The sequence below is a fragment of the Halopenitus sp. H-Gu1 genome, from assembly GCF_041821145.1.
In the GTDB taxonomy this organism is placed as follows: Archaea; Halobacteriota; Halobacteria; order Halobacteriales; family Haloferacaceae; genus Halopenitus.
Genome location: NZ_JBGUBC010000009.1, coordinates 1 through 114422 on the forward strand (window position 1 = coordinate 1; position 114422 = coordinate 114422).

Genomic DNA, 114422 nt, shown 5'->3' on the forward strand with positions numbered 1-114422 from the left:
CTTTAATTCAAATCTCGTGCCTCCGCAGTTCGGACACTTGTCTACGTTCCGGCGAGCGGGGCGGCCGCAGTCCATACACGTGTTCGGCATGCGCGAATAACTGCATTCCTGTTATAAAGACGTATTGCACGACCAACACTGTGAATTCTGCCTTTCATTCGATTCTCCGCATTCTTCGCACGTTACGAGCGCGGCGTCCGTCGTGAACAGTTCTTCGCTACCGCAACCCGGGCATTCACCCGATAGTGGGTTTCGTGGACGCCCACACCCGGCACAAACAATACCCAGATCACCACGACTATGCCGGTGGATTATGGTTGTATCGTGATCCCAATATGCATTACTCGATTTTCACCCCATTTCCGCACTAGCACCTTGTTTCCGCACTGTGAACGGCCGATTCAGAGGCTTTATCGATCACTTAGTTAGAATCACTGGTCGAATGCACAGAGTAACCCTGTTTCCGCACTGTGCCGCGGCATTTCGTTGCCTCACACCTCGTTTCCGCACTGGGATGTGGGCCTTCGTAGCAACTACCAGTGCAGTTGAAGTCGTGCAGTTGTCGAAGTCCCTGAGTGTAGCTTCAACTGTAAACTTGGGGGTACAGCATTTTGCGACGAAATGTCGAACTTAACTCACATTTCTAAACCGTGATAGATACATAGCGCTTAGTCAGCATCGGTGAGTTCGAGTAAAATCTCATTGTCACACATAGAAAGAAGCTTAGACGTGGAATTCTCCCCACTCGACGATTATATCCGATTCAAAGTTAAAACTCAAAATGAGTAAAAAGGCATAAATAGTTTAGAAACTATCTAGTGAGTATGGCGCGTGAAATAAGATTCGAACTTGCCGACGAACAGTTCGAAAAAATGAAAGAGGTTAAAGAAGACCAAGGGCGAACCTGGGCTGGCCTGTTCGTAGCAGGCGTGAGAATGTTAGAAGAATCCGATGCTATTTCTAGCGGGGAAAGACTTGATGGGCTGAAACACGAGTGGGTGCACGACCAACGAGTCTTCCCCCGTCCCGGTAACGATCGACTCGGGTCGTTCAAAGGCGGTTGGACGAAAGCAGAAAACGGAGAGGAGTTCGGACCGAGGGCGCTTAACGGCCTGTCATGGCACAATCTCGGCTGGCGATTAGGAATGATTTTCGAAGATACTCCCACTGACTTAAAAAAAGAACTCTATCAGTGGTGTGTCGAACAGCAGAGGGTGACGAAGAACGAGGACTTCGACTCCATCAATCAGAAGATCAACAGGTTAGAGAAGGGAATCGATATTAGAATTATCACTGATTCTGGGGACGAAATAATGAACCAGTTCGGTACGGTGGTCAGCACGAACCCGCCCCAGTTCAAAAGCAAAGGTACTGTTTACACTATTCAAATGAATGAGGAAGAGCAGGAAGCTACCATTGATTCTGAGGCGGTTGACCGCCCCATCCTTATGGTACATCTTCCGAGCCACAAAGCAGAGTGAGAATTATCAGCGGTATCCCTACCGCAAGGAGTTTGCTGAATATACGCTCTCCATCTTGCACACATCTTCTGACAGCGGTTGAATAGACCGAAGCGGATCGTACAAGATGGAACGCGCGAATCGGTCAGAGGTAGTCTGCTGAAAACAGGAGTCTGAAATGAGTAAGCACATTCAACAGACGTAGCTCAGCAACTGATATCCAAAACCGGACATAAAAATAAAGAATCCTGGTGCTCGTACATTATCTCTGAGGTCTTCAATCCACATCTGCATTGTAACCCAACTAGCCACAGTATGTCGTGGAGGTTTGTTGCTGTCCTCCTCAAACCCTGCAGAAATGTTGGGGTTCCCAAATACCTTGTAATCGACATTAAGAAAATTACAGGTGCGGTCGTAATCCAGTCTGCCATTTTGTCGGTTTATTAATTCTACAACAGATGCAAAACCCGCATCTGTTGGAGTCAATTGTCGCTTGTCCTGCAAGGTTTTCCAAGCGTGCCGGAAATCTTTGGAAAGTGCGTATTGGTTGAGCCTCGGCACGTCGGGGAGGGCAATTATTGCAGCACCGATGACGTTCAGAACAAGTCCTGAGAGCGCTAAAGTGGAGCCGATATCGGATGCAGATGGATGGAATAGAGCGAGCCAAATAATGGGAACTGGAGTGAGTGCTACCGTCATCCATTTTGACCATCGGGGGATCTCTCGCATATCATCTGATTTCGGGGAATGTAGTTTAATCGTGGTGACTGACCATCTGGTTCACTTCTTTCAGTGTGAAGAAAATGAAGTTGCTATTGCTGAACTCATCCTCTGTATCTCGCACACCGTTTCTATCAGATGATGGTACTATTCGCCTGTTGATGAAGTAATGAACTCACAAAACAAGGGTTGGAGAACCACTGAACTGTTGTGTCGGAGAACAAGTCGAGTTCAGATGCACAGGTTGAACACGGGGTATGATCCTTAACGCCGTCGAGTTCGTTCTCTATCTCATCCATATAGTGCTCCCAGTCGGACGGGATCTCGAATTCACTGCTTGGGAGTGTCCTGTTATCGAAGAGGGTCTGTGCAGAATGATATGTAGAGCGTGAGTGTTCCCGTGTCGATCGGGGTGGCTTCCAAGACGAGGTAGTCGTGTTTGATTGAGAGGGTTGCTGGTTTCTCAGGTGGAAGATACGGGTGGAGATGTTTGAGCCGAGGGATTTGCATCGTGAACGTCGCTTCACGTCCGGAAGTGGTGTGTATACGAGAATCGGGGAGTTCGTACCGGACTTCGTCGTCGCTGCCTTTGCCTGCGGCACTAAACACTACGTAGTTCCTTGGTGGATCGACGTTGAGTTGGATTTCGTCGCCGACGAAGTCCGCGGCTGTGATGCTGCGGGTGAGAGCGCGCTGAGGGACGGTCGTCGTCGCGCGGGATTCAGATTCAGGTGAAGAGTCGTCAGTGAAGAGGAGTGGGTGGGCGGCGGTGAACGGTAGGAATCTGACCGTGAGGTTGCCAGCTCGCACGACGACCGTAGAGTCGGGGGTTTCGCTCGGCAATTCGATGGTTACGTGCGTAGTTTCGCACACTCGTAGGACCGCGCTGAGCGTGTCGGTGTTCACCCATAGGCTGGCAGTACTCGAACTATCGGACGTGGATTGGTGTGATCGCGGTAGTTCGTAGTCGATGTACACGCTTCGGTCGTTCGCTAGCGCTCTGATCCGGAGAGTATCGCGCGTGACCTCAAGGTGAGCGTCTCCTTCGTCTCGGATGTGACGGGCCGTCTGAACGAGTCGATTGAGATTCTCCGTGGCTATCGTGACTGCCATTGATCTTGGAGATATGTTAACGCGGGCGGTTGTGTGGGACCGCTGAACGCGAGGTTTCGAACGACGGTCAACAACTCCAGCTGGCTCACGTCGAGTTCAATGCCTGTCGGTGGAGCCGGAACCGTGTTCACAATCTTGTAGAGGTTGTAGAAGAGCACGGAGAGATTGTAGTAGAAGAGAGTCCGCCGTTCGTCGTCAGATTGGCTTCCGACCGCGAACGCGTTCTTAGTTAGTCGGAACATCGTTTCGATTTTCCCACGGTGATTGTAGACGAAATTCAGGTACGTGATCAACTTGTCTCGATCTTCCTTATCGGTTGGGAGTTTCATATCGCTGTAGAATGCCCGGATCGGGTCGAGCGTCTCGCCGTCCGTACTCCCGGAGTACCCGAAGAGTTGCGTTGGCGGGTTAAGATCTTCGTATCCGGCTGATCGTAATACGGCTGTTCCGCCCGGCTCAAGTTCTTCCCGGAGGCGTGAGAACTCTGCTTGATTGTCGGACTTCCACTCGTCGTTCTGCGCACAGATTAGCCAGTTCCCCTCTTCGAGGATCGCCCGGCAGGCCCCCATGTCAGCGACGCCATCGAACCCCCGATCCAGCATAACGAGTTGCGGATCAATTTTGTCGGTGAGTTTCCGTAGGAGGTTCTTCAGGACGCTCGCGCGCTGGGATTCCGATTTGAGTAGTCGGAGTCCGAGGGAGAACTCTAGTTCGGTGTCGGTACAGGCGAGGGAGGCAAACCGCCAGCGCCCGTCTGCCGTGCGGAATCGCTTCCCGAATGAGCTCGTGTCAAGCCCTTGCAGATCGGTGAGATCGTAGGAGATGACCGGATCATCCGGGATGCAGCCTGCGTCGCTCACGTATTTAAGCAGCGCGTACGTGATGTCATCGAATATTTCGTTGATCTCCCACCGGGGCAGTGAGCCTGTGAGATCATATACGCGGGAGCCGCTCAGCGCTGATTCGACATCGTAGAGGTGCTGAGCGCTCTTTTCGTACGATCCGATCCCACCGTCTGTGAGCGCCGAGTGCGCGACTACGCCGAGCAGAGTCTTTCGGGCCCGTGACTTGTTCGCCTCACGACCCAACTCCATATTATTTACAATGATCTCTAAGAGATCGTTCACGAGCGCGCAGAGTGCGAACTGGCGTGTATCGAACGAGTAGTCGTCTGCACTGGACCCCAGTTCGAATTCGAGTTCGTAGCGTGATTGAACCGAGTCTGGGGGTGAAATGCCCCATCCGAACACGACGTGCACAGCAATGTCGGCCGCGTGGACGATTGCATCGTACTCTCCGGCGTCTTTCAATGCGCGTTTCGTTTTCTGGTACGTTGATCGCCCGCAGGCATCGCCGAGCCCAAGGCCCGCTCGCTCTCGACGAGAATAGGCAGTTACGTACTCGTGAACTGCCTGGTTAGTCGGCAAACCGTGGATCACTTGGAGCAACAGCGCACGGTATTTCTCCAGTTCCTGCTCCGTCGGATTGAGCCCGGCGAGTGTGACTGCATTCTCCGCGACGTCGCACACCACGGCATCGAAAAAGTAGTCCGGATCGACACCGTCCAGCGCATTAGATTCGGTGATTCGGTCGCGGTTCGCTTTTGCGAGAGCGATGAGTAGTGGCTTCTTCAGTTCGGTGGCGATACTGTCTTCCGGAGGCCGACTCAGAACACTGTCCTCTGTGACCTTGTCGTTGAACCCCTCGAACGTCTGCTCGCTATCGTGCGGGACTCTCTCAGTCTCTCGAACGAACGCATCTTGATGTCTTGCCATTCTGTACAATTATTAATAGATGCCCCCGCTACGGATAAAACCTCACCAGCAAGTCTTTGACCTTCTCGCGTAATATAAAATATTTTATATTTTGAATCGTTTCCTGACAGAGATGCAGCTATTCAGAATTACGGTTGAAAGCGCTCAATGGGGCTGATTTGAGTGTTTTGACAGACGGCCAAATAAGCAGGTTTTGTAGAGCCCATGAGAACGGTATTAACGCGTCCCTCAATCCACTGTGTAGTAGAAATACGGATAATCAGAATTCACAGTCGTGTTGTCTCGATTGCTCCAGTCGCCGCTTATCCACGGTTGTCCGTACTCGACCGCGCGCTCGACAAAACGTGACAACGGCTCGACCCCGTTTCGCACCTATCGCAGTGGATTGTTCAGCGAATGAACAGCTCCGCCCAACACGTACACGTCGACGAGTTCCGAGAACTGTCCGTCGAACGCTGACAAGAGCTCCTCGATGGAGGCGCTGAGGGCTGCCGTTCAGGTGACCTCGTACTGGGCTTTGAGTTTCGCGTACTCTCGTGCGTTCGGTACGCGGATTCTTCCGTTATCGGCGTCGTCAACGTCCCCGTTGAGGAACGCGTACATCCGCGAAACCGTCCGCTCGATCCCGTACCACGTCGCGGTCTCGGTGAGGTTGTCTCGATCGATTTCCTCCTGTTCGATGAGCAGTAACGCGTAACTTACTCGCCGTGAATCTGCTTCGAGAACGAGCGTGTGGCAGACGATGTCCGCGGGGGTGAGCGGATCGTCCGGCGCGTACCAGAATGCCGGCTCGCCCGCGAGGAAAAACAGTAGGTCGTACTCCAGAAATCTCGCCAGCCCCGTCAGTTCCCAGTCTTCCGCGCTCTGGAGCGCGTCCGTATCCTTGGGGTCGTGGACTCTGACGAGGGCGCGCTTCGGGTCACACCACCCCACGGTCGCACTCGGCGCGAGAGCGCGAACTCGGATCCGGTGTTCGTGTACGATGATCGCGCGAGCGAATTCGAGTAGCGGGCGTAAGTCGTCACTGAGCGCGTATTCCGTCTTCGACCGGATTAACATCGCTCGGTTCTTCAGCGGGGAGAGGGCTTTGTGAACGGCCTGCCGCGTGATCCCGAGCCGGTCGGCGATCGTCGTGACGCGACGCGGGTCGTCGAGGAACCAACAGACGCGTATCGTTGCAGGCGAAAGGAGTTCCGGCCATTCGACGTGCCCGAGGTTCGAGTTGAGGTGGCGATACGCTTCGACGACCGGATCGCCCGTGGCGCGCACGACGCGCAGGTTGTGATGGCCGCGGGTCTCGTCGACCAGACCGGCTCCAATCATGTCGTCGACGACGCGGTAGACCTGCTTCCTGCTGGCCCCCGTTTCCGCCGCGAGGTCCCGCACGGTCGCTTCCCGACCGGTGGAGAGCGCGTCGAGGACGGCGAGACCAGTCTTCGAGAGCATCTTTGTAAACAAAATTGTTCAAACATATAAATAGGCTACTATGGTTCAGTTTACAAAATGACATAGCAGTTCGATCGTTCTCTCAACAGTTGCGTGAACCGATCCGTCACGTGTTCGCTCAGTCCAGGTACTCGGAGCTCCGGCAGTGTTCCTTGAGTCGGCACGCCCCGCACTGTGGAGCGCGGACGGTACAGACGTCGGCCGCGAAGTCGAGCATCGCGTGCTGAAAATCGGTCCAGTGTTGAGAGGGGACGAGCGCGTCGGCGAGATGCCTGATCGTTCCGATTTCGTATTTATGAGTCGCTATCGAGAGTGATCAGATCGGACAGTTCGAAGAGCCGGACGTCATCGCGCGTGTCAGCGGTCCGTTCCAGATCCTCGGTGTACCCGGAGCGGCTGAACAAGACGTACAGCGTCTCCCCGTCTGCGGGTTCTTCTGACCACCGTACTTCCGTTGTCGTTCGTTCGAGGTCAGCGAGGACACCTTCGCTCACGGGTTGGGAGGTGAACTTGCACTCGCCGGCGACGAGTCCGTCGTCAGTGAGGCCGAGGACATCCACTTCGTGTTCCTTGAACCACCACTGCCCGACGTCGCGGAACTGGCGGTCTACAAGGTCCCAGAGGGCTCGCTGGCAGAGGCGTTCGAACAACGGACTCACGTAATCCGCCAGCTCGGGTACGACGAGTTCGTCGTACGCGTCGTCGTCGAGCATCCGAAGTTGGTCCTGGTTCCCGTACACGAACCGGAACCAGAATCGGAAGAGCGGGGCCGAGATACGATACCGGCCGCGTTTTGAGGCTGTCCGCGATTCAGTCACGGGGATGTGGCGTTCGACGAGACGGAGCCGACGGAGCTTTTGTAGATAGGTGCTGAGCGATCCGGACTCCACGCCAGCCATGCCCGCGATCTCGTTCGGGGTGCGACGCCCGTGAGCGAGCGTGCGAAGGATACTGAAATACGTGTTCGGCTGTCGGAGTTCGGTTCGGAGTAGGAACTCGGGTTCGGAGTACAGGAGCCCGCGCTCCGACAGGATCGCCTGCTGGACGTTCACTCCTAACGGCTGGTCGGGATCAATGGTCTGGAGGTAGTACGGTGTACCGCCGTAGATCGACCACGCAGTGATGGCGTTCTCAGGGTCGTACTCCGGGAAGAACTGACGCGCGTCGGCCACTTCGAGGGGTTTGAGATCGATCGTTGCCGTTCGCCGACCGTACAGCGGTGCGCTTCCGGAGAGGACCTTGTCCTCCATCACGCTGATCGAGGAGCCGACGAGCACGAGCGTCATCCCTGTCTCCTGTAGTTCTATGTCCCAGACGCGTTGTATCCGGGACGGTAGCGACTCGTCCTCCTCGATGAGAAACGGGAACTCATCGATGACAACGATGGCATCTTCCTCACCAAGTGCTTCGAGTAGAGCCTCCCAGTCACGGCGAACGTTTCGAAGCGACGGGAATTGTGCGGTGGCGGTATCGACGAACTGTTCGAGCTGATTCGGTGCGGTCGATTCGACTGCTTGGTAGTAGATGGCGTCGTCCCGGTCATTGATGGACTGCCGGACGAGTTCGCTTTTCCCGAGACGACGGCGTCCGTAGATTACGATAAAATCCGCCGTCTCGGACTCGTAGCAGTCCGTGAGTTGATCGAGTTCGACATCTCGATCGACGAAGCGCTCCATACGGCCGGTAGTATCCCCGAGCAAATAGAAATTACGATTTCGGAAATCAGGATTTCCGAATATATGATTTCGTCTATTAGGATCTCACCATTCGCTTAGAAGATAATACCCAACTGCTGGTGCGCCGATCACAATAGCAGGAATCACGAAATCGCTAATTCCCTCTATTGCTCCGATGACCTGGGAGAATGGGCCTGAGGAGGGGAGAAACGGCCACAAGACTGCGAGAATCAGAACCACAGTAAGTGCGTAGAGAACAGACATCCCGATAGTTTCAGGATTCACCGTTCAGTCCCCCAAAGAATCAGGAGCGCAGTGACAGCGATACCGGTTCCACCAACCGCTAATACGAGCGCGTCGGCTGCATCAATCATCAGGTCTTCCTCGATACCGGCTAGTGAACCAGTTATCGTGACAGTTTGATTGAACTCTGAGAACAGGTAAATGCCGAGCATAGCGATTAGCGCCACTATGACGGAAGCAATGACCGCATCCACCGGGCCTCCCTGCCCACGGTCCGCCCACATTTCATCAAGACGTAGGATACAGAGTCTTTTGGCTCTATTGAAATATAATCATTCAGATATATTCTCACAGTTGGTCGCTGAAGACTGCATATTGTCCACTGAGAGTCATACCATCTCAAAGGAGTGTTCCGATTACCGTGCGAGATACAACGCGCGTATCTCGCACTTATATTTTGATGTCCGGAGAACCTATTGCTGAGTAGCGCCGATTTTGAATAACTCATTCATGGGAAGAAATCCACTGTTTCGTGAAGTACAGCGATTTCGCCAGCCGTGGATTTGGGTACTTCTCGGGGGTCTCAGCCTTCTCATGATCGTGTTAGGGCCCATTTCGTGGGGAGGACTCGTCGTTGTTGGCGCTGTCGCTACACTCCTCTACAGTCTTCGTCTCCAGACCGAAGTGAGAGACGACGGCATCTATCTCAAAATGTGGCCGCTTCACCGATCGTTCCGTCGAATCTCGTGGTCAGAGATCGAACGATACGAATCCAAAGAGTATAGCCCCCTTCGTCAATTCGGTGGCTGGGGAATTCGCTGGACTCCAGGGAAGATTGCATACAACGTTAGTGGCGACCAAGGGATTTGGATCGAACGGACAAATGGGCGTACAGTGCTCGTTGGATCACAACACCCCGAAGAGTTCGCCAGAGCCATTGACGAGTCAGTACAGTAGCTTCCTCGCGGGTTTCGCCTTGACCACCTACAAGGATGAGGTGGTTAAACTTCGTTCATAACGAGGACAGCTTCCGTATTGACCACAACCGGGTCAGAACGCCTCACCTATTGAGGATTTCAACAGAGCCAGTCTTTTGAGTTTTCCTGCGTCGCGTGCTTGATGTCGGCATTATGTAGGAGTCGCGCTTCAGCAGGCACGTACCGGGAATCCTATCCAATATGAGATAAGTGAGTTTGTTTGACCCATAGAACGAGAGCCGACAACTCCACACTTGGCGAATCACTCAGGAGGCTCGTACTAGGAGATCCGAGTCACGGTGGTAGTAGTTGCCGATGACGACCTCGACCGCGGGGACCAGTGCACCCATCACCGAATGGGGACACGATCCCGCGCCGGCGGCAAGCTGGACCAGTTCCTCGGCGTCGATGTGACCCCGATCGGCCGGATCAAAGGGAACCGCCTCCACGGGGTCGCCGTCCTCCGGGAGATCGTCGAGAAACCCCGCGTAGAACGGACAGAATTCGGTGCCATCGTACTCCTCGGTATCCGGACGATACGGCGTCGGCTCGCCGTCGACTTCGAGGAAGTCCGCTCCCGGGGCGTCGGTGGTCGCCCCCGAATCAGCCAGTCCGACCTGTTGGCTACGGGCGTTGGAGGCCAACGCGCTGGCCGTCGTCGCTCCGCCGTCACCGACGAGGTTTCGAGTTCGTTCTCGCAGCCCCTCACAGCGGTCGTAGACGTTCTCGCGGTCGATCCCGGCACGGTTCTCGCGGGCGTACGGACAGACGTCCGCTTTGCCCACGAGCGTCAGCCCCGAGACGCGACGATGGTCGTCGGGGAGATTCTCGTTTATCGTCTCCAGATCGTCCTCGAACTGCCGGAGTTGCTGTTTGACGCTCGTAAGAACGAATACGCGCTCGAATGGGGAGTCCGGATCGCGGACACGGTCGATCCCGGCAGTCAACGCGAGCATGGTCTTTCCCGTCCCGCAGGCGCCCTCCAGAGCGAGAAATCCCCCGTCCCGTGCCGCGTCGATCGCGGCATCGATCCCCTCCGCTTGTTCGGGATAGGGAGTCTCGTGGCCGAAGAGATCCGACCAGGATGCGTGGGTGCTCACTGAGAGGGGCTTGTTCGGTTCGCCGTTTAAACGTTCGCCGACGACCTCGTCTTCACACGATCTGCCTCAACGTGGATCGATCGCGCCGACGTCCATCATCAAAGTAGACTTCGTCCGTGTACGATCACGGCGAGGTTGTTCGCAAACACGAACAGGCCGGCCGCAAGGAGGAGTCCGAGAAAGACCTCGATCGCTCGCTTGAACCCCCCTCGATACGTCTCCGGCGTCTCACGCACCAGTTCCGCGAGCCCATAAAAGAAAATGACGACCAATCCGGTCGCAAGCAGGTGTATCGCGACGATAACGACGATCGATCGCGACAGCAACCACGCCATCATCGGGTTCGACTCGTGTTCGATCCCGACGACGGCGACGGCATACATCGAAGTGAGCAAGTCGACCGTGATCAACAAAAAAAGCGCCGCGCTCGTCCACTCCCAGTACTCCCGTAGCCATGGCGTGGTCTGACGCGGTCGCTCCATAGTCACCTTCGAGAGGCAACCAACGAAAGGGTTGTGTGCATCCGGGGAAGGATCGATGCCGATCGATCCGGACTCCGGACCGTAGTGTCAGTCACTCTCCCCGAACACGAGACGGTCGTGTGCGATCACTGCATATCCAACGAACGGCTTACTACCCTCCAAAACGTACGGCAGGTATGAGCGATTCATCAGTTGACGGTTCGAACGCGGAGGACGATCTCGAGGCGATCCGCCAGCGGAAACTCGAGGAGCTACGCCGAAAGGCCGAATCGGGCGATATCGGAGCTGATTCCGGGAGTGCGGAAGGCGAATCGACGACCCCCGACGAACCGATCCACTTCGAGGGTGGATCGATCTCGGAGGTCGTCGAGTCCCACGAGACCGTACTCGTCGATTTCTATGCGGACTGGTGTGGTCCCTGCAAGATGCTTGAGCCGACGCTCGAGACGATCGCGGCGACGACCGACGTGGCGGTACTCAAGGTGGATGCGGACGTGTATGGCGGCCTCGCCGGACAGTATGGAGTCCAGGGGCTTCCGACGCTGCTCCTGTTCCGCGATGGCGAAGCGGTCGAACGGCTCGTCGGCGCACAGACCGAACATCAACTCCGGTCCGTGATCGAGCGCCATCAGGAATAACGCGACGTCGACATGGATCGACACCGCACGTTTAATTCGGATGCCGCCAAATCGAATGGTGGATGATCACCGCACAGCGAATGATGGCGGTCGACGCCAACGCCGCAGCGCTCGGAGTCCCACGCAAGCAGTTGATGGAGTCCGCGGGCAACGCGATCGCCCGCGAGATCCGATCGATCGCCGATCCCGGAACGAGCGTGACGCTCGTGTGTGGCCGCGGGAACAACGGCGGTGACGCCTTCGCTGCCGCCCGTTTTCTATCCGACTACGACGTTCGCGTGCGGTTGCTTGGACGCCCCGAGACGATATCGACCGGGATCGCCCGTGCGAACTGGGAGGCGCTTTCGGCCGCCGAGATCGACGCGGAACCGGTTACGGACCCGACTGCCGACCCCGACAGCCTCGAACTCGAAGACGCGGACGTGATCGTGGACGCACTGCTGGGAACCGGCGTCACCGGTCCTCTCCGAGAGCCCGAACGCACCGTCACGCGCCGGATCAACGAGGCGGGGGCAAACGGGTCCGGGACGGACACGCGACCCACGACGATCATCGCCGTCGACGTGCCCTCCGGCGTCGATGCTGACACCGGCGAGGTTGCCGCCGGTCCGAACGGCGATCGGGTCGCCGTCGAGGCCGATCGCGTCGTCACGTTCCACGACGCCAAACCGGGACTGATGAGTCTGGGAGTGCCCGTGACGGTCGCGGACATCGGGATCCCCGAGGCGGCAGCGCTATTCACGGGGCCCGGTGATCTGCTCGTGCTTGGACGTGACCCCACGAGTCACAAGGGCGATCACGGCGAGGTGCTGGTGATCGGCGGTGGTCCCTATACGGGTGCACCGACGCTTGCAGCACGGGCTGCGCTGCGGGCCGGCGCCGACCTCGTCCGTGTCGCCTGTCCCGAATCGGTCGCCCGCGAGGTACAGGGGTTCTCCGAGAACCTGATCGTTCACGGGTTCGCAGGGGAGACGCTTTCGCCCTCCCACCTCGATCCGATCTCGGAACTTGCCGAACAACAGGACGTGGTCGTCTTCGGCCCGGGGCTCGGCGACGAGGACGCGACCCTCGAGTTCGTCGAGCGTTTTCTCGGGACCTACGCCGGCCGCGCCGTCGTCGACGCGGACGCGCTACAGGTCGTTCCCGAGATCGAGACGGATGCGACGCTCGTATGTACTCCACATCAGGGAGAACTTCGAGCGATGGGCGGCCCGAGCGCCGACGACTGGCGCGAGCGTAGCGATCTCGCCAAATCGTTCGCCGCCGATATCGGGCACACTGTCCTCGTGAAAGGCGCCTACGACGTGATCACCGACGGCGAGGAACTGCGAGTCAATCGAACCGGAAATCCCGGAATGACCGTCGGCGGAACCGGCGACGTTCTCGCGGGCGTGGTCGGGGCGCTCGCATGTACCCAGCCCCCGACTCAGGCCGCGGCGATCGCCGCCTATGCGAACGGACGAGCCGGCGATCTGGTCGTCGACGAGCGTGGCTACGGGCTGGTGGCGACGGACTTAATCGATCGGCTCCCGCAGGCTCTTCGTACCGATGAATGAGGAGACGCCCAACTCCGAGGGAACCGATCCGGTCGAATCGACCGCGGCGGACGCCGCCGACGAGTTGACCCACACGACGGACGACGGTGACGTCCAGATGGTCGACGTCGGCGAGAAACCCGATAGTTCACGTCGCGCGGTCGCTCGCGGGGCGATCCATCTGACATCGTCGACTATCGAGGCGATCGAGGCGGACACGATCGGGAAAGGCGACGTGCTCGCGACCGCCCGGATCGGCGCGGTCCAGGCAGTCAAACACACCTGGGAGACGATCCCGATGTGCCATCAGATCCCGATCACGAACGTCGAAACGGACTTCGAGGTGGCGGCGGATCGGGTCGTTCTCACCGTCGCCGTCGAGACGACCGGCAAGACCGGCTGCGAGATGGAGGCGCTTGAGGGCGTGACGACCGGACTCAACGTCGTCTGGGACATGGTGAAGGCGGCCGAAAAGGACGAGAATGGCCAGTATCCCGCGACGCGGATCACCGACGTCGAGGTCCTCGAAAAGGAAAAACGGACGATCGAGTGAGGAAGCGGTCCCGGATCCGGATCGCGATCAGTCGTCGGCTGGCTCGGCGTCGGTCGTGTCGTCTTCGTCCCCCGAACCGGATCCGACGGAGACTTCGATCTCCGCGGCGGCCGCTTTGTACTCGGGGATCTTCGCGCGCTCGTCGAGTACGTCGTTCGTGAGGACGTTCCCGGAGGCTGCCGCGAAGTGCGGCGTCGTCCAGATGACGCCCTCCTTTATGTCCTCGGTCACCTGCGCTTTCACCTCGATCTCGCCGCGCCGGGAGGTGATCGTCACGTAATCTCCGTCCTCGATACCGTATCGCTCGGCGTCGTTCGGGTGAACGTCGACGAAGTTCTCGGGACGTTGGTCGTTGAGCCGTGGCGAGCGTCTACTCATCGTGCCCGTGTTGTAATGTTCCTCCAGCCGCGCGGTGGTGAGAACGAGCGGGTATTCCTCGTCGGGCGTCTCCTTGGGTGGCTGATGGCGCACGCCTTCGATCCGTCCGAGACCGCTCTCGGTGTCGAAGGAGTCCGCATAGAGGTACGGATCGCCCTCATCACCCTCCTCGTAACAGGGCCAATGGAGTCCCTCCTCGCCGAGGGCGTCGTAGGTCATCCCGTGGTAGATCGGACAGACCTGGCGAAGTTCCTCGAAGACCTCCTCAGGGCCGTCGAACGCGAAGTCCCCGTCCTCACCGAAGAGACGAGTACCGACCTCCGAGACGATCTCAAGGTCGTGTTTCGTGTCCTCGTGGATCGTTCCGACCCCGCGCATTCGCTGGACGCGCCGATCGGTGTTGGTGACGGTTCCGCCGCGTTCGGCCCACGTCGTTGCCGGCAGGATCACGTCAGCGTACTCCGCGGTCTCGGTCATGAAGATGTCCTGTACCACCATGAACTCGAGTTTCTGGAGACGCTCGGCGACGCGGTTTGCGTCGGGTTCGGACATCACGGGATTTTCGCCCATGACGTATAGCCCTGCGATCGACGTGCCCGCCTCGTGGGAGATCTCGACGTTGGTGAGTCCCGGTTCGGCGGGGACCTCGAAGCCCCAGACGTCCTCGACTTGCTCTCGAGCCTCGTCGTCGTCGACGAGCTGGTAGCCGGGCAGGACGTTCGGCATCGCGCCGACGTCGGAGGTCCCCTGAACGTTGTTCTGCCCGCGAAGCGGGTTGACTCCCGTTCCGGGACGGCCGAGGTTACCGGTGATGAGCGCGAGGTTGATCTCGTTTTGGACGTTGTCGACGCCGCAGGTGTGCTGGCTCATCCCCATCCCGGTGAAGATGGCGGCGTTGTCCGCCGTCGCGTACTTCTTTGCGGCCAGTTCGATGTCCTCGATCGGGACACCACACTCCGCTGCTGCCGCCTCCGCATCGAAATCCGCGAGCGTCTCCTGCAGCTGATCGAACCCCTCGGTGCGCTCCTCGATGAACTGCTCGTCGATCCAGCCGTTGTCGAGGATCGTCTTGATCACGACGTTGAGCAGGGGAATGTCGGTCCCGGGCTCCAGCTGGAGGTGCATATGGCGATCGGTCTCGTCGATCTCGAACGAACGTGTCGTCTTGTTGGCGTGGGGATCCACCTGGATGACGGTCGCACCCTCCAGGACTGCCTGCCGGAAGTATTGGCTGTTGGCAATCGGATGCTGTTCGCCGGGGTTTGCTCCTTGGATCCAGAAGACATCGGCGGCCGCCTCGAGGTCGGCCATGCTGTTCGTCATCGCGCCGGCGCCCAGACTCGTCCGCAGCGCGTAGACCGTCGAAGCGTGACACATCCGCGTACAGTTGTCGACGTTGTTGGTGCCGTACCGGCGCGCGAGCTTCTGGAGGAGGTAGTTTTCCTCGTTCATCGTCTTCGAGGAGCCGTAAAATCCCATCGCGTCGGGACCGTGCTCCTCGCGGATCCGGGAGAGTTCTCCGACCACGCGATCGAATGCCTCCTCCCAACTCGCCTCGCGGAACTCGCCGTCCTCCTTGAGAAGCGGTTTCGTCAACCGATCCTCGTGGTTTACCACCTGAGTCGCCGCGCCACCCTTAATGCAGATCCGTCCCTCGTTAACCGGGGCGTCCCCCCACGGACGAAACTGCACGTCGTCGCCCCCCTCCTCGCGATCGATCGCGATCCCGCATCCGACGCCGCAGTACGGACAGATGGTCTTGGTCGGCTCCGAGTCCTCACTGGACATCCGAGAATCCCTCCGGGAACGAGTGCATATGGCTGAGTCATATCGCTCTCGGTGTATGAGTGTGTTGGTGGTACACACCCACGAGTCGTCCCCGCTCCAAAACGTTCCGCCGGCGGTTCCTCGACCCGACGGATCCGCCGCCTCGATCCGCGGTGGTGCATCGCGTCCGCCCGACACGAAATCCGGTGTCCGTCCGGATGGAATCGATCGGAACCGTTCTGGATCGAGAGGATAAACGCCCGATTGGGATGGACCTCACGGCAGAAACGATCGACGCCCTCGCCAGCACGTACCGCGATCGAGAGCCGTTTTACCCCGTCGAACGCGAACAGCAGGAGACGCTTCCGGACGTTCTCCGATCCGGCGAGTTCGGGAGACGGGACGTCGAGTGGGTCGTCCGGTGGTACTTCCGACGACACCTCGGCGACCAGTCGCACGCCGAGCGGCGAGCGATCGAGGAGCGGTTCGCGAACAACCCCTTTGGGGACGTCCTCGATGCGATCACGGCCGCCGCCGCGGACGCACACGACGACGATCCGGAGACGGCACTCCGACGGCTCACCAGTCTCGACGGCGTGGACGTGCCGATCGCCTCCGCGTTCCTCGCGTTCATCGATCCCGACGCGTACGTCGTCTGCGGCGAACGCGAGTGGGAAGCTCTCCACGAGATCGATCGCCTCGAACGTCGATATCCCGATCCGCCGACGATCGACGAGTACGGAGACTATCTATCCGCGTGTCTGTCGATCGTCGAGGAAACCGGCCACGAACCGTGGACGGTCCATCGCGCACTCTGGCGGCTCTCGGCGGACGATCGCGGTGGGCAGTAGTATGTCGGTAGACGGGGAGACGCCGGATGAAGTGCCGTGACCCGAACGGTCCACATGTATTATACCGCCTCCAGTGATACGTGAACGCATGACAACGGACGCGACGGTGGTAGTCGATCGACGCTTCGAGACTGGGGAAGGACCGCTCTGGCACGAGGAGGACCAACGACTCTACTGGACGGACATCCCCGCCGGGAACCTTCATCGGTACGACCCCACCACCGGTGACGTCGAGCAGTTCTACGAGGGAGAATCGGTCGGCGGGTTCACGATCCAGTCGGACGGCGACCTGGCGCTCTTCATGACCGAGGGTCACGTAGCCCTCCATCGCGATGGGGAGTTGGAGACCGTCATCGACGGCATCGCCGGCGAGGATGGAATGCGGTTCAACGACGTCATCGCCGACCCGCACGGACGCGTCTTCGCGGGGACGATGGACGTCGACGATTTCTCCGTTGGCCGGCTCTACCGGCTCGACACCGACGGAACGATAACCGAGATACTCGAGTCCATCGAACTCCCGAACGGAATGGGGTTCACGCCGGATCAAAGCGAGCTATACGTGACGGAGTCGAACGCGAACACCATTCACCTGTACGACTACGACGAGGCCACGGGAGAGATCTCCGACCCCCGAACCTTTGCCGAGTTGCCCGACGAGAAGGGGATGTACGACGGCCTCACGGTCGACGCCGAGGGACGAGTCTGGTCGGCGCTTTGGGGTGGCAACGCGATCGTTCGCCACGATGCCGACGGAGAGATCGCGGAACGGTTCGAGATCCCGGCCGAGTATGTAACGTGTCCGACCTTCGGGGGGGAGTCGCTCACCGATCTCTACGTCACGAGTGCGGCCTCCGATGCCGATCCGGACGAGCCACACGCCGGCGCGGTGTTCCACCTCGAACCGGGCGTCGAAGGAACTCCGGAATTCACCTCGAATATCTCGCCGTGAGTCGCCATCGCGAGCCACGTGCGCGGACCGAACGGATCAACCGCGCTCAGATCGATCGTGCCCGGATCGACCGCTCCTGGATCGACCGCTCCTGGATCGACCGCTCCTGGATCGACTGCGCCTCCCGGGTCCCGAGGCGCGACGGTTCAAGCACCATGCCGCGGAACGGCCCCGCATACACGAGCGGCCGGATCGCGGTCGGGACCGCTCAACGGAGGTGATGTGCCCATCCCCGAGATCATCGGCGTCGACATCAGCGGCCGTCACGAGGAGGATGGCGAGTACCTGATGGTCGCGGCGGCAGTCCACGCTCGGGTCGGTGCGACCCGGATCGCCTCGATCGAAGGGATGGGGCTCTCGAGCGTCCGGGAGGGACCCACCCTCGAGGCGACTCTTGATCTCGTCGCGCAAGCGATCGGCACGCTGCCCGATCCCCCGACCGGGACGATCGTCTCCGAGCGTGGGGAGTTCTACGAGGAGCCCGAACGGATCGTGGCGTTGCACTTCCAGCAGGAGTTTAAATACGTTGAGACCATAGGTGAACGTGAAACAGTGCAGGCAGCACACCACGCCGCATACGCGGCTCGGAAACTACTTCGACGATGAGCGGCCAGCGCGCAAGCGGAGCGGACGGCACCACGACGAACGCCGATCGACGCGCGGTCATCGCTAAGCGCGTCGACGCTGGAACCGCCGACCTCACGGAGATCGAACAGCTCTCTTCAGCCGCCGGCTACGCGATCGTCGGCCAACTCACGCAGACGCGAAAGGAGGACGCCGCCTACCTCTTCGGTGAAGGGAAGATCGATGAGTTGGCTGATCTCGTCGCGCGGACGGACGCGACCCACGTCGTCGTCGACAACGACATGGGACCGTATCAGACGTTCAACGTCGGACAGAAACTCCCGGAAGGCGTCGAGATCGTTGACCGATTCACGCTGATCTTGGAGATCTTCGCCGAGCGAGCACAAACCCGAAAGGCACAACTGCAGGTCGAGTTGGCGGAGCTTCGCTATGAACTTCCGAGGGCCGAGACCAAAGCGAGCCTCGCGAAACGCGACGAGCGTCCCGGATTCATGGGCCTCGGCGAGTACGACGAGAGCGTCGAGCGAGACATCAAACGGCGGATCTCCGATATTCGAGACGAGCTGTCGTCGATCGCAAAAAAGGAACGGGCCCGCCGCGAGGAACGTCGCGCCTCCGGGTTCGATCTCCTCGCGCTGGCCGGCTACACGAACGCCGGCAAATCGACCCTAATGCGCCGGCTTGCCACCGAACTCGACGTCGACGAGAACGCCGACCGTCACCCCGATCTCGGCACGACGGCGGAATCCCAGGACAAACTCTTTACCACCCTTGGGACCACGACTCGCCGGGCCGAACTCGACAGACGGGACGTTCTGTTGACCGACACCGTCGGCTTCATCTCGGATCTCCCGCATTGGCTCGTCGAGTCCTTCGAGTCGACGCTCGATTCGGTCTACCGAGCTGATCTGGTGCTTCTCGTCGTCGATGCGAGCGAGCCCGTCCGCGAGATGCGCGAAAAGCTCGTGACCTGTCACGACACCCTCCACGAACGCAACCAGGCGCCGATCCTCACCGTGTTCAACAAGGTCGACCGCCTCGAAGAGGGCGAACTCGCCGAAAAGCAGTCGGCGTTGTCGACGCTGGCACCGAACCCGATCGCCGTCTCCGCGACGGACGGAACCGGTATCGAGGCGCTTCGCGAGCGCGTCGAGTCGGAACTCCCCGACTGGGAGCGCGAGCGACTCGTGTTGCCCATGACCGATGAGACGATGAGCGTAGTCTCGTGGGTCCATGATCACGGCTACGTCGAGACGGAGTCGTACGCTGGCGATCAAGTCACGCTCGAATTCGAGGCGAAACCCGCGATCATCTCGCGAGCGCGCTCGAAGGCTGCCGAGTTGGCTCCCCTCGACGCGTGACATCCTCTCCGCCCTGACGGGCGAGGATTCCCGAGCGTTTGGGTATAAGCACCGTTCGAGCGCGTCCTCAAGCGCCGACGGAATGACCTGGGAGCAACGGGAGAGACGACGAGCGGCTTCCCCGTCCGTGAACGTGGTCCGGTCACTCCGAGTCCGTGGACTCGGCGTGTCGGGAGAGCAGTTCCCGTGCGTTCTCCATTGCAGCCTCCTTGTTCGCCGGATAGGCCTCGACCTTCGCACGGAGGGTGATCCCGGGACCGAGCCGGACGTCGCCGCGGAATGCCGCCTGTTTGTCGAGCCGACAGAAGAACGAACAGTTGTCGTCGACACGTTCGTCGAGTTCATCGATGACCCGATCGAGGTCCGCCAACTCGCCGAGCCGATCGAGGATATATCGCATTCCGTCGGCGGTCTCGACGCGCGCCGAGAGGACGACGATCCGATCGCCGTGATGGCCGACGCTCTCCGCACGTTCGATCGTTGCGTCCTCCGGAAGGAACGTTCTGAGCGCCTGAGTGACGCGTTTTTCGTCCTCGGTCGCGTAGCTGAACGTTCGGAGATCGATATAGTGGAGCGGGACCCTAGCCATGCGGATTCGTGTTCTCGTGATCGCGGTGTCGTCTCGGTTGGTCGGCCGTGCGGTTCTTTACGTCGGTTGGTCCGGCCGTGGCGTCGGTCGCGACGGTCGGACAGTCACTCAAGCCGGGCGGCGATGGGTCGCCGAATTATTCCTCGGCGACGTCAGCGTCGGCGTCGGCGGCATCGGCGTCCGCCGCTTCGTCTTCAGCCTCGTCCTCATCGGCAGCCTCCAGTGCGTCGGCGGCGATGCCGGTCTCCTGACCGTCCTCGAAGCTGACGGTGTAGGTAGCCTCGCCGAACATCGTCTCCATCTTCTGGGTGATCGTTCCGACCTCGCCGTCGTGTTCGCTGTGTTTGTCGTGGAACACGACGCGGTCGTCTTTCTCGAAGCTCATACCCACCGGTATCAACGGCGCGGTTAAAAGGACGTGGATCCGGGCTGAGAACGCCGATGGAGCGTCCCCGCTGTCGGTCAAACGGCGGATCCTCGTCGGCTCCCAACGGACCCCGAGCCGTCCACGGGTTCCGACTTATTGCTCTGGCGTGCTCGAGGCGCGGTGGAACGGCTTTCGAGCGATCGTCTCGCGGAGTTCCGCGAGCGAGCCGCGTCCCGTCTCGCTTGCGGCCGACATCACGGCGAAGACCTCCTGTCTGGAGATCTTGACTCCCGTCTCGGTGAGTGCGTCCTCGGGCCGCGACCGCAACTCCCGTAGCGTTCCGACTGCGAGCAGGTACGGGACGCTCCAGGCAGCCATCGTATTGCCGTGTTCGAGCGGCATCGTCTCGAGGTACGCCTGAGCGTCGTCAAGGAATGAGTGTGCGTGTTCGGCCGTCCGATCGACCACTCGAGCAGAGGACTCGCGGTTTTCGGGAGCAACGATCGCGTCCTGGTCGACGCCCTCGTCGTCGAGCCACTCCGCGGGGATGTAGACGTTGTTCTCCGCGATGTAGTCGTCGTAGACGTCCTTCGAGACGTTCACGAGCTGCAACAGGAGTCCGAACTCCTCGGCGGTGTCGTAGAGGCGTCCGACCCGCTCGTCGTCGACGTCGGCGCGGGTCAACAGGTTCGTGATCAGGGTGCCGACCGTTCCGGCCGCATAATAACAGTACTGTTCGAGTTCCGCACGGTCGTCGATCCGCAAGCCGCCGGCGTCGGCGTGCCGTTCGACGAACATCGCCATCCCGTCGACCATCTCGCGAACGGGAGGGACGATCGCCCGCCGGACGTCCTCGGGAAAGGCCTCGAAGGTCGCGAGGATCGTCGGCGATCGGGCGACGACCTCCCAGTCCGCGTTGCGTTCGGACTCGGACGGGATCCACTCGTCGACCGCCGACCGAAACTCCTCGATGTCCGTCGGGTCCTCGGGGTCGAGGACTGCATCGTAAGTGGAAAGCAGCTCGGTCTGTACCTCCGGCGGCACGTGTCCGGCGTCCTCGACGGTGTCAGCCACCCGACAGAGAAGATAGCCGAGACAGATATGACTCGACATCGGCTCGTCGAGAACCTCGACGGTCAACGCGAAGGTGCGAGAGACGCCCTGGACCGCCTCGTAGCACCACTCGAGGTCGGCCTCGCCGATAGATGGATCACGTCCGCTCATTCAACTGTCCCCCACTATGAAACGGAGGATAAAAAGTCTCGTGGGGCGAACCGCCGCGGATCCACGGATACTCGCCGGGTTCGTTTCAACGCCCTGTTAAAAACGGCTAAGTCCCGGGTCGCCGAACCAGGGACATGGATCTCGCGTTCTCGGACGAGCAACGACGGATACGGAAGGCCGTCGCGGAATTCGTCGACGAGGAGGTCATCCCACGAGCAGCCGCGATCGACGAGACTGACGAATTTCCCGCCGATCTCGTCGATCGAATGGGTGAGTTGGGATTTCTCGGCATGCCGTTTCCCGAGGAGTACGGCGGTGCCGGACTCGATTACCACGCGTACGCGATGGGGCTCGAGGAGATCGCTCGTGGGTCGGGAGGGCTCGCGACGATCGTGGCTGCTCACACGAGTCTCGCGGGGAACGTGCTTTTCGAGTTCGCAAGCGAGTCCACACAGCAGGAATACCTGACGCCATTGAATCGCGGCGAGGAGATCGGAGCCTTCGCGCTCTCGGAGCCGAACGCCGGATCCGACGTCACGGCGATGTCGACGAGCGCCGAACGCGACGGCGACGAGTACGTGATCAACGGGGGCAAGGTGTGGATCTCGAACGGATCGGTCGCCGATACGATCGTGGTCTTCGCGAAGACGGACCCGGATGCGGGACGCGAGGGCATCTCCACGTTTCTAGTCCGAGCAGAGACGGACGATGGCTTCATCGTGGAAGGGACCGAATCGAAACTCGGCGATAAGGGCTGTCCCACGGCCGAACTGCGCTTCGACGACATGCGCGTCCCCGAGGAGCGTCTGATCGGCGAGGAGGGCGAGGGATTCACGCAGGCGCTACAGACGCTCAACGCCGGTCGGATCACGATCGCGGCCAGATCCGTCGGGATCGCCCGCGCGGCGTTTGAGGACGCACTCGAGTATGCGGGCGACCGCGAGCAGTTCGACCGGCCGATCGCGGACTTCCAGGCGATCCAACACGAACTCGCGGAGATGGATACGAAGGTCCAGGCCGCGCGACTATTGATGCACGAGGCTGCAGACCGGAAAATGCGCGGAGAGTCGTACGTCAAGGCGGCCGCTCAGGCAAAGCTGTACGCCTCGGAGATCTCGCGGGAGGTCGCGAACTCGGGGATCCAGATCCACGGCGGATACGGATACACGAAGGAGTTCCCGATGGAGCGCTATTACCGCGACGCCAAGCTCAACGAGATCTACGAGGGAACCTCGGAAATTCTGAAGAACACGATCGCCCGACAACTGCTGTCGGAGTGAACCATTCTCCGAGAAGTTCGGATAGGACTTAGTGGCTCGGGGGGGAACAATAACGTATGCTCCACAACCCCGGTCCGCTGTTGACGATTGACGTCGGCGAACGGGCAGTGAGCGAGACGGACATCGACGCGATCAACGAACGATATATCGGCGGTCGCGGCGTCGCCACGCGCCTTGCGCACGAGCGAATCCCCTTCGATGCCGACCCGTTCGGTCCGGAAAATCGGATCGTGTTCACGACCGGACCGATGCAGTCGTCGACGATGAGCTTCACCGGCCGGATGAACTGTACCGGCCTCTCGCCGCTGACCGACGGCCTGCTTTCGAGCAACGCCGGCGGATTCATGTCCCGGAATTTCGTTGAGACGGGCTACGGTGCCGTGGAGATCGCGGGCGCGAGTGACGAGTTGCTCGCGATCCACGTTCGTGACGATGGTGTGGAGTTCGAGGCGATCCCGGAACTGGCCGGCGCGACCGTGAGCGAGACGGCGAGCCACCTCGAAGAGGAACGCGGGATATCACCCGATCAGACCGCGATCATCGGTCCGGCCGGTGAAAACCGCGTCCGATTCGCCTCGATCATGACGACGGAGGAACGCGCGTTCGGTCGCGGCGGCCTCGGCGCCGTGCTCGGTTCGAAGAACGTCAAAGCGATCACCTTCGACGGCGACTCCGCACCGGAGATCGAGATCCCTGCCACCCAGGCGGAGGTCCATCGTGAGGCGGCCACCGACGACAACATCATGAAACGACAGGGTACCGTCGCTGTGATGGATCTGGCTAACACGATGGAGGGACTTCCCTCCTATTACTTCTCCGAGCGGGAGTTCGAGGGCGTCGAGGGGATAAACGGTGCCGCGGTCGAGGAGAAAAAATACAAGAAGGGCACCTGCTCGCAGTGTGCGTTCGCCTGCAAACTGCCGACCCGCGACGAGGAGCGCGGCGTCGAGACCGAAGGCCCCGAATTCGAGGTCGCGATGGCGTTCGGCTCGAACTCCGGCGTCGACGACATCGTCGACGTGATGGAGTCGAATCGGTTGTGTGATGAGTACGGCCTGGATGCGATCTCGGCTGGCAACACCGTGGCCGCCTACCTCGCGAGCGAGGACGAGTTCGGTAACGCCGAGTTGATCCACGAGACCGTCGAGAAGATCGCCCACCGCGAGGGGATCGGCGACCTGCTCGCGGAGGGAATCGCCCGCTGTCACGAGGAACTCGACGTGGGCGACTGGACGGTGAAGGGAATGGACTTTGCGGCCCACGAGGGTCGCGTCCTGCACGGCCAGGGACTCTCGTATGCGGTCTCGAACCGCGGTGCCGACCACATGTACGCGACGTTCTACTCCGTGGAGTACCCGCTCGTTCCCGAGGAAGACGCCCTCGATCCGGAAGGCACGCTCGGCAAGGCCGACCGACTCGTCAAACGCGAGAACCTGATGGCGTTCAACGACGCGGGCGTCGTCTGTAAGTTCTCGCGCGACTACATGGATCCCGAGCGGTACGAGGCCCTCTTCGAGGCGGACTTCGAGGACCTACTGGCCGTCGGCGGCCGGATCGTCACGCTCGAACGCCATTTCAACAACCAACGCGGGTTCGATCGGGAGGACGACACCCTGCCGTACGACCTGCCGGACCTCGAAGCGGCGATCGACGAGTACTACGACATCCGCGGCTGGGAGGACGGCGTCGTACCCGAGACGGCGCTCCCGACCGATTACGACGCCGAAGCGTAGTTTGGACCGAGTACGGTACCGAGGCGTCGTTCGGTTCCGACCGTTACGACGGTGATCCGCCTCCGATCGTCACCGATCTCTGGTCCCGCCATCCAACAACACTTATCCCGATCCTCCGGCTTCGCCGATCTATGAGCGAGACCGATGCGGAGGCCGATGTGACGGTCGTCCTTCCGGACGGATCACACCTCACCGTGCCGGCCGGATCGACACTCGAGGACGTCGCCTACGAGATCGGCCCCGGGCTCGGTCGAGATACCGTAGCGGGCAAGATCGACGGCGAACTCGTAAGCAAACACGAACCCGTCCACGACGGGGCGGAGATCGAGATCGTGACGGAAGACTCGGAGGAGTACCTCACGGTCCTCCGTCACTCGGCGGCCCACGTGTTCGCCCAGGCGCTCCAGCGGCTCCATCCGGAGGCCAAACTCACGATCGGCCCGCCGACCGACGATGGGTTCTATTATGACGTCACCGGCGTCGACCTCGACGAGAGCGACCTCGAGGCGATCGAGACGGAGATGGACGACATCATCGAGGCCGATTACGACATCGAACGCGTCGAGCGCGATCGCGAGGAGGCCTTCGAGATCTACGAGGACAATCCGTTCAAACGCGATATCCTGGAGACGGAGGCCGCCGGCGAGGACCCGGTCAGCTTCTACGTCCAGGACGACTGGCAGGACCTCTGTCAAGGTCCTCACGTCGACTCGACCGGCGAGATCGGCGCCGTGGCCCTCCTCAACATCTCCTCGGCCTACTGGCGCGGCGATGAGGACAACGAGAGCCTGACGCGCGTCTACGGGACCGCCTTCGAGTCGGAATCGGACCTCGAAGAGTTCAAGCAGATGCGCGCGGAGGCCGAAGAACGGGATCACCGGAAGATCGGCCGGGAGATGGATCTGTTTTCGATCCCCGACCACTCGCCGGGGTGTGCCCACTATCATCCGAACGGGATGCGGATTCGGCGCGAACTCGAGGAGTACATCCGCGAGAAGAACGACGAACTCGGCTACGAGGAGGTCTGGACGCCCGAGTTGAACAAAGCCGAACTCTGGAAGCCGACCGGCCACTACGACGCGTTCAAAGAGGAGGGCGAGATGTTCGCGTGGGAACAGGACGACACCGAATACGGCCTCAAGCCGATGAACTGTGCGAACCACGCGCACATCTTCGACGATTCCCAACACTCCTATCGCGATCTCCCGATCCGGTATTCCGAGTTCGGGACCGTCTACCGCAACGAGCAGTCCGGCGAACTCTCGGGGCTCCTCCGGGTGCGAGGACTCACCCAGGACGACGGTCACGCCTTCGTTCGCCCCGATCAGATCGAAACCGAGATCCGAAACACGATCGGCGTCATCGAGGACGTGTACGCGCAGTTCGACCTTGAGATCATCTACAAGTTGGAGACGCAAGGCGAGAACGCGATGGGCAGCGACGAGATTTGGGAGAACGCCACGAACGCGCTCCGTACTGCCCTCGAGTCGAAGGGACTCGAGTACGACGTCGAGGCGGGTGAGGCCGCCTTCTATGGCCCGAAGATCGGCCTCGACGCACGCGATGCGATCGGCCGCGAGTGGACGATCGGCACCGTCCAGGTCGATTTCAACATCCCGCGTCGACTCGATCTCACCTACGCCGGCGAGGACAACGAGGAGCACCACCCGGTGATGATCCACCGGGCGCTTTTGGGCAGCATGGAGCGATTCATGGGCGTGACGATCGAGCACTTCAAGGGGAACTTTCCGCTTTGGCTCGCGCCCGAACAGGTCCGCGTGCTCCCCGTCTCCGACGACGCGCTCGGATACGCCCACCGCGTGAAGAACGAAATCGACGACGCCGGCTTCCGCGTGACCGTCGAGGACCGCGACTGGACGGTCGGCCGCAAGATCCGCCAAGCACACGACGACCGGCTGCCGTACATGATCATTGTCGGCGGCGACGAGGAGGAGTCGGGGACGATCTCCGTTCGCGACCGCTTCGAGAACGAGCGCGCGGACGTCGATCCCGACGACTTCATCGATCAGCTCCGCGATGAACGCGAGAACAAACGAACCGAGCCGGACTTCATTGAGGAGTGATCTCGCCGCCGGGGGCCCAACACAGTCGGGGAACCTGCACACTTAACCGCCCGCACCAACCACGACTGGACGATGACGGGGTCCCCGGAGGTGTGCGTACTCCTGCCGACGATGAACGAGGCGGCCACGATCGCAGAAGTCGTCCGCGACTATCGCGAGCATGGCTTCGAGAACGTGCTCGTGATCGACGGCGGGTCGACCGACGGAACCCGTGACCTCGCCGCCGACGCCGGCGCCCGCGTAGTCGAACAGTCGGGCGAGGGGAAAGGACAAGCCGTTCGGGAGGCAGTCAGCAAGCACATCGAAGCGGAGTTCGTCCTGCTTGCGGACGCTGATGCGACCTACGAGGCGGCGGATGCGGAGGCGATGCTCAAGCCGATCCGCTCGGGGCGGGCCGAACACGTCATCGGTGACCGGTTTGCGGATATGAAACCGGGCGCAATGACGCGGCTCAACCGGATCGGCAACCGGATCGTCAACTGGGCGTTCGCCCGGATCCACGGGACGAACTGCCGAGATATCCTCTCGGGATATCGTGCGTTCACTCGCGAGTCCTTCGAGCGTCTCCACCTTACCGCCGAGGGCTTCGGGATCGAGACGGAGATGGCCGTCGAGTGCGTCAAACACGGCGTCCCCGTCGCGGTGGTGGATATCACCTACCGCCCCCGCCCGGAGGGATCCGATACGAACCTTCGTCCGATCCGTGACGGTGGGATCATCTTCCTCGAACTCTACCGAAAGGCGAAGACGAACAACCCGCTTTTCTACTTCGGTAGCGTCGGCTTGACGGCGACACTTTTGGGGGCGCTCGTGGCGGTATACGTCCTCTATGAGTGGGTGGCACGAGGTGTCGGCCACGAGATCCTCGCGCTGGTCTCGGCGGCGGGCATCCTCCTCGGTATCCAGCTCTTGATGTTCGGCGTGCTCGCCGATATGATCCTCACGCTCCACCGCGAAGGGGCCGACGGCTACGATCGCCGTGGCTCCGAGTGACGGATCGAAGTTCCGGGTCCGTTCGTACGCCGAATGGACTCAAAACGGCAGGGCCGCACGAAGCCGTTCGAGGATCGATCCGCCGCCGTGTCGGCGTCGCTCCTCGAAGAGGGGATGAAGCGCGTTCATCAACTCGCCTTTCGTCTCGAACTGGTCGGGGCCCACACGGTCCAACGCGTCGGTCAGATCGAGGGTGTGGCCGGACGCGTTATAAGGGATCTCCTCGGCGGATAGCTCACGAACGATCTCCGCTTGCGTCGCCGGGAACTCGACGTCCGATTCCTCGAGCCGGGCGTCGAGGGCCGCGATCCCGAACTCGATCGTCTCCGGCGTCTTGCCGTCGTTTCCTGGGGGCCGGACAGCCATTATGCGTCCGTTTTGGTCCGTCCCCTCAAAAATCCAGGCAACTCGTATCGAGATCGACCGGCGGGAACCGATACCTGTAACTCCCGTCAGTCACTCCGGCGGGAACTCCTCGGGCGGGACCGCATCGACGATATGCAACGGAAGCTCCCGGCCCGCTCGGTCGAACGCGGCGACGCAGTCGTCCTCCCAGGGCGGTACCGCCACGACCACGACCGCTGCCAGATCGTCCGTCTCGTTCACCCGAAGCTCGCCGGTTGGATGCGACAGGAAACGTGCCCGGCCACGTTCGGACGGCGTCGAGAGATCCATCCCGAAGACCGCATCGACCGACCCTCCAATGTCGGGAAGCGTGAAGTGAGTCAAAACCGGCGTCTCCGGATCGACCGTGGTCGTCTCTCCGGACAGGTCGGCGGCCGACGTCGCCGAAAGAAGGACGTTGACGGCCGCCGGTTCCGCGTCGGTCGCATGTTCGAGGAGGACGGTCAACAGATCGCGGGTGAGGTGCACCACGGATCTATCAAACGTGCTCTGCACTGATAAGTAATGGCGAGCGGGAACGGCGTCGTCCGGTCACACGAGCCCCATCGAGACCACCGAGACGTACGTCAAAACGAGGAGGATCACGGCGTGTTTGACGCCGTCCCGAAGGTCCCCTTCACCGAGTTGTCCGGCGACGGCTCCCGAACAGATCCCCTGGATGACCGCGCCGTGATAGAAGACGAGCTCGTAGCTTGCAATATCGACATCCCCGAACCCATCCGCGATCCCCCCGACGCTGGCGCCGGCGGGAACGCCCCCGCCCCCGTCTGCGACCCCGGCTTCCGCGGCCTGTTCGATCGCGGGGATGAACGCGAGCGTGAGCGACGCGATGATTCCGAGGAAGACGAAAAACGAGATGTAGATCACGATCAGGTAGGTCATCATCACCTGTCGTCGCTCCCGTTGGAGTCGTCGGGAGGCGCGCGTCTCCTCGGCCGCGATCGAAAGCACCGGCGCCACGTCGCCGCTTGCACGCATCGCGTTGACGATGAGTGCGACCGACCGGGAGACGATCGGGGACCGGATCCGCCGTTCGAATCGATACAGCGCCGACTCGACGTCGGATCCCCAACGGACGTCCCGCCACGTTCGCTTGAGTTCCGGGGTCAATTCGTCGAGATCGGACTGGGCGACGCGTTCGACGCTCTCGACGATGGTCATCCCCGCCTCGTTGATCGACGCGAGTCGGTCCAGAAAGTCCGGGACGGCCGACTCCATGCGGCGCGTCCGGCGCTTTTCGATCTCATAAAGCGACGCATAGACGATCCCAGCGAGGATCGTCGATTGAACGATCGCATCATCAACTGCCCGAACGACGGCGATGGGCGAGTCCACTGGAATCGGAGTCGCCGACGCCCAGATCCACACCACCCCGATCGGAAGCGTCACGGCGAGCGAGACGATCGGACGTCGCAACAGCAGTTCTCCCGGTCTTCGTACCCACCCAAGCGTATGCCGGAGTCGGTCGTACTGTTCCATCCGTTCGTACTGCTCGCGATATCGGTCGGCAACCGCGCCGTCGTTCGATCCGGATCGGTCGGTCGACGCGGTCGTTACCGTGAACCGTCCGGGAACGATCGCATCGGTCGCCTTCTCGACGGTCGTCAGTCCGGTTCTCATGGTTCGAGTGACGCTGTCGACGTAGACGACGAATCCGGCGGTTGCAAGCGGGATGCCGGCGTAGATGATGACGCGCAAGATAGGGATCGTATTCTGTAAGACGAGCCCCACGACGACGAAGATGGTGATGAAGAACAACGGTCCCGCGACGAGAACGGTTACGTATGCCTCCGCGAACGTCGACAGTAACTCGAGATACTGTTCCTGTTGGGATTCGGATTCCGCCTGGTAGCGCTCGTACTGTTTGTGAAGGTACTCCGGGAGGGAGCGACCGGATCCGAGCACCGACGCGAGATTCTCGGTGAACTCCTCGAGGTTCTCGCTTGGAGTGTGGCGTGCGGTCCGGCGTAGCGCAGTCAACACGTCCGTCCCGAAGGTGTTCATGTCCCGAACTGCGACGGCGAGTTCAGTCGCCGCCTCGCCGTATACGTCCTCGTTCTCCGCGAGCGTCTTCAGTACGGCCGGTAACGCCATTCCCGATCGTGAGAGCGCGTAGATGAACGCGACCGTCCGGGGGAGCGTCGCGTCGATCGCGGCCGCCCGCGAACTCGCACGGTTCTCGAGGATCCCCCACCGAAGGGTATAGATGCCGACGGCCAGCACGGTCCCGATCGTCGCCGAGGAAGCAAGCAGGAGCACGAACAGCTCCAGCGGTTCGATCGTGGACAGCCGTGCGAGTTCGGCGAGAAACGCGAGCGCCCCAGGGAGCGTCTCTTGGATCGTCTCGGCGTTGACCTCCATGACCACGAGCAGGCCGGCCGCGAGATAGACGCCGAGAACGCTTCCGACGACGGCGAAAACTGCGGCATAAAACAGCGTTCGTGCGGCGTACACACGGTGGGTTCCCCCCGTATGGGCCGCCCGCATGCGGTCGCGTTGCCGGTTCGCTCGCGTCGAGTCGACGACGTAGTCGCCGAACGTCGAAAGCGCGATCCGCGAGACGAACAGGTTCACTCGGCGGTGAACGAGCGAGAGGGCGAGGACGCCGAGAATGATCGCCGTCGCGAGGAGAGGAAGGATCCAGATCACGCTGCCGCTCTCATGCGTCCTCGCCTTCGATCTCCGTTTCGAGTCGGTCCATCACTCGTTCAGGGTCCGCGTAGTACTCGTTCACGAGTGCCGTAAAGCGTTTGTAGCCAGTGATGTCGAGATCACAGAGGATCTCGAGGAATCGCTCTCGACGGTCGATTTCCATGAGAAATGCCCCGCGATCCCAGCCGCGTTCCTCCTGGATCTCCGAGAGCAGCCCGGAGTCATTAGCGGTGAACGAGTCGGCGTCGGGGTGCCACTTGAAGGTCGACGAGTAATCCAACTCGCCGGTCCGCTGGTCGATACCGCCGATCTCGCCGATGATCTTCGCCCGGCGAACGCGCTCGTCGTCGGAGCGAACGAGCGTCTGAATCGACAGCATATCGAGCGACTGGACCATCGCCCGGGGGACGTTGATCGGGTCGTTCTCGAGGCGGTTGATGACGGTCTCGATCGAGTCGGCGTGCATCGTCGAGAACGTCGTGTGGCCGGTGTTCATCGCCTGAAACAGCGTCACGGCCTCCTCACCACGGACCTCGCCGACGAGGATGTACTCCGGGCGATGGCGAAGCGCCGACCGGAGCAGGTCGTACATGTCGATGTCGGTCCCCTCGTGGAGTCGCTCGCGAGTCACCGAGGAGAGCCAGTTGTCGTGATATAACGAGAGTTCACGGGTGTCCTCGATCGTGATCACCTTCGCTCGCGGCGGGATGAACATCGACACCGCGTTCATCGACGTGGTCTTTCCGGAGGCCGTCCCGCCGGCGAAGATGAGCGATTTGTTGTGCTCGATACACAGCCAGAAGTACGCCATCTGTTCGATCGAGAACGTCCCGTAGTCGATGAGATCGATCGGAGTGAACGGTTCCTCGGCATACTGACGGATCGTGAATGCCGATCCGCGCGGCGTGACTTCCTCGCCGAGCGCGAGTTCCGCTCGCGATCCGTCCGGGAGCGTCGTCTCGACGATCGGCTCGCCGACGGAGATGTGCTGGCCGGACTGCTGGGCGAGGCGGATCACGTAGTTATCGAGTTCCTCGCGTTCGTAGACGACGTTCGTCTCGATGTCGGTGTAGGTGTCGTGATAGATGAAGATCGGCAGATCATAGCCGTCACAGGAGACGTCCTCGATGTGGCCATCGTTCAGGAGAGGATCGACCTTCCCGTAGCCCCGAAAGTCGCGATGGAGGTAATAGAGGACGGCATGAAAGGTGGTCATATCCACGTTGGCACCGTACTGTTCGAGCAACGATTCGAGTTCCTCCCGAAGCGTCTCCTCTTCGGCCCTGTCGCTCCCGCCCTGGTACAAAAGCGGGTCCCGGATGTCCTCGACGACGCGGTCGAGCAGGGCGGCGGTGAACTCGTCGAGATCGGGCTCGATGGCGTGATAGCGGTGTTCGCTTTCCTCCTCGTCGTAGGTGATGACGACGTAGGCGAACGGAGCGTTCACCCAGTAGCGGTCGATCTCGGTTTCGCCCTCCGGTGGCGAAAACGAGGCGAGGGGCCCGTCCTCGCCCGGGCGAAACGGACGAACTGCGACATCGATTCCCCGAAGCAGTTCCCAGGTACGCACCGCGCGGCGTCGAAGTGTCTCTATCCCCCCCTCGATCCCGCCGGCGAGCGTTTCCCCTGACATCGTTCGTGCGTACGCCGTACTCGATCCGGCACCTTAAAGCCGTCCCGTCGATCGTCAGCGTCGCACACTCGCTTGGTCGTTCGTCGCCGGAGTCGTCGGAGTCGTCGGAGTCGTCGGCCGGGAATTCCCGTGGCACATGCGGCCAACCGGTCACTCGTCTCCACGCCGCTCGGCGAGAAGCAGCGTGCCGCCGAGAACGGCGATGAGGACTGCCCCGATCGGGATCGGAATCCCAGGCACGCCGAGGGTGACGAGGAGGTAACTCGCCACCGTGAGGACGATCCCGGCGGCAAACAGCGCACCGCCGATGACCTTCGCGGGATCGATCGGCCCGGCCTCAAGGCGTTCCTCCTCCAGGTAATAGAGGATCGACGTGAATACGGCAACCGCGATCAGCGCGGATCCGATCGCCCATGCCAGATAGGCGTCGTAGACGATGTCGCCCGCCTGGAGGCGGATCGCCCGCCCGATCGGCCGAAGGAAGAACGACTGGCCATCGATCGACCTGTCGATCAGGTACTGCACCTCCAGAAACGGATAGCGCAGGTACAGTGCGTTCCCGTATCCCGGGATCGAGGCGTACGTCACGTTCCAGGGAACGAACGCGGCAAGCCACGCCGAGATCACCGCGAGTTCCCCGACGTATTCGGAACGGACCCAGACCATGTCCGTATCGAGCGTGGCGGAGGGTTAAAACGACCGATGAATGAGCGCCCGAATCCGTGCGTCGACCATCGCAAATCGGTGGTGGCGAGCGACCGGCGGCGTTACGTTCAGGGACCGGGCCGGCGTTACGTTCATACCCACAGACCGTCAACCATTGAACAGCCGATGCGGCGGGAACACTTTGAACTGACGGTCGAGGACATCGAGCGGATTCGCGAGGACGATCCACGCAAGCCGTTCGTCCGGATCGACTTTCGGGGCCCCGAGGGGCTCCTGACTGAGCGTCTGACCGGGCCGGATGGGGATCTGCTCGCGGCAAGCGAGACGGACGTGGCCTTCCGGCTTCGCGAGCCGCTGGAGGACGAGACGGCCGAGGGGGTAGTCGCCGTGACCAACCGGGTCACCGGCGAGTTCGTCCTCGAATTGAACGAGGAGGCCGACGACGTACTCCGATTCATCCGTGCGGCCCGCGAGTACGGGCGTGCCACGAGCGACGATGAGGAGGGCCGGTATCGCGTGGAGATCGCGATCGACGGCGAGGTACTCGTGACATACGACAAGCGCACGTTCCTCGTCTACGACCCGGACGGCAACCTGCTTCGCAGCGAGAGCCTCATCCCCTCCGGCGTTGAGCTCTAGCTCCCGGAGCGTTCCGCCGACCCCGGACCCTTTTAGTATCGTCCGGCGGGTAGCTATGATAACGAATGGGACTCACGAAACGGATCATTCCGTGCATCGACGTCGACATCGACGAGGACGGGAACGCGGCCGTCTACACCGGTGTCAACTTCGAAAACCTCGAATACACCGGCGACCCGGTTGAACTCGCGCGCAAGTACAACGAGTCGGGTGCCGACGAGTTCGTCTTCCTCGACATCACCGCCTCGGCGGAGGGTCGCGAGACCATGCTCGACGTCGTCCGCGGCGTCGCCGACGAGTGTTTCATCCCGCTCACGGTCGGCGGCGGCATTCGGACGACCGAGGACATCAAGGAAACGCTCCGGGCCGGCGCCGACAAGGTGTCGATCACGACCGGCGCGCTCGAGCGTCCGGCACTCATCGAGGAGGGAGCGGCCGCGTTCGGCTCCCAGTGTATCGTCATCTCGATCGACGCGCGTCGCCGCTACGACGGCGACGGCGAACAGTACGTCGAGGACGACGGCGAGTCGGTCTGGTTCGAGTGCACGAAGAAGGGGGGTCGAGAGGGGACCGGTATCGACGCGCTCGAATGGGCGAGTGAGGCCGAGGCGCGCGGTGCTGGTGAATTGTTCATCAACTCGATCGACAGGGACGGAACGAAGGAGGGCTACGACATTCCGCTCATGCGCGGCGTCTCCGAGAACGTCTCCACGCCCGTGATCGCCTCCTCCGGCTGTGGCGGTCCGGAGGACGTCTACGAGGTCTTCACCGAGGCCGACGCGGACGCTGCACTGGCGGCGTCGATATTCCACTTCGGCGAGTACACGATCGAGGAGGTCAAAGAGTACCTCGACGAGCGCGACGTTCCGGTCCGGCTGTGAGCTACTTCAGCTGTGAAATAGTCCGGCTGTGAGCTACTCCATCCGTAACCGACCCATCGGCGTTTTTTAAGTCGTCACCGCGGACGATCAGGCCGCACGAACCGCATCCGAGAGCGCCGTCGTCCGGTGAGTGATCGAGTCAGCCGCCTCCGCAACGGCGTCAAGGGGATCGGTATCGTCGGTTTTGACCGTGAGGACCGGGTCCGTCTGGCCGCCGGACTGTTCGGGATTGACGTCGTAGGTCGCGGCCGCGACGCTCTCGGTCTCCAGGAGCGCGCCCTTCAGGACGTTCATGAACGTGTGGTCCTCACCGGCGATCTCGATGCGGAGTTCCTCCTCGCTTTTGTCGATGACCCGCAGTTCCATGGACTTGAGTAAGCCCGAGCGGCGTTTCAACGTTTCGTCTCCACGTCGACGAAAGCGGAGCCAACCGAGACGCTATCGTCGGTCGGTGCCGGCCACGGGACGTCGTCAGTCAGTGATTCGACCGATCGGTTGTAACGATCGCAAAAAACGGGAAAACGGAAACCGAGTCGCAGTGCGGTCGTCGCCTATTCGTCGACGGCGACGTCCTCGGTGTCCACGTCGACCGCAGCTTCCTCCTCGGCGGCAACCTCCTCGGGGCGCGCCTCGAGGGTGAGCTTCTGGACCTCGACGCGGCGAAGCGGGTAGATCATCTTCGCGTCGCCGTAGATCGCAGAGGAGAGCCGTCCCTCGACGATGGAGTCGACGAGGTCCGCGAAGGTCCGCTCTGCAGCGGCGTCGTTGACCTGGTCGATCATCACGCGACGGATGGCCTGCTCCTGGGAGCGGTCGGCCTTTTTCGTGGTAAAGGAAACGGGCTGGAGCCGGACGCGGTAGTCGTCCGTCGTCAACACCGTGATCGATGCCTCGATCTTCGAGGAACCGCGACGAACGAGCGAGCGCAGGTAATCGCGCGTCAACTCGTATTTCACGAACTCGGTGTAGGCCGTGTCGCTGCCCACGTCCGTGATCTTGAACGTCAACTTGGTGTTGTTCGCACCGCTTTCCTGGGTGAGTTCGCCGAGCGTGGTCGTGATCGTTCGACCGACGACCTGCTCGGGTTCGGCGGCGAGGGTCTCGCCGATCTCGGCCCTATCGAACTGCTCGGGCGCGAGCACGGAGTACCATCGCTTCTCCTGTTTCTGTCTGGATACGGATCGTTCGCTCATGTGTGTCTCGTGTCTATGTTGTGTCGTGTTCGTCTCTGTGTCCGTTCTCCACCGCGGTTTCCTCGTCAGTTTCGTCGGCATGTCCCTCGTCGGTTTCGTCGGCGTCGGATCGACGGGCGTCCATCGTCCGGCCGGATTCGACGTGGTCGCGACCGCGATCGACGACGCGATCGGCAACGTGCAGGTTGCGGAGGTAGTCGTCCACCGTCGACTGCAGGCCGCCGGTCGTTCCGCGAGCGATTCGCCGAACGATTACACCGTCGTCGACCTCGCCGTCCATCGAATCGGTGTCGTCCGGAACGAGCGCGGCGTTGACGAGTGCCGGATCGTCGTGGCGCGTCCGAACGACCGCGGTTCGTTGCGGTCGGTCGGTCGGCTCGTCCGTCGAAGACGGGTCGGTCATGTTCGAAGCGCCTCCCTCGTTGCCGCGAGCAGTTCGGAGGCGTCGCGATCTCCGTTTCCGGCAGCATCGCGTTCGTCGTCGACGTCGGCCATGTCGAGGCCGCCGCGCGTCGGACCGCCCCAGCCGGTGGCGTGGAACTCGTCGGCTACGGAGCGGAGCGTCTCCCCGATGCCGACGGGTTCGCTCGCCGCGGCGGCGATCCGCCCGGCGTCGGCGTCGATGACGAGCGCGATCGGCTCCGGCGATCGGAAGTCGCGAATCACTTCGGCGACGGTTGCGATCGCACCGGACGGCGCGTCGACGCGGGCCACGAAGACCCCGTCGTAGCGGCTCGTCGTCGCACCGGCGATCGATCGGTGGACCGTCGTTCCGTGTGATCGCCATTCATCGAGCGCGACGGTTCGGAGCCGATCGTCGAGGTCGTCCTTCGAGATCGCGAGCGCGATTCCGGTTCCCGGAGCCTCGCGAGCGAGCGCTCGGAGCACGTCGGCGTAGCCGCCGACGGTCGCGAACGGCTCGGAGTCGACGATCGCATACGGACGAAGCACACGCTCAAGGGCCGACGCCGACCGCTCGCTTGCGGTCGGCATGCCGACGACCTCGACCGCGAGCAACGACGCGAGCCGCTGATGATCGTCGTTCGAGAGCGAGTCTCGGTCGATCGTCGCACTCGTGTCGAGAGCCGAGAGGATCGACCGCGCCGCTTCCACGTCGCCCGAGACGGGTGCGCGAAACAGCGTCGAGGCGGCAAGTCCCTCCGCGAGGTCCTCGCTGGACGCCATCGACGGGACGGCCACGCCCGGACGTCGATCGACGAGATCGCGACGTTTGGCTGCCTCGAGCGCGTCGCCTGGATCGTTCGACTCGGGCACCGTGCCCGCGGCGATGATGCCGGCGAGCGTCAAGACCGGATCGGCATCGATCCCAAGTTCACCTGCGACCGCGAAGGCGGTCGTGCTCGCGGGACGTCGGTCGCCCGTGATCGCGTGGATTCCGGTGACGGACGACGACTCCGCCCCGTTCGCGCCGATCGCGATCGAAACGTCGTCTGAACCGTCCGACGCAAGCGACTCGATCGCCCCGCCCGGATCCGCGCTCACGCGGACCTGGTAGGGTGTGTCGAGGTTGCGTGCAACCCGAGCCAGCAGCGCCGCTGCTGCCAGCGCGTCACCGTCGTCGCGGGCGACGAGCCGAACGAACGGCGCGTCGCGAACGACGCCGGCGAGCGTTTTGGGGTCGGCCTCGGTGACGGCGGTCGATCCGGTCATTATCGTGGTCTCGTGGGAGTGCCGAGTGGAAATCTATCAGTCGCTGACGAGTTCGCGGGCGGCGTCGTGGGTGTAGCTGAACTCCTCGTCGAGTTGGTCGCCGCGGTAGTAGTCGGCGAGCCGGCGGATCTTCGATTCGGTGTTCTGAAGCGCTCGCTTGTTCTGGTGGTCCTGCGGGTTCTCATCCATGTGTTCACGGAGGCGAACCGCGCGTTCGAGGAGATTGTAGAGATCCTCCGGGATCTCTCCGGAAGCATCGTTCTCCTCGAGGATCTGCGTGAGCTTCTTTCCGGTCGCGAGCTTGACGTTCGGGATCGGAGTTCCCTTTACGCCCTCATCGCGCAGTTTCATGCCGATCTGGCTGGGGTCGTGTCCCTGATCTGCCAGTTCGACGACGCGCGTTTCGATCGCGTCGGCGTCGACGTCGCTCCACTCCGGCGGGTCGTCTGCCACGGGCTTGTCCGAACCGGACGAGCCGCGGCGGCGGGTATGTATTCGTGCCATCGTTTGTCGTTGGAACGGCACAACCGCAAAAGCGTGACCGCGACTCCCTCCGTGGATGATCGGCGCTCCACGCCCGGAACACGTCCGTCCGCGGGCACGGGAGCGCCTCGATCGCGACGGGGGAGGCGACGGTGCACTGCCGCAATCTCAAGCCGTGGGTCGCAACCCCGGCGAGTCAGAGTTACGGCTGTGCTGTTCCCATTGAACGGTTCGCGCGCCCACTCTTAAGGGTGTTCAATCCCCACGGAGCAAATCGATCGCCCATGGAGGATGGATCGACCTCGGATCGGCTCCGATCGTCGCCGAACGGAGCGAATCCGAACGGCGCCGCGGACGGAATCGGCGTCTGCACCGATTCCCAACCCGTTCGGATCGCCACCAGCTTTTTCCGCGGTCCGCACCGGATCTATGTATGCAACCCACACCCGGAGCGGACGACGATCGGGCCGAGGCCGCCAAGTCGGATCGGGACGACTCGAAGACGTGTTCGGAGTGTGGTGCCGCACTGGAGTGGAGTCTCGATATCGACGGCGTCCAGCACTTGGAGTGTCCGAACTGCGAGTGATCCGGTGGGGCCGTCCCCGGCGGGCCGATCGGTTCCGAAGACAACCCATTTACCCGCTCCACGAGAACGCCGGCGCATGAGATTCGAGGGGGCCGTCCCGTGCACGTAGTGATCATCGGCGCGGGGCAGGTCGGCGAAAGCATCGCGGCCGATCTCCAACACGATCACGACGTCGTGATCGTCGAGAACGATGCCGAGCGCGCCGACGAGCTGACGTATTCACTCGACGTGTTGACGATCACCGCCGACGGGAGCGAAGTGGAGACGCTGGAGGAAGCCGGCGTCGACAACGCTGACATGGTGCTTGCAACCACGGACGACGACGAGACGAACATCGTCGCCTGTTCGACGGCGAAGGCGCTGTGTAACAGCGCGTTCACGATCGCCCGGATCAAACACACGAAGTACCTCCGCACCTGGAAGCGCGAGGCGGGCGCGTTCGGCATCGACCTGATGGTGTGTACGAACCTGCTCACTGCTGAGTCAATCGTTCGCGTCGTCGGGCTTCCGGCGGCCCGCGACTCGGATGTCTTCGCGGACGGGCGCGTCCAGATGGCCGAATTCGAGATCGACGAGGAGTCGCCGATCGTCGACCAGACCGTCGAGGAGGCCGACCGGTTCGACTCGCTCACCTTCGCCGCCATCCTCCGTGATGGCGACGTCGAGGTCCCTCGCGGCGACGCATGCATCCAGGCCGACGACCGCGTGGTCGTGATCGGCTCGCCACGAAGTGTCCAGACGTTCGCGCGGACGATCGCTCCGGAGGAATCGCCCGAGGAATCCGCGGAAGTGGTCGTCATCGGCGGATCGGAGGTCGGCTACCACGTCTGTCGGCTCCTGGAGGAGCGCGGCCTCTCCCCGCGACTCGTGGAACGGGATCACGACCGGGCCAGAACGCTCGCCGAGGAGCTGCCACGGACGGTCGTGATGGAGTCGGATGCGACCGACATGGGCTTTCTCGAGCGGGAACACGTCGGGGATGCGGACATCCTCGTCTCGACGCTCGATTCAGACGAGAAGAACCTTCTCGAATGTCTGCTTGCGCGCCGGCTCGGCGTCAAGCGGACCGTCGCCGTCGTCGATCGGACCTCCTACGTCGACCTCTTCGAGACGGTTGGCGTCGACGTCGGCGTCTCCCCTCGTGAGGTCGTTGCCGAGGAGATAACGCGATTCACCCAGTCGGGATCCGCGGAGAACATCGCGTTCATCGAATCCGATAAGGCCGAGGTGATCGAAGTGGAGATCGACGAGGCGAGCGCGCTCGCGGGCAAGGCGATCCGCGATGCCGTCGTCGACTTGCCCGACGGCGTGGTCATTGGCGCCATCACCCGCAATGGAGAGTTCGTCGTCCCGCGCGGTGACACGGAGATCCACACGGGCGATCACGTCGTCGCATTCATCGAAACCTCGGTGCTCGAGGAGACGACGGAGAAGCTGTAGCTGTCCGGATTCCCTGGGCGATTCGATCGATTGCGCGGTCGTCCCTTCAGAGTCGATTAGTGCACCACCCTCGGGCTGGTCGGGAGTTCCCTCTCGTGGCTCGCGTCTTCGTGCTGTTGACGCCGGGATACCGGCGCTCGTGACGGAGCAGGAGACGACCGTGATCGCGATCGAAACCCGATGGATTCTTGCCCGTGCCTTCGATCGGGTGGGATATGTATCGGCAGCCGAACGTCGCCCGGGTCCGACAGGAGAGAGGATGTCCACGTCGCTGAAAGTCGACTGGCGGACGAGCGCCGCAGTCACCGGGACCGTCGTCAAATACATCGCGGTGGCAATGGCGATCCCGCTCGTCGTGGCGCTCGTCTACGGCGAGGACCTGATCGTCTTCGGCGCGTCGATCTTTCTCACGCTCGCGATCGGCGCCCTGCTCGAACGCCTCGATCCGGACCCGGATCTCGGTCCGCGAGAGGCGCTGTTGCTCGTCGCGCTCGCGTGGCTCGCGGTCGCGATCGTCGGCACGATCCCCTACCTGCTTGCCGGATACGGCACCGAATCGACGCTTGCACATCCGGTCAACGCGCTCTTCGAGTCGACCTCGGGATTCACGACGACCGGCGCGACGGTGATGGGCGAGATATCACTCGACCAGCACTCACACGCGCTGTTGATGTGGCGTCAACTCACCCAATGGCTCGGCGGAATGGGGATCATCGTCCTCATGGTCGCGATCCTTCCGGAACTCGCCGTCAACGGTGCTGATCTGATACAGGCGGAGGCGCCGGGGCCACAACTGCAAAAGCTCACGCCGCACATCCAGGAGACGGCACGTGTCCTCTGGAAGGTCTACTTCGCATTCACGCTGGGGCTTGCGGTCCTGTTGTACGGGCTCCATCTCACCGGGTTTGCGCCGAATATGGACCTGTTCAACGCGATTTCCCATGCCTTCTCGACGATGCCCACCGGCGGATTCTCCCCACAGTCGGAAAGCATCGCGGCCTTCTCGGCGGTGGCCCAATGGGCCATCCTCCCGTTCATGGTCGTCGCCGGGGCCAACTTCGCCCTATTCTGGCACGTGCTCTCGGGGGATCCCCGAGATCTCCTTCGTGATACGGAGTTGCGCACGTACGCCGGAGCGGTCGCGACGTTCGTCGCGATCGTGTTCGGTCTGCTGTACGCCGGCGCTGCCCCGCCCCTTGAGATCGGTGGAACGACGGAGGGGACCGCGGAGCCGGCGTTGCGACACGCTGCCTTCCAGATCGGCTCGCTTTTGAACTCCACCGGATTCGCGACGAGCGATTTCGCCCAGTGGAGCGTACACGGCCAGTTGACGCTGCTTTTCGCCATGTTCATCGGCGGATCGGCCGGATCGACCGGCGGCGGGGTCAAGGTCGTCCGCTGGCTCATCATCTACAAGATGCTTCGTCGCGAACTGTTCGAGACCGCCCATCCGAAGGCCGTCCAGCCGATCCGCCTCGGCGGCCACGTCGTCGACGAGGACGCGATTTGGGGGGTGGTCGGGTTTACGCTGCTGTATCTCATCCTGTTCGCGATCGGCGTCCTCATCATCGGGCTGGATGCTGCCCGCGTCGGGATCGAGTTGACCGCCCTCGAGGCGATCGGCGCGAGCCTCGCCACGATCGGCAACATTGGACCGGCGTTCGGTCGCCTCGGACCCTTCGGTTCCTACCTCTCGCTGCCGCCGACGACGAAGCTATGGATGGTCTTTTTGATGTGGATCGGCCGCCTCGAGATCATCCCCGTGCTCGTCCTCTTCACCGGGGGGTTCTGGAAACGATAGCGATCCCACACCGTCACCCTAAAGCGAACCCCAGCCGACCCGAGACGTATGGACTATCACGAGGCATCGAACTTCCTGTTCGACCTCCGCCGCTTCTCGGTCGATCCCGGGACGGCATCGGTCCGGGCGCTCCTCGATCACCTCGGTAACCCGGAGGACGACCTCGCGTTCGTCCAGATCGCCGGATCGAACGGGAAGGGAAGTACCGCGCGGATCGCGGAGTCGGTCCTTCGCCGGAGCGGGCTCTCGGTCGGACTGTACACCTCGCCACACCTCGATGACCTCTCCGAACGCGTGCGCGTCGACGGCCGGTCGATGAACGATGAGGCCATCGCCGCCTTCCTCACGGAGACGCGACCATGGCTCGTCGATCGTGCGGCCGCCGGTGACCCGCTCACGTTCTTCGAGGTCGTCACGGCGATGGCCGTCTGGGATTTCGCACGTCGCGGCGCCGACGTCGCGGTTCTGGAGGTGGGACTCGGCGGGGAGCATGACGCGACCAGTGCGATCGATCCGGTCGCCACGGCGGTGACGAACGTATCGCTCGAACACACCGACGTCCTCGGCGACTCGATCGAGGCGATCGCTCGCACGAAGGCACGGATCGCCGTCGAAGGAGCCCCGCTCGTCACCGCCTGCGAGGGCGAGGCGCTCACGGTCGTCCGTGAGGTGGTCGTCGATGCTGGCGGCGAGGTGACGACCGTGGCCGGTCCGGACGAGTCCCGCTCGGCGGCTGAATCCGCCACCGACGTGACGGCTATCTACCACGGTCGAGCCGAGACGCGGTCGGGGCAGAAAAGCCCGACCGACGCTCGAATCGAGATCACGGGAAGGGAGTGGAACTACGACGCACGGATCCCGCTCGTCGGGCGGATGCAAGCGACGAACGCGGCGATCGCCGTCGCGGTGGCCCACGAGACGATGGACCGTCTCGACGGACTCGATGGTCCCGAGAAGGGACTCACCGACGATCACGTTCGTGAGGGGCTCGCGCGGGCCGACTGGCCGGGGCGGTTCGAGGTGGTCGAGGCGGATCCACTCGTCGTTCTCGACGGGGCGCACAATCCGGCAGCGTGCGGGATGCTCGCCGAGACGCTCGGGGAGTACGAGTTCGACGACCTTCACCTCGTGTTCGCGGCAATGCACGAGAAGGACCACGAAGGGATCGCGGCGGCATTACCGGAGGCGACGTCAATCATCACGTGTGCACCCGACGTCCCGCGTGCGGAGGATCCGGAAGTACTCGCCGCGGCCTTCGATCGCGCCGGCACGGAGTCCGTCGAGGCCATCGAGTCCGTCGAGAACGCCTTCAAGACCGCACGACTCCGCGCCGATTCTGGCGACTGCGTGTTGCTCACCGGGTCGCTTTTCGCGGTCGCAGAGGCCAGATCCACCTACACTCGACGGACCGTCCCGAAGCGGGCGAACACGCTTGCTGAGGCGGAAACGATCCTCGACGGCGCAAACGTCACTGAACACGATCGCGACCGACACCGTGGGGAGGTCGTCCATCGACTCGTGACGATGCGTCTGGACCGGAGCCGCGCGGAGGCCGTGCGTCGCGAACTGCTCGCTGCCGGCGGGACGTGTGCAGTCTCGGGCGCGGCGGACGGCGAACTAATTGACGTCGTTCTCGGCGGGACGATCGCGCAGTTTCACGAGGCCTGCGATGCGCTCTCCGGGATCGGAGGGGAGTTCGCCGGCATCGTGGACACGATCCGCGAGCGGATCGACCTCGATACGGACTCCGGATCCTCGACGACACGTTCCGGGCGTCCTTGGGAGGACGGGCCGGTCGTGATGGGGATCCTCAACGTCACGCCCGATTCATTTCATGACGGGGGCAAACACGCCGCTCACGGGGACGCCATCGCCGCTGCACGCCGAATGATCGACGACGGTGCGCGGATCGTCGACCTCGGCGGCGAGTCGACGCGTCCGGGCGCGGCTCCCGTCCCCATCGACGAGGAGATCGAGCGCGTGGTCCCGGTCGTCGAGGCGCTACAGTCCCTTCCGGCGATCGAGGCGGGCGACGTCTCCCTCTCTGTCGACACGCGGAAACCGGCGGTCGCGGCGGCCGCACTCGATGCCGGCGCGGACATCATCAACGACGTCACCGGTCTGGAGGACCCGCGGATGCGCGAGGTGGTTGCGGAGGCCGGCTGTCCGGTCGTGCTCATGCACAGCGTCGAAACCCCCGTCGATCCGGAGACTGACGTCGAGTACGAGGACGTAGTCGAGGACGTGATCGACGAACTCGAGGAACGGATCCTGCGCGCACAGGCTGCGGGCATCGATCGCGAGGACGTGCTCGTCGATCCGGGACTCGGATTCGGAAAGTCATCGGCCGAGAACTTCGAGCTACTCGGCCGGCTCGAGGAGTTCGCAGCACTCGAATGTCCGATCCTCGTCGGACACTCCCACAAGTCGATGTACGGCGCAGCGGGCTACGGCCCGGACGAACGTGAACACACTACCGTCGCCGGAACGGCTCTCGCCGTCGAACGGGGGGCAGACGTCGTTCGCGTTCACGACGTTGCCGAGAACCAAGCCGCCGTTGACGTCGTCACGGCCGCACGAGATCCCGACCGACTCGAGGAGTGATCGTCGACGGCCCGAAAACGGAGTTCCTACGACGTGGTGGATTCCACCATCGGGACGACTCCGGATCGTGGCGGCCAAGCGCAACCCCCAAATCCCCCGCGAGTGAACCCGCGTCCATGTACGAGGCGGTCCACGCGTATCCCGACGGCGAGGCGACCGTTGCTCGGTTCGCCAGAACGGCGGCACGACAGGGGTACGACGGGATCGTCGTTCGCACGCGGGAGGCGACGGTCGATCCAGGATCGGCCGTTTCATCGGATCTTCAAGCGATACGGGATGAATACGGGATAGACGTCGTGGCTGGCGCGGAGATCCGCGCGGACGACCGCGCAAACGTCGGCGGCTCGATCGGGAACTACAGACCGGACTTCCCCGTCCTGTCCGTCCGCGGGGGATCGGATTCGCTCAACCGGTTTGCGGTCGAGTCGGACCGGGTCGACGTGCTTTCGCGGCCGACGGCCCGCGGCGGCGATATCAATCACGTACTCGCAAAGGCGGCCGTCGAGCACGGGGTCCACGTCGAGTTCGACCTCGGTCCGGTCCTTCAGCAGACCGGCGGCGATCGTGTCCGATCGCTCTCGCGGCTGCGCAAGCTCCGGGAGATCATCGATCACTACGACGCTCCCTACGTGGTGAGCGCGAACGCGCGTTCACACCTCCACCTCCGATCGCCCCGTGAGCTGTGTGCCGTCGGCGAGGCGATCGGCTTCACGGCGTCGGAGATCGAGGCCGGCCTCGACGCCTGGGAGACGATCGCGGAGCGGAACCGCTACCGGCTCTCGGATGCATTCGTCTCGCCAGGCGTCCGACGCGGACGGGACGACGACCTCGAACACGATTCGGACGAGGGTGCCGACGCGAGCGATGAGACCGGTCGGGATCGTGACAAGTCCGTCGAAACGAACGAAACGAAATCCGGAGACGGTTCGACTCCGGAGGAACCGGACGGAGGTTCAGCATGAAACACCTCCCGAAGCACCTTCGGCCCCGGTGGCGATACCTCGCCGTCGGAATCAAGGCGTGGCCGGACACGAGTGTCTCGCGGCGGAGTTTCCAGCGGGCCGTCTGGTATTCGGCTGGCAACCTGCTTGGCGATCCGGGAAGCGCCGACGCCGACCTCTCGCTTTTGTCGTTCTCCTTCGAGGACGGCATCGGCGAGGCAGTGATCCAGGTCCGCCACGGCCACCTTGAGGAGGCACGAGCTGCCGTCGCCTGCGTTACGTCGGTGGACGGCGATCCCATCGGCGTCCACGTTCGCGGTGCCTCGGGAACGGTTCGAGCCTGTGAAGAAAGATATATGGGTCGGGCGAGTCGAACCACAGTACAGAGAGACGTCGCGTTCGAGGGTCGCGATCGGTCTGCCGTCGTCCGCGAGGACGCGGTCGACGTGTCGACCGATCATGGCTACGTTGGCGCGACGCGACTCGATCTCGAGTGATACTACATGCAGGGACAAGCCCAACAGCAGGCGTACGACCGCGGCATCACGATCTTCTCACCCGACGGTCGGCTCTATCAGGTCGAGTACGCACGTGAGGCCGTCAAACGCGGCACCGCGAGCATCGGGGTTCGCGCGGAGGACGGCGTCGTCCTCGTCGCGGACAAGCGCGCGCGCTCATCGCTTATGGAGCCGGCAAGCGTCGAGAAGATCCATAAAGCAGACGACCACGTCGGCGTCGCCTCCGCCGGCCACGTTGCCGACGCACGGCAACTCATCGACTTCGCTCGGCGGCAGGCACAGGTCAACCGCCTGCGCTACGGCGAGGCGATCGGCATCGAGACGCTGACGAAGGAGATCACCGATCACATCCAACAGTACACGCAGATCGGCGGCGCGCGCCCGTTCGGCGTCGCGCTCATCGTCGGCGGCATCGAAAACGGCGAGCCGCGACTCTTCGAGACGGATCCCTCCGGAACGCCCTACGAGTGGCAGGCACTGTCGATCGGCGCGAACCGGACCGACGTCCGCGAGTACCTCGAGGAGGAGTACGCCGAGGACCTCTCGATCGAGGAGGCGATCGGCCTCGCCCTCGAAGCGCTCGCCCAGGTGAACGAGGAGGACCTCACCCCCGAAGGAGTCGGCGTCGCCACGATCGAAGTCGAAGACAAGGTGTTCCACGAGCGCTCGACCGAGGAAAAAGAGTCGATCCTCGCGGAACACGACCTCCTCGCGACTGACGACGAGGAGGACGAGGATGAGAACGCCGACGCCGACGACGAAACGTCGGAATAATCGGCGACGACGGGGCATGGAGTAATCAGTAACACACCGGCGAACCCGTCCGGTCACCGTTTTTCGACGCTGGGCCATCCGCCCGAGAAATATATATTCCAACTGCCCGACCGAGACCTGCATGGACCGTCCATCGCGATCGACGGAATCGACGGCGATCGAGGAGGAGAAATCGCGCAGCCACGGGGATCCTGACGACCGTTCGACCGTCCACGACGTGTTGATCGTCGGCGGCGGCGTCGCAGGACTTTCAGCCGCGACCTTCACCGCACGAGCGGGCCTGAAGACGGTCGTCGCAACCGCTGGCGAGTCGATTCTGAACCGCAACGCACACATCGAGAACTTTTCGGGGTTCCCCGCCGGGATCAACCCGCGTCTCCTGTTAGAGCTGCAGCGTTCGCAGGCGAGCCGAAACGGCGCCGAGTTACGTCGTGTTCGCGTGGTCTCGCTCGAACGCGTGAATTCGGGTGAGGAGACCGAAGGGGACGACGCTCCCGATCGCAACGCTCGGTTCGTCGCCACGATCGAGCCGGAGAGACCGGCTTCGGAGTCGGGAGTAGAGGGGAACACGACGCCCGAGGCGGACGGCGATCGACGGACGATCGCGGCGGATCACGTCATTGCCGCCTCCTGGTCGGACGCCTCATATCTGGAGCCAGCAGGAACCGACCTGCGAGATGCGGGATCGAAGACGTACGTCCAGGACGACGGCCACGGACGAACGTCGATCGACGGACTCTACGCCGCGGGTCGTCTCGCCGAGCAGTATCATCAGGCGATCGTGGCGGCCGGCGACGGGGCTCGAACGGCAATCACGCTGATCCACGACGCCGACGTTCCCTTCTATCACGATTGGGTCACACCGGAGGGATATTTCACCGACCGCGGTCGCGAGGTCCCGCCCGGCTGTGTGGAGATCTCCGAGGCGGAACGGAGCGCCCGCGAGCGCGAATCGATCGCGGTGATGCGTGAGTACTTCGAGGAGCCACATCACGAGCCGCAACGCACCCACCCGAGCCTCGTCGAAGACGAACTCGGGCGGCTTTCCGAAGAGTGAGCCGTCTCGCGAGATGCCTCACCACGAGGATCCGGTCGAATTCGAACGTCGATGGATTTCCGGACCGACTCGCGAACGACCGAACGTGGATATCCCGTCGTCGATCGTCCCGCGTTTCGGGGGGGTATTTAACCCATACCGCCGAATCGTGGGACAGAATGCTTTCGGGGGTCAACGTCGCGCTCGGCGTCACTGGCAGCATCGCGGCCGTCAAGACCGTCGAACTCGCCCACGAACTCCAGCGGCAGGGAGCGACCGTTCGTGCAGTGATGACGTCCGCCGCCTCGCGGATCATCCATCCGTGGGCGCTCTCGTTTGCGACCGGTCACGACGTGGTCACGGAGATCACGGGCGGGGTCGAACACGTCGAGCTGTGTGGACGCGACGGCTGGGCCGACGTTCTGCTCGTCGCGCCGGGAACGGCCAACACTGCGGGGAAGATGGCGGCTGCGATCGACGACACGCCGGTCACTACGTGCGCCACCACCGCACTCGGCGCGGACGTACCGGTCGTCTTCGCACCCGCCATGCACGAGCCGATGTACGACCATCCGGGCGTACTTGAGGCGCTCGAGACCCTGGAGTCGTGGGGCATCTCACTCGTCGATCCGCGGATCGAGGAGGGGAAAGCAAAGATCGCGAGCGAGGAGGCGATTCTCACGGCGGTCGCGCGCGCGACGACGCCCCATACGCTCGCCGGCACACACGTCGTCGTCACTGCTGGCGCGACCACGGAGTATATCGACCCGATCCGGGTCCTGACGAACCGGGCATCGGGCAAGACCGGACGGGCCGTCGCCCGCGCCTGTTACGTTCGCGGCGCGCGAGTCACGCTCGTGCACGACGGTCCGGACGTCGAATACGCCGAGGTGGAACGCGTCGAGACCGCAGACGGGATGCTCACGGCGGTCTCGGAAGCCTGCGTGACCGCCGATGCACTCGTGTCGGCGGCCGCGATCGCTGATTTCACTGCCGATGCCGTCGACGAGAAGATCCGCTCGGGATCGCCGCTTTCGGTCGAACTCGAACCCACGCCGAAGCTCATCGACGCCGTGCGCCGGGCCCACCCCGACCTCCCGATCGTCGGGTTCAAAGCCGAGACGTCAGGCGACGACCGCGCAATGTTGCGGGAGGCGAACCGCATCCGCGATCGGGTGGACTTGGCCTTCGTCGTCACGAACGACGCCAGCGTGATGGGCGAGACGGACACGCGCGTGCTCTTCGTCGCCGGCGAGGACGATCCCGATGACGTCGAGGAGGCACGCGGGAGCAAGGACGTCGTCGCCGGTCGCGTCGCGGATCGACTGGCGGACGTCCTCCGGGACGACCGATAAGGAGCGGGCTTTATCTCCGCCTCGCGTCGAGTGCCTCACATGGAGACTCTGGCGGACCCGCTGGCTCGCGATCGCCGCGGCGACGAGATCGCGATCGTGACCGCGGACGGTCGGGAGCGAAGCTATCGGGAGCTCATCACGAACGCCTACCGGGGCGGAAACGCGCTCCGCCACGACGGCGTCCGCGGCGGAAGCGAGGTCGGGATCGCACCCGTTGCCGACCTGCCGTCGGTTCTCGCCTTTCTCGGTGCCGGCCTCCTCGGTGCACGCGTGCGGTTCGACGTCCCGGCGAGTTGTGCGGCCGGTGCGCGTGCAATAGTCGTTCCCACGGCGGAGGCATCCTCGCTCGACGTCTCCCCCGCGACCCGGATCGTGGCCTTCGGTCCGCCGCCCGAGGATCCGAAGATTACCCACTGGGAGTCGGACGTCTGGAGCGAGAATCCGGCGTTCCCGCCGACGGACCTCGATCCGGACGATCCGCTTTTGGTGGCCGGAAGAACTGGCCAGGGAGATGGAAACGGGAACGAAAACGGGAACGAAAGCGAAGACGAGGAGCGATTCATCACCCATGGACGGGCAATCTCCGCGGCGGCGACCGTCGTCGAGCGATACGGACTTGGCCCCGGCTCCCGCGTCGTCCTTCGCCGATCGCTGGCACATCCGGGCACCGTGGTCGCGGGGCTGATCGCGCCGTTGATCTCCAGTGCGACCGCCGTTTTGCGACCGCCGGGGGACGAACCGGGTGAGTCCGACGGCGATCTATCGATCGGTGATGGTCCCGAACCCGAGACGATCGATCCCGAAGACGTGCCGGTTTGAGGCGGGGCACGGTCGGAGTTGGAGGGATCGAGGACGACTTCAAACGGACCCGTGTGAGCCACTCAATGAGTGAGATCAATACGGAAATCGATGGATGCGAACCGTCTCGTAGTGCGTCAGACGCTCGCGCGCGGGATCACCTGCTCGCGCAGGCGGTCACATCACGAGGGCTCCTCGATCCGATAGCGTTCGAACGCATCTTCATCGATTTCGACGCCGAGGCCGGGTCCCTCCGGGACCGAGACGCGTCCGTCCTCGCTCACGTCGAAGCTCCCGACGCCGAGGTCCTCACGAAGCGGGTTCGAGGAGTTGTCGAACTCGAGCCATGGCGAGGTCTGGCCCTCGAGGGTTGCGATCAACTGCAGGCTCGCGGCGATCGCGACGGGCGTTCCCCACACGTGCGGGACGACCGGAATCCCGTTGGCCTGGGCTTGAGTCGCGATCCCGTCGGCGGCAGTGATCCCGCCGACGTTACAGACATCGGGTTGGACCACGTCGAGCGCGCCGTCTCCGAGGAGGTCGGCCAACTCCGCGGGCGTGTGACACTCCCCGCCGGCCACGCGGACGTCGAGCGCCTGCCGAAGGGCGGCGTAGCCGTCGTGATCCTCCGGCGGGACGGGCTCCTCGAACCAGTAGACGTCGAAATCCTCGATCGCGCGACCGACGCGCCGCGCCGTCGCCGCGTCGTAGGCGTAGTTGGCATCAACCATGAGCGGGACGTCCTCGCCGACCGCCTCGCGGATCCGGCGGACGAGTTCGACGTCCTCATCGGGGCCATATCCGAGAAACGAGAGACCGATCTTCGCCTTGACGGCTCCGAGCCGGTCGGCGTTCGCTTTCGCCTCGGCGGCGATCCGGTCGTACTGTTCGGCGAGCGGGGCGTCGTGTTTGAAGTAGTGGCCGGTCGCGTACGCACGAACGTCCTCGCGGCGGCGACCGCCAAGCAGCGATGCGACGGACTCGCCCGCGAGCTTTCCACGCAGGTCCCAAAGCGCGAGATCGACGCCGCTTATCGCGGGCAGCGGGACGATCGACTGGTAGGCCGTCCGGCCGGCGTCGTACATCTCACGGTAGAGTTGCTCGACCGCGGTGGGATCCCGTCCCTCCACGATCGGCGCGAGGAGGTCCGTGACGATCTCACGCGTCCCGGCGATCGGACCCCAACACTCCCCCCACCCCACGGTTCCGTCGTCGGTCTCGATGCGGACCAACAGCGCGGTTCGCTCCTCGACCCAGGCCTGTGCGTAGCCGAACGGTTCATCCAGAGTCGACCGGAGCGGGACGGTCTCGACGGAACGGATCGTCGCCTTCGACATGACGCCACGACCGACAGCGTCGGCCACATTAGTTCTTCCGACGGACGATTCTGACGGCGCCCGGCAATGGACCATCGTCGGGTCGCGGACCCTCCATCGATCGGCCGAGCGTTCGACGATCGACGGACCCGATCCGGGGAACGGTTTTCACGGTGGGGATAGTTGGGTTATATATGTACGTCCGCGACGCGAAGAACCGCGATGAGGCGTGGCTGCTGGATCACATCGAGGAGATGGGGCTCGATGAGGCCGCGTTCCGGTCGCGCGATTACGTCATCGCGGTCGACGAGGAGTCAAACGAGCGCGTCGGCTTCGGTCGGCTCCGGATCCACAAAGGGGACCCCGAGCTCTGTGAACTCACCGGCATCGGCGTCCTCGAGGCCTGGCGGGGGCAAGGGATCGGCGCACACGTGATCGAGCGGCTCGTCGAGACCGCGGCGGCCAAGGGGTTTGCGACGGTGTACACGATCACCGACCAACCGGAGTACCTCGAACGGTTCCGCTTCGAACGCGTCGACGAGGACGCACTCCCCGATCGTCTCAGCGAGCGGCTCACCGAGAAGCGCTCGACCGTCAACGAGGACGTGGTTGCCCTCCGGATCGACGTCGACGATTTCGAAGTCCCGTCCCGCGACCGGGAAGCGTTCAAGAACGCGGAGGTCGACACGGACACCGAGACGGAGCCCGAGGAGTCGCCGGAGGATTTCGGGATCGACCCGGATTCGGCGACGTACAAATACGATACCGGACGGTGAGGCCGCGTAGGGGTACGAGAAACGGCCGATCCGTGAGCGATGGGACGACCGGGCCGGACCGTAATCGGTTTAGCAGGGCCTGTAGAATGGCGAGTGTATGACTGTCACCATCGTCGGCTCCCAACTTGGAGACGAGGGCAAAGGCGCCCTCGTTGACCGGTGGGGAGGGGACGCGGACGTGATCGTCCGTTATCAGGGCGGCGACAACGCCGGCCACACCGTCGTCCAGGACGGCGACGAGTACAAACTTTCGCTCGTTCCGAGCGGCGCCGTTCGCGACAAGATCGGCGTGCTCGGGAACGGTTGTGTCGTCAACCCCCGAACACTCTTCGAGGAGATCGATGGCCTGCGCGATCGCGGACTCGAACCGGACGTCCGCGTCGCCAAGCGCGCACACGCGATCCTGCCGTACCATCGCGTCCTCGACGGGATCGAGGAGGAGGCAAAATCCGATTCGGATCTCGACGCCGGTACGACCGGCCGCGGGATCGGCCCGACCTACGAGGACAAGGCAGGTCGGCGCGGGATACGGATCGGCGACCTGCTCGATCCGGCCGTGCTTCGCGACCGTCTCGAGTACGTCGTTCCCCAAAAACGGGCGCTCGCGGAGGAACTCTACGGCCTCGACCTCGAGGAGAGCGATCACGCCGACGCCTTTGACGTCGACGCGCTCGCCGAGGAGTACGCCGACTACGGCGACCGGCTAGCCGACGGGATGGCGATCAACTGCTCGCGATTCCTCTACGCGCGCCGACAGGACGGCGATCGGATCATGTTCGAGGGCGCACAGGGAACGTCGATCGACATCGATCACGGCATCTACCCGTACGTCACCTCCTCGAACCCCACCGCTGGCGGTGCCGCGGTCGGATCGGGAGTCGGTCCGACCGTCGTCGGACAGGGAGAAGTCGTCGGGATCGTCAAAGCCTACCTCTCGCGGGTCGGGACCGGCCCGCTGCCGACCGAACTCGACACGAACGATCGCGAGGAGGAACTCGCGGATTTCATCCGTGAGAAGGGCGGAGAGTTCGGGACCGTTACCGGCAGACCGCGTCGGATCGGGTGGCTCGACATGCCGATGCTCAGACACGCATCGAGGATATCCGGATTCACCGGGATCGCCGTCAATCACGTCGACGTCCTCGCCGGCCTGGACGAGTTGAAGGTGTGTCACGCCTACGAACTCGACGGCGAGCAACTCGAGGTCATGCCTGCAACCACCGAGGAATGGGACCGATGCGAGCCGGTTTTCCGGGAGTTCGATCCCTGGCCGGAACTCGACTCCGAGGCGATCGCACGGACGGGCTACGATGCGCTCCCCAAGGGAACGCAAGCGTATCTCGAATACGTCAGCAAGGAGGTCAATGCGCCAATCTACGCCGTCGGCGTGGGGCCCGGACGCGAGGAGACGATCGAACTCACGAACCCCTTCTCGACGAACGCCTGACGCCCAACCCGCAGGCTTTTTGCGTCCCTTCGCGTATCGCCGGGCATGAAGGAGTCCCTGCTGGACGTCATCTGTTGCCCGCTTGATAAAAACGAGCTGGAACTCGACGTCGAGGACCGAACGGACGAGGAGATCCTCGAGGGAACGCTCACCTGCACCGAGTGTGGGGAGGCCTATCCGATCGAGGACGGGATTCCCAACCTGCTTCCGCCGGACATGCGCGAGGAGACGAGCGCGTAGGCACTCGGCGTCAACCTTTTTCTACCGTGCCCTCTCACGTAGGAACGTGCAGACGCTCTCGGTTGCGGTGAACGGCGACGGGGTCCACTCGATCGACGCCCCGGATCGGATCACGACCGACGGGCCCTTCGAGGTCGCCATCGATAACCGCGGACAAGCCGCTCATGTCCATCTCAACGTCGACGACGACCTCTCTCGGGTCGCAGGAGTGGCGACGACGAACCATTATCTCGAGGCAGGGTCACGCCGGGTCATCCACGTCGACGTCGATCCGGACCGTCCGGAGACCACGATCCGCGGCAAGATCAAACTCGTCGTCGGCCATGGATCGGGCAGTACCTACGTAACGGTCACCGTGGAGCCACCGCCCGAACGGGAACGGTCAGTCGTGATCGATGAGTCCCTCTCCGAGCCTCCCGCTCACGAGCCCGAGCCTACCCCGGTCGAGCGCGCCGCGAGAACGGTCGATTCGACGCTTGAGGACAGCATTCTCCCCGCGATCGCGATCGCCGCGATCGCCGCGATCGTCGCCATCACGGTCGGTGTGACCGTTCAGACGCCGGCGGTCATTCTTGGCGTCGCGGTCGTTCTGATTGCGGTCGTGGTCGCGACGGTGTTATTGCTGCGGTAACGAGTACCGCAGTCCGCGTCAGCGGACACGAAACGGAGTCGGGGAGCGATAACGTGCCGTCTTCACATCCCCGTCTCGTCGGCTCCGGATCTACCGGCCGCGCCACCGCCGTCAAGGGCGTCGTTGTACCCGTCAACCCAGAGGTGAGCAGCCACGATCTGAGCGTAGAAGATCACGAACACCCCGATGACGAAGCCGAGGAACGGGATGACGTTCAACACGCCGACGACGATGTTTGCTGCAACCAAGACGACGATCGAAAGTCCCCATGCGATCCCATACTCACGGCTCAACGCGATCGTTTTGAGGGTGGTGAAATCGAACGCTGCGCCGATCCGTTCTTCGTTAGCGAAGTTGACGATGGCGGCTGCAGCCACGTACCCGAAAACAAGCGAGAGGGCGAACGTGACGAGCATGCCGAGAGCGAGTCCCGCCATCCCCGCCGCGGCGCCGCTTCTCGTTCCCGTTGCCATGGTGGCGATCGAGCCGCCGACCATGAACGCCCCCACGGCCGCGGGTATGAGCATGTACACGAGCCCGATAATGAACGTCTTTATGCCGTCGATGAAGAGATCTTCCCACTCGCCGAAGGTCGGTGGTTCCGGATCCCCATCCAATCGGTGTTGAATGACGCGGATGATATATCCGTATACCAAAAATAAGGGAAGAAGTAAGAACCCAAATAGCAAGAGGATACCACCGATCAGAACGGTCTGTATCCATTCGTCGTGTTCTGTCGGATATGTTAGCGCATCATTAATTGATGACATTCTAAAGACCATGTCTATTTCTGGAGACTTAAAATATGCCATTGTTGAGGTGATCGACGGAAGCCAATGGAGGGACCGGTTCTCCAGCGACTCCGCTTACTCCTCGTCCGGGTCGGTGGCGACGCCACAGAGGTTTCCGTTCTCGTCGAACCGCTTGGCGCGAAGGAATCGCGTCCGATACCGATTTGCACCCTCGTAGACGTCCGCCTCGCGGATCTCCGGGGTGCGCCCGTCCGCGACGGCGTCGATGATCGCCTCGATCTGTTCTTTCTCGCTCGGCGTCAACTCGAACTCGTAGGTCCGTTCGGCCTCCCCTTCGAGTTTGGTCCACTGCCGTGCCGCGGAGATCACGAGCGAACAGGGCTCACGACACGGGAACGTTCCGTCGCCGGCGTCGACCGCAAGCGGCGTTTCGGCGTCGTAGTCCCACTCGCGCCGCTTGAGACACTGGGAGTCGTCACAGCAGGTCTCCGCGACCCACTCGACGTGTTCGTGACCCTCGCCGCGGTCCCAGGTCTCGATAAGGCCGTAGATCCCCGTTTGACGCTCGATCGCCTCGTGCCAGTGAGTGACATCGAGTTCGCCGCGGGCCTCGCGATACCAGTTGGGGATCGTCGCGGGATAGAACGTCTCGACGGTCTCATAGCACTCGTGGGCGTCCAGAGCGGGGAAGACCCAGCCCGTGGGCAGCGACGGGGCGGTCTTGAGCGGGCGATACCGTTCGGTCTCGTCGTATTTGGCGATCTCGCGAGCTGCGACCGGTTCCTGACGTTCCTCGAGGTGGTCACGATCCATATTCGCGGCGTCGACGTGTCGGATTTCGTATCGACGCGTCCCGTCGGCCGCCAGCGTGGTCTCTATCCGAAGCTGGCCCCATTCGCGAACCAGTCCATCGTTCATCGCCGCGTAGCGATCGTGGAGGGTCCGGGCCCGATCTCGGGGTGCAGGATCGCGAGCCTCCTCGTCGTCCGCCTCCGCCGTGGAGTCGCCCGCTTCCCCGGTTGGGTCGTCCGCCCCGGTGACGGGTGCGATCCCCTCAAGCCATCGGAGGAAGCTTCCACGCGGTCCGTCGTCGTCGACCACGTGCTCGTGGAAGTACCAGTTTGAGACGGCGATGGGATGTTCACGTGCGATCGCCACCAGTTCGTCGGTCGAGAGGTCCGCGTATTGCTTCCCGTCGATCTCGAGCGTGTATCCATCGGGAGTCTGCATCACGTGGAACGCGTCCGCGTCGATCGCGGTTGCGTCTCCGGAATCCGCCTTCTCCTTCGTCTCCGGGTGGAGATCGACCGCACGACGGAGGGCGTCAACGGCCGAATCGGAAAGTTCGATCGTCGGCAACTCGTCGTTTTCCTCGGGGTCCACGTCAGCGCGTGCGTCCATCGGGCTAGTCATCCCCCGTCGCAACGCGAGTAGTCTCGCGGACGGCCGCAAGCGAGTCGTCCAGAGAGGCGCCGGCATCGGCGGCGCGTTCGAGGACGACGTCGGCCAAAAGCGGCTCGGTGCCGACGGCGCCGGCATACCAGATCCGGCGGCCGTCGACCTCGGCGGGGACCGAATAGCCGGTCCGGTAGTCGTCGGTCAGACCCATGTCCTCGGGAATGTCCTCCTGCGTGTGAAAGCCGTCGGCGATGAACAGGGGAACGACGATCACGTCCTCGCTTTCGAAGTGATCGGTGACGTCGTCGACTTCGGGCTCCTCGTCCATATAGAGGGACTTCACCTCGTCGAAGCGGTCGAGATCGCGGATTCGGTCCGCGTGGTATTCGATCGCCTTCGCGGAGTTCTCGTTGCGTTCGGTCCCGTGACCGACGACGGCGAGGCCGAATCCCGTTCCGACATCGGGGTCGTCCGTGACGGTCTCGGCACGACGAACCAACACGTCGGTCATCGCCTTGTGGGTTCCGACCGGTCCACAGTAGTGAACGGTCTGGCCGGTGTCGGCGGCGGTAAGCGTCGCCTGGTCCGCAGAGAGGCCATCCGAATCCCACTGTTCGACGTCCCACTCCGACAGCCGGAGTTCGCGGGGAATCACTTGCTCCGTGAAGTACCCCTCCGAGATGAACAGGGGAACGACGTACACCTCGTCACCCTCGACGGTGCGAAGCACCTCCCGGAGGTGGGGCTCCTCCTTCCAAAACCCCGTGCGGACCTCCTCGAAGGCGCCCACCTCGCGGATCGTGTCCGCGTGGGCGTAGGTCGGCGCGCTCGAGTCCGGATTGAGGTGTGACCCGTGGGCCACGATGACCAGCGACTGCATGCGTCGATCTGGGGTCGCGTCCTCCTTATGGACTTCGGAGGCGTCGGCGAAGACATATACGCGCCGCGCGCCCCTCTTCGGAATATGTCGCTTGCTGCCGACGCCCGGGAAGCCGTTCGATCCCGACCGTTTATCCACGCCGGATTGCGTGCCGGCGTGCTCAACTACACCGCCGCCGCGACGTGGCTCGTCGAGGATCCGGGGATCGATCTCTCGGACGAGCCGGAAGCCGTCGCGACCGCGCTTCGGCGGTTCGAATCCGACCTGACGAATCACGACCACACCTCCGCGTCCGCCAGCGTCTCGATGCGAAACGGCGTCTCCATCGTGAGCGAAACCGACGATCCGGATCCCTCGCATGACGGACCCACTCTCGCGGTCGGCGGCACGTGTCTCCAACGAGGCGGCTCCTCGACCGCGATCGTCGCCGACGGCGATCTCGATCCAAACGTGCTCGCGTACGTCCTCCGTCGGATCGAGATTGCCGGGATCGACATCGATGCCGCCGGCGTCGCCGAGGGGACGTGTCTGTTCGTGGTCGGTCGACGCGACGGCGCCCGCGCCCTGCGAACGATCGAGGACGCGCTCGAGACCATTCCCTCGGTCGCGACCGAGTCGTGACCCTCCGATCGGCGATCGTTCCGAGCGGAACGGTTAAGACCTCTTGCGTGGTAGTATATGCCAACGAAGTCGCTCCCGGCTCGGACAGCAACTTTTAAATCCGGGCATGACAAGTTAACATGTGTCATGATAGACCGACTTGAGAAGGAAGTCGATATGTTGGAACGACATCTTCAGGTACTCAAGATGGTGATCGCCAACGAGCCGATCGGCATCGTGAAGATGTCAAACGAGACGGGATACCCTCATCACAAGGTCCGCTATTCCCTTCGGGTACTCGAGGAGGAGAATCTCATCGAGCCGTCGAGCCAGGGAGCGATCACGACCGAGCGGACCCAGGAGTTCGTCGATGAACTCGACGACAAGCTCGATGAGATCGTCGACAAACTCGCCGAGATGCGGATCGATTCCGCGACGGAAGTCGAAAGCTAACTCGTAATCGGCGATCGACAGTTTCGCTTCTCGTTTCTCGCAGCAACGGATATCGGGAAGACGTCCCTACCGAAGGCTTCGACGACCGCGAGCCGCAGCTCGTCGTTGATCTTGGAGACGGCGAACCGACGGAGCCCGGTGAGCTACAGTTCCGGAACGGTAAGATGGAATCCGCCGTCGCGGGACTCCGCCAGACACAGATGGAACCCGCGTTTTCGCGAGATCTTGACGTAGCTTCGCTTCTTCGAGCGACTCAATAGACCGCCGCCGGTCGCATCGCCGGCGGCTTCGAGTGCCTCGGGGTCGAAGAAGCTCGAGGTGACCGCAAAGCCCGCCGTGAACTCCTCGCTCGTTTCGGCGATCCGGCTTCCGTTCTCGACGAGATCGTTGAGCGAGCTTTCGACGGTCGGATCGCGGCTGTCGTTGAGGTTCGCGACGATGAGCGGGTTGCCCATCCGATCACGCAAGACGAGATCGAAGGTCCGCTGTTCGCGGTGTTCCTCGCCGTTCTCCTGGTAGGTGACCGAGACAGTGCCGTTGATCTCACTGCGGTCGATCTCCGGAAGCACCTCATAGAGGTCCTGCAGGCCGCCGATAGCGCCGGTCTCGCGGATCTCGAAGGGGAGTTCGGTGACGAGCCAGTTCGTGAATCCGTACTCCATCGTCGAGATGAGAAACTCCCGATAGGGCTTGCCTTCGACGACGGCGTCGTCATCCTCGAAGCTCGTGTGGTGTTCGATCCGGAGGTTGTTCACGAGCGCATCCCGATCGGCCTCGCCAGCGTGAACCTTCTTCAGGGTCGCACCGCCCTTCGAGTCGTAGCGAACGAACAGGTTCGTCTCCGCGATCGCTTCCTCCGCGGAGAGTATTCGTTCGCCATCCGGTAGCTGGGAGCGTGCGTTGGAGAGTTCGGTTCGAACCCGATCCAGTTCTTCCTCCAATTCGCTCACGCGGTCCTCGAGCCGCTGTGTCTCCGCCTCGAGATCGTCACGCTCGCTTGCGAGTTGGTCACGTTCGGCTGCCAACTCATCACGCTCCTCGGTAGCCTCCGAGAGGGCACCTTCGAGGCGAGTTATCTCCCGATTCAGCCGATTTCGCTCGATCGACGGACGCTCCCGCTCCGTGACCGCCCCTTCGCGTGTGTCACCTTCCGCCGGCGCCTCTCGCGGCGAGGGTGCCTGCTCGGCAGCGGACGATCGATCCGACCGATCAGGACTCGATCCGGACCGAGCGTTCGCGCTCGAACTCGACTTCGTGCTCGATTTGGGTCCGGAGTTCGTCGACGAACGCGGCGGTCGCCCCTGGCGTTCGCCGTCACCGCTCGAGTGCGAGTCTCCCTCGCTTGCTGGATGGGGTCGTGACTCCGAGGGATCGAGCGACGGAATGGACTTCGCCTCCCGCCATTCCGCCTCCTCAGAGAAGACGCTCTCGTCCGTGGCTTCGTCGTTCGCCTCGCCGTTCGATCGCTTCGTCGTCCGGCTTCCGTCGCCCGCGCGTTCCCCGCCGGGCACGTTCGGGGTCGTCGGTTCGTCCGGTGAGTCGGTGTCCGTTGAGTCAGCGTCCACCGAGTCGGTGTCCGTCGAGCCAGTATCCGGTGAGTCAGTGTCCGTCGATTGGCGACGTTCAGCGTCCTCGCTGGCGTCCTCGGTCACCGTGTGCTCGGATCCCTCTCGATCCGGTCGGTCGGTGTCGGTTTCGGGGTCGGGGGAATTCGACGTCTCGCTGCTCCGATCGGCGGCGTCATCGTTGTCGGTGTCCTCCTCGCTATCCGCCGATTCGCCGGAGGCAGCATCCACCGTGCTCTCGGTCGAATCGTCGTCCACGGCAACCGGTTCCGATCGATCGTCCTGGTCAGTCGGTTCGGACGGGTCGTTCGGTGCGGACGATTCGTCCGCTTCGTCCGTCCCGGTTGCTCCGATTCCCGTCGTCGATCCGGCCGTTCCAGTCGATCCAGTCGTTCCGGGTTCGCTCGACCCAGTTTCGCTCGATTCGATCCCGGCGGTCGATCCGGGGTCGCTCGATCCGGTTCCCGTCGATCCGGGAACGTCGCGGACGTCGAGATCGACCTCGTAGACGGTGTATATCCCGACCTCGTCGTCGGCGAGATCGAACGCCTCCGAGCCGGTTTTTAGCTGTCTGGCGTTTCCAACGAAGGCGGCAGAAAGCGACTCGCCGCCGTAGTAGGCCACGTAGTAGTCCCCGGACAGGACGTTCTCCGAGAGTTCGATGTAGCCGGTGAAATTGCCTGCAGTGAGGGTTCGGTCGGCCTCTGAGACGGGCGTATCGTTCGTGTAGTATTTCGTTCGCACCTCGCCACCCCGCTCCTGCATTGCGAACAGCAACGGAAGCGAGTCGTGAGGTGCCTCATAGGCGGTCCCGGAGGCGTCCTCGAACGCCGAGAGGTCGCCGTCGGCGACGCCCACTATCCGGCCGTTCAACATGAACAGCCACGCGCCGCCGTCCGTTACGGCACCCGAGAACCCGCGATCGGCGAGTCGTCTCAGTCCGGCGTACCCATCGGAGACGGTTTGGCCCTCCCACTCGGTCACGACATCGATACGGTCGGCATCCATTGGCGGTATGTCGCCGGAGGCGAGCCAAATAGTTTCCGGAGGCGAACGACGCTCGTCAGACGCGTCTCCGCGTCGCTCGCCCGTTTTCGCCGTCCTCGTCGGGAGCGTGGCGGTTGCGACGGAAACGACTGCCACCCCCGAGCCCGACGATCACCGGGTCGCCATAACCGTCTCGATCGCCTCACAGCCGAGCTCGACGACGTCCGCGTCGAAGGATCCGCTACAAAGCTCCTCGGCGGTGTACCACTCCCACCCGTCGGCGGCGATCTCGTCGTCGCCGTTCGGATCGATCCCCCGCGTCGTCACGTGGGCGTAATAGAGATGATCGACGTGCTGGTGACCGATCCGCCCGTCCGCGTCGACATTGATGTCATAGAGCATCAGGTGGGCCGGCTCGGGGATCCCCCGCCCGTTCGGTCCCTCGATGGGGGCTACGTCGGCGACGAGGTCCGCCTCCAATCCGGTCTCCTCACGGACCTCGCGGAGCGCGGCCTCGTGGGGGAGTTCGTCACGATCGACGTGCCCACCCGGAGGAACGCGGATTCCGAGCCGGTCGTGTTCGTGTAAGGCCGTCGCGTCGTCGTTGACGAGGTAGACCGTCGCGGTGAAATGGCGAGTCGTCTCCATACCGTCGGCTATCGCGCGAGCTATTTGGAGAACGCGATCGAACGAGTGTGGCTCGTGTGCCCGATCGATCAGGGCATCGCGATGTCCTCTTCGGCCTCAAGCAGCTCGTGGTACCGGTTGCGGATCGTAACCTCGCTGATGTTCGCCACCTTGCTCACCTCGTTTTGGGTGACCTTCTCGTTGGTGAGAAGCGCCGCGGCGTAGACGGCGGCAGCGGCCAACCCGACCGGTGATTTTCCGGAGTGAACGCCACGATCCTTGGCTGTCTGGAGGAGCTGTCTGGCACGCATCTCGGCCTCATCGGAGAGGTCGAGATCCGAGGCGAACCGGGGAACGTAGCTCTCCGGATCGGCCGGTTGGATCTCCAACTTAAGTTCGCGGACGACGTATCGGTACGTCCGGGCGATCTCGTCTTTTTCGACCCGCGAGACGTTGTCGATCTCGTCGAGGCTTCGAGGCGTTCCCGCCTGGCGAGCCGCGGCGTAAAGCGACGCGGTCGCGACGCCCTCGATCGAGCGGCCGGGAAGCAGGTCCTCGTCGAGCGCGCGGCGATAGATGACCGAGGCCGTCTCACGGACGTTCTCAGGGAGGCCGAGCGCGGATGCCATGCGGTCGATCTCGCCGAGCGCCTGTTTGAGATTGCGCTCCTTGGAGTCACGCGTCCGGAACCGCTCGTTCCAGGTCCGAAGCCGCTGCATCTTCTCGCGCTGGCGACTCGAAAGCGATCGGCCGTAGGCGTCTTTGTCCTGCCAGCCGATGTTCGTCGACAGGCCCTTGTCGTGCATCATCTCCGTCGTGGGGGCGCCGACTCGCGACTTCTCATCCTTCTCGCGGGAGTCGAACGCGCGCCACTCGGGACCGCGGTCGATCTCGTCCGACTCGACGACGAGTCCACAGTCCGAACAGACCGTCTCGCCGTGTTCGGTATCCGTTTCGAGGTGGCCGCCACACTCCGGACAGCGTAGCGTCTCCTCGGTGTCCTCCTCGCGTTCCTCCTCGGTTCGATCGCGGGTTTCGTTTCGTAGGTTCTCGCTCATTGGCTGGTGACCGGGCGGGCGTCGATCGGCTCCGAGAAATACGTCTCGATCCCGTGTCCCTTACTGAAGTATAGGGATTCACAGAAGATAAATATGTTGGAATTTTCAAGAACATATTTTAGCGAAAAATGAACCCCTGCGTCTCAACACCCGGATCAGTTTGCTGAATTCGAATCCCGCGGTTCAAGCGGAAATCCGCTGCCGACCACTATATAACGGTTTCGCGCATGGCGTGGGCGACGATCGTCGTCGATCGACCCGACCGACTTCCGCGAAGCCAACCCCTATACCGAATGACGACGGAGGAACGGGCATGACCGCGGACCTCTCGATGCTCGACGATGCGCTGGCGGAGGCCGGAACCGACGGCTATCTGATCGACGCTTCTCAGGACGACCCCGACCAACTCTACCTTTCGGGATTCACCGGTCCGGATCCGTTCTTGAGTCTGTATGCCGACGGCGAGATACATCTGCTCGTCTCCGGACTGGAGTACGGGCGCGCCATACAACGATCCCGTGCCGATGTCGTCGATCGACACGCCAACTACGGCTACGACTCCGGCGATCGCGACGATCGTCTCGATATGTACGCAGAATTTCTGGCCGAACGGGATGTCGGGTCGGTGTCGATGCCCCCGCGAGGACCGATCGAGACGGCCGACGGTCTGCGTGATCGCGGTATCGAGGTGACCGTGGACGGCACGGGAGTTCTCGAGGAGATCCGTGCGGTGAAAACCGACGAGGAGATCGCGACCATCCGTTCGGCCCAGCGAGCTACCGAGGTGGCGATGGCGACCGCCGAGGATCTGATCGCATCGGCGACGATCGCGGACGGGGGCGGGGACGGGAACGCGGATGGGAGCGGAGACACGGCCGGAGGCGGAGATGGGAACGCGGACGATCCGATCGACCCCGGAACGTTTGACTCCGGAACGCTCGTCCACGACGGCGAGCCGCTCACGAGCGAACACGTCAAGACGGCGATCGAGATCGCGCTTTTGGAACGCGGCTTCGCGCTCGAGGAGACGATCGTAGCCTGCGGCTCGCAGGCGGCTGACCCTCACGACCGGGGGTCGGGACCGCTTTTCGCCCACGAGCCGATCATCGTCGATATCTTCCCCCGCGACAAGGAGACGAAGTACTTTGCGGACATGACTCGGACGTTCCTGCGGGGGGAGGCCGGGGATACGCTTCGTGAGTGGTACGACCTGACCCACGAGGCGCTCCGAGCGGCGACGGACGCGATCGAACCCGGCGTGACTGGCGAGGCGGTCCATGCGGCCGCCTGTGAGGTCTATGAGTCGGCCGGGCTCTCGACCCTCCGAAGCGATCCCGATACCGAGACGGGATTCATTCACTCGACGGGACACGGCGTCGGGCTCGACATCCACGAACTGCCAAGACTCGCGCCCGGCGGCGAACAGTTGAAGTCCGGACAGGTCGTCACCGTCGAGCCGGGATTGTACGATCCAACCGTCGGCGGCGTGCGAATCGAGAATCTCGTCGTCGTCACCGACGACGGGTGTGAAACCCTTACGGAATACCCGATCGAACTCACAGTATGACGGTCCCGATCGACGACGCTTCTCGACGGCCGGAATCCGGTCACAAAACGATCCACGCTGGCGGACCGGGAGGTGTCGACGCAACGTGAACTGGCGGTACGGACACACCGTCCTGACGCTTTGTACGCTCGCGTTCACCGCGACGATGGTCGCACGGCTCGCGATCAGTCCGGTCGTCCCGCTCATCGCGGCCGATTTCGGCGTCAGCTACGCCACGATCGGTCTTGCACTCTCGGGAATGTGGGCCGCCTACGCACTCTCGCAGTTCCCGTCAGGAGTCCTCGGCGAGCGGTACGGCGAACGGCGCATCATCTTGGTGGCCGTCGGCGCAACCGGCGCTGCCGCCCTGCTGCTCGCGGTTTCACCCACCGTTACGGCGTTCGTCGCGTTCACGATCGTACTGGGTGCTGGAGCGGGGCTCCACTATTCGGTCGCGACGGCGCTTCTCACGCGACAGTTCGATAACATCGGTCGGGCGATCGGCATCCACGTAACCGGCGGACCGGTCGCAGGACTCCTCGCGCCGCCCGTCGCCGCACTCCTTGGAGCCCGCTATGGCTGGCGATGGGCGATGGGTCTCGGTGCACTCGTCGCGATTCCCGTCTTCGGCCTCTTCGCGTGGCGCATTCAGCCGACCGAGCCCCTCAGGCCCGACCAGCCGATCCGCGAGCGATTCGAGCTCGGCCCGCTCGTCGAGTTGATCTCACGACCACCGATAGCCTACACGACGGCTCTGTCCATGCTCGGCGCGTTCAGCTGGCAGGCGACGGCGTCGTTCCTCCCAGCGTTCCTCACCGACGCGGTCGGCCTCTCGACGGCGTCGGCAAGCCTCCTGTTCTCGCTGTACTTTCTCATTCACGGCGGGACCCAGCCTCTCATTGGAGCCCTCTCGGACCGGTGGAGCCGGGATGCGGCGGCGACGATCACGATGGCCGCCGGCGTCGTGGGATTCGGGGGACTCATCTACGCGGCCGCGACCGAAGCCGGGACGATCCTGCTTGTGGCGCCGACGGTTGCGCTGGGCGTGGCGATGTCGTGGGGAGCACCCATTCAATCGCGGTTCATGGATCTCCTTGAGGACGCCGAGCGAGGGGCCGGGTTCGGGCTCGTGCGAACCGTCTACATGGTCCTCGGCGCGAGCGGGAGCGTGATCGTGGGGACCGTCTCGGATATGGCGGGCTGGCTCGCCGCCTTCGGCCTGCTCACCGCGGTGATGGGGATCGGTCTGGCCGCGCTGGTGATCAATCGGGTAGCGAGACTCGGGCTGTGAGGCCCGAGATGCGACTCGTCAGGTCGATGACTGACGGATCCGGCCGATCACCGGGTGGAGATCGGGACTGTCACTCGCTGAGGATCCGGCCGATTACTCGCTGACCTCGACGTCGACCGCATCACGATCGACGGCGAGCCGAAACGTCGGGACGGTCCGATAGATCGTCTCGACGACGTTTTTGCGCTCCAGGCTCCGTAGCGCACGACGGACCTCGTCCGCTTCGGGATCCATCTCGAACGTCTCGCGAAGCTTGTGGAGGACGCTTACGACCGATTCCGAGCGCTCCTCGGGGCCCGCGACCACGTCGAACACGCGAGCCTCGAGTTCCGGGACGCGGATGACGCTCGGCGTGTCATCCGGACCGCCCTCGGATTCGATCCCGGGTTCGACGTCGACGAGGCCCGCCGCCTCACCGGTCGCACGGATGAGACTATCGTCGTCGCGGTAGTAATACTCCTTGAGGTGGGACTCGAGGTAGCTGTGAACCTCGCTTCCAGAGTCCAGTCCCCACGCGTCCTGAAGCTCGGAGTTCTTCGTCGGCTGTAACCGCACGATGTCGGCCAGCCGAGTCAGTTCCTCCTCGGTGAGGCTCATGCGGAGGGGTATCCCTCGCGTCTGTAAGGACGTTCCGAAACGTCACGGGGGCGATCCGAGGCCGGACTGGGGAACGGTTTTGCATGATCCACGACATACGACAGCCATGACGGACGAGACTGTCACAGTCGATGTCGACGACGGTGTCGCGACACTCACGATCGATCGGCCGGACGCGCTCAACGCGCTCGATGTTGCAACGCTCGAACGGATGGAAACCGCGATCGACGGGGCGAAGACGGGCGACGCGCGTGTGTTGGTCGTCACCGGCGCCGGCGAGAAGGCGTTCGTCGCCGGTGCGGACATCTCCTATATGCGTGATCTCACGACGCCGGAGGCGCAGGCGTACGCCGAGTTGGGTCACCGCGTGGTGGATGCGATCGCGTCATTTCCCGGCCCGACGATCGCCGCGATAAACGGATACGCCTTCGGCGGCGGCTGTGAACTCGCGTTGGCGTGTGACCTCCGGGTCGCCTCCGAGCGAGCGACGCTCGGCCAGACGGAGATCGACATCGGGATCATTCCGGGATGGGGAGGCACACAGCGCCTCTCACGGCTCGTCGGCGATGAGACCGCACGACGAATGGTATTTTTCGGCGAGCGAGTCGACGCGACCGACGCCCACGAGATCGGACTCGTCGGAGAGGTCGTTGCCCATAATCGGCTCAACGAGCACGTCGCGGACATCGCCGAGGAACTCGCGGCGAAGCCACGGTTCGCGCTCACGGCCGCCAAACGGGCACTCGATGCGGTCCACGAGGATCCCCTCTCGGCCGGATTGCAGTTCGAACGACGGACCTGGTCGGGACTGTTCGGGACCCACGACCAGCGTGAGGGTATGAGCGCCTTCCTCGAAAAGCGCGATCCGGACTTCGAATGAAACTCGGTAGAACAGCGAGTCGACAGTCTCCCGATCCGAGGATCGACCGGCGACGCCGACAGTCGGCGGACGGGTCGGAACCGACCGAGCGGCGACACCCTTATGCGATACGATGGCATGCGAATGAACATGGAAGACATTCTCGTCGGCCGCGTAATGACGAACGATGTGATGACGGTTCATCCGGACACCTTCGTCGAGGAGGCAGCCTCGCTGTTGTTGGATCACGGCGTCGGATCGCTCGTCGTCGTCGACGAAGATGGACGGCTCGAGGGTATCCTCACCTCGACGGACTTCGTGGCCATCGTCGCCGCAAGCAAGCCGAAGGCGCAGACGACGGTCGAGCGATACATGAGTACCGACGTGACGACAGCAAGCGCACATGACCAGATCACCGAGGTCGCAGACCGCATGATCGATCTGGGAGTCCATCACATTCCCGTCGTTGACGACGACGGCAGCGTCATCGGAATCGTCTCGACCACCGACCTGACCGAGTATCTCTCGGGACTGGTGCCACAACGAGCGGTCTAGCCGTTCCTATCCCTGCGTCACTGCGTCGAAATCGGGTTCTACGTCCTCACGCCTCCGTCACGAGCGTCTCCTCTACCTGCGTGATAACCATGAGAAGTCCGAGGAGACCCAAAAGCGCACCCACTGCGAACGGAACCACGAACCCGTAACTCACGAGGATCCCGGATGTCAACGGTCCGAGCGCGATGCCGAATCCGAACCCCATCGTGAGTATCGAGAGGGTCGATCCGGACTCGCCCTCGCGGGCCACGTCGCCGGCGAGAGCCAGCGAGGGGGCAAACACGAGCGCGACGGCGATCCCCTGAATCAACCGGACGACGAGCATCGTCTCCGGGGTGGTCACGATCCCCTGAAACAGCGTCGAGGGAACGAGCAGAACGAACCCGGCAAGCAGGAAAGGTCTGCGACCGAACCGGTCGCAGGCCCGTCCGACCGGAACCTGCAGGATGACGTTCGTGATGGTAACGGCCGCGAACTGGGCACCGAACCAGACGGGTTGCTGATCGAGCCGGACGTTGATCTGGTTCTGGAGGGTGGCAAAGAGGGCGATGCACACGCCCATCGCGACCGTCGCGAGCCCGAGCGCGAACACCGGATCAAGCAGTCGATCCTCACCGCGGACGCGGATCGACACGTCGGTGCCGGCCGCTCTAGCGGATTCCTCGGTATCGGCGACGAGGAGGTAGACGAGGGCAAACGAGAGGTACGCGCCCGCACACGCCGCGATAAAGGAGGCGTCGAATCCCGAGAGGCTCCGATCGAGGCCGATCGTCGAGAGGTCGTAGGGGCCTCGCTCGACGATGACGCCGGCGAGGATCGGTCCGAATCCGAAGCCGATCAACCGGAAGGTGTTGAACACGCCGAAGTTACCGCCGCGCTCGCTTGGACTTGCGGCGTACTCGTTGACGAGCGCGACGACGGCGGGGATCGTCAACGCGGCGCCGAGCCCCTGGGCCGCCCGCAGGACCACGAGCATCCAGTACTGGCTCGCGAAGACGTAGAGACCGCTCGCGGTTCCAAGGAGGGCGATCCCGGAGAGGACGAACGGCTTTCGTCTCCCGGTCCGATCGGAGAGCCGTCCGGTCCAGGGCTGTGAGAGGCTGTTGAGAAAGCCGAAAAGTGACAGGACGACTCCGATGAGAAGGGGCTCGGTAACGGCGATCGACGCGGAACCGATCCCGACGCGCGTTCCGAGGAGCGCATCGACGTCGACGAGTCCGCTCGCGATGTAAAGCGGGAGGACGACGATCAGAAAGGAGTTACCGATCGCCCCGACCATTCGGGCCAGCGCGAGTACGATCACGCGTCTGTCCGTGTCGGTGATCGCGGACGTCGCCGCTCCCAACGAGCCCATCTATCTCTGCGTTCGGGAGTCGACCTAAAGGGCCTTCTGAACGGAGAAGCGTTCTCCGAGAGTTCCCCATCGATAGGCCTTGTGAGCGGACTACTCTTCGCCCGTTCTCGGTTCCTGATCCGAGTCTCGATCCGTTCCATTCCGGCGGTCGTTCGCCGTCGCTTCCGGGTCCCGATCCGCTGGATCGCCGTGCCCGCCGCCGCCGGGGGTTCGAATCGTCACCGTCGTGCCGGGATCGATCTCGACGGTCGCCTTCGCGGGAACGGGCTCCCCGTCGATCAGGTTCTCTCCAAGTGCACCGTCCTCGCCGCCGGAAACTCCTCGCGGCCGGTGTCGACGGCGCTCAGAGAGGATCGAGACGGTTGCGTCGGTTTCGATCGTGAGTACGCGTTCGATACCCAATCCACCCCGGAACTCGCCGTCACCGCCGCTTCCGGGTCGTAGCGCGTACCGCTCGATCGACATCGGGTATTCGTTCTCGATCGACTCGACCGGGGTGTTGAGCGTGTTCGTCATCCCAACGTGAACCCCGTCCATCCCGTCACGATCCGGCCGTGCGCCGAATCCGCCGCCGATCGTCTCGTAGTAGGCGAACGACCCGTCCCGTGCGCCCACGGTCAGGTTATTCATGGTTCCTTGCCCCTGCGCCGGAACGCGATCGGGTGCGGCCCTCGCGAGCGCTGTGAAGACGACGTCCGTGACTCGCTGGCTCGTCTCGACGTTCCCCCCGACGACCGCCGCCGGCGGCTCGGGGTTCAAAAGCGTCCCCTCGGGAACGGTCACCGTCACGGGGTCATAACACCCCTCGTTTGGCGGAATGTCCGGATCCGTGATACAGCGCACGACGAAGTAGACCGCGCTCCGGGCGACCGCGCTCGGCGCGTTGAGATTCCCCTCGAGTTGCCCTGCAGTGCCACTGAAGTCGACGTCCACGGTGGAGCCATCGATCGTGACCGCGACCCGGATCGGGATGTCCTCATCGCTCACGCCGTCGCCCTCGAGGACGTCCGTTGCCGCGTAGGTGCCATCCGGCAACTCGGCGATCGCCTCCGTGATCCGTTCACGCGAGTATTCGATAACCGCGTCGAACCCGGCGAAGACGACGTCGCGGCCGTATTCGTCGATGAGATCGCTGAGGCGACGCTCACCGCGTTCGTTCGCCGCGAGTTGCGCCCGAAGATCGGCCCGTCGTTCCCCGGCGTTTCGAACGTTTGCCAGCACGAGCGAACGCACGTCCTCGCGGAGTTCTCCGTTCGCCACGAGCCGTATCGGCGGGATACACAGTCCCTCCTGGTGAATGTCCCGCGCGCCGGCGGGCATGCTCCCCGGCGTCATGCCACCGACGTCCGCGTGGTGAGCTCGCGAGACGGCATATCCCACGATCTCCGGTTCAGAATCGGATGCAGCATCGACGTCGGGGGCGATCGTCGACACCAACGTCACGTCCGGGAGGTGAGTCCCGCCGGTGAACGGGTCGTTAAGCACGAAGACGTCTCCGGGTCGTGGATCGCGGTCGCGAACCGCCGAAACGGCTGCGGGCATCGCACCGAGGTGAACGGGGATGTGTTCGGCCTGTGCGACCATCCGTCCCTCGGCGTCGAAGAGTGCGGTCGAACAGTCGCGTCGTTCCTTGATGTTCGGCGAGTACGCCCCGCGGATCAGCGTTCGTCCCATCTCCTCGGCGATCCCTTCGAGGCGGTTTCGAAACACCTCAAGCGTCACTGGATCGATCCGCGGGGGATCGCCCGAGTCGTCCGACCCCATCCGGTCCATCGTCATCGGTCGCGCCCCCCCCTGGCGAGTCAACAGGATGGCCCCGTCATCGAGCACGTCGCCGTTCCACGGCGGCGGCAGAACGGTCGTGCTCTCGCCTCGTTCGAGGATCGCCGGTCCGGAAACCGTGGTTCCGGGTGCGAGTCCAGTCCGATCGTAGACGGCCGTCTCGCGCCGGCCGGTACCGGGGAATCGCACGTCTCGCTCGCCGATCCGCGGATCGTCCGTCCCGTCGTGACGTATCCTCGGCGTTGCCCCGGGGATGGTCGCCGTCGCCCGAAGAGTAACGATCTCGATCGATTCCGGGAGCGCGTAGCCGTGAGTCCGTTCGTGGGCCTCGTGAAACCGATCGGCGAGCGTCTCCGGATCGAACGGCTCGTCGACCGGGACGGTCAACTCGAAACTCTGGCCGACGTACCGACAGTCGGCGGCCCACTCGACGCGTGCTCCGTTCGAGGCGTCCGCCACCAGTTCCGCGGTGAGGCGCTCGTAATCCTCCATCAGGGCGTCCGGATCGGCGGCATCCAGTTCGACCCCCACGGTCCGGGCGGCATCGTAGGTCTCGTCGGCTGCGAGCAGTCCGAACGCGGAGAGCACTCCCCCCGGGCGTGGCACGACGACGCGGTCCATGTCGAGTGCCTCCGCAAGTGACGCGGCGTGCATCGGTCCCGCGCCTCCGAACGCCACGAGCGCGAACGTCCGCGGATCATGTCCCCGCTCGACGGTTACCGACCGGATCGCTCGAGTCATCGTCGCGTTCGCCACCCGGTGGACGCCACGAGCGGCGTCGATCGGGCCATTGAGATCGGCTTCCTCGGCGAGGTCGACCATGACGTCCCGTGCAGCCCCGACGTCGAGGTCGACCTCGCCGCCGAGCGAGGCGTCGGGACCGATGTAGCCGAGCACGACGTTCGCGTCCGTGACCGTCGGCTCCGTCCCGCCCCGGCCGTAGCAGGCTGGTCCCGGACGTGCCCCCGACGATCGCGGGCCGACACGGAGCGCGCCCCCACCGTCGACCCATGCGATCGATCCACCGCCGGCGCCAACGGTGTGGACATCGACCATCGGCGTCCGGATCGGGTGGCCGTCGATCTCCGAATCCGTCGTTCGCTCGACGTCACCATCCCGGACGAGACTCACGTCGCTTGACGTCCCGCCCATGTCGAAGGTGATGAGCCCCGAACGTGATCCGTCCCCGATCTCGGGGCCGGATTCAACCGTGGCCGCGGCCCCGACGACGCCCGCGGCAGGTCCCGAAAGCGTCGTCGTGACCGCCCGATTTCGGACGGTCTCCGGAGAGGCGGTTCCACCGTTGGCTCGCATGATCCGTGGGGTCGGAAGTCCGACGTCCCGCGCGCGCTCGACCAGTCGACCGACGTAGTCATCGATCGCCGGCCGGACGTACGCGTCGACGACGGTCGTCGCGGTTCGTTCGTACTCACGAAACTCCGCAAGGACCTCATGGGAGGTAGAGACCGGAACATCGAGTTCCGACCGCAGCGTCCGCGCGACGGCCCGCTCGTTCTCGGGGTCGGCGTAGGCGTGCAACAGACAGACCGCGACCGCCTCGATCTCCCGGTCTCGAAGCGTCGCCGCGAGATCGGAGACCGCCTCCGCATCCACCGGTCGTCGGACGCCATCGGGCGTCGTTCGCTCGTCGATCTCGAATCGCAACTGGCGGGGGACCAGCGGGTCGGGCTTTTCAGCCGTGAGATCATAGAGGGCCGGCCGATCCTGTCTCCCGATCTCGAGGACGTCTCGGAATCCCTCCGTGGTCACGAGCGCCGTCCGTGCGCCGTCCCGCTCAAGGAGGGCGTTGACGGACACGGTCATCGCGTGCGCGAACTCGTCGATGGATGTCGGCTTGAGTCCGGCACGATCACACGCCTCGTGGATCCCACGAAGGACCCCGACGCTCTGGTCGTCCGTCGTCGGGACCTTCGCGGTGACGAGTCGTCCCTCGACGGCGAGCGCGACGTCGGTGAACGTCCCGCCGACGTCGACGCCGATCCGCTTCGCGTCGGGATCGCCGTTTCGATCACCGGGGGCCGCTGCCTCGGTCTCAGGTTCCATGTCCATTCTCAGAGACGGCCGAGCCGGGGTGTGGTTGTGTACCGATCACGACGTCCATCACGATCCCGTCGTTTATATACTCTGGCGTGACTTTACCACGACATGGAGTTTTGCGACGAGTGTGGTTCGATGATGAAAGCCGGCGAGGGGGAAGACCACTGGGTCTGTTCCGCCTGCGGATTCGAGAAGGGTCGTGATGAGGAGTCCGAGGCGGCGATGGTCACCACCGAGGGGCAGGAGTCCTCGGAGATCATCGACGTCAGCGACGCCGAGGACAAGGGACTGCCGACGACCACGGCTCATTGTCCCGAATGCGGTAACGACACCGCCTACTGGTACATGCAGCAGATCCGGTCCGCCGACGAGTCCGAGACTCGCTTTTTCGTCTGTACTGACTGCGAACATAAGTGGCGCGAGGACGATCACTGAGGCAATCGGGGAGCCAGTTCCCTCCTCTCGGTCCCCGGAAGTAGTCCCGATTTCCGGAAGTAGTCCCGATTCAGGGACGTCGCGCGAAGGTGAGATACCCGGTGTGACCGACGCCCGCCGTCGAGGGACGTGACCCTCGCTCGGAGAAGTCCATCTCCCGCTGGATCGTCTCCAGCGTGTTGATCTCCTCGAGACCAGCCTGACGAGCGGCTTCGACGATCGATCGCGTTCCCTCCACGAACGGTGAATATGCGGCCAGAAATCCGCCGGGAACGAGTAGTTCCGGCGCACGCTCCACGATCTCGTCAGCGTCGCCGGTGTCGAGCGTGAGTACGTCGAAGGGGGCTTCGACATCGACATCTTCCTCGGCGTCTTCAACATCTTCAGCATCCTCGTCAGCAGTCTCTCCCACGAGCGTGTCGATCTCCGTGGTGAGATCGCCCGTTCGGACGTCGACGCAGTCGTCGACACCGGCGATCCGCATGTTCGCGCGGGCGACCTCGGCGAAGTCGGGATCCCGCTCGTAGGTCGTCACTGAGGCACCGGCTCGGCCAAGAGCGACGGCGAGGATCCCCGTTCCGGTCCCCGCATCGAGGACCCGATCACCGCGGGCGATCCCGACGTGTCCGATGACGAGCCCGACGTCACGGGGCATCATCGGCGCACCGGTTCGTTCGAGGTGATCGAAGAGGTCGGGGAGCCGAAGCTCGCGGACCTGGAAGGTCTCGCCGAGGTGGGTCTCGATCACATCGCCACCCGCGACGTCCTCGGGGATCTCGAGAACGCCGAGGTCGGTGCCGAACTCCTCGCCGGGTTCAAGCAGGTATTCCCGGCCGTCACCGACGAGGAGGTAGGCAGGATCGGTCACTCGAGACGAGCGATCGCTGCAGCCAGATCGCCCTCCTCGGCCTCGAGCGCCTCGATTGCATCCTGCTCGGGAACGCCGGCGCGCTCGGCGACGATCGCGATGTCGTCCTCAGGAAGCGCGGCCGCCTCCTCGGCTGCACCGGAATCCTCGCCGCTTCCGCCGGTTCCGACATCGACGGATTCGGGCTCGCCGACGATCTGGTAGGTCTCTTGCCCCTGGGCGTCCATCCGCGTGACCTGCGGGGCATCGAAGACGAGGTCCTCCTCGCCAGTTCGGATGACGACCTCCTCGACGTCGAGTTCGGTGACGTCGATCCCCATCTGTTTCATCATCTGTTTCATCTTTCGCGGGTTCATCCCGCCGCCTCCAAGCATACGCCGAAAGTCGTCGCCTGACAGGAAAAGGGTGACGAACCGGATCGTTCGATCGGTCCTCGGATCGAGTCGGGCAGTCCTCCAACAGTTAAGTTCCGAACGCGCCCAGGGATCGGTAATGTACGATCCCGACGAGCTGGAGGCGATCCGCGAGGCGAAAGACGAGTGGGAGGCAGAGACCTACGGTCCCACCGTCGATCGCTTCGGCGAGCGGGAGGACGCCTTCGAAACCGACACCGGCGGGCAGACGATCGATCCGCTCTACACTCCGGCGGACGTCGCCGACCTCGAGTACGGCGAGGATCTGGGATTTCCGGGCGAGGAGCCGTTCACCCGCGGTGTCTACTCGACGATGCACCGCGGGCGACTCTGGACGATGCGCCAGTATGCCGGCATGGGTACGGCAAGCGAGACGAACGAGCGGTTTCATTACCTCATCGAGGAGGGATCCTCCGGGCTGTCGATGGCATTCGACCTTCCGACGCAGATGGGCTACGACTCGGACGCCTCGATGGCCGAGGGCGAGGTCGGCCGGTCGGGCGTCGCAATAGACACGCTCGCCGACTTCGAGCGCGTCTTCGAGGGGATCCCCCTCGATGAGGTCTCGACCTCGATGACGATCAACGCGCCGGCGGCCGTCCTGTTGGCGATGTACGTCGCGATCGGCGACCAACAGGGCGTTCCCCGCGAGAAGCTCCGCGGGACGATCCAAAACGACATCATGAAGGAGTATATCGCCCGGAACCTCTACATCTATCCGCCCGACCCCTCGATGCGGCTCATCACCGACATCTTCGAGTTCTGTGCCGCGGAGACGCCGAAGTTCAACACGATCTCCATATCGGGCTACCACATCCGCGAGGCCGGATCGACGGCGGCTCAGGAGGTCGCCTTCACGCTCGCAAACGGGATCGAGTACGTGGAGGCCGCCCTCGATGCCGGCCAGGACGTCGAGGAGTTCGCCCCGCAGCTATCGTTTTTCTTCAATGCCCACAACGACATCTTCGAGGAGGCGGCGAAGTTTCGTGCGGCTCGCCGGCTGTGGGCCCGGATCATGACGGAGCGGTTCGACGCCGAAACCTCGGCATCCAAACGGCTCAAGTTTCACACCCAGACCGGCGGATCGACGCTCACCGCCCAGCAGATCGAGAACAACGTCGTCCGGGTCGCCTATCAGGCACTCGCGGCGGTCCTCGGCGGAACCCAGAGCCTCCACACCAACGGGAAGGACGAGGCGCTCGCGTTGCCCACCGAGCAATCGGTTCGAACGGCGCTTCGCACCCAACAGATCCTCGCCCACGAATCCGGGGCCGCGGACACGATCGATCCGCTCGCCGGGTCCTATTACGTCGAGAGTCTGACCGACGGGATCGAGGAGGACGCCATCGAGATCATCGAGTCGATCGACGAGCGTGGCGGCATGCTGCCGGCCGTCGAGAGCCAGTGGGTCCAACGGCAGATCCAGGACGTCGCCTTCGAGCGGCAACGCGAGATCGAGTCGGGCGATCGGGTCATCGTCGGCGTCAACGAGTACCAAAGCGACGAGGACCCGGAGATCGACTTAGAGGAAGTCGATCCGGAACGCGAGCACGAACAGCGAGAGCGCCTCGCAGCGGTCAAAGAGGATCGCGATTCGGCCGCCGTCGAGGACGCCCTCGAGTCGATCCGTGAGGCCGCAACCGAAGGGGAGAACCTTCTTCCGCCCATCGTCGACGCCGTGAAACACTATGCCACCGTCCAGGAGGTATGCGACGTGTTACGCGAGGAGTTCGGAGAGTATCAGCCCGGGTCGGCGATCTGAGCGGGAAGGAGGCTCCGCGATCCGAACGGTGATGGTAGCCCGACGATCCGAGCAGTGATGATGGACGGATCTCCCGAACGAGTTCAAAGCTCGCTTGCGAAGTCCGGGCGTGGTATTCGACGCCGGGAGATCACTCGTCTTCGGCAGTGAAACTCCCGACGCCCTCCGCCGGCGGCGAGACGATCTCGAAACTCCGTTCGCTCCAGTCGTCCTCGACGAAGACGAACACGCGACCGCCGGCAACCTCCGGATCGGCTTCGATCTGTGTCCGCTCTCCGGCCCGGCGTGCCGCTACACCCGGGAACAACTCCTCGCCGTCACCGGGTTCGAAGATCACGCGGCCGACCCCCGTGTCCTCAAGAATCTCGTCGTGGGTCTTCAGGTCGTTTACGTACGTCATCACGCCCTCCGTCTCCGTGGGGTCGGTGACGAGGACGTGGGTCTGTTTGCCCGGTCCGGCGGTGAGAGTCCCGTCGACGGTGGAGGGGGCCCCACGATACAGCGTGGTGCGGCCGTCGAGATACTCCACGACGACACCCTCCTCGCGAAGCTCGACGCCGATGGTACTCGGCGGGATCTGCGAGCGTGCTGTGGTGGACATACCGTTCGTTCGGTCGGCGACCCCAAAAGCAACGCGTTCGGTCCGGACGTCGATCCCGGAGGCGTCGCCCCCGATCGCCTTCGGGACCGTCACACCTTTGGGGTCGCTTTCGGTTCGATCGGTATGCACGGACGGGCAGCCGCACTCGGTGCGGGGACGATACTCAACGCGCTCGCGACGGAGACCGGATCGGCGTTCGGCATCGACGTCGAGACCCGGGCGACAGTGGAACTCGCGTCCGACGCCGACGACGTCGACGGCGAGATCGCCGAGGACGCCGAGGCCGACACCGCGCTCATCGAACGCTGTGTCGAACTCGCGGTCGAACGCTGGGGCGATGGAGAAGGTGGAACGGTCAGAACGGACAGCGACGTGCCGCTTGCGGCCGGTCTCAAGAGTTCGAGTGCGGCCGCAAACGCGACCGTGCTTGCGACGTGTGACGCGCTCGGGGCGACCGTCGCGGGCGCACACGCGGAGGATACCAATCCCGATCTCACCCGCCTGGAGGCGTGCCGTCTCGGCGTTCGGGCCGCACGTGAGACGGGTGTCGCGGTTACCGGCGCCTTCGACGACGCCACGGCCTCGATGCTCGGGGGCGTCACGGTCACGGACAACACCGGAGACGAGCTGCTCGATCGACGGTCGATCGAATGGGACGTGCTCGTCTGGACGCCACCCGAGCGCGCCTACAGCGCCGACGCTGATCTCGATCGCTGTCGAAACGTGGCGTCGATGGCCGAGCTCGTCGCCGATCTCGCCTTGGAGGGACGATACGCCGAGGCGATGTCGGTCAACGGGCTCGCCTTCTCGGCCGCGCTTGGGTTCTCTCCCGATCCCGCCGTCGAAGCGATGCCCCACGTCTCCGGGGTGTCGCTTTCGGGGACCGGCCCGAGCGTTGTCGCCGTCGCCGACCCGGCGGATCCGGAGACCGACCTCGATCGCGTGTGGGATATTTGGGACGACCGCGACGGGAGCCTCCGATCGACGACGACTCGAAACGATGGTGCAAGGATTATTGCGGAGTGACGACGAGGGACACCCATGAGCACGAACGACTCGGATCCAGAACAGATGGAACTCGACGAACTTCGAGCCGAGATCGAGGACATCGATCGCGAGATCGTGGAGCTGATCGCCCGCCGGACCTACGTCGCCGACACCGTCGCGCAGGTCAAATCCGACCAGGACCTCCCGACCACCGACGAATCACAGGAGGAGCGCGTGATGGAACGCGCCGGCGAGAACGCACGGCAGTTCGACGTCGATGCCAATCTCGTAAAGGCGATCTTCCGGCTATTGATCGAGTTGAACAAGGTCGAACAAAGACAAAACCGGTAAATCGCAAGACGGCGAAGTGATGGCGGTTCTTGCAGAAAGTCCTTTAAATAGGGTATAAGTCATCGAAGCAGAAACCCCAAAATAGCCGCTCTGTTGAGACACTCATCGAATGACAGGAATTCGTGCTGAAGACGGGTCTCTTATGCAGCTCTGAACTGCCGGAGACAGAAACTGGATCGAGCCCACATAGAGAGTAATCGAACTGGTCGCAGCAGTTGACGCGCCTCATACCGAGACGTCGGTGGGGTCAAATAGCTTGATTCTGTCAGTAACCTGTGGCTCGCCTCTATCGATATAAAGACGACACTCGACGTCACTTCTTGCTTGGCTCGGTCAATGGCGCAAACACCACCATCCAGTGTACCCCTCTTGCCAACCAAATCTTCAGACAGATGGAGTATGATCCCGGAATTCGGGGCACGCGGCAGGGGCCTCAGCTCCCCGGCGAACTTGTCCACGGGATGTGGGGAGTCAAATTGCTGTATACGGGCACCGGTGAAGACAGGGGAGACCAGCAAGGAAATTTAACCGAAGGTGGAGGCTCTCCAGAGTTGGCCGACATCGAGCGTGAGGCCTTACGCAAGCTCCTCGTAGGTTACTCTGGCCCTCAGCGAGACGATCTGGAGGCCCTCGCCGACACACTAGGTATTTCTGCCAATCAAGAACAGACAGACCAGAATAGGGGCGGTTCACCATCTTCTCCCTCACACGAACCAGGGAAATTTGCGTCACAAGGCAAAGATTCGGTCGATGATACAGTCGTTCAAACCGAACTTGAAAAGTCGGGGGTCATAGACAGCATTCCGACGGCGGCGTTCAAAGAGTGGTATGGCGAGAAATCAAGAGGGACGTTTCTCGGTACGATCCTCTCATCAAAAGCGGTCGTCCGGACACTCGCGTTTCTCGCTTTGCAGGAGGACGTCCAGAGTTTTGGGGTTGAGGGGGTAGATGACGATGACGATGTTACAAAGGTCTCAGCGCTGATGTCTTCGCAGGATGTATTCGACACAGAGGCACAGATTGGAATTGCGCGATTCAATGCAGGCGACGGATTCCAGCCTGACGAGGACAATTGTAGCGGACTATGGAAAGACGACTTCCCCTTAGCGACATGGTTTGTCTCCTCAACCCTTTACCCAGAGTCTGAGGAGATGACACAGTCAATCCACTGTTCGACGACTATTGATATCGGCCCATCAGGAGTTGACGGGGTTCACACAGATGTTTCGGGGGAGTCGGGTCACTTTCGCGAAGTCTGTGCCATTCGCCAACATCAACTCGAACTTACTGAGCAAGTGCTTGAGCGTCACGTCGAGAGCTCCGGCCCATTCAGTCTCTCTGCCAAGACCGAATTCAGCCAATATCACTCGGCGGTCGACTACCGTGTAGACATGTTCGACTTCTCGCCAGACGAGTAGTCCTCAGCAAACGGCTTTTACATGCTGCTTTGTGTCTGTAGAATACAATTTCAACAGGGCCAACAGATTCGAGTGTTCAAATACCGAGCTTGAACACGCCTTCTCGATACTCCGACTCGACGTCATCATAGTACATGTGCACATAGCGATGGAACGCCGACCGACTGTTATCAAGTTCCCCGCCCATGGTGTCACCACGAAGGTACTGTACCTTCGGTTCCTCCATACCAGCCTTTGCCCGAAACCAGGTCGACATCCAGTGGCGTGACCAGTGCGGTGTAATTGACCGGAACTCATCTTCTTCATCAAATTCGTACTCGGGCCACCAGTGCTTCCGCCATACGTGACCGAGACTCGACTTCTTCATCTGCTTCCCCTTCTGCGTCAAAAACAGCCACGGAGCATCATTGTCTGGCCGAATCAATAGCCAGTCAATAAGCACGCGACGTGTCTCATCGTCCAGAGGAATGACCGTAGGGCGCTCACGCTTGTTGCCATCCCGAGATTCTTCTGGAGGGATGTACACCGCGTTCGCCGCATCGTCCAGTTGGTCGTGCGTTCCCATCGTCTCGTAATGACTCAGTACGTCAGGATTCGTAATGTGAATATCTTCCATCCGAATGTTCGCCAGCTCCGAGGAACGAACACCGGTTTTGAGTTGGAAGACTGTAGCCGCGCGCTCCCCGACGTGCTTGATACTCTTCACCAGCTCGCTCAGCTCTTCAAGTTCCACCTTCGGATGATCGTTCGGACTTTCGTTTTCCAGATCCTTCTCGCGCTTCGATTTAACCCGGAGGAACGGATTGTAGCTCGTTGGATGCGGGAACCTGGGATTCCGCTGCATCCACTCGTACACCTTCTTCACGTGGTTGATCTTCTTCCGTACCTGTGTGCCCTTCATCCGGGGGAGGCAGACATCAACGAATGCTTCGATTTGACGCTCAGTCGGCAGTGTCGGGTGGCGATCGTACTGGCTCATGTGCCGCTTCCAATCCCGGAACGATACCTGATAGTGATCTTTCGTTTTCTCCTTGATGCCCTTGTTGTCAATAAACTCGCTGTAGTAGTACTCAAACCAATCCGTGTCAATAGCCTTCATCTGCGGATTGAGTCCTGCGAGTGGATCTGCTTCGAGGCCAAACTCTTCAGCGACTGCGTCTTCTGGATTTTGCATTAATTCTCCTCCTGCGTTTCTGGAACGTTCGTTCGGTCGAACAACCGCGTTTGCCAAATGTCGTGTACTGCACCACGCAACAGCACAGCCATCACGACCGGATTATACCGGTGCGGATAGTCAGCGTGGTACTGCATCCACCGATACCAGCGAAATAGTGGCCGGAACCGGGCGTCATGCACTGTCTTCAGTTTCTCCATCTCGTCTCTCTGCTCCGACAGATGCTCTTCGATGTCCTGCGGGTCGGCGAGCGCTGGGTGTACGTCGTGTTCGTCGCAATACTCCTGCCATTCACGATACGCTTTGCCGTACACGTACCGTCTCGTGTGCGCGCTCAAATCCGCCAATTCTTGGGCATCGTACTCATTCCAAGCGTCTTCAGAGGTCAGTTCAGATGTGTGGTTTTCGAGGTAGTACCGCGCTGGCACGTCCTCGAGATTTTTGAAGACTCCCAGAAATGCGAGTGCATCCTGTTCAACAATCGATCCCTCGTGGTATCCGGAGTCGTAGTCGTAGTTCGTTTCAATCATCTCGTGTACATTCTTCCTTGTTCATCAATCTCGATCTCGTTGCCTTCGACGTCATCCAAAATCCGCGTTACGCGAGAATTGGCTGTGTTGGCAACGTGTTGTACGACCTGCCCGTATTCTGCCCCGGGATTCTCATCGATATACTCGATGACAGCTTCACGTTCGCTTCTGTGAACTTGCCCTTCCAATTCCTCGATGCGGTCGCGTGCACGCTGAAGCTCTTTCCGGAGGTCGTTCCGTCGCCGGCGAAGATCGTCGCGTGACTCGGTCGGTTCAACATCTCGGTTGAACTTTTTTTGGCCAGCACGCACCATGGACTTGACCCAGTCGCTTGTTGACATCCCCATCTCCTCGGCCTGTTCGACCCAGTCCTCATATTCTTCATCGGGGATGTACGTGGCGACTTGTTCACTCATCGATAGATTTGGAGACTTACGTGGCGGGCTTGATCAGCACGGCACCGTTGAGAATAGACGGTACAACGGCGTTGACGTCGTGCGGGATGCCGAGCCGACGAAGGTCATCGGCAGTCAAGTAGATGGCCACACCTCCCCGGTCACCGTTCGGAGCGCTTGCAATGGTTGCAGGCTCTCGCTCGGACTCCGTGTCGACTTCGTCATCGTGATCGTCGGAGTCTTGTTCGGGTGCGTGCGTGGGTGTGGTTGGCGTGTCGGTACTCATTCGTAGTCGATACCTCCGTGAGCGCGGGGAGAGCGGGAGAGAGTCTTAGTCATCTATGGTTGGTACTCGTTGTGTCTCGTTACCCGGAACCAACCGTCACAGCGGGCGTGACCGTCGCTTCTGGGCAGTTCTCGCAACCTTGTTGGTTGCTCCACTACCACCAAATCAAGCACCCATATTAAAACTATGGACTAGAGTTGCACACTAACACAACCTCTTAACAATTGTCGGGGAACGGGACTACTCTGCCTGAGAACGCAAATCGTCCAACCACTCGATGCATTTCTTAGCGACGAACTCTGCATCGCCATTCTCGGTGTACTCTGCCTGCTCCTGGAGAAGCTCGAGCTTCTCGAGGACAGCATCGATCTCGGACGCAGGAACCGTCCCACTAGCCGACGGGTGTGACTCGGATACAGCCGCTTCCCGCAATTCGTCCATTCCACCATCTGTTGTGGCCACACCGGCCTGACGAAGCCGTTCTCGAACTGCATTCTTTACACTCTCTGATGGCTCTTCTTCAAGGTCTCCCTCACGAAGCTTCTCCCAGTTCTCAGGGTCACGATCTTCGATATCGTTGAAAATCTGCCTGACATACTCGTAACTCGCGTCTAACGCGTCAGCGATATCCTTCTTAGCTGCATTATCGCTAACAACGTGATGTGCAGCGATGATCAGCTCTTTTTTCGGCGTATCCTCGACAATATCTTTCGCGGTAAGTGCTTCTGTGCTCATAGTTTGACCTTCTTCGCCTTCTTGCTCGTATTCTTCGAGCCTCTCTTCCAGCTCACTCTTAAGCCCGTAATCCAGGACTTCGATGTAAGTCTCTCGCGGGATTTCTCCGGACTCCAGCTCGTTTAGCAGTCGGGAAACGTACTGCTGGCTGGCATCACTGATGGCCTCGACAGCCCTCCGGTCTGGATCGCGCTCAGCGGCCAGCCATGCGTTGATGATGATTTCCTGCTTTGAATAGGAATCGAGCGGGTCGGCAGGTTCTGTCGACACACCTTCGATACGCTCGACTACCTCACCATCAGTGCCGTACGCTACGATGTCTCGCGTCGGTTTCAGCCCGTCAACACCGCGATGCTCGCCTTCGGTAGACTCGGTGATGTGATCTCGGATCTCCGGGAGGGACTGCCGGGTGTGCTCGCAGTACGGGCATTTCCACTCAGAGATCTTGTCTGTGTCTGGGTTGGCGGATAGAGGTTTGTTGTTCATGCTGCTATGGACAAACACCCGGGGTATGACGTCTGTCTTTACGGCTCCAGGGTTGCTTATTCACAACTTCTGGTGCAACTCACTTAATAGTTGGTATCGTAGTTGCCTCAATGTCAACTCTCGGTCGCGAGCATGCAGGCTCCCTCCCGGGTGACCTCATGCAATCGATCGTACCCGCCATCGAACGAATACAGCAAATCCAGTTGACGCAGTTGTTTTAGTGCGTCTGCGTACTCTCTCCCATCAATATTCGGGAATTCATGCTCAACACGGCTATAGAGTACCGTATTGGGGATCGTGCCGTGACTATCGATCGTATCGAGAATCGATTGGCTGATTCGTTTTTGCCGTGTTTCCGAGCTCATCAACCGGTCTGTGTACGGGTATCCCTCGGTAACTTATAAGCAGTAACGCAACGGGTGGAAGTAAAACCCCAACAAAACGACAAACCTACTCGTCTCGAGGGCCGTAAAACAACTCCGGACGCCACTCCTTCAAATCATCCACCAACATCTTGAATGTCATCACGTGGTCAACCGGCGGATGATTCAACGAATCGATTTCGGGGTCAGCACCCTCAAGACGTAGATTGTACGTATCTCGATGCCCCCGCATCGCGAGCGTCTCCGGAATCGGCATCGACAATCCAGTGTACCCTCGCATCGTTAATTCCTCCAACACACCAACGAGCACGTCACGCGTCGGGCAGACCCACCAGGACTCCCCCCGCAGGTAGGCAAGCTTCGTGGCGTCCGACTCGATCCCACCCACGTCACTCGTCCCGGTCTCAACCTCAAACACGTGACGCGTGTGCTTATCGACGTCCTCGCCGTTCACGAATTGCAGCCCGCCCTTCTGCCACATCACGCAGTCCAGCTCGGCCCCCTCGATTGTCGGGTACATTTCGAACTCCATCTGGTCGTTCCAGTCCCATTTTTCCTCGCTCCACCAACGAGTCAGGTGTATGCCGAGACGGTGCACGATGTTCTCGCCAGTATCCCCGGTGTTCTCACCGCTGAATGTTCGGTCGACGAGGTCTCGACCGCTCGGCGTCAAATTCCAGAACCTTCGGTGGATGATGCGTTCGCGTGGTTCTGAGTCGATGTATGGAGGGCCAATCAAATCGAGACGTTCGAGGAGTTCCAGGTCTGGATCGAACCAGTCCACCAACCATCGATGCCCCTCAGTGATGTAGTGCGTGCGCGTAACTCGCTCTTTGGTCTCGGGATGCTCGAAGAAGATCTCGCCGTCGACCTCGAGGTAGCCGAGGGCCGCGACGAACTTCAGGTCGGCCTCGGTGAGCGGGAATTCTTCTCGGTACTTCTTCAACAGATAGTTGACCTTCGCTTCCTTCCCGACTCGACGAGATCGACGTTCGACGCCTCGCTTTGCTTCCGGGCACTGCTCAAAGAGTTTCGCGTGTTTGGTTGAACCGTCACTGTGCTGCTGCTGTACGGGATTGCTTATAGACTGGCTGGCCATACTTACAACAGGATTTGGTTGCAATTAAGTGTTGTTACAGCTATACGAACAGACTGTCGTACTAGCCGACTGATAGGTATCGGCGAGCGCGAAAACAGCGTATTTGTTACAGCTATGCAAAGCGTTACAGCTATACTCTCGATGGGGTGAGCGCGGGACGTTCTGTTGTTACAGCTTCTGCAAATAGAGTAGAAGAACAAGAGAAAACAGTACCATGCAAAAAGTAATATCAAAATATTGACTCTAACACCACAGGGGCTTGAAACCGCGGGGAGGTGCCAGCCAAAGCGATCCCGGCCCAGTAGGCAACACTACCTGCCAGGACACTTCAAACTACGAACCGCATGAAAAAGCCCACCCGTCCGGCTAGCGCGAACTAACGGCGAGACGCCGCACGTAGGTCTCGAAATCAGCGACAGAACCAGCCAAATGCAAGTACTCCGGAGCCTGCTGTCCAGCTCCATTGAAATCGCTCACACCAGTGATGATCCCGTCGTTCACAGCCTGTTCCATCAACTCCATCGGGAGAATAGCCGCTCTGTGCGCGATCTCGCTCAAGTCTGCGGCATTGATTGTGGTAGCTGGCGCCATCACTTATCGCCTCCGAGGTAGCGGAAGACGTTCCCACCGACACTCTCAACAACACCGTCACTATCGAGTTCGTTCATCGCCAGCAACAGCGTCTTCGGATGTGCATCGATAGCCAGCGCAAAGGATGGCACGGACACGTCATCACCCTCATCGAAGCGTGCAGAAATCTTCCCACGGGCACGCTCAGCAAGCTCCTCAACGTCTTCGTCACCATCACCCGCAAACACAGCGGTACCTCCGTCAGAGGTGTCTGTGCCTTCAGAATCAGTCCTATCGCCACCATCAGCAACAGCAGTCACGATTTGATTCACACCAGAATCCGCATGACCGGTGTAACCGACGCCTTCCTGGATATTCTCAACCTTCGTCGTGCCATCCACGACCTCCAACTGGAGCGACCCCTTGTACGTGCTGACGCGCACGTCTTCCAGCACATACAACTCATCTTCCTCGAGCGGAGCCTTCCCGTCCAGCTCGCATCCAACCCAATCAACGATATCGATAGTACCGGTCGAGTCCGAGATCACGCCCTGGGCCTCTGGGCCGTGCTTGGAATCAGTATCCCAATTATTCACCTTTGCCGTGACCGTCGTGTACGGATTTCCTTCATTCGAAAGGTCATCAACAGCTGTCGCGACGTCCTCGAGCGACTCAGGATTCTTGGCTGGAGAGTCTTCCTCGTCACCGAGACCGAACGCACGCAGGTTCACGTCGAGAGCCTCCGCGACATGGTTCGTATCGATACGCGCACACCGGTTCAAACCAGTCGTCGGCTGCGAGTGCGTCAGCACGTAACTCCCAGCATCGTCGGAACGCTCCCGCATGTGATCTTTGTAGTCCGATGCGCTCGTCAGCAAGTCAACACTCGATACGTCGTGGTCGCGTACGTACTTGCTCACAGCGTCGTGACACGACGCAAGGTGCAGAGCCAACTCCTCGTTAGCCTGCCCCTCATTCACGACAGTGAAGTGCGTGTCTCGTTCCAAGTAATCTGCCTGGGCAGCCCGTGACAGCAACTCCACGAAGTCATCCAGATGCGAATTACGACCACCAGCACCTGCACCGATTTCCTTCGCGGCATACAGAATAGCCTCTTCCAGTTCTGCATCACTCGGAACCACGTCTTCAGTCACGTTTGCTTCCTCTTGGAGGGACTCGGCGAACTGACGAATCATCGACACACCGAAATGAATAGTCTGAATGCCCTGTTGCGGCAAGTTGTCGAGAGAATCGAAACCATTCGCGTTCAGGAGCTTCACAACTTCTTCTCGTGATTCTCGCCACATCGCCCGGATCTCGTCATCATCGATACCCAGCACGAACCGGTAGTAGGCGAGTGCGTGTTGTTCCAAATCACTACCATCTGGATAATGCATGTTACCTTCAGCATCGCGGTAGTCGCTCCCGGACAACCGTGAGAATGCAGTTACGGTGTCAGATCCGTCATCCTGAACGTCTCCCAGGAAGCGTGTTTGGATACTCCGGCGTTCCTCGGCGTTGCCCTGGATGCGCTGTTCACCGCTCACCATCACCGGTGCGAGAAGTTTGTAGTCATTCGTGGACTCGTCTGGATTCCCACGTGATGCGTTCGACCCGACTGTCGTTCCACGAAACAGCTTCTGGAACCGGTCGACCTCGTGGTCGGCCATGTCGCCAGGCTTGTATTCGTCGTACCACATCGGGATGCTGTTCGACGAGGAAAGCGCGGACGTCAGCGCAAACTTCGTGTCATCGACTTCCATCGGTAGCGAGTTCATTCCCACCAGCGCCCACAGCAAGCGTAGTGACGCAGATTTTCCGGCGCCGGTCTCTCCGACAATGGTCAGTGCGTTGAATTGCCCTTCCCAGTCCTGAATGTATGGACGCATCGGTGTCGAGTACAGCCAGCCGAGGACTGGCAGCAACCGCTCGCTGTTCCGCATGTCTGTCGCCAGGTCGATTGTTTCGAGAACGTGCTCAGGGTCGTACTCGGTGTGTTCATCTGGGGTCAGTGACCACGCACGCTCGGACGTGTTCCCTTTCTCAAGGTACACTGTTTCTGGGTTGTCAGTCCACCCGTCAGCCGTCAGTACACCATTCGGTGTGACAAGCTCACTACTCTCCGGTTTGATACCCATGTACCGTGTTCCGTCTCGGATTGGCGCGTCTTGACCGCCAATCAATTTCCGAAGCTCGGCCAGCCATTCATCGCCACCTTCCCACGTCGTCGTGATTCCGGTCACGACGTTCGACTTGAACGTGCGAGTGTCGTTGAATACAGTCGCTGGAACGGTGACAGTGTACGAGTTCTCACCGGATTGCGGGTGGACTTCCATCTCGATCAAGCGCTCGCCTTCCTTGAATAGGTACGAGAGCACATCGAGACGGAAGTTCGCCACAGTCACCCATTCATCATCACCGGTTTCTTCATCAACAGTCCAGTACCCACACGTATCTCCCTCGAACCGCAATGAGGAGAAGGAGTCGAACTGCTTGTCTTCCGCGGGGGCAGACCTTTGTTTTGGACGTGTCCCGTGATACGGAATCGAGCACAAGCACGACTCTTCTTCTTTCAGGATGCCGTGCTCTCGAAGCGTAGACAGCGCTGGCGGGCACATGCCAGCGAGATCCATTTTCTCTGCGAGACGCTTCAGGTGCTTGCGCGTCTTCTGTTCGTCAAACTCTGTTGAGTCACCGAATGGCGCGTATTCACCGAAATGCTCCGTAACTGTCTCAACAGAGTATCCGGCGGCGAGCCCGAGCAAGCCAGCAAACGTGTCGATTTTGAACGCGTTCGGATGCTCTTCTCTCGCTTCACTCGACCGGAACGACAGCGCTGCGTGGTAACAGTCTGGCATTTCATCTGGTGCGTCTCCACGCGCGAAGTCAACATCAACTGGATCGGCAGGGTCGTGCTCGCCAATCGGTTCACCACGAATCTCGACACGATCCAAGACTTCCCCAACGGAGAGGAACACGGGGACTCTGGCGTCGTTCGTCAGATCGTACTTACTGTCTTCGCACCCTGGAATGTCGGCAGGCGCGACGACGTGGGACTTGACTGCGGAGCCGCGCAGGTCAATCCAGTCGTGATTCAGGTTGATGTCGGATTCGGACACGGGGTCGTGCAGCGCGAAGTACAGGTGTGCACCGCCGTTTTGCGACTTAACGACTGGCACGTCCTCTGCATCCGTGACTTGCACGTCGTCAGCGTCGACCTGGTCGGTTTTGTACAGGTCGAGGTCGAAAATCAGCAGGTGAAAGCCGGTGTTGATGTTCTCAGTTGAGTCCATCCCGGCGATACCCCAGCGGTCATGCGAGGACTCCTGTACGTCTTCGTGCGTGTACACGTGCTCGGCCTCATCGAAGTCCTGACTGTACCCACCCCATTTGTCCATCGGGTGCTTGGTGTCGGACGCGATGCGGATGTACCGGAAGTCGCCAGTGTTGAATTCGAGATCTTCGTCGACTCCACCGTCAGTCATCAGGCGACGTTCGGTCGATGTGTCGGTGCTGCTGTTGTTGGTAGGTGTGCGCGATTCGTCTGGCGTATTCTGGGAGACCGAGAAGTCCCCCAGGGAGGTTTGTTGTGCGGACATTGTCTCAACCATGAGGCAGTTGGGCGGCGAGTGCGCGCCGCGCCTCACTTACCATCACGTACCCATCCGTATCTTAAAAGTGTTTGGTGTATCCAACCAACTAACAGTAGGATCAGGCAACTATGTGTAGTTTTCGCGGTTCGATTTAACGGGCATCTTCCGATTTAACACCCCGACGTTAACCAGAAAACCACCAGATAGCAGCGTGGTAGGTAACGCATTTAACAGGTTTAACGGCAAAAGATAGGGGGGTCTACCCGCTCAGGGAATCAGAACAGTAGATTAGAGAATCGCTCTCCACACGTACCCCCCATTACAGAGGTGTTAAATCTGTTAAATGGTATTACTATCGTACTGCTGCGTTGCGGTTTTCGGTTTAACACCCCAGATGTAAACCGGTGTTAAGGGTGTTAAATGGCTCAGGGAAGGATTCTTAATTTGTTGTACCAGTATGTTCTGGTAGAGCGGCTGACCGTCGTTCCAGCTCGCCCTCGGAAAAGGAGATCCTCAACCATGAGGCGGGCCATGCAGGGGCGGGAGTAGTGCCCTGCCCATTCTCGATAGTTCGGTAGGCAACAGTTTGTGTTGTATCCAGTGTCTTCTCGTCCCATAGCACAAACACTTATAAAGAACAAGTTCCTTTTTTAAACTAGAGGTGGGGTCTATCCGCCTCGTCTTCAACCATGAGGTAACTCTCGTCGGTGGGAGTAGTGCCCCGCCAACTGCCTTTCACACCCTTGAGCACTGCCTTTAGCTGTGTCGACACTGGATTGATCCACCCCTTATTGTGAGTGGTTGTGTTTTCACTACTCCAGTGCGTAGAGCGGTAAGCCGGTGTTTTCTTCCCCGTCTTCGTCCGTCCAATCCTTGTGGTGAGTGTCGCGCTAGCCGATCCTGACACCCGGAGAGTGGATTATTGGTCGCGGAAAACGATGAATATGTCCCCTTTGATGTTTCCGCATCCGTCGATCTCAATCCAGGACTGGTCTTCCTCGGTCATCTTGTCGACATTGTCGAACATCTCGACTCCAGCGTCTTTCAGTGCGATAATTCGCATACGTTTTGATTCGGCCAACAACTAATAAAACCTTTCAAATATTTGATGTGACTGTGACGTGTGAGAGTCACCTGTGAGTGTGACCTGTGAGAGTCACGCATAACACTCACTCCTCTCGATGTCATCGGCACCTACTTCCCACTGATGCGAGTTGCAAAGCGTGTGACAACCACCGACTTTAGCCCGGACATAGCACCCAACGCACCAACTGGCTGGAAGCGAATAACCAACGAACCAGCAAAAAGCGGTGAAGGATATCACGCATCATATCGACGCGTCGCGAACGGTATGACCGCAGATATCGACCTGCACTCAGCCCCCGACACCGATGTTGTTAAAGTCGTAATTGACGACTACACCGACCGGAACGACCCTGAGACAAGAACTCGAAGAGTCGAACGCACAGTCTCCAAAATCGAAGACGTCGAGACTCTCGAGGAAGTCGCTACTGAGTGGGTAGAGAAAGCCCGTAAAAACGACCTGTAACCTAACCAGACGTCACGCTGGCCGTAAGTCACGCCACCGCATATCGACCGACTCCTCCCGCCCGGCTAGCGCCACCCGAAAGAGAACACTATCGCGCTCATCCCCTGTCTCAGCGCCTGCATCATCCTTGATGACCGCAACAACAGTCCCTTCCAGGCCATGCAACCTGTCGAAATCCGGGTCAGTCTCATCCGGGATATCAATCCTGACTTCATCGCCCTCGGCATACATCTCGGGTTGATCACTCACTATGTTAATCAAAGACTAAGGTCACAGTGCATAACTGACTTGCTATGCCCCACGAAGACGCTCCACAGCGAGTTCTCCAATTTCTGGATGATGAGGGATACAATCCGTCTTCGCCCATCAGGAGCCAACGGATCGCAGAGTTTGTTCTCCAAGATCTCCTCCATATCAATAAAAAACTGCAAGACATGGCACAAAATGAAGAGATCGCATACCAATTGTCGTATAACGATTTCCCAACAAAAGCGTCTGGAGCGAATCTTGTTCTCGGGCCGGTGTCCCGTTCTGTCGAGCTAAAGGACGTCGAATACCCAATTGCAGAAGCTGAACCAGATGAGGTCTGGTTCGCCCTTAATATCGAATCATTGATGACTAGACATCAACAGAATCGAGGGAACTGTCTAAAACGCATGCAGTCTGCATTGCTGGAGGCACGGCTGGTCGAGAATCCTATCGTGATGGGCGGGCTTCTCTTAACGAATACTTCTGAGGAAGCGCTATTCGAACACTTGGACAGCGTTCGAGACCACGATGACCCCGGGACTCACGTTGACAATGTAATCTCTGATCTTGAACGGATGGATACCCGGTTGGAGAGCACGGACGTTTTGGGAGCTATTGTTGTCAATTACGATGGAATGTCCCCGGCTGAGCTCCATACGGACTTTCCAGCACCATCAGAGACCGACGAAATCCATTACGACTTGATGGTCAGTCGTATATCTAATGAAATTGATAAACAATTTTTGGGCCTTCCTGACCCCCAGACAGACACCGCTGTGGACTTCATCGACCGTGGAGAAGGCCGCACGATAGAATTCAAAGATCCACGCGCATCGGCAGATGACATCGCTAAGGTTGCCGCGTCCATGCTGAATACCGATGGTGGAGTAATACTGGTTGGCGTCAATGATGACGGGAATCTAACGGATATCCCAGATACCGACCAAACACAACACGACATTGCAAACACGTTCTACGAACGCCTTGGTGGGACTATTGGAGATATCATCATAGAAGTAGAGGAGGTAGACGGTAACGATGTCATCCTGATTCGCATTCCTCCCTCGCAACAGACCCTTTACGAAGTGAACGGAAAGTTCTATATCCGAATTGGCGAATCGAAAAAACCGATGACCTCTGAAGTCATCAACCGCTTCTTCAAAGATCGATTCAATAGCAACCCATCAGATTTCCTTAAATAAGGAAGGGGGTGATACAGAGTGGACTACCCAAAAGATATGACGGTGTGATTATTCTGTCTGCCTAAGAGTCTATATGAGTCGTCTCACTTCGGACGATGTTGAGCGAGAGGCCAAACATCACTTCGAACTCCACCACGCCCTCCGGAACCGAATCGGCGACGGTGAGGTGTGGGAAGTTGACGGCTACTCGTTCGATCGGGTTGAACCAGAGGAACCCACGGAGAGTGGCTTCGCCGACCTCGTCCTCTACGATGGAACTGATCCAGTACTGGTAATCGAATGCAAGAAGCTCGTTAAGGGCGAAGCAATCGAGGAGTTCGACCCCCACTCTTCGACCGTTATCAAGCAGGCCAGCGGGTATGCAGACGACCTTGGCGCCGAGTATATCGCGACGTATAATGGAGAGACGATGGTTTTGCTCCGAGCACACGAGGTCAATCGCGGGCTCCTCCACCGTCGCAAGATCTCATACAGTCAATCTGACTTCGACAGCCGCGAGGATCTCGCCTTCACCGTCCTTGAGGATATGGTCGCCATCGACCGAGGAGACGCTCGCCGATGGGACGAAGAATTCGACGTTCTCGTCGACCGCCTAAAGGAACTCCACCAGTTCATCTACCCCCACCTCGAGGACTCTCTCGAATCCCGACTCAGCGAAGACGACGACTTCGCCGGCAACTTCGCCGAATGGGCCAACAAACAGGGACTCGACTACGAGACGGACTGGGTCGACGATGACTCCCTCAGCCGCAAGAAGGAACGGCAGATGGAGACCGTCCACAACAAGTTCGCCCGCGAGGACGCGTACCTCCTTATCAACCAGCTCATCTTCTACAAGATCGTCGAGGACACCGATAAGTTCGAGACCTACACCTCCGAACTCGCGTACAAGCGGGCCGACACCGAGGACAAGATTCTTGCCATCCGCAACCTGAGCGTCGACGAACTCGACTTCCTCCGCGAGTACCTCAGCACGCGGTTCGACACCATCGTCGAGGACGTCGACTACAAGGCCGTCTTCGAACAGAACGACGTGTTCGGAAGCGTAGAGTACAACGACCGCGTCGCCGACACGGTCAACGACTTCATCGACGAACTCGGCGACTACAACCTCTCCGAGATCACCGGCGACTTCCTTGGCGAACTCTACGAGGAACTCATCCCGACGAAGGAACGGAAGGATCTCGGCGAGTTCTACACGCCGCAAAAGATCGCCCGCCTCATCGTCCACGCGACGATGGACTCTCCTGACGACATCGTCCTCGACCCCGCGGTCGGGACGGGAACGTTCCCCGTAGAGGCCTATGAGTGGTTGAACGACCACAACGGCAAGAGTCACCAAGAGGTGGTTGACCAGATCGCCGGCGTCGACGTCAACCGGTTCGCCGCCCACCTCGCCGTCATCAACCTCGCCCGCCAGAACCTCAACGCGAAGACCGAGCGCACGAACATCCACGTTGAGGACTTCTTCGACGTCGGCCCCGACCAACACCTCCTCTCCACAGAAACCGCCGACATCAACGAAAGCGAGAGTGGTTTCGACCCGTCAGTCACGCACAAGTTCGACGACGTGAACGTCGTCGTCGGCAACCCTCCCTACATCAACCGCAACGAAATCGACGACAAAGACGAGAAGAGAGACCACCTCCCCACGAAGTACGCCAACTACGGAAACCACTACATCAGCAAGAAGAGCGACATCTACCAGTACTTCTTCACGAAGGGACTGGAATGGCTGGACGATGGTGGCCGGCTCGGGTTCATCACATCCTACAAGTGGACGACCATCGAGTCCGGCGAGGGGCTGATGAACTACTTCCTCAACAACGCCAAGATCAAGGGCATCATCTGGTTCAACAAGGCCCTCTTCGAGGACGCCCTGGTCAACACCTGCGTCACCATCCTCGAGAAGCAAGGGGAAGACGATCCCGACAACAAGGAGGAACGCGACGAGAACGTCGTCCCCTTCCTTCGCCTCGAGGAGAAACGCCCCGTCTCGGAGATTCTCGACCTCCTCGACTCGGATATCTCCCACGAGGGCGAGAACTACCGGGTCATCCGCCGCAAGCAGTCCGAACTCGCCGAGGAGAAGAAGTGGAGCCGGTTCCTGGTCGCACCGACTGAGTACTTCGAACTCGTCCAGCACGACAAGATCACGACTCTCCCCGAGATCTGCGCGACCGAGGGCTATCTCACCGGCATCAAGACCCAGTGTGACGACTTCTTCAAGGTCGACGAAGGCACCGTTGAGGAGTACGAGATCCCCGATAAATACCTCACACCCGGCCTAATGACGAAGCGCGACATCGACGACGGTGCGTTCCTCTTCACCGCCGACGATACGGACGAGTACTTCGTCGATCTTCACGACCTCGTGCTGGACGTCATCGACGAAATAGAGAGCAGCCCCATCGTCAGCGACGACGGAGAGGTCAAGGCCACCAACAAGGTTGACACCATCCAGCGACTCGCACTCGAGCGGCTCCGAGACGAAGGCCACGACAAGTTCGCCGACTACATCGAGGAGAAGGGCGAAAAGCACGACTACCCGCCCAAGAACAAGGACGGCAGCCACGACCTTTCCCACAACATCTACACCAGGGGGGAAGTCTGGTTCGACCTCGACGAGCTGGAGACGCCCGAACTCGTCATCCCGGAGACTCGGCAGCACAACCCCGGCGTGATGTGGAACGTCGATAGGCTCGCCGTGAAGGACATCGGGCGTCCAGTATACCTCACCGCCGGTGAAGAGAAGCTGATGGCCGGAGTGATGAACTCCGCCATCGGTCGTCTTTTCATCGAGTCTCATGGCCGCATCAGTGGCGGGCAAGCTATTCGCGTAATGGTCTACGACATGAAGACACTCCCTGTTGTTGACCCGCGCGAAATCGAGGAGGAAGAGGCTGAACGCATTCGTGATGCGTTTGACGACTGGATCACCGACCCCAGTAATGAGGACTACAACGAGGAACTTGACGAAGCTGTCCTCTCGGTGCTGGACTGGGAAGATCGTGTCGAGGAGATCCAAGATATTGCTGAACGGATGAAGAACATTCGTAACGAGAGCCGCGAATACGAGGTCTTGGTAGGGGAGACCGAAAGGGAGATCGACATCTCAGATGTTGTCTCTGATGAAGCAAAAACAGAAACCCAACTTTCAGACTTCACATAGCCAATAGAGGGTTATTCGGAGTTTCGACCCCGACTATATTGGCTTTGTTTCGAGCCCAGGGTAGCTGTATCCGTGTTCAATCATCTGCTGCTCGTACTCGTCGCGCCGATTGAGGATGTTTGAGACGGTACCGGTACTACCCACAACATCAACTGCTTCGACGACTTCTCGATGTGTGTATCCCGAATCCTTCATCGCCAACACTCGTAGAACACCTTCGAAGTCTTCGTCCGGCTCCCACCCAAGACGTTCGTCGTCCCAATCTAGACCCGTTGGTGATTCTCCTTCACGACCCCCGTTCTCTCGGCGCTCAGCGCGAGCTTCCTTGGACTTCGAGATCTCTTGCAGTTTCACCCACATCTCGACGACGCGTTTTACCCTGAAAGCGAGAGACTCCGAATCGATGTCATCGGCGAACACGAATTCTGCACTGCCCTTTATCGCGGCGTCCTTAATGACGAAGTAGTAGTCGTCCCGGCAGATACGCGTATCATCGAACGCGAAGACGTGGTCGTACTTGCCGTCTCGGAGGCGTTCAATAGCAGCCTGTACCTCTGGGTTCGCGTCCAGACGGTTGTCGGACTCGATCCCTCGAGTGTGTCTGCTGAATCCGGTGTGGATGCCGAGGTCAACGTCCTCCACTTGCTCGTCAGTGTACCCGTAGTCTTTGTAGAGTTCCGTCGTGGTCTCGCGTTGGAGCGCGAGGCTGACTTTGTCGCGTTCGCCCTGGGAGCTCCGGATGAACCTGAGTCCGCGGCTCATTCGGCGTCACCCCGGCGGGATTCAATGGTGATGTAGAAGTGTCCGCGTTTGATGTCCCAGTCAAGATCGGCATTGAGCAAATGCATCGCGTGTGCGAGCGCCGTGGGAATGGCGACTGAGTACTGGTCGGCACTTTCGTTGTACTGTACTTGTGTTGTTTTGACCCCGTCTGGATTCTGGTGGCCTTCTAGATTGGCGGTGAGACTATCGCGAGACTCGACGTGCCAGGACAAGTGTTGGCCAGCGAGGTCAGGGAGGGTCTCGGCGTAATCGATGGGGATAGTTGTCACGATTCTGCCGGAGTTCTTGGTCTGGACGCGGGTCATCTGTACACGTATGTTTTTGTACGTGAATACTTATAAAACAAAAGGCGAGCACAGAATCCCGACCCCGTGAACACAAAACCACCCAAACAACCGAAAGAGCCAGCCGGACTCCACCGACCCGCCGGAGAAGCGGTTCATCGGCGGGCATCACCCTCACGCCGGTTGAATCGCTGCTGTAAGTGATGAACTCAGGGGTGCGAGAGCGCACAGTCATGAAATCGGGTGTGCGGCACCGAGCAGTGACGGACAAAAGTTTCAGGTATTTCACAGTGATGAACTCGGGTAAACGACTGGTCGCGTCCGGTGTGTCCCGAGTGTGCTGATCGTGGCACACTCGCCGAGCTGCATGCTTCCGACAGAGAACCAGCCGGCTAGCGTCGCCCGTCGCGCTTCTCCCGCACGTACTCCTCTAGGTCGTCGCTGTCGAGCGCACACTCCACCAACCCCTCGTAGAAGTGCCGGTGTTTCTCAATCTCGCCGTCGTCGTCGAGCTTGCTGCGCGCATCCAACTTCTCGTAGACATCGAGCAGGCGCTCGCGCAACTCTTCGGGGAGGTACATCGCTGTTTGTGGTCGGTCACGCACTGACCCACCAGATCCCCCCGTATCACCCGCATCATCCGTATCAGACGCATCACCCGCACCACCCGCATCACTCGCAGTACTCGTGTCAGCCGTGTCGGTCGTGTCGGTGGGGTCGGCGTCGCGATGCTTAGCGAATCGTTCGCTCAGCGCGTTCTGCCGGTCTTTCAACCCAGCCTCCTCATCGCCGATGTCGTCAGACATCGACTGTCACCTCCACGTCTGCGGCCTGTTCGAGCACCATCTCCGCGATCTCTCGATAGGTGTCGCGCAGCTGCTCGACGGCATCTTCCTCGTAGCGTTCCGGCTCGTAGCCGTAGATAGTCGTGCCGTCTTCCCAGGCATATCTTAGGGCGACGCGGTCGGGCACCGTGTAGACGTACTCGTCATCGAACTGCAAGCGGTACCACTCGAGCATCTCCTCGGCCATGCCATCTCGCGAGACCTGGTTTACGACCGCGCCGAGCATTCGCACGTTAACGCCGAATTCGGCCTCCAGGGTCTCGACTTCGTCGAAGAGCATCTCCAAGGCGTCGCGACTGGACTGTTGGGCTTGCGCCGGAAACAGGACGTTGCGCGCCGCAAGGATTGTGTTATCGGTGAGCGGGCCGAGGTTCGGCGGTGAGTCCATCACGATCGCATCGTATTCCTTATTCAGTTTGTCGAGCACTAGGCCGAGGCGCTCCTCTGTCCTACCTTGGAAGTACAGTTCGCGCTCGAGCTGGAACATGTCGATGTGCGCGGGCAGGATGTCGATGCCGTCCTCGTCGGTCGATTCGATGAGTCCGCCGACTTGCGCGAATTTGTCGACGTCGAGCATCACGTCGTACATCGACACACCATCGCGCAAGTACGCCGTGTCGTGGCCGAGTGCCTTGGTGGTGTGTCCTTGCGGATCAGCGTCAACGAGCAGTACCGAGTGGTTGAGATCTGCGATTGCGCCAGCGAGGTTCATCGCCGTGGTCGACTTGCCGACACCTCCTTTCTGCATGTTTATTGATAATCTCTTTGTCATCGGGAGTTCTCCAGCACTCACGCGAACCAGGGTGTGTGAGGCGCATAATGCGCATCACTCGTGTTGTATGCGTGGTGCATATACAACTGTATCCCTCCGAAGCATAAAAAGTTGGTTGTCTCTTCGGTGTTATTGCACAACACTTTTTATAGTATGCAACGTATACCGTTGATGTAGATGGTTGAATCAAAACAAATCAACGCCCCCTGCGATGCATGCGGTCTCGGCCCATACGAGATCGAATACATTCCAGTGTGCAAAACAAACACAACTTGGATCGCCGAAAACCGCTCCGACCACCTCTGCCTGGACTGCTTTGTCAGTTACGTACTCGAACACACCACACTCTCAGAACAAGAAGCCATGGTGTACGTGTACAAATACAGCGGCCATTCCCGCAAAGCAATCGCCAGTCTCCTCGACGTCAGCGATTCCCACGTCGGAGCGGTGATCGGGCGCATCAAAGAAAAGTACCGCACGGCAAAACAAACACAGATCCTCACTCCAATCCGGAGCAACGAAACAAAAACAACAGAATAACTCAGCGATAGAAGATATCCAGAACGGAACGTCTGGGGGTGGTCTTTGGCTATATAATAGCACCTCAAGCTGCTACCCAAATGCCCCACATGGACGGATCGATTGTCGAATTCGAGGCGGATCGGATAGAAGTGACACCGACATAGACACCAACGCAGGTGTGGCAAGCATACTGCTCATTCCGCGATGACCTCGGCTAGCGCGGCGCTAGCCGACAGCGTCTGCTATCGACCAGGTATCTATCGACCCTTAGAGACACTCACGGCCAGGGCTCGGGTACCTCTTAATAGGTTCCTCTACAACGGTCAGCAAAGGGCGCGTATCCAGCACCGGATACTATCTATTAGGCCTAACTGGGTAAACAAGGGGCACCCTCTGTATTCAACACGCACTACCTGTCGCTCTCTGAGGGTTCAACAGAGCCAGATACCTGCAAAGCCCCGGTTCTCAAGTAAACAGAAGATCAAGACACACCCCTCGTTGTGAGTGGGTGAGATACTACTCACAGTTACTTATGAGAGTCACACGTTACAGTGTCGCGTCACACGCACACGTCACAGTCCCTGCCTTTTCCGACAATAGTTGAGTCGGGTCTTTATCGATGCATACAGTCAACAACTTTGGTGGTCGTAGCCTCGTCAACGGACGACCGTCACCGGCACTGGTGAACGCCGGAACACCTTCTGTGCCACATTCCCGACAAAGAGTCGTTCAGCCAACGTTCCCCCGTGACTGCCGATAATTACCGTATCGAAATCCGCAGCTCGATTGATGATTACTTTGGCTGGGCTTCCCCACGCAACTTCTGTCGAGATCTCCGTATCGTACTGATCCGCAATATCGCGTGCACGCTGATGAACCGCTGATGCATGCTCTTCGGCAGCCTGCTGAATATCGTCCTCCAAGGCGAGACCCACTGCTTTCCCCATCATCCCAGACGGTTCCCCGACAACATGTAGCACCACAATCTCAGCATCTGGATGTGCTTCAAGGGCATATCGAACGGCCCGCTCGGCCATCTCAGAATCATCCACTGGAACAAGAACACGTGGAATCATACGCTACATAGGGCCGACCGCCCAATAAACACCGTGGATAACTTATCTCAATATTCGGTATAGGGTTCGGAACTTATACGTGTATTTAGAGAGTGCCTTTTGATATGGTCTCCATCCTTTTCCTCATTGGCCTGTTGGCAGCGGTATTTGTTGGCTTCAACATCGGTGGCTCGTCGACGGGAGTCGCGTGGGGGCCGTCGGTCGGTGCGAAAGTCGTCAACAAAACCGCTGCTGCGGCCCTGATGACCTTTTTCGTCTTTCTCGGTGGGTGGACTGTGGGTCGCAACGTGATCGATACGCTCGGGGGCGAGATCGTTCCTGCAACCCAGTTCTCTATCGAGGCGAGTATCGTCGTCCTCTCATTCATCGGGTTGGGGATGTTGTTCGCCAATATCTACGGCGTCCCTGTGTCGACCTCGATGACGGCTGTCGGTGCGATTGCAGGACTTGGTCTCGCGACGAACTCGTTGAATTGGGCCGTGATGGGCGAAATCGTCGTTTGGTGGATTATCGCGCCAATCGTCGGGTTTTGGTGTGGTGCTGTGATCGGTCGCTACCTCTACCCACACTTAGACCGCCTCTTTGCGATCCAGCAGACTAAGGGGCCGCTCATCACGTACGACTCGTCGGGAACGATTCCACGGCCCGTCCTCGGCCCTGGAACGACGCCACGTGAACTCATCAGTACGGCTGTTGTCTTGATTATCGCCTGTTACATGTCGTTCAGCGCAGGCGCGAGCAACATCGCGAACGCTGTTGCACCGCTGGTCGGTGGTGGTCTCCTCGGGCCGAGCTGGGCAGTTGGTCTCGGAACCGTCGCTATCGGTATCGGGGCCTTCACGATTGCCCGACGGACGATGGAATCTGTTGGGAACGGGCTCACTGATCTTCCACTGATGGCTGCCACAATCGTGATGGTCGTCGCTGCGACCATCACGACGGTCGCCTCGTGGCTCGGTATTCCGATCAGTCTGGCTCTCTCGACCGTCATGACTATCGTCGGTCTCGGGTGGGGGCGAGCGACACGTATCGCGACTGTGCCTGACCTCGCCCGTGGTGAACTCGAAGGCGGTGTATCAGTTAATGCTGTAACGGTGGAAACGGACGAAGAGGTGCCGGGCATCGGTGAGGAGACCGCCGAAGACCTGCAAGATGCCGGTGAGTTGTTTGACCCGTCAGCAGTGGTGCGGTTTGTTTCGTTTTGGATTATCGGCCCTTCGGTCGCGACTGGCCTGTCATACCTCTCGTTCGTCGTTCTCCCGATCACGTAACGGCCTTCTGAAGAACAATCGAATACGGAAAGTTGTTGAGAGAGCTCTGAGGGCAAGCTGTTCCGACAGTTCACCGTCATCTGAGTGTTACCCACGGCAATCATTGGCATAACTTTTGAAGGCGTTTTTAACCCCGGCCTTCTAACGTATCGGTATGCTTTCCACTCTTCCTTTGGCAGTCTTGCAGACGATGTTGCCTGCGGGACTTACGACCAATATGCTGGTCGTTCTCCTCGTCATCCTCGGAGCGATCATCCTGTTCGTGACCGAATGGCTTCCAATCGACGTGACCGCCATCGCCATCATGGTCACGCTCATCGTCCTCGAACCCTGGACGCAGATCACCCCTACGGAGGGTATCTCCGGGTTTTCCAGTCCAGCGACAATTACTGTCCTGGCAATGCTCATCCTGAGCGCAGGAATTAGCCAGACTGGTGTCGTCCAGATTATCGGTCGGAAAATCTCCTCGTATGCTGGTGACAGCCTCAACAAACAGCTCCTCGCCACTATCGGTGTGGCGGGCCCCACGTCGGGGTTCATCAACAACACGCCGGTCGTTGCGATTCTCGTCCCGGTCATCTCCGACGTCGCACACAAAGGAAAGACCTCTCCGTCGAAACTGCTCATTCCCCTGTCGTTCGCGTCGATGCTCGGTGGGACGCTCACACTCATCGGTACCTCGACGAACATCCTCGCCAGCGACACGGCAGCCCGCCTCTCAGGCGAGTACCCCTCCCTCCATGCCTTCGATTTCTTCGAATTCACCATCCTCGGGGTCATCGTTCTCATCACGGGCTCGATCTACCTCCTCACGATCGGTCACCGGCTCTTGCCCGAGCGCGTACCAGTCGAGGAAGACTACGTCGAAGAATACGAGATCACGGATTATCTCGCAGAAGTCGTCGTTCGAGATCACTCGCCACTGGTCGGACAAACCGTCGAAACTGCCATCGAAGAGGCCGAAACGGATGCCGATATCCTCCAGCTCATCCGTGACGGTGAACGCTTCACCGAACCACTGGCACGCAAACAGATCGACGCCGGTGACACCCTGCTCCTCCGCGCAAGCAGAGATACGCTGGAGCGACTCGCTGTCGCCGACGACCTCGCCATCGCGGGATCGGTCGAAACGGACGAAGAACTCGAACCCGAGCAGACCACCGACCAGTCCATCGTCGAAGTCGTCATCCCATCGCGGTCGTTTCTCGTCGGGGAGACGCTCACGAGTTCGTCCTTCCGAGAGCGCTACAACGGCAACGTTCTCGCGCTCCGAAGCCGCGGTGAAGTCATCCGTGACCGTATGGAGGACATCAAAATCCGGGCGGGTGACACGCTGCTGATCCAGGCCGAGTCCGACAGTATCGACCGGCTGGCACAGAACAACGACTTCATCCTCGCACACGAGGCTGACGACCCAGACTATCGAACGGACAAGATTCCGCACGCAATCGCCATCATGGTCGGCGTTGTCGGGTTCGTCGCTATGCCCTGGGAATTTCTTGGGAACGGCCTTGCGTCACTGACTGGCGTCGAACAGTTCACGATGCTCGCTGGGGCACAACAGAACATTCTCGTGACTGCGCTCGCCGGCGTCGTTGGAATGGTTGTGACTGGGGTGCTCAAGCCGAACGAGCTGTACGACTCGGTTGACTGGGACGTGATCTTCCTGCTGGCGGGCGTGATTCCGTTGGGTATTGCGCTCGAACAGACCGGCGCAGCACGGCTTCTCGGGAATCTCGTCTCCGCTTCCGCGGATTTCCTGCCCGTGATACTTGTCTTATGGCTGTTCTACATCTCCACGGGTCTCATCACGAGTGTTATTTCCAACAATGCCAGCGTCGTGCTGATGATACCGGTCGCAGCAGCTTCGGCAGCACAAATCGGTACGAACCCGTTCGCGTTCGTGCTCGCGGTGACCTTCGCTGCCTCCACGGCGTTTCTGACGCCTATCGGCTACCAGACGAATCTGTTCGTGTACGGCCCCGGCGGCTACACGTTCGCCGACTTCTTCAAAGTCGGTGCACCGCTGCAACTCCTGCTCTCGATAGTCACCACCCTCGGAATTGTTTTCTTCTGGGGGATTTAACCGCGGCACGGTAGATGGTCGGGTTTGACTGGCTTGTCGGTGTCGTCGGGACGGCGTTGGTCGCGTTCGTGACCACGAATCTCGACGATATTCTCGTGCTGACGGTGTTTTTCACCCGCGTAGATGGCTCACTGCGGTCGTGGCACGTCGTCTCCGGCCAGTACGTGGGATTTGCTGTGCTGTTGTTCGTGTCGGTTCTCGGGTACCTGGGTGCGGTACGCATACCGAAAGAGCTCGTCGGGTTGCTGGGTCTCATCCCGTTGGCAATTGGTCTCCGGGGTGCAGTTGCGGCGTGGCGTGGCCAATCGGACGGTGATGATGTGATCCCTGGGATCGATCATAGGACGGAAGCGAGTGGATGGCAGAACGTCTCAGTGGTTGCGTCGGTAACAGTTGCGAATGGCGGAGATAACATTGCAATATACGTGCCGTTGTTTGCGACGCGGTCGGCTGGCCAAGTCAGCGGAATTCTCCTCGTATTTGGCGTGCTCATCGCTATCTGGTGCGGGATCGGCTATCTCCTTGCTGACCACCCGCAAACGGTACGCGTTATCGACCGGGTTGGTCACGTTGGGATTCCACTCATGTTCATCGGGCTCGGTGGATACATTCTCATCGAGGCAGAGACTCTCTCGTGGATAGGTACACTCATCTGGTGATGATATTTTGCCGGAACGTCTTTTCGGACTGATTGCGTAGGGTCTGTATGTTCGACCATATTTTGCTTCCCGTGGATGGCAGCGAGGCGAGTCAGCGTGCACAGCAATACGCGCAGGTACTTGCGAACGCGTTCGATGCTGAGATACACGCGCTGTTCGTGCTCGAAAACGGCGGCCTCATTGACGACGTGGCTGACACGTCTGCTTCGAATGAAATCGAATCGGAATTGAGAGCGACCGCCGAATCGACACTTGAGGACGTTGTCTCGGCGTGCGAAGCCGAGAGTATTACGGTACAAACGTCGATAGCGAGCGGTCATCCGGCTGACTCGATTCTCGAGTATATCGACACGAACGACATTGATCTCGTTGTGATGGGGACACACTCTCGCGGGCGACTCTCCCGGTTCTTACGGGAGTCGGTTGCTGAGCAGGTGGCCCAGGCTGCGTCCGTTCCAGTCCTTACGGTGCGATCACGGGAGATGGACGCCTCACCGGAAATTCGGGATATTCTCGTTGCAATTGATGGGAGTGAAAGTGCCCGGCACGCGAGGGCGTATGCGGTCTCACTCGCGAACACGTTCGATGCGACAGTACATGGACTCTACGTGATAGAGAGTCGCTTTGGGAATTCTGGAGCCATCCGTGATCTGCTCGAACGGGAGAGTAAGTCGGTACTCCAAGAAGCCAAGGCAAACGCTGCCCAGGCAGGTCTCGATCTTGTTCCAGCTACTCGAGAGGGGAAACCCGAGCGCGAGATTGTCAAGTATGCAGACAAGCAAGGGATAGACCTCATTGTTCTTGGAACCCACGGGCGGACGGGCCTCGACCGGTTCGTGATGGGGAGTGTTGCGACGAGTGTCGTGCGGAACGCCGATCAACCGGTATTGACTGTTCGAGGCATACCTAGTGAATAGACGATCTACACGGTGAGTACCTCACAGCCTTCAGTAAGGTCGGCCACCGCTACGATCCATCGTCAATCATTAGTGTGTCGCAGTTGCGGCATTTGACGTTGGGGACTGTCCCGACCATCGATTCTAACCGGCCTTGTCGCTGTGATTGTGCCAGTAGTGATCTCGGTCTTTGTAGTGGACGTGCACAGTTAGTTCTCGTTCGCACCAAGTTCTGTGCCCAGTCTCGCCTGCGCACTGCACCGTGATCTTCGTCGGGTCGCTCATCGCCGTCACCATCCTGAACGGCCACACCGTATTCGAGACCACGGAGTTCGAGACCTATTGTCGTAATAATATTTCACACCCTTATTGTGAGTGGTGAAAGGCCGTGGACACACCCCTCGTTGTGAGTGGTGGTCTAAGTGACTAGACGACCAACTGTAGAACATGTACGACGACGAGGATGTTGGCGAAGAAGCCCGAAAAATCATCGAAGAGTCAGCCGAGATGGGCGATAGAGGTGCAGAATCGCCACCGGAAGGGCAGAAGTGTGAACGCTGCGACCGCGACGCAGTGGCTGGCCCACCACTAGATGGATGGCTTTGTCGAGAGCATCAGAAAGAGTTCTTCGAAGAACGTCACGGATGAAACCCTCGCCGACATCATTTACCACGAAGGCGCACATACCTCAATATGGATGCAGGCCACGCCCTTGCCTTTGTGGCGGGGACTGGCCTGACAAGCACGTGCGGTCACAGCGCACGCGTGTTGAGATTCACTCTTTCAATACTCGAGAGCGTCAGAACCCATCTATTGGATAAGAGCGATACTATAGCAAGTTCTATTGGAAAACATCGGTTTTGTTCTCCCAGAACCACGTTCGAGCAGTTTTCTGCTCGTTAGTTGCAGCATCGCTCTCAGAAATAGTCAAGGCCCACTTTTCTAAAGAGAAGTACGCAAGATCAGGAACCCAGCCAACGCGGTCATGCAGTTCCTTCGGCAGCCACAGTATGGAGTCGTGATAAACGGAATCATCTTCAGAGAAGGTCACCCACCCATCGTCAGTCCACAAATTAGCAGTTGTAAATCCCTCATCATTTCCACGATACACGACTGCTTGCGGCGGTACTGGACTCTTCCAAACACGCTCCTTCATCTCGTCAAATGGTGTGAAATCAGTGTGTCCGAACACGGCGTAAATGCCCATTTTCAGATCTTTAACACGGTCATTGTGCGTTCGCATCACGATCGACCCATCATTTCGATATCCGAGTTCTGGATAGCTACTTCGTTCAGGTGGAACTTCTGAAGCAAGCAAATCCAAAAACTTTGTTGCACCATCACGGTTGTAAGAAAGGTCAATAGTTGCTGCCGAGAATTCGTACACATCCCCTCGATTCAGTCGTGATCTATTGGGTATTGTGATTAGAACTCGTCGAGCGTGCGGTGTTCTGTGTCCCCTAGCCAGCCGTCGGGGATGGTCAGTCCGGGACTGGGTTCTTCGCGCTCGCCGACATCCAGTCCATCAGAAAAGTTCTCATAGAACGTGTCGGCGAGGTCGCGTACGACGATGGCCATGTCTTCCTGGTTCTCGATCGTCTGTTGGTCGCGGAACTGCACGCCTTCCAGCTCATCATGCGAGGTGTACAGCTTGGCGATAGCCCAGGCATCTTCGTCGACGTCGAACAGCCCCTCAGAATTCACTGGTGGACAGACGTCGATCATCGCCTCAAGACTCACGTGCTCGAAGCAGGCATAGCGTGCGGTTCGTTTGGCCATACCCGGGTTCCGGGCCCAATCATTAGGGAGCATTGCAGTGTTCATCTCTTACCTAAACGTACGAGATTCCCTCGTTTAAAGCTGGAGAGCAGCTCAGACAATACCGATCGTCAGCCGTTGTCTACGTGATCGACGCGCAGTTTGGATACGTTCGCTTCAGTCACCGTATCGCCAACCCAGTCGGGCGCATCTTCGTCAGCATCAACTTTCCAAGCCCAAGCATCGTACACGTGCACATCATCGGTACCACGCTCACGAAGTTGAATATCTACATGTTCAGCTTCATCTTCAGTATCTCCACTAGGGAGCCGACGAGCAGCCTTTAGTGCTGCTTGCCGAGGAGAACTACCGCTAAAGACACTGGATTCGTTACCGTCGCTGTCGCGCAAGACAAAGTTCCGCTTATCGCTATCAGACATTCCTCTCATCAGTAGTATCCGACTGCCAAAGGCATGTGCATCCTGGTCTTCGGCTTTATCCCTAGACCTTGCGGAGTACTAGCCGAACGGGAGCGGTCGCCCCGACCAATAGAGGGTCGGGTGCGTCGGGGCGACCGTCCCCGAGAAAAACCGATGAAAATGCAAATTTGCAATCCAGTCAGTCGCATCAAGTCCGCTATCACACGCGCACGTCACAGTCACACGTCACAGTCACACGTCACACCCATCGATCACAGTGACTTGATCGACATCCTGTCTTGTACGCGTCGCAGGTGGGCAGTTGAATATCTGGCCGGCCAGCCACCAAACGAAGTAGTCACCATTTCCGACCTTTCCGAGCACGTCGCAGCAAGAGAGAACAACTGCACGGTGACGGAACTGTCCTCGAAACAGCGTGAGCGAGTGTACGTCTCGCTGTACCAGACCCACTTGCTGACCATGGAGGAACTCATCGATTACAACCGGGACAGGGGCACGATCACGCCGACCGAAGCACCCGAACGCCTCTGGACTGCCTACCGTGCTTTCTGCGAGACGCTGGACGGCTAGCGCGACGTGTGAAGCGCGCTGTGTTGGTCGTTATTAAAAGGTCTTGACGAACCCTTTTAAGCGAGGTATGGGCGAATAAAACCGGATGTCCTACCAACACGCAGACAGTGACGAAGCACAGCGCATCTGGACGAAACGCATCACAGGCAATATACTGATCGCAGAATACGACGATGGCGACTATCTCATCTACAATAACAACAAATCGAGGAGTCTCGGGGATGGACTGATCCTCGAACCACCGCAAATGCAGGAACTGCTCGACTTCGCCGATAATGTCGAGATATCGGACGAAGCATTGCTCGGTGAAGACTTTCACAATGGGGAGCTGGTTGTGCGGTACCAAGATGGGTCGTACACGCTCGATCCAAGCGATCTGGACACCAACATGACTCTCTCGGAAAAGCAGATTGATGATCTTGACAGTTTGATGGAGAGGATGGAACTCATCATGGAAGATTATCATAAGTTGATCGAGATGCAAGAAAAGCAACGGTCAGGGTAGTTTCTCAAAATTGTTCTTCCAATATTGGTTGAGGCTCTGGACGGCCAGCGTCGCTACCCCCAATGTAGAATGCTGACGGCGCCCGTCTATACGACTCGGTCACCTGACCGCGCATACACATGGCAAGACCGTCAGCACTCGATGGTCACACCGCTTCGGTAAATACTCGAGGAATCGTTCTTGAGAGACGCGTCGGGATTGCCTCAGCTCACACGACACCCAGGGGGTATGATTCCAGAGTCGGAATTTCGACCACGCTGCTACAAAGGGATAGTCGGAAAGCGGTAAAGTGCACGAAATCATCTACGTGAGTTACTGAACGTAGCAACGGAAGCCCTGCTGGGGCAATCCGATTACCTCGGGCTCAACCCACTTCAGAGGCATTCCTGGGAACGACACATGGAACGCGTTCACCGAAAGACACAGTATTCTGTGTGCACATAGCTTTCTGTATGCCCACGATAACTGTCAACGTCGACGACGACCTGAAAAAGCGAATGGAGAAGCACCCAGAGATCAACTGGAGTGAGGTCACACGACAGGCCATTGAGGAGAAAATCGAGTCGCTTGAAGTGATGGACGAGCTTACGTCCAATAGCGAACTCACCGAAAGTGACGTTGCCGAGATTGCTGACAAAATCAACGCAAGCGCACGCAAACGCGTCGAAGAAGAGTCGGAGTAATCTGGACGGATGAAGCTGGTCGTCGATGCCAACGTCGTCATCTCCGCACTCATTGCAGACTCGAAAACCCGCGAACTCATCGTTACGCTCGAACCCGATCTCTTGACGCCCGAGTTCGTCCACGACGAAATCGAGAACTACGAGGAGCTGATCGTCGAGAAGTCAGGGATGACTCCCGATCGAGTCGCACAGTTCATCGACCTCCTCTTCCAGTACATCGAAATCGTTCCCGCCAGTGAGTTCTATCCGTATATCGAGCAGGCCGAAGTGGCGCTTGGCGACATCGACCCGGATGATGTGTTGTACCTCGCGTGTGCTCTTGCCACCGATGCCGATATCTGGAGCGATGACTCGGACTTCGAGGAACAGGATGTCGTTGAGGCCCACTCGACGAGCAACGTGATCGACTCGTTCGACACGCTCTAGCCGATCCAAACAGTGGCTTGTAGAATGAGGGAGTTCCTTCTTTTATATGTGGCAGCAATAGGAAGCCTGTTACGCCCGTATTCGATGTCCTGAGAGTGAATCGGAAGGTAATTTTCACGAGATTCCATCGTGGATTTCAGCTACCTGAACAAGGTCGAGCAGCGAGAGAGTCGGTAGTTCAGTCGAGACCGAGACTCAGTTTCAGCGCCTCGTCGACATCGGCCATCGTCGCCCCGTCGAGGTGAATCGACGAGTCTTTTTCAATCGGGGAGCCATTCGCCTCGATAAACACCTCGAACGGATACTCTCGGTAGGTCCCCGTGACGGGAGCGACGATGGTCGCACTGGAATTTCGGTTCCCAATATCGTTTTGCACCACTACGGCTGGTCGTGTCTTCTTCATTTCGTGACCCTCGACGGGATCGAATCGAACGATAACGACATCGCCGCGGCGAACGTCGGGCCCGTCACTCATCCGCGAGCGCGTCCCACGCTTCGTCCGAGGTCCCGTCCCACTCTTCGACGTGCGTCGCCGCGCTTTCGGCACACAGACGCTTCGCTCTCCGCGGGCATCCGGAGTCAATGTCTATACAGCACGTCAGGTCGGAGAGGCAGGACGTCCCTGCCTCAAGGAGCCGTCGAAGGCGACGAGTGGGACGGTGTCGTTTACAGAACCACGAAGAGGTCGGTTGCGTACATAACGCCGAATCCGACGAAAAAGGCCAGCAGGTTCGTGGCGCTCGCTACACGACCGTCCGCGGCACGGACCATCCGTGTGATCTCCCAGTCGACCTGGAGGATCGCGCCGACACCAATCGCGAGGAAGAATGCACCGATCGTCGGCGAGTAAGCGAGACTACCGATCCACCCACCGAGGATGACGGGCGCGCCGGCGAGGAGACCGAGTGCGGCGAAGTGCCACAATTCCGGGCGCTTGTCGCGGGCAAGCGGTGCGACCACCGCTGGGCCTTCGGTTACATTGTGGAGCATGAACCCGATAACGAGAAATGCACCGAGCGACACGCGTCCGAGCGCGAACGAACTTCCGATCGCCAGTCCCTCGGCGAGATTATGGAGTCCGATCCCGAGGGCCACGAGATATGCGACCCAGAGACCACTGCTCGCTCGGCTGTCACCGGCAGCGACGCGCCCCTCACGCCACGAGCTGATCGCCTGCACGAGTAACAGCGTACCGAGGATACCGGAGACGACCAGCAAGTTGCCCTCGTAGGCACCGGGGATTCGCCCGGCGAGTTCGAACGCCTCGAACCCGGCGTCGAATGCAAGAAAGCCGAGCACGCCAGCGGCGAACAGAAGGACGGCGTGTAATGCGCGATCGCTCATCGTTCGAAGGAAGGGGAACCACAGCATTCCAAGTGCGACCGGGATCACCCCGACGAACAGCCCGATGAGCGCCAGCGTCCACAGGACATCAGTACTGAATCCGGGCGACGGTTGAGGGGCTTCGACGTCGTGGCCGATCGTCGTGCCATCCGAGAGCACGAGATCGACATCCAAGTCCCACCCCGGGTTCCAGTGATACGGAACGACGACGCGCGCGCTTTCTCGGGGGTCGAGCGTCCGGTCACCACCGGCCCCTTCGACCCGGAAGTTCCAGTAGGCTTCCTCAACGAGTACTTGGGAGATCGTAACCGCCTCCGGGCCGTTGTTAGTGACGTGGAGGACGACCGTGTCGTCACTGGGCAAGGTGGCGTGGGTGATCGTCACATCAGGAAGCGGTTCGCCGCTCTGAACGCCGGCGAGCGGCGACGTGAACGCGAACACGCCAAAGACGAGGACGAGCAACACGATGGGCAGCAACGCGATGACCCATCGTGGGAGCCCAAGCGGCTGTGCAATCTCTTTGTCAGCCGTTACACCGCCATCCGTCGTCGTATCTCCGTTTTCAGCCGTCATTTAGACCACCTCGAAGAAGCTCATCCAGCCGAGTTCGGCGAACTCCGACTGGTGGGCGTGGAACATATACAGCCCCGGCTGGTGGTCGGAGTAGTCCAGTTCGATGATGCCGCGCTGAGCCTGGGTCTGCATGATCGTGTCAACGGTTTTGTCCGTCGGCATCAGCGTCGTTCCGTGGTCGTAGTAATCGAAGAACTGGGAGTGAGTGTGGAACGAATTGATGAAGTCGAACTCCGTTGCGTTGACGAGATACACCCGCTGTCGTTCGTTCTTGTTGATCTGAATGGGGCGTTTCGTCTCGCCTGCCGTCCAGTTGCCTTTGGCGTCCGTCTGCCCGACACCGTACGCAAAGGCTCGCGTGTTCGCGGCGTACACCTCGTTCTCGCCGTCGAAATCGGTGTCGAACGAGTTCATCACCATCACCATCTCGTTGACGGCGTCGTTTTCGGCGTATTCGTGGTTTCGCGTCTTGGCTTCCTCGACCAGGTCCTCACGCATCGCGTCCGTGATCTGGCTCGGATGGTCATGTACGTAGTCGCCCGGGTTGTTCCTGACACGTTCGGGATCGGGATCAACGATGATCGTGCCGTAGAGCCCGCGATGGATGTGTTCTTTCAGCGGGAGCGAGTGGCAGTGGTAGAAATGCATTCCGGCGGGTTGGGCGATCCATTCGTATGTGAAGGAGTCGCCCGTATCGAGTACCCCCGGACCGTTCTGCGGAGTTCCATCCATTTCCGGATTGAGATTCTTCAGGTGCGGATGGATCGTGTGGGCGTGCTGCCCGAGATTTTCGAACGTGATTCGAATGAGATCACCTTCGACGGCGCGAACTGTCGGCCCAGGCACCTGCCCGTTGAACGCCCACGCTTCGAACTCGATGCCCGGTGCGATCGTGATGGTCGTGTCGACTGCGATGAACTCGAACTCCCGAACGGTCCGCCCATTCTCTTCGTAGACTCGCTGCGGGACGGACCCCCGGTCGGTCTCTCCGGTATTGAACGCCGTCAGGAACTCGTGGGGGTCGAAGTTCGTATCGTGATACTCGTCGACGGCACCGAAGTTGCCGTGTTCGTCCTCGTCCTCGTCATCGTAGCTGGGAGCGGCACTCACCTGAGTGCTCCCGAGACCTACTGCTGCGCTCCCAGCGATGCCGAGACCGCCGAGTACCGTTCGCCGGTCGACGTTCGTACCGTTTCCAAGTGACTTGGTGAGCCGCTCTTCGAGTTGTTCTGTGAGTTCAGCTGCGCTATCGTAATCTATCGATGGCATAGTTCCTCCTCAATACGGTATTTCGATTCCTCATAATTCTCCATTAGTCGAGCATCTATTTGTATTTGGTGGGTCTAAACTTTGAGTATGGCTAATCTAACTTTCAGCCGATCGGACACTCGCTTGGTGGGTCGAGACCCGACAGACCAACGCGGTGGACGACGATCTCTCCGAGAACTCTCCGTATAGGGGATAGATTGTTAACGATCGATGGGGAAGAAGTAGCTGCAATGGCAGACGAAAAGAAAGATCGGTTCAAGCGTATTGATTCTGCAATCGACAAGATTCGTGAGGAAGTGGACGATATTGCAGAAGGCGGGAAATCCGCCGGTGACAAGGTATCGAAAGAAGCCCGCGAGGCGATCGATGCGCTTGAAGAAAAAATGGAAGAACTCCGCAAGAACGAAAACGAATAATGCAGTTGCTGGCAGATTAGCGTGAATCCAACGGAGAGCACTCACGACGGAGTCTCTTCGATGTGAATTACTGGAGAACTGACCACAGAAGGACAGTGAACCCGCATGCGAGGGCGACGGATTCAGCAATATGGACTTGGGTGAGCGTTAACGCAGTGAGTTGATACAGGAATCCCTCAATGAGGACGCCGAGAGTGATGAACTCGAATCCGATCGTCGCGTCACGGAGATATCGCGTTCGTTCCAGGCGGTATGCGCGAAAACTGACAGCGGTCGTCGCAAGCCCCAGTAGGAGAAGGAGGACACGGACTCCGATCAATGCGATCTCCCAGCCGTCAGTCATGGGTTACCCTCTCCATTCGTTGTCCGAGGCATCCGGCCGTACAACGAGTATAAAATGACGAGCATACCCATCGAGACGATGGCGGTCTGGATGGTGCCCGCCAGAAAGATCGACAGGCCAACGACGTCGAACAGAATTCCCTCGATGACGGCACCGACACTGATGAATACGAATCCGATAGCAACGTACAGCATTGGCTCGCTGCCATGGACTCGATAGCCTTGGTATGCCTGATACGTTATCAACAGTCCCAGTCCGACCGTGATGAGTTTCGCGATGACGAGTTCAATGTGCATGATTAACTCTCCCGAATGTCACTCCAGATGCGCGAGAACCGCTGGGCAGCGCCTTCACGAACGTGTACGCTGACGTCGATCGTCCCGTCGTCGATATCGACGTCGAGGTGATCGATGTTTGCTTCGTAGACGCTATGGTGGCTTCCGTCCGATTCGATCCGTGTCCGTTCGACGAGGAGGTCGTGAGTGACCATCACCTCTGCCCGACGGTAGATGGTGGAACGGGCGACATCACATTCATCACTCAGGGCTTTGGCCGATATGGGTTCGCGGCTCGTCGCGGCGAGAATCTGTCGGACACGCTCTTGACCGAGTAGCTCCAGGAGTTCAGCAGAGCTATCGTCCGGGGACACAACTGTTCCTCGCAATACTCGATACTCGATCAGGATACATAAATACCGGACAGTTTTGCGTCGCATGCAAAACAGGTTTCCCAGCTATACCGACTCCTCTCGTAATCTCATATGTGAGCTGACCGATGTCATGAAAAACGAATCACTGTACACGCGCCGACGGATGCTCGGAGTGACCGGTAGTGTGGCGGTCATTGGGCTTGCAGGATGTACGGGGCAGACGAACAACGTCGAGAGTGGTTCGGAAGCGACTCCCACCGAGAACGACCACCAAAACGAGGAGTCGGGACACGACGACGAAGCGGACGAACACGACGACGAAGCGGACGAACACGACGATGGAGCGGACGAACACGACGATGGAGCGGACGAACACGACGATGGAGCGGACGAACAGGGGCACGATCATGACGAAGGGAAACTCGAGGAGCCGTCGGCGACCGCGGAGGTGCTGTTACAAACCGAGAACAACCAACACCACTTCACACCACATGCGGTCTGGATCGAACCGGGCGGAACGGTCACGTGGACAACCGAGAGTGGTCATCACGATGCGGTCGCGTACCATCCCGACAACAACGACAAACCGCTCCGGATGCCGGAAGAGGCAGCGCCCTGGAGCACCGACTTCCTCGCCGAGGAAGGGGCGACGGACAGCCACACCTTCGAGATCGAGGGCGTCTACGACTACTACTGCACGCCCCACGAACACGTGGGTATGGTCGGCACCGTCATCGTCGGTGAGCCCGATCCCCACGATCAACCCGCCCTCGAAGAGCCTCAGAGTTCCCTTCCCGACGGTGCCAAGAACGAACTCGCTGACCTCGGAGAGAAGGTCAACGAAGCCCTCGAACACACCCACTAGCGCCGCGATAGTTCGCTCGCCGCGAACTCGGCGTCGCGATCGCCGATCGCAGCCGTGACGCCGTCATACCGGCAAACCTGCTGTAACAGGTCCGCTATGACCGATCCCGGTTCGAGCCGTCATTTCCATCCGATGAGGGTGGAGACCGACAAGCCCGAGCCATCCGGCCCGATCTCTACGTCGGATCGGGCCCACGGGACATGCCACACGTTCCACACACCCAGATCGGTTGGTCAGCCCCCGTTTCCTCGGGGCGGAATTCGTGGCTACGCAACCGATGTTCGGTCACTCGCCCGCATCGCTGACACTCGAGAGGATCCGTGATCGGAAATCCGGGGTGGTGGCCATCGGATGCGTTCTCATCAGTCGCTTTCCGGAGGGCGATCGCCGGAACTAGCC

113 protein-coding genes and 3 pseudogenes (1 of these 116 running past the window's edge) are annotated in these 114422 nt (G+C 60.7%); 55 read left to right on the forward strand and 61 right to left on the reverse strand.

Annotated elements, in window-relative coordinates; translation table 11 throughout:
- The first annotated feature begins 824 nt into the window (after positions 1-824).
- On the forward strand, positions 825-1481 hold the full coding sequence (locus ACERIT_RS08320) for a hypothetical protein (RefSeq protein ID WP_373674385.1): 657 nt from the start codon (positions 825-827) through the stop codon (positions 1479-1481).
- Positions 1482-1652: 171 nt separating this feature from the next.
- Here the strand turns inward: ACERIT_RS08320 and ACERIT_RS08325 are convergent, their stop codons facing one another.
- The 6 genes from ACERIT_RS08325 to ACERIT_RS08350 form a co-directional block, all read right to left on the reverse strand.
- On the reverse strand, positions 1653-2189 hold the full coding sequence (locus tag ACERIT_RS08325; protein ID WP_373674386.1) for a hypothetical protein: 537 nt from the start codon (positions 2187-2189) through the stop codon (positions 1653-1655).
- 342 nt (positions 2190-2531) lie between these two features.
- Entirely contained in the window at positions 2532-3086 is a 555-nt protein-coding gene (locus ACERIT_RS08330) for a hypothetical protein (protein WP_373674387.1), read from the reverse strand.
- Positions 3087-3277: 191 nt separating this feature from the next.
- Positions 3278-5068: a hypothetical protein gene (locus tag ACERIT_RS08335; RefSeq protein WP_373674388.1), complete on the reverse strand. Its 1791-nt coding sequence runs from the start codon at positions 5066-5068 to the stop codon at positions 3278-3280.
- Between the two features lie 495 nt (positions 5069-5563).
- Entirely contained in the window at positions 5564-6514 is a 951-nt protein-coding gene (locus ACERIT_RS08340; protein WP_373674389.1) for a helix-turn-helix domain-containing protein, read from the reverse strand.
- A gap of 293 nt (positions 6515-6807) precedes the next feature.
- On the reverse strand, positions 6808-8190 hold the full coding sequence (locus tag ACERIT_RS08345) for an ATP-binding protein (protein WP_373674390.1): 1383 nt from the start codon (positions 8188-8190) through the stop codon (positions 6808-6810).
- A 281-nt stretch (positions 8191-8471) separates the two neighbouring features.
- Positions 8472-8687, reverse strand: coding sequence for a hypothetical protein (locus ACERIT_RS08350; RefSeq protein ID WP_373674391.1), 216 nt, complete (start codon positions 8685-8687; stop codon positions 8472-8474).
- A 340-nt stretch (positions 8688-9027) separates the two neighbouring features.
- Here ACERIT_RS08350 and ACERIT_RS08355 point away from each other — a divergent pair, with 340 nt between their 5' ends.
- Complete coding sequence (locus ACERIT_RS08355; RefSeq protein ID WP_373674392.1) at positions 9028-9390, forward strand: DUF6141 family protein; 363 nt, start codon at positions 9028-9030, stop codon at positions 9388-9390.
- 319 nt (positions 9391-9709) lie between these two features.
- On the opposite strand, the pseudogene ACERIT_RS08360 reads toward ACERIT_RS08355, so the two are convergent.
- A pseudogene (locus tag ACERIT_RS08360) lies at positions 9710-10510 on the reverse strand (ATP-dependent DNA helicase); the annotation flags it as partial.
- Positions 10511-10608: 98 nt separating this feature from the next.
- A complete protein-coding gene (locus ACERIT_RS08365) occupies positions 10609-10992 on the reverse strand; it encodes a DUF5658 family protein (RefSeq protein WP_373674393.1) in 384 nt (127 codons plus the stop codon).
- 176 nt (positions 10993-11168) lie between these two features.
- Here ACERIT_RS08365 and trxA point away from each other — a divergent pair, with 176 nt between their 5' ends.
- The 3 genes from trxA (at position 11169) to moaC (ending at position 13718) form a co-directional block, all read left to right on the forward strand.
- A complete protein-coding gene (gene trxA, locus ACERIT_RS08370; protein WP_373674394.1) occupies positions 11169-11630 on the forward strand; it encodes a thioredoxin in 462 nt (153 codons plus the stop codon).
- Positions 11631-11692: 62 nt separating this feature from the next.
- Complete coding sequence (locus ACERIT_RS08375) at positions 11693-13186, forward strand: NAD(P)H-hydrate dehydratase (RefSeq protein WP_373674395.1); 1494 nt, start codon at positions 11693-11695, stop codon at positions 13184-13186.
- Entirely contained in the window at positions 13179-13718 is a 540-nt protein-coding gene (gene moaC, locus ACERIT_RS08380) for a cyclic pyranopterin monophosphate synthase MoaC (protein WP_373674396.1), read from the forward strand. The genes ACERIT_RS08375 and moaC overlap by 8 nt, the downstream gene beginning before the upstream one ends.
- A gap of 27 nt (positions 13719-13745) precedes the next feature.
- Here moaC and fdhF read toward each other — a convergent pair whose 3' ends face one another.
- Entirely contained in the window at positions 13746-15884 is a 2139-nt protein-coding gene (gene fdhF, locus ACERIT_RS08385; RefSeq protein WP_373674397.1) for a formate dehydrogenase subunit alpha, read from the reverse strand.
- A gap of 248 nt (positions 15885-16132) precedes the next feature.
- On the opposite strand from fdhF, the gene ACERIT_RS08390 reads away from it, so the two are divergent.
- The 4 genes from ACERIT_RS08390 (at position 16133) to hflX (ending at position 19612) form a co-directional block, all read left to right on the forward strand.
- The gene (locus ACERIT_RS08390; protein WP_373674398.1) at positions 16133-16714 is read left to right on the forward strand and encodes a hypothetical protein; all 582 of its coding nucleotides are present in this window, start codon (positions 16133-16135) and stop codon (positions 16712-16714) included.
- 88 nt (positions 16715-16802) lie between these two features.
- Complete coding sequence (locus ACERIT_RS08395) at positions 16803-17666, forward strand: SMP-30/gluconolactonase/LRE family protein (protein ID WP_373674399.1); 864 nt, start codon at positions 16803-16805, stop codon at positions 17664-17666.
- A 228-nt stretch (positions 17667-17894) separates the two neighbouring features.
- The gene (locus tag ACERIT_RS08400; protein ID WP_373674505.1) at positions 17895-18272 is read left to right on the forward strand and encodes a DUF2209 family protein; all 378 of its coding nucleotides are present in this window, start codon (positions 17895-17897) and stop codon (positions 18270-18272) included.
- Positions 18269-19612: a GTPase HflX gene (gene hflX / locus ACERIT_RS08405; protein WP_373674400.1), complete on the forward strand. Its 1344-nt coding sequence runs from the start codon at positions 18269-18271 to the stop codon at positions 19610-19612. Before ACERIT_RS08400 ends, hflX begins: the two co-directional genes overlap by 4 nt.
- A 142-nt stretch (positions 19613-19754) precedes the next feature.
- On the opposite strand, the gene ACERIT_RS08410 is transcribed toward hflX, so the two are convergent.
- The 3 genes from ACERIT_RS08410 to ACERIT_RS08420 form a co-directional block, all read right to left on the reverse strand.
- Positions 19755-20201 carry an RNA-binding protein gene (locus ACERIT_RS08410; protein WP_373674401.1) on the reverse strand — a complete coding sequence of 149 codons (447 nt, stop codon included), beginning with the start codon at positions 20199-20201 and terminating at the stop codon, positions 19755-19757.
- Positions 20202-20337: 136 nt separating this feature from the next.
- On the reverse strand, positions 20338-20586 hold the full coding sequence (locus tag ACERIT_RS08415; RefSeq protein WP_373674402.1) for a DUF1918 domain-containing protein: 249 nt from the start codon (positions 20584-20586) through the stop codon (positions 20338-20340).
- A 135-nt stretch (positions 20587-20721) separates the two neighbouring features.
- Positions 20722-21792 carry a phytoene/squalene synthase family protein gene (locus tag ACERIT_RS08420; protein WP_373674403.1) on the reverse strand — a complete coding sequence of 357 codons (1071 nt, stop codon included), beginning with the start codon at positions 21790-21792 and terminating at the stop codon, positions 20722-20724.
- A 134-nt stretch (positions 21793-21926) separates the two neighbouring features.
- Between ACERIT_RS08420 and ACERIT_RS08425 the strand changes: the two genes are divergently transcribed.
- The 4 genes from ACERIT_RS08425 to aglJ all read left to right on the forward strand — a co-directional run bounded on the left by ACERIT_RS08425 (position 21927) and on the right by aglJ (position 27882).
- A complete protein-coding gene (locus ACERIT_RS08425) occupies positions 21927-23072 on the forward strand; it encodes an acyl-CoA dehydrogenase family protein (protein ID WP_373674404.1) in 1146 nt (381 codons plus the stop codon).
- 56 nt (positions 23073-23128) lie between these two features.
- A complete protein-coding gene (locus ACERIT_RS08430) occupies positions 23129-24805 on the forward strand; it encodes an aldehyde ferredoxin oxidoreductase family protein (RefSeq protein ID WP_373674405.1) in 1677 nt (558 codons plus the stop codon).
- Positions 24806-24936: 131 nt separating this feature from the next.
- Positions 24937-26889 carry a threonine--tRNA ligase gene (thrS, locus tag ACERIT_RS08435; protein ID WP_373674406.1) on the forward strand — a complete coding sequence of 651 codons (1953 nt, stop codon included), beginning with the start codon at positions 24937-24939 and terminating at the stop codon, positions 26887-26889.
- Positions 26890-26961: 72 nt separating this feature from the next.
- Positions 26962-27882, forward strand: a complete 921-nt coding sequence (aglJ, locus tag ACERIT_RS08440; RefSeq protein WP_373674407.1) for an S-layer glycoprotein N-glycosyltransferase AglJ — start codon at positions 26962-26964, stop codon at positions 27880-27882.
- A 39-nt stretch (positions 27883-27921) separates the two neighbouring features.
- Here the strand turns inward: aglJ and ACERIT_RS08445 are convergent, their stop codons facing one another.
- The 5 genes from ACERIT_RS08445 to ACERIT_RS08465 form a co-directional block, all read right to left on the reverse strand.
- Positions 27922-28248, reverse strand: a complete 327-nt coding sequence (locus tag ACERIT_RS08445) for a hypothetical protein (RefSeq protein ID WP_373674408.1) — start codon at positions 28246-28248, stop codon at positions 27922-27924.
- Between the two features lie 90 nt (positions 28249-28338).
- Positions 28339-28758, reverse strand: a complete 420-nt coding sequence (locus ACERIT_RS08450; RefSeq protein WP_373674409.1) for a hypothetical protein — start codon at positions 28756-28758, stop codon at positions 28339-28341.
- 60 nt (positions 28759-28818) lie between these two features.
- Positions 28819-30936, reverse strand: a complete 2118-nt coding sequence (locus ACERIT_RS08455) for a type II secretion system F family protein (RefSeq protein ID WP_373674410.1) — start codon at positions 30934-30936, stop codon at positions 28819-28821.
- Between the two features lie 10 nt (positions 30937-30946).
- Positions 30947-32572 carry a type II/IV secretion system ATPase subunit gene (locus ACERIT_RS08460; RefSeq protein WP_373674411.1) on the reverse strand — a complete coding sequence of 542 codons (1626 nt, stop codon included), beginning with the start codon at positions 32570-32572 and terminating at the stop codon, positions 30947-30949.
- A gap of 150 nt (positions 32573-32722) precedes the next feature.
- A complete protein-coding gene (locus tag ACERIT_RS08465) occupies positions 32723-33238 on the reverse strand; it encodes a hypothetical protein (RefSeq protein WP_373674412.1) in 516 nt (171 codons plus the stop codon).
- 165 nt (positions 33239-33403) lie between these two features.
- Here ACERIT_RS08465 and ACERIT_RS08470 point away from each other — a divergent pair, with 165 nt between their 5' ends.
- Together ACERIT_RS08470 and hisF are read left to right on the forward strand one after the other, a co-directional pair.
- Positions 33404-33877, forward strand: coding sequence for a DUF5793 family protein (locus tag ACERIT_RS08470; RefSeq protein WP_373674413.1), 474 nt, complete (start codon positions 33404-33406; stop codon positions 33875-33877).
- 65 nt (positions 33878-33942) lie between these two features.
- Positions 33943-34758: an imidazole glycerol phosphate synthase subunit HisF gene (gene hisF, locus ACERIT_RS08475; protein ID WP_373674414.1), complete on the forward strand. Its 816-nt coding sequence runs from the start codon at positions 33943-33945 to the stop codon at positions 34756-34758.
- An 87-nt stretch (positions 34759-34845) separates the two neighbouring features.
- Here the strand turns inward: hisF and ACERIT_RS08480 are convergent, their stop codons facing one another.
- From ACERIT_RS08480 to ACERIT_RS08500, 5 genes are all read right to left on the reverse strand, one after another.
- Positions 34846-35124 (reverse strand): DNA-directed RNA polymerase subunit L, encoded by a 279-nt coding sequence (locus ACERIT_RS08480; protein ID WP_373674415.1) that lies wholly within the window; start codon positions 35122-35124, stop codon positions 34846-34848.
- 185 nt (positions 35125-35309) lie between these two features.
- The gene (locus ACERIT_RS08485; protein ID WP_373674416.1) at positions 35310-35951 is read right to left on the reverse strand and encodes a 30S ribosomal protein S3ae; all 642 of its coding nucleotides are present in this window, start codon (positions 35949-35951) and stop codon (positions 35310-35312) included.
- Positions 35952-35964: 13 nt separating this feature from the next.
- Complete coding sequence (locus ACERIT_RS08490; RefSeq protein ID WP_373674417.1) at positions 35965-36354, reverse strand: KEOPS complex subunit Pcc1; 390 nt, start codon at positions 36352-36354, stop codon at positions 35965-35967.
- Positions 36351-37622 (reverse strand): exonuclease RecJ, encoded by a 1272-nt coding sequence (locus ACERIT_RS08495; protein WP_373674418.1) that lies wholly within the window; start codon positions 37620-37622, stop codon positions 36351-36353. The genes ACERIT_RS08490 and ACERIT_RS08495 overlap by 4 nt, the downstream gene beginning before the upstream one ends.
- Before the next feature lie 36 nt (positions 37623-37658).
- Complete coding sequence (locus ACERIT_RS08500; RefSeq protein WP_373674419.1) at positions 37659-38126, reverse strand: 30S ribosomal protein S15; 468 nt, start codon at positions 38124-38126, stop codon at positions 37659-37661.
- Between the two features lie 412 nt (positions 38127-38538).
- On the opposite strand from ACERIT_RS08500, the gene ACERIT_RS08505 reads away from it, so the two are divergent.
- The 10 genes and pseudogenes from ACERIT_RS08505 (at position 38539) to ACERIT_RS08550 (ending at position 49979) form a co-directional block, all read left to right on the forward strand.
- On the forward strand, positions 38539-38691 hold the full coding sequence (locus ACERIT_RS08505; protein WP_373674420.1) for a hypothetical protein: 153 nt from the start codon (positions 38539-38541) through the stop codon (positions 38689-38691).
- A 99-nt stretch (positions 38692-38790) separates the two neighbouring features.
- Positions 38791-40131 carry a Trk system potassium transporter TrkA gene (trkA, locus tag ACERIT_RS08510; RefSeq protein WP_373674421.1) on the forward strand — a complete coding sequence of 447 codons (1341 nt, stop codon included), beginning with the start codon at positions 38791-38793 and terminating at the stop codon, positions 40129-40131.
- A gap of 259 nt (positions 40132-40390) precedes the next feature.
- Positions 40391-41932 carry a TrkH family potassium uptake protein gene (locus ACERIT_RS08515; RefSeq protein WP_373674422.1) on the forward strand — a complete coding sequence of 514 codons (1542 nt, stop codon included), beginning with the start codon at positions 40391-40393 and terminating at the stop codon, positions 41930-41932.
- A 48-nt stretch (positions 41933-41980) separates the two neighbouring features.
- On the forward strand, positions 41981-44536 hold the full coding sequence (folP, locus tag ACERIT_RS08520) for a dihydropteroate synthase (protein WP_373674423.1): 2556 nt from the start codon (positions 41981-41983) through the stop codon (positions 44534-44536).
- A gap of 116 nt (positions 44537-44652) precedes the next feature.
- Positions 44653-45363, forward strand: a pseudogene (locus tag ACERIT_RS08525) (RNase P subunit p30 family protein); the annotation flags it as partial.
- Between the two features lie 131 nt (positions 45364-45494).
- Positions 45495-45974 carry an Rpp14/Pop5 family protein gene (locus tag ACERIT_RS08530; RefSeq protein WP_373674424.1) on the forward strand — a complete coding sequence of 160 codons (480 nt, stop codon included), beginning with the start codon at positions 45495-45497 and terminating at the stop codon, positions 45972-45974.
- 6 nt (positions 45975-45980) lie between these two features.
- On the forward strand, positions 45981-46769 hold the full coding sequence (gene psmA, locus ACERIT_RS08535) for an archaeal proteasome endopeptidase complex subunit alpha (protein WP_373674425.1): 789 nt from the start codon (positions 45981-45983) through the stop codon (positions 46767-46769).
- 121 nt (positions 46770-46890) lie between these two features.
- Positions 46891-47826 (forward strand): NAD(P)/FAD-dependent oxidoreductase, encoded by a 936-nt coding sequence (locus ACERIT_RS08540; protein WP_373674426.1) that lies wholly within the window; start codon positions 46891-46893, stop codon positions 47824-47826.
- 158 nt (positions 47827-47984) lie between these two features.
- On the forward strand, positions 47985-49160 hold the full coding sequence (gene coaBC, locus ACERIT_RS08545; protein WP_373674427.1) for a bifunctional phosphopantothenoylcysteine decarboxylase/phosphopantothenate--cysteine ligase CoaBC: 1176 nt from the start codon (positions 47985-47987) through the stop codon (positions 49158-49160).
- A 39-nt stretch (positions 49161-49199) separates the two neighbouring features.
- A complete protein-coding gene (locus ACERIT_RS08550; RefSeq protein ID WP_373674428.1) occupies positions 49200-49979 on the forward strand; it encodes a hypothetical protein in 780 nt (259 codons plus the stop codon).
- Between the two features lie 161 nt (positions 49980-50140).
- Here the strand turns inward: ACERIT_RS08550 and ACERIT_RS08555 are convergent, their stop codons facing one another.
- Complete coding sequence (locus ACERIT_RS08555; RefSeq protein WP_373674429.1) at positions 50141-51322, reverse strand: mandelate racemase/muconate lactonizing enzyme family protein; 1182 nt, start codon at positions 51320-51322, stop codon at positions 50141-50143.
- Between the two features lie 146 nt (positions 51323-51468).
- Here ACERIT_RS08555 and ACERIT_RS08560 point away from each other — a divergent pair, with 146 nt between their 5' ends.
- The 4 genes from ACERIT_RS08560 (at position 51469) to ACERIT_RS08575 (ending at position 54368) form a co-directional block, all read left to right on the forward strand.
- Positions 51469-52050 carry a GNAT family N-acetyltransferase gene (locus tag ACERIT_RS08560; protein ID WP_373674430.1) on the forward strand — a complete coding sequence of 194 codons (582 nt, stop codon included), beginning with the start codon at positions 51469-51471 and terminating at the stop codon, positions 52048-52050.
- 97 nt (positions 52051-52147) lie between these two features.
- Positions 52148-53497 carry an adenylosuccinate synthase gene (locus ACERIT_RS08565; RefSeq protein WP_373674431.1) on the forward strand — a complete coding sequence of 450 codons (1350 nt, stop codon included), beginning with the start codon at positions 52148-52150 and terminating at the stop codon, positions 53495-53497.
- A 45-nt stretch (positions 53498-53542) separates the two neighbouring features.
- On the forward strand, positions 53543-53737 hold the full coding sequence (locus tag ACERIT_RS08570) for a methytransferase partner Trm112 (protein ID WP_373674432.1): 195 nt from the start codon (positions 53543-53545) through the stop codon (positions 53735-53737).
- A 46-nt stretch (positions 53738-53783) separates the two neighbouring features.
- Positions 53784-54368 (forward strand): hypothetical protein, encoded by a 585-nt coding sequence (locus ACERIT_RS08575; protein WP_373674433.1) that lies wholly within the window; start codon positions 53784-53786, stop codon positions 54366-54368.
- Between the two features lie 62 nt (positions 54369-54430).
- Here ACERIT_RS08575 and ACERIT_RS08580 read toward each other — a convergent pair whose 3' ends face one another.
- The 3 genes from ACERIT_RS08580 to ACERIT_RS08590 form a co-directional block, all read right to left on the reverse strand.
- Positions 54431-55150, reverse strand: a complete 720-nt coding sequence (locus tag ACERIT_RS08580; RefSeq protein ID WP_373674434.1) for a DUF4013 domain-containing protein — start codon at positions 55148-55150, stop codon at positions 54431-54433.
- Between the two features lie 84 nt (positions 55151-55234).
- Entirely contained in the window at positions 55235-56521 is a 1287-nt protein-coding gene (locus ACERIT_RS08585; RefSeq protein ID WP_373674435.1) for a DR2241 family protein, read from the reverse strand.
- Positions 56522-56525: 4 nt separating this feature from the next.
- A complete protein-coding gene (locus ACERIT_RS08590; protein ID WP_373674436.1) occupies positions 56526-57398 on the reverse strand; it encodes a CbiX/SirB N-terminal domain-containing protein in 873 nt (290 codons plus the stop codon).
- A gap of 84 nt (positions 57399-57482) precedes the next feature.
- On the opposite strand from ACERIT_RS08590, the gene ACERIT_RS08595 reads away from it, so the two are divergent.
- Entirely contained in the window at positions 57483-58019 is a 537-nt protein-coding gene (locus ACERIT_RS08595) for a hypothetical protein (RefSeq protein WP_373674437.1), read from the forward strand.
- 126 nt (positions 58020-58145) lie between these two features.
- Positions 58146-58451 carry a hypothetical protein gene (locus ACERIT_RS08600; protein WP_373674438.1) on the forward strand — a complete coding sequence of 102 codons (306 nt, stop codon included), beginning with the start codon at positions 58146-58148 and terminating at the stop codon, positions 58449-58451.
- Positions 58452-58594: 143 nt separating this feature from the next.
- Here the strand turns inward: ACERIT_RS08600 and ACERIT_RS08605 are convergent, their stop codons facing one another.
- From ACERIT_RS08605 to ACERIT_RS08615, 3 genes are all read right to left on the reverse strand, one after another.
- Complete coding sequence (locus ACERIT_RS08605) at positions 58595-61024, reverse strand: hypothetical protein (protein WP_373674439.1); 2430 nt, start codon at positions 61022-61024, stop codon at positions 58595-58597.
- A gap of 150 nt (positions 61025-61174) precedes the next feature.
- Positions 61175-61651: an NUDIX hydrolase gene (locus ACERIT_RS08610; RefSeq protein ID WP_373674440.1), complete on the reverse strand. Its 477-nt coding sequence runs from the start codon at positions 61649-61651 to the stop codon at positions 61175-61177.
- A gap of 68 nt (positions 61652-61719) precedes the next feature.
- Complete coding sequence (locus tag ACERIT_RS08615; protein ID WP_373674441.1) at positions 61720-62688, reverse strand: transcription initiation factor IIB family protein; 969 nt, start codon at positions 62686-62688, stop codon at positions 61720-61722.
- Positions 62689-63001: 313 nt separating this feature from the next.
- Between ACERIT_RS08615 and ACERIT_RS08620 the strand changes: the two genes are divergently transcribed.
- Both ACERIT_RS08620 and ACERIT_RS08625 read left to right on the forward strand, forming a co-directional pair.
- Entirely contained in the window at positions 63002-64255 is a 1254-nt protein-coding gene (locus tag ACERIT_RS08620; protein WP_373674442.1) for a M24 family metallopeptidase, read from the forward strand.
- A gap of 85 nt (positions 64256-64340) precedes the next feature.
- Positions 64341-65525, forward strand: coding sequence for an MFS transporter (locus tag ACERIT_RS08625; RefSeq protein WP_373674443.1), 1185 nt, complete (start codon positions 64341-64343; stop codon positions 65523-65525).
- 93 nt (positions 65526-65618) lie between these two features.
- On the opposite strand, the gene ACERIT_RS08630 is transcribed toward ACERIT_RS08625, so the two are convergent.
- Positions 65619-66122, reverse strand: a complete 504-nt coding sequence (locus tag ACERIT_RS08630) for a DUF5797 family protein (RefSeq protein ID WP_373674444.1) — start codon at positions 66120-66122, stop codon at positions 65619-65621.
- A gap of 106 nt (positions 66123-66228) precedes the next feature.
- Here ACERIT_RS08630 and ACERIT_RS08635 point away from each other — a divergent pair, with 106 nt between their 5' ends.
- Positions 66229-67002, forward strand: coding sequence for an enoyl-CoA hydratase/isomerase family protein (locus tag ACERIT_RS08635; protein WP_373674445.1), 774 nt, complete (start codon positions 66229-66231; stop codon positions 67000-67002).
- A 129-nt stretch (positions 67003-67131) separates the two neighbouring features.
- On the forward strand, positions 67132-67536 hold the full coding sequence (locus tag ACERIT_RS08640) for a CBS domain-containing protein (RefSeq protein WP_373674446.1): 405 nt from the start codon (positions 67132-67134) through the stop codon (positions 67534-67536).
- A gap of 46 nt (positions 67537-67582) precedes the next feature.
- Here ACERIT_RS08640 and ACERIT_RS08645 read toward each other — a convergent pair whose 3' ends face one another.
- The 3 genes and pseudogenes from ACERIT_RS08645 to ACERIT_RS08655 all read right to left on the reverse strand — a co-directional run.
- A complete protein-coding gene (locus tag ACERIT_RS08645) occupies positions 67583-68890 on the reverse strand; it encodes an MFS transporter (RefSeq protein WP_373674447.1) in 1308 nt (435 codons plus the stop codon).
- 90 nt (positions 68891-68980) lie between these two features.
- Positions 68981-70663 carry a hydantoinase B/oxoprolinase family protein gene (locus tag ACERIT_RS08650; RefSeq protein WP_373674506.1) on the reverse strand — a complete coding sequence of 561 codons (1683 nt, stop codon included), beginning with the start codon at positions 70661-70663 and terminating at the stop codon, positions 68981-68983.
- Positions 70664-70738: 75 nt separating this feature from the next.
- Positions 70739-72742 (reverse strand): annotated as a pseudogene (locus ACERIT_RS08655) (hydantoinase/oxoprolinase family protein); the annotation flags it as partial.
- 96 nt (positions 72743-72838) lie between these two features.
- Between ACERIT_RS08655 and ACERIT_RS08660 the strand changes: the two are divergent.
- On the forward strand, positions 72839-73165 hold the full coding sequence (locus ACERIT_RS08660) for a transcription factor S (RefSeq protein WP_373674448.1): 327 nt from the start codon (positions 72839-72841) through the stop codon (positions 73163-73165).
- 70 nt (positions 73166-73235) lie between these two features.
- Here the strand turns inward: ACERIT_RS08660 and ACERIT_RS08665 are convergent, their stop codons facing one another.
- Entirely contained in the window at positions 73236-74033 is a 798-nt protein-coding gene (locus tag ACERIT_RS08665; RefSeq protein ID WP_373674449.1) for a 50S ribosomal protein L11 methyltransferase, read from the reverse strand.
- Complete coding sequence (locus ACERIT_RS08670; protein ID WP_373674450.1) at positions 74030-74407, reverse strand: nascent polypeptide-associated complex protein; 378 nt, start codon at positions 74405-74407, stop codon at positions 74030-74032. The genes ACERIT_RS08665 and ACERIT_RS08670 overlap by 4 nt, the downstream gene beginning before the upstream one ends.
- A 118-nt stretch (positions 74408-74525) precedes the next feature.
- Here ACERIT_RS08670 and ACERIT_RS08675 point away from each other — a divergent pair, with 118 nt between their 5' ends.
- Positions 74526-76208 carry a methylmalonyl-CoA mutase gene (locus ACERIT_RS08675; protein ID WP_373674451.1) on the forward strand — a complete coding sequence of 561 codons (1683 nt, stop codon included), beginning with the start codon at positions 74526-74528 and terminating at the stop codon, positions 76206-76208.
- 130 nt (positions 76209-76338) lie between these two features.
- Here ACERIT_RS08675 and ACERIT_RS08680 read toward each other — a convergent pair whose 3' ends face one another.
- Positions 76339-76809 carry a DUF5796 family protein gene (locus ACERIT_RS08680; RefSeq protein WP_373674507.1) on the reverse strand — a complete coding sequence of 157 codons (471 nt, stop codon included), beginning with the start codon at positions 76807-76809 and terminating at the stop codon, positions 76339-76341.
- A gap of 123 nt (positions 76810-76932) precedes the next feature.
- On the opposite strand from ACERIT_RS08680, the gene ACERIT_RS08685 reads away from it, so the two are divergent.
- The 3 genes from ACERIT_RS08685 to ACERIT_RS08695 all read left to right on the forward strand — a co-directional run bounded on the left by ACERIT_RS08685 (position 76933) and on the right by ACERIT_RS08695 (position 79565).
- A complete protein-coding gene (locus ACERIT_RS08685) occupies positions 76933-77835 on the forward strand; it encodes a shikimate kinase (RefSeq protein WP_373674452.1) in 903 nt (300 codons plus the stop codon).
- Positions 77836-77850: 15 nt separating this feature from the next.
- Positions 77851-78147: a chorismate mutase gene (locus tag ACERIT_RS08690; RefSeq protein WP_373674453.1), complete on the forward strand. Its 297-nt coding sequence runs from the start codon at positions 77851-77853 to the stop codon at positions 78145-78147.
- A 392-nt stretch (positions 78148-78539) separates the two neighbouring features.
- A complete protein-coding gene (locus ACERIT_RS08695; protein ID WP_373674454.1) occupies positions 78540-79565 on the forward strand; it encodes a hypothetical protein in 1026 nt (341 codons plus the stop codon).
- 76 nt (positions 79566-79641) lie between these two features.
- On the opposite strand, the gene ACERIT_RS08700 is transcribed toward ACERIT_RS08695, so the two are convergent.
- The 9 genes from ACERIT_RS08700 to ACERIT_RS08740 all read right to left on the reverse strand — a co-directional run bounded on the left by ACERIT_RS08700 (position 79642) and on the right by ACERIT_RS08740 (position 89879).
- Positions 79642-80739 carry a tyrosine-type recombinase/integrase gene (locus tag ACERIT_RS08700; RefSeq protein ID WP_373674455.1) on the reverse strand — a complete coding sequence of 366 codons (1098 nt, stop codon included), beginning with the start codon at positions 80737-80739 and terminating at the stop codon, positions 79642-79644.
- A complete protein-coding gene (locus ACERIT_RS08705) occupies positions 80739-81269 on the reverse strand; it encodes a hypothetical protein (RefSeq protein ID WP_373674456.1) in 531 nt (176 codons plus the stop codon). The genes ACERIT_RS08700 and ACERIT_RS08705 overlap by 1 nt, the downstream gene beginning before the upstream one ends.
- Entirely contained in the window at positions 81266-81685 is a 420-nt protein-coding gene (locus ACERIT_RS08710) for a hypothetical protein (RefSeq protein ID WP_373674457.1), read from the reverse strand. Before ACERIT_RS08710 ends, ACERIT_RS08705 begins: the two co-directional genes overlap by 4 nt.
- 16 nt (positions 81686-81701) lie before the next feature.
- Positions 81702-81950, reverse strand: a complete 249-nt coding sequence (locus ACERIT_RS08715; RefSeq protein WP_373674458.1) for a hypothetical protein — start codon at positions 81948-81950, stop codon at positions 81702-81704.
- 240 nt (positions 81951-82190) lie between these two features.
- Positions 82191-83171, reverse strand: a complete 981-nt coding sequence (locus tag ACERIT_RS08720) for a hypothetical protein (RefSeq protein ID WP_373674459.1) — start codon at positions 83169-83171, stop codon at positions 82191-82193.
- Between the two features lie 450 nt (positions 83172-83621).
- Positions 83622-84653, reverse strand: a complete 1032-nt coding sequence (locus tag ACERIT_RS08725) for a hypothetical protein (RefSeq protein ID WP_373674460.1) — start codon at positions 84651-84653, stop codon at positions 83622-83624.
- Between the two features lie 366 nt (positions 84654-85019).
- Positions 85020-85244 carry a hypothetical protein gene (locus ACERIT_RS08730; protein ID WP_373674461.1) on the reverse strand — a complete coding sequence of 75 codons (225 nt, stop codon included), beginning with the start codon at positions 85242-85244 and terminating at the stop codon, positions 85020-85022.
- On the reverse strand, positions 85244-88708 hold the full coding sequence (locus ACERIT_RS08735; protein ID WP_373674462.1) for a hypothetical protein: 3465 nt from the start codon (positions 88706-88708) through the stop codon (positions 85244-85246). The genes ACERIT_RS08730 and ACERIT_RS08735 overlap by 1 nt, the downstream gene beginning before the upstream one ends.
- Positions 88709-89735: 1027 nt before the next feature.
- Positions 89736-89879 (reverse strand): hypothetical protein, encoded by a 144-nt coding sequence (locus ACERIT_RS08740; protein ID WP_373674463.1) that lies wholly within the window; start codon positions 89877-89879, stop codon positions 89736-89738.
- 162 nt (positions 89880-90041) lie between these two features.
- Between ACERIT_RS08740 and ACERIT_RS08745 the strand changes: the two genes are divergently transcribed.
- Complete coding sequence (locus ACERIT_RS08745) at positions 90042-90365, forward strand: hypothetical protein (RefSeq protein WP_373674464.1); 324 nt, start codon at positions 90042-90044, stop codon at positions 90363-90365.
- Positions 90366-90377: 12 nt separating this feature from the next.
- Here ACERIT_RS08745 and ACERIT_RS08750 read toward each other — a convergent pair whose 3' ends face one another.
- Positions 90378-90596 (reverse strand): hypothetical protein, encoded by a 219-nt coding sequence (locus ACERIT_RS08750; RefSeq protein ID WP_373674508.1) that lies wholly within the window; start codon positions 90594-90596, stop codon positions 90378-90380.
- A 62-nt stretch (positions 90597-90658) separates the two neighbouring features.
- Between ACERIT_RS08750 and ACERIT_RS08755 the strand changes: the two genes are divergently transcribed.
- Both ACERIT_RS08755 and ACERIT_RS08760 read left to right on the forward strand, forming a co-directional pair.
- On the forward strand, positions 90659-91816 hold the full coding sequence (locus ACERIT_RS08755) for a helix-turn-helix domain-containing protein (protein WP_373674465.1): 1158 nt from the start codon (positions 90659-90661) through the stop codon (positions 91814-91816).
- 73 nt (positions 91817-91889) lie between these two features.
- Positions 91890-94988 carry a class I SAM-dependent DNA methyltransferase gene (locus ACERIT_RS08760; protein ID WP_373674466.1) on the forward strand — a complete coding sequence of 1033 codons (3099 nt, stop codon included), beginning with the start codon at positions 91890-91892 and terminating at the stop codon, positions 94986-94988.
- A gap of 33 nt (positions 94989-95021) precedes the next feature.
- On the opposite strand, the gene ACERIT_RS08765 is transcribed toward ACERIT_RS08760, so the two are convergent.
- The 4 genes from ACERIT_RS08765 to ACERIT_RS08780 form a co-directional block, all read right to left on the reverse strand.
- Positions 95022-95630: a resolvase gene (locus tag ACERIT_RS08765; protein ID WP_373674467.1), complete on the reverse strand. Its 609-nt coding sequence runs from the start codon at positions 95628-95630 to the stop codon at positions 95022-95024.
- A 116-nt stretch (positions 95631-95746) separates the two neighbouring features.
- Positions 95747-96076 carry a hypothetical protein gene (locus tag ACERIT_RS08770; RefSeq protein ID WP_373674468.1) on the reverse strand — a complete coding sequence of 110 codons (330 nt, stop codon included), beginning with the start codon at positions 96074-96076 and terminating at the stop codon, positions 95747-95749.
- Positions 96077-96447: 371 nt separating this feature from the next.
- Positions 96448-96861 (reverse strand): hypothetical protein, encoded by a 414-nt coding sequence (locus ACERIT_RS08775; protein WP_373674469.1) that lies wholly within the window; start codon positions 96859-96861, stop codon positions 96448-96450.
- Complete coding sequence (locus ACERIT_RS08780; RefSeq protein ID WP_373674470.1) at positions 96854-97672, reverse strand: ParA family protein; 819 nt, start codon at positions 97670-97672, stop codon at positions 96854-96856. Before ACERIT_RS08780 ends, ACERIT_RS08775 begins: the two co-directional genes overlap by 8 nt.
- 177 nt (positions 97673-97849) lie before the next feature.
- Between ACERIT_RS08780 and ACERIT_RS08785 the strand changes: the two genes are divergently transcribed.
- Positions 97850-98212, forward strand: coding sequence for a helix-turn-helix transcriptional regulator (locus tag ACERIT_RS08785; RefSeq protein ID WP_373674471.1), 363 nt, complete (start codon positions 97850-97852; stop codon positions 98210-98212).
- A 638-nt stretch (positions 98213-98850) separates the two neighbouring features.
- Here the strand turns inward: ACERIT_RS08785 and ACERIT_RS08790 are convergent.
- Positions 98851-99270 carry a universal stress protein gene (locus ACERIT_RS08790; RefSeq protein ID WP_373674472.1) on the reverse strand — a complete coding sequence of 140 codons (420 nt, stop codon included), beginning with the start codon at positions 99268-99270 and terminating at the stop codon, positions 98851-98853.
- 104 nt (positions 99271-99374) lie between these two features.
- Here ACERIT_RS08790 and ACERIT_RS08795 point away from each other — a divergent pair, with 104 nt between their 5' ends.
- The 5 genes from ACERIT_RS08795 to ACERIT_RS08815 all read left to right on the forward strand — a co-directional run bounded on the left by ACERIT_RS08795 (position 99375) and on the right by ACERIT_RS08815 (position 104830).
- Positions 99375-100541 carry an anion permease gene (locus ACERIT_RS08795; protein WP_373674473.1) on the forward strand — a complete coding sequence of 389 codons (1167 nt, stop codon included), beginning with the start codon at positions 99375-99377 and terminating at the stop codon, positions 100539-100541.
- Positions 100542-100758: 217 nt separating this feature from the next.
- The gene (locus tag ACERIT_RS08800; protein ID WP_373674509.1) at positions 100759-102627 is read left to right on the forward strand and encodes an SLC13 family permease; all 1869 of its coding nucleotides are present in this window, start codon (positions 100759-100761) and stop codon (positions 102625-102627) included.
- A gap of 68 nt (positions 102628-102695) precedes the next feature.
- Positions 102696-103286 carry a cadmium resistance transporter gene (locus tag ACERIT_RS08805; RefSeq protein ID WP_373674474.1) on the forward strand — a complete coding sequence of 197 codons (591 nt, stop codon included), beginning with the start codon at positions 102696-102698 and terminating at the stop codon, positions 103284-103286.
- A gap of 47 nt (positions 103287-103333) precedes the next feature.
- Positions 103334-104203 (forward strand): universal stress protein, encoded by an 870-nt coding sequence (locus ACERIT_RS08810; RefSeq protein WP_373674475.1) that lies wholly within the window; start codon positions 103334-103336, stop codon positions 104201-104203.
- A 426-nt stretch (positions 104204-104629) separates the two neighbouring features.
- Complete coding sequence (locus ACERIT_RS08815) at positions 104630-104830, forward strand: hypothetical protein (protein WP_373674476.1); 201 nt, start codon at positions 104630-104632, stop codon at positions 104828-104830.
- Between the two features lie 193 nt (positions 104831-105023).
- Here the strand turns inward: ACERIT_RS08815 and ACERIT_RS08820 are convergent, their stop codons facing one another.
- From ACERIT_RS08820 to ACERIT_RS08830, 3 genes are all read right to left on the reverse strand, one after another.
- On the reverse strand, positions 105024-105569 hold the full coding sequence (locus ACERIT_RS08820; protein WP_373674477.1) for a hypothetical protein: 546 nt from the start codon (positions 105567-105569) through the stop codon (positions 105024-105026).
- Between the two features lie 38 nt (positions 105570-105607).
- Positions 105608-105961 (reverse strand): hypothetical protein, encoded by a 354-nt coding sequence (locus tag ACERIT_RS08825; RefSeq protein ID WP_373674478.1) that lies wholly within the window; start codon positions 105959-105961, stop codon positions 105608-105610.
- Positions 105962-106071: 110 nt separating this feature from the next.
- Complete coding sequence (locus ACERIT_RS08830) at positions 106072-106380, reverse strand: non-histone chromosomal MC1 family protein (protein ID WP_373674479.1); 309 nt, start codon at positions 106378-106380, stop codon at positions 106072-106074.
- 153 nt (positions 106381-106533) lie between these two features.
- Here ACERIT_RS08830 and ACERIT_RS08835 point away from each other — a divergent pair, with 153 nt between their 5' ends.
- From ACERIT_RS08835 to ACERIT_RS08850, 4 genes are all read left to right on the forward strand, one after another.
- Positions 106534-106950: a hypothetical protein gene (locus ACERIT_RS08835; RefSeq protein ID WP_373674480.1), complete on the forward strand. Its 417-nt coding sequence runs from the start codon at positions 106534-106536 to the stop codon at positions 106948-106950.
- 85 nt (positions 106951-107035) lie between these two features.
- On the forward strand, positions 107036-107455 hold the full coding sequence (locus tag ACERIT_RS08840; RefSeq protein ID WP_373674481.1) for a hypothetical protein: 420 nt from the start codon (positions 107036-107038) through the stop codon (positions 107453-107455).
- A 452-nt stretch (positions 107456-107907) separates the two neighbouring features.
- Positions 107908-108138 (forward strand): hypothetical protein, encoded by a 231-nt coding sequence (locus ACERIT_RS08845; protein ID WP_373674482.1) that lies wholly within the window; start codon positions 107908-107910, stop codon positions 108136-108138.
- Between the two features lie 9 nt (positions 108139-108147).
- Positions 108148-108564, forward strand: coding sequence for a PIN domain-containing protein (locus ACERIT_RS08850; protein WP_373674483.1), 417 nt, complete (start codon positions 108148-108150; stop codon positions 108562-108564).
- A gap of 178 nt (positions 108565-108742) precedes the next feature.
- On the opposite strand, the gene ACERIT_RS08855 is transcribed toward ACERIT_RS08850, so the two are convergent.
- From ACERIT_RS08855 to ACERIT_RS08865, 3 genes are all read right to left on the reverse strand, one after another.
- Positions 108743-109039 (reverse strand): type II toxin-antitoxin system PemK/MazF family toxin, encoded by a 297-nt coding sequence (locus tag ACERIT_RS08855; protein WP_373674484.1) that lies wholly within the window; start codon positions 109037-109039, stop codon positions 108743-108745.
- 191 nt (positions 109040-109230) lie between these two features.
- The gene (locus ACERIT_RS08860; RefSeq protein ID WP_373674485.1) at positions 109231-110481 is read right to left on the reverse strand and encodes a ZIP family metal transporter; all 1251 of its coding nucleotides are present in this window, start codon (positions 110479-110481) and stop codon (positions 109231-109233) included.
- Positions 110482-111750, reverse strand: coding sequence for a multicopper oxidase domain-containing protein (locus ACERIT_RS08865; RefSeq protein WP_373674486.1), 1269 nt, complete (start codon positions 111748-111750; stop codon positions 110482-110484).
- A gap of 230 nt (positions 111751-111980) precedes the next feature.
- On the opposite strand from ACERIT_RS08865, the gene ACERIT_RS08870 reads away from it, so the two are divergent.
- The gene (locus ACERIT_RS08870) at positions 111981-112166 is read left to right on the forward strand and encodes a hypothetical protein (RefSeq protein ID WP_373674487.1); all 186 of its coding nucleotides are present in this window, start codon (positions 111981-111983) and stop codon (positions 112164-112166) included.
- A 67-nt stretch (positions 112167-112233) separates the two neighbouring features.
- Here ACERIT_RS08870 and ACERIT_RS08875 read toward each other — a convergent pair whose 3' ends face one another.
- From ACERIT_RS08875 to ACERIT_RS08885, 3 genes are read right to left on the reverse strand one after another with little or no spacing between them, the layout of a single operon-like run.
- A complete protein-coding gene (locus ACERIT_RS08875) occupies positions 112234-112509 on the reverse strand; it encodes a hypothetical protein (protein WP_373674488.1) in 276 nt (91 codons plus the stop codon).
- Positions 112506-112805: a hypothetical protein gene (locus ACERIT_RS08880; RefSeq protein WP_373674489.1), complete on the reverse strand. Its 300-nt coding sequence runs from the start codon at positions 112803-112805 to the stop codon at positions 112506-112508. The genes ACERIT_RS08875 and ACERIT_RS08880 overlap by 4 nt, the downstream gene beginning before the upstream one ends.
- Before the next feature lie 2 nt (positions 112806-112807).
- Positions 112808-113158, reverse strand: a complete 351-nt coding sequence (locus ACERIT_RS08885; RefSeq protein WP_373674490.1) for an ArsR/SmtB family transcription factor — start codon at positions 113156-113158, stop codon at positions 112808-112810.
- 130 nt (positions 113159-113288) lie between these two features.
- Between ACERIT_RS08885 and ACERIT_RS08890 the strand changes: the two genes are divergently transcribed.
- Entirely contained in the window at positions 113289-114023 is a 735-nt protein-coding gene (locus ACERIT_RS08890) for a plastocyanin/azurin family copper-binding protein (protein WP_373674491.1), read from the forward strand.
- A 175-nt stretch (positions 114024-114198) separates the two neighbouring features.
- On the opposite strand, the gene ACERIT_RS08895 is transcribed toward ACERIT_RS08890, so the two are convergent.
- Positions 114199-114422 carry the 3' end of a hypothetical protein gene (locus ACERIT_RS08895; RefSeq protein WP_373674492.1) on the reverse strand. 574 nt of this gene lie beyond the right edge of the window, so 224 of the gene's 798 nt are visible here — the last part of the coding sequence; its start codon lies off the right edge, out of view; the stop codon is at positions 114199-114201.

Bases quoted from the DNA above. Each gene is read 5' to 3' on its own strand.
- ACERIT_RS08640 (WP_373674446.1), top strand. From the start codon at position 67,132: ATGGAAGACATTCTCGTCGGCCGCGTAATGACGAACGATGTGATGACG.
- ACERIT_RS08705 (WP_373674456.1), bottom strand. From the start codon at position 81,269: ATGATTGAAACGAACTACGACTACGACTCCGGATACCACGAGGGATCG.
- ACERIT_RS08880 (WP_373674489.1), bottom strand. From the start codon at position 112,805: ATGCACATTGAACTCGTCATCGCGAAACTCATCACGGTCGGACTGGGA.
- fdhF (WP_373674397.1), bottom strand. From the start codon at position 15,884: ATGTCCAGTGAGGACTCGGAGCCGACCAAGACCATCTGTCCGTACTGC.
- ACERIT_RS08875 (WP_373674488.1), bottom strand. From the start codon at position 112,509: ATGACTGACGGCTGGGAGATCGCATTGATCGGAGTCCGTGTCCTCCTT.
- ACERIT_RS08825 (WP_373674478.1), bottom strand. From the start codon at position 105,961: ATGGCCAAACGAACCGCACGCTATGCCTGCTTCGAGCACGTGAGTCTT.
- ACERIT_RS08775 (WP_373674469.1), bottom strand. From the start codon at position 96,861: ATGTCTGACGACATCGGCGATGAGGAGGCTGGGTTGAAAGACCGGCAG.
- ACERIT_RS08870 (WP_373674487.1), top strand. From the start codon at position 111,981: ATGGCAGACGAAAAGAAAGATCGGTTCAAGCGTATTGATTCTGCAATC.
- ACERIT_RS08335 (WP_373674388.1), bottom strand. From the start codon at position 5,068: ATGGCAAGACATCAAGATGCGTTCGTTCGAGAGACTGAGAGAGTCCCG.
- hisF (WP_373674414.1), top strand. From the start codon at position 33,943: ATGGGACTCACGAAACGGATCATTCCGTGCATCGACGTCGACATCGAC.
- ACERIT_RS08515 (WP_373674422.1), top strand. From the start codon at position 40,391: ATGTCCACGTCGCTGAAAGTCGACTGGCGGACGAGCGCCGCAGTCACC.
- ACERIT_RS08320 (WP_373674385.1), top strand. From the start codon at position 825: ATGGCGCGTGAAATAAGATTCGAACTTGCCGACGAACAGTTCGAAAAA.
- ACERIT_RS08760 (WP_373674466.1), top strand. From the start codon at position 91,890: ATGAGTCGTCTCACTTCGGACGATGTTGAGCGAGAGGCCAAACATCAC.
- ACERIT_RS08600 (WP_373674438.1), top strand. From the start codon at position 58,146: ATGATAGACCGACTTGAGAAGGAAGTCGATATGTTGGAACGACATCTT.
- ACERIT_RS08580 (WP_373674434.1), bottom strand. From the start codon at position 55,150: ATGGTCTTTAGAATGTCATCAATTAATGATGCGCTAACATATCCGACA.
- ACERIT_RS08460 (WP_373674411.1), bottom strand. From the start codon at position 32,572: ATGTCAGGGGAAACGCTCGCCGGCGGGATCGAGGGGGGGATAGAGACA.
- ACERIT_RS08700 (WP_373674455.1), bottom strand. From the start codon at position 80,739: ATGCAAAATCCAGAAGACGCAGTCGCTGAAGAGTTTGGCCTCGAAGCA.
- ACERIT_RS08740 (WP_373674463.1), bottom strand. From the start codon at position 89,879: ATGCGAATTATCGCACTGAAAGACGCTGGAGTCGAGATGTTCGACAAT.
- ACERIT_RS08810 (WP_373674475.1), top strand. From the start codon at position 103,334: ATGTTCGACCATATTTTGCTTCCCGTGGATGGCAGCGAGGCGAGTCAG.
- ACERIT_RS08610 (WP_373674440.1), bottom strand. From the start codon at position 61,651: ATGGAGACGACTCGCCATTTCACCGCGACGGTCTACCTCGTCAACGAC.
- ACERIT_RS08770 (WP_373674468.1), bottom strand. From the start codon at position 96,076: ATGACCCGCGTCCAGACCAAGAACTCCGGCAGAATCGTGACAACTATC.
- ACERIT_RS08615 (WP_373674441.1), bottom strand. From the start codon at position 62,688: ATGAGCGAGAACCTACGAAACGAAACCCGCGATCGAACCGAGGAGGAA.
- folP (WP_373674423.1), top strand. From the start codon at position 41,981: ATGGACTATCACGAGGCATCGAACTTCCTGTTCGACCTCCGCCGCTTC.
- ACERIT_RS08425 (WP_373674404.1), top strand. From the start codon at position 21,927: ATGGATCTCGCGTTCTCGGACGAGCAACGACGGATACGGAAGGCCGTC.
- ACERIT_RS08345 (WP_373674390.1), bottom strand. From the start codon at position 8,190: ATGGAGCGCTTCGTCGATCGAGATGTCGAACTCGATCAACTCACGGAC.
- coaBC (WP_373674427.1), top strand. From the start codon at position 47,985: ATGCTTTCGGGGGTCAACGTCGCGCTCGGCGTCACTGGCAGCATCGCG.
- ACERIT_RS08680 (WP_373674507.1), bottom strand. From the start codon at position 76,809: ATGTCCACCACAGCACGCTCGCAGATCCCGCCGAGTACCATCGGCGTC.
- ACERIT_RS08840 (WP_373674481.1), top strand. From the start codon at position 107,036: ATGTCCTACCAACACGCAGACAGTGACGAAGCACAGCGCATCTGGACG.
- ACERIT_RS08630 (WP_373674444.1), bottom strand. From the start codon at position 66,122: ATGAGCCTCACCGAGGAGGAACTGACTCGGCTGGCCGACATCGTGCGG.
- ACERIT_RS08585 (WP_373674435.1), bottom strand. From the start codon at position 56,521: ATGGACGCACGCGCTGACGTGGACCCCGAGGAAAACGACGAGTTGCCG.
- ACERIT_RS08500 (WP_373674419.1), bottom strand. From the start codon at position 38,126: ATGGCACGAATACATACCCGCCGCCGCGGCTCGTCCGGTTCGGACAAG.
- ACERIT_RS08485 (WP_373674416.1), bottom strand. From the start codon at position 35,951: ATGAGCGAACGATCCGTATCCAGACAGAAACAGGAGAAGCGATGGTAC.
- ACERIT_RS08390 (WP_373674398.1), top strand. From the start codon at position 16,133: ATGGACCTCACGGCAGAAACGATCGACGCCCTCGCCAGCACGTACCGC.
- ACERIT_RS08540 (WP_373674426.1), top strand. From the start codon at position 46,891: ATGGACCGTCCATCGCGATCGACGGAATCGACGGCGATCGAGGAGGAG.
- ACERIT_RS08495 (WP_373674418.1), bottom strand. From the start codon at position 37,622: ATGACCGGATCGACCGCCGTCACCGAGGCCGACCCCAAAACGCTCGCC.
- ACERIT_RS08325 (WP_373674386.1), bottom strand. From the start codon at position 2,189: ATGCGAGAGATCCCCCGATGGTCAAAATGGATGACGGTAGCACTCACT.
- ACERIT_RS08375 (WP_373674395.1), top strand. From the start codon at position 11,693: ATGATCACCGCACAGCGAATGATGGCGGTCGACGCCAACGCCGCAGCG.
- ACERIT_RS08480 (WP_373674415.1), bottom strand. From the start codon at position 35,124: ATGGAACTGCGGGTCATCGACAAAAGCGAGGAGGAACTCCGCATCGAG.
- ACERIT_RS08650 (WP_373674506.1), bottom strand. From the start codon at position 70,663: ATGGACCGGATGGGGTCGGACGACTCGGGCGATCCCCCGCGGATCGAT.
- ACERIT_RS08735 (WP_373674462.1), bottom strand. From the start codon at position 88,708: ATGACTGACGGTGGAGTCGACGAAGATCTCGAATTCAACACTGGCGAC.
- ACERIT_RS08710 (WP_373674457.1), bottom strand. From the start codon at position 81,685: ATGAGTGAACAAGTCGCCACGTACATCCCCGATGAAGAATATGAGGAC.
- ACERIT_RS08670 (WP_373674450.1), bottom strand. From the start codon at position 74,407: ATGCTTGGAGGCGGCGGGATGAACCCGCGAAAGATGAAACAGATGATG.
- ACERIT_RS08660 (WP_373674448.1), top strand. From the start codon at position 72,839: ATGGAGTTTTGCGACGAGTGTGGTTCGATGATGAAAGCCGGCGAGGGG.
- ACERIT_RS08860 (WP_373674485.1), bottom strand. From the start codon at position 110,481: ATGACGGCTGAAAACGGAGATACGACGACGGATGGCGGTGTAACGGCT.
- ACERIT_RS08430 (WP_373674405.1), top strand. From the start codon at position 23,129: ATGCTCCACAACCCCGGTCCGCTGTTGACGATTGACGTCGGCGAACGG.
- ACERIT_RS08750 (WP_373674508.1), bottom strand. From the start codon at position 90,596: ATGTATGCCGAGGGCGATGAAGTCAGGATTGATATCCCGGATGAGACT.
- ACERIT_RS08800 (WP_373674509.1), top strand. From the start codon at position 100,759: ATGCTGGTCGTTCTCCTCGTCATCCTCGGAGCGATCATCCTGTTCGTG.
- ACERIT_RS08635 (WP_373674445.1), top strand. From the start codon at position 66,229: ATGACGGACGAGACTGTCACAGTCGATGTCGACGACGGTGTCGCGACA.
- ACERIT_RS08815 (WP_373674476.1), top strand. From the start codon at position 104,630: ATGTACGACGACGAGGATGTTGGCGAAGAAGCCCGAAAAATCATCGAA.
- ACERIT_RS08420 (WP_373674403.1), bottom strand. From the start codon at position 21,792: ATGAGCGGACGTGATCCATCTATCGGCGAGGCCGACCTCGAGTGGTGC.
- moaC (WP_373674396.1), top strand. From the start codon at position 13,179: ATGAATGAGGAGACGCCCAACTCCGAGGGAACCGATCCGGTCGAATCG.
- ACERIT_RS08830 (WP_373674479.1), bottom strand. From the start codon at position 106,380: ATGTCTGATAGCGATAAGCGGAACTTTGTCTTGCGCGACAGCGACGGT.
- ACERIT_RS08550 (WP_373674428.1), top strand. From the start codon at position 49,200: ATGGAGACTCTGGCGGACCCGCTGGCTCGCGATCGCCGCGGCGACGAG.
- ACERIT_RS08890 (WP_373674491.1), top strand. From the start codon at position 113,289: ATGAAAAACGAATCACTGTACACGCGCCGACGGATGCTCGGAGTGACC.
- ACERIT_RS08690 (WP_373674453.1), top strand. From the start codon at position 77,851: ATGAGCACGAACGACTCGGATCCAGAACAGATGGAACTCGACGAACTT.
- ACERIT_RS08395 (WP_373674399.1), top strand. From the start codon at position 16,803: ATGACAACGGACGCGACGGTGGTAGTCGATCGACGCTTCGAGACTGGG.
- aglJ (WP_373674407.1), top strand. From the start codon at position 26,962: ATGACGGGGTCCCCGGAGGTGTGCGTACTCCTGCCGACGATGAACGAG.
- ACERIT_RS08410 (WP_373674401.1), bottom strand. From the start codon at position 20,201: ATGGCTAGGGTCCCGCTCCACTATATCGATCTCCGAACGTTCAGCTAC.
- ACERIT_RS08865 (WP_373674486.1), bottom strand. From the start codon at position 111,750: ATGCCATCGATAGATTACGATAGCGCAGCTGAACTCACAGAACAACTC.
- ACERIT_RS08845 (WP_373674482.1), top strand. From the start codon at position 107,908: ATGCCCACGATAACTGTCAACGTCGACGACGACCTGAAAAAGCGAATG.
- ACERIT_RS08560 (WP_373674430.1), top strand. From the start codon at position 51,469: ATGTACGTCCGCGACGCGAAGAACCGCGATGAGGCGTGGCTGCTGGAT.
- ACERIT_RS08445 (WP_373674408.1), bottom strand. From the start codon at position 28,248: ATGGCTGTCCGGCCCCCAGGAAACGACGGCAAGACGCCGGAGACGATC.
- ACERIT_RS08595 (WP_373674437.1), top strand. From the start codon at position 57,483: ATGTCGCTTGCTGCCGACGCCCGGGAAGCCGTTCGATCCCGACCGTTT.
- ACERIT_RS08855 (WP_373674484.1), bottom strand. From the start codon at position 109,039: ATGAGTGACGGGCCCGACGTTCGCCGCGGCGATGTCGTTATCGTTCGA.
- ACERIT_RS08675 (WP_373674451.1), top strand. From the start codon at position 74,526: ATGTACGATCCCGACGAGCTGGAGGCGATCCGCGAGGCGAAAGACGAG.
- ACERIT_RS08465 (WP_373674412.1), bottom strand. From the start codon at position 33,238: ATGGTCTGGGTCCGTTCCGAATACGTCGGGGAACTCGCGGTGATCTCG.
- ACERIT_RS08755 (WP_373674465.1), top strand. From the start codon at position 90,659: ATGCCCCACGAAGACGCTCCACAGCGAGTTCTCCAATTTCTGGATGAT.
- ACERIT_RS08470 (WP_373674413.1), top strand. From the start codon at position 33,404: ATGCGGCGGGAACACTTTGAACTGACGGTCGAGGACATCGAGCGGATT.
- ACERIT_RS08490 (WP_373674417.1), bottom strand. From the start codon at position 36,354: ATGACCGACCCGTCTTCGACGGACGAGCCGACCGACCGACCGCAACGA.
- ACERIT_RS08645 (WP_373674447.1), bottom strand. From the start codon at position 68,890: ATGGGCTCGTTGGGAGCGGCGACGTCCGCGATCACCGACACGGACAGA.
- ACERIT_RS08620 (WP_373674442.1), top strand. From the start codon at position 63,002: ATGACCGCGGACCTCTCGATGCTCGACGATGCGCTGGCGGAGGCCGGA.
- ACERIT_RS08785 (WP_373674471.1), top strand. From the start codon at position 97,850: ATGGTTGAATCAAAACAAATCAACGCCCCCTGCGATGCATGCGGTCTC.
- ACERIT_RS08570 (WP_373674432.1), top strand. From the start codon at position 53,543: ATGAAGGAGTCCCTGCTGGACGTCATCTGTTGCCCGCTTGATAAAAAC.
- ACERIT_RS08835 (WP_373674480.1), top strand. From the start codon at position 106,534: ATGAAAATGCAAATTTGCAATCCAGTCAGTCGCATCAAGTCCGCTATC.
- ACERIT_RS08340 (WP_373674389.1), bottom strand. From the start codon at position 6,514: ATGCTCTCGAAGACTGGTCTCGCCGTCCTCGACGCGCTCTCCACCGGT.
- ACERIT_RS08530 (WP_373674424.1), top strand. From the start codon at position 45,495: ATGAAACACCTCCCGAAGCACCTTCGGCCCCGGTGGCGATACCTCGCC.
- ACERIT_RS08790 (WP_373674472.1), bottom strand. From the start codon at position 99,270: ATGATTCCACGTGTTCTTGTTCCAGTGGATGATTCTGAGATGGCCGAG.
- trxA (WP_373674394.1), top strand. From the start codon at position 11,169: ATGAGCGATTCATCAGTTGACGGTTCGAACGCGGAGGACGATCTCGAG.
- ACERIT_RS08565 (WP_373674431.1), top strand. From the start codon at position 52,148: ATGACTGTCACCATCGTCGGCTCCCAACTTGGAGACGAGGGCAAAGGC.
- ACERIT_RS08780 (WP_373674470.1), bottom strand. From the start codon at position 97,672: ATGACAAAGAGATTATCAATAAACATGCAGAAAGGAGGTGTCGGCAAG.
- ACERIT_RS08415 (WP_373674402.1), bottom strand. From the start codon at position 20,586: ATGAGCTTCGAGAAAGACGACCGCGTCGTGTTCCACGACAAACACAGC.
- ACERIT_RS08505 (WP_373674420.1), top strand. From the start codon at position 38,539: ATGCAACCCACACCCGGAGCGGACGACGATCGGGCCGAGGCCGCCAAG.
- ACERIT_RS08730 (WP_373674461.1), bottom strand. From the start codon at position 85,244: ATGGCGCCAGCTACCACAATCAATGCCGCAGACTTGAGCGAGATCGCG.
- ACERIT_RS08795 (WP_373674473.1), top strand. From the start codon at position 99,375: ATGGTCTCCATCCTTTTCCTCATTGGCCTGTTGGCAGCGGTATTTGTT.
- ACERIT_RS08695 (WP_373674454.1), top strand. From the start codon at position 78,540: ATGGAGTATGATCCCGGAATTCGGGGCACGCGGCAGGGGCCTCAGCTC.
- ACERIT_RS08605 (WP_373674439.1), bottom strand. From the start codon at position 61,024: ATGGATGCCGACCGTATCGATGTCGTGACCGAGTGGGAGGGCCAAACC.
- ACERIT_RS08715 (WP_373674458.1), bottom strand. From the start codon at position 81,950: ATGAGTACCGACACGCCAACCACACCCACGCACGCACCCGAACAAGAC.
- ACERIT_RS08720 (WP_373674459.1), bottom strand. From the start codon at position 83,171: ATGAACAACAAACCTCTATCCGCCAACCCAGACACAGACAAGATCTCT.
- ACERIT_RS08725 (WP_373674460.1), bottom strand. From the start codon at position 84,653: ATGGCCAGCCAGTCTATAAGCAATCCCGTACAGCAGCAGCACAGTGAC.
- ACERIT_RS08365 (WP_373674393.1), bottom strand. From the start codon at position 10,992: ATGGAGCGACCGCGTCAGACCACGCCATGGCTACGGGAGTACTGGGAG.
- ACERIT_RS08590 (WP_373674436.1), bottom strand. From the start codon at position 57,398: ATGCAGTCGCTGGTCATCGTGGCCCACGGGTCACACCTCAATCCGGAC.
- psmA (WP_373674425.1), top strand. From the start codon at position 45,981: ATGCAGGGACAAGCCCAACAGCAGGCGTACGACCGCGGCATCACGATC.
- hflX (WP_373674400.1), top strand. From the start codon at position 18,269: ATGAGCGGCCAGCGCGCAAGCGGAGCGGACGGCACCACGACGAACGCC.
- thrS (WP_373674406.1), top strand. From the start codon at position 24,937: ATGAGCGAGACCGATGCGGAGGCCGATGTGACGGTCGTCCTTCCGGAC.
- ACERIT_RS08850 (WP_373674483.1), top strand. From the start codon at position 108,148: ATGAAGCTGGTCGTCGATGCCAACGTCGTCATCTCCGCACTCATTGCA.
- ACERIT_RS08685 (WP_373674452.1), top strand. From the start codon at position 76,933: ATGCACGGACGGGCAGCCGCACTCGGTGCGGGGACGATACTCAACGCG.
- ACERIT_RS08355 (WP_373674392.1), top strand. From the start codon at position 9,028: ATGATCGTGTTAGGGCCCATTTCGTGGGGAGGACTCGTCGTTGTTGGC.